Origin of the sequence: Cognatundibacterium rugosum (genome assembly GCF_014284365.1) — a bacterium.
GTDB classification, from domain to species: domain Bacteria; phylum Pseudomonadota; class Gammaproteobacteria; order Burkholderiales; family Burkholderiaceae_D; genus Undibacterium; species Undibacterium rugosum.
Window position 1 is genome coordinate 1 of record NZ_JACOGG010000011.1, and the last position, 115,343, is coordinate 115,343.

109 protein-coding genes (1 of these 109 running past the window's edge) are annotated in these 115,343 nt (G+C 51.1%); 38 read left to right on the forward strand and 71 right to left on the reverse strand.

The annotated features are described in order from the left end of the window. Positions 1-198: 198 nt before the first annotated feature. The 5 genes from H8K47_RS11175 to purB all read right to left on the reverse strand — a co-directional run bounded on the left by H8K47_RS11175 (position 199) and on the right by purB (position 4,216). Positions 199-627: a MarR family winged helix-turn-helix transcriptional regulator gene (locus H8K47_RS11175; protein ID WP_186881494.1), complete on the reverse strand. Its 429-nt coding sequence runs from the start codon at positions 625-627 to the stop codon at positions 199-201. A 111-nt stretch (positions 628-738) separates the two neighbouring features. After that, the gene (locus H8K47_RS11180) at positions 739-1,305 is read right to left on the reverse strand and encodes a YceI family protein (protein WP_186881495.1); all 567 of its coding nucleotides are present in this window, start codon (positions 1,303-1,305) and stop codon (positions 739-741) included. A gap of 23 nt (positions 1,306-1,328) precedes the next feature. Further along, entirely contained in the window at positions 1,329-1,856 is a 528-nt protein-coding gene (locus H8K47_RS11185) for a YceI family protein (protein ID WP_408057896.1), read from the reverse strand. A 57-nt stretch (positions 1,857-1,913) separates the two neighbouring features. Next, positions 1,914-2,459, reverse strand: a complete 546-nt coding sequence (locus tag H8K47_RS11190) for a cytochrome b (protein ID WP_186881497.1) — start codon at positions 2,457-2,459, stop codon at positions 1,914-1,916. Between the two features lie 389 nt (positions 2,460-2,848). Beyond that, entirely contained in the window at positions 2,849-4,216 is a 1,368-nt protein-coding gene (gene purB / locus H8K47_RS11195) for an adenylosuccinate lyase (RefSeq protein WP_186881498.1), read from the reverse strand. A gap of 396 nt (positions 4,217-4,612) precedes the next feature. Between purB and H8K47_RS11200 the strand changes: the two genes are divergently transcribed. Next, on the forward strand, positions 4,613-5,221 hold the full coding sequence (locus H8K47_RS11200; protein ID WP_186881499.1) for a glutathione S-transferase C-terminal domain-containing protein: 609 nt from the start codon (positions 4,613-4,615) through the stop codon (positions 5,219-5,221). Positions 5,222-5,288: 67 nt separating this feature from the next. Here H8K47_RS11200 and bfr read toward each other — a convergent pair whose 3' ends face one another. The 6 genes from bfr to asd form a co-directional block, all read right to left on the reverse strand. Next, positions 5,289-5,765 carry a bacterioferritin gene (gene bfr, locus H8K47_RS11205; RefSeq protein ID WP_186881500.1) on the reverse strand — a complete coding sequence of 159 codons (477 nt, stop codon included), beginning with the start codon at positions 5,763-5,765 and terminating at the stop codon, positions 5,289-5,291. A gap of 74 nt (positions 5,766-5,839) precedes the next feature. Beyond that, positions 5,840-6,520: an energy transducer TonB gene (locus tag H8K47_RS11210; protein ID WP_186881501.1), complete on the reverse strand. Its 681-nt coding sequence runs from the start codon at positions 6,518-6,520 to the stop codon at positions 5,840-5,842. Continuing rightward, positions 6,517-6,753 (reverse strand): (2Fe-2S)-binding protein, encoded by a 237-nt coding sequence (locus H8K47_RS11215; RefSeq protein WP_186881502.1) that lies wholly within the window; start codon positions 6,751-6,753, stop codon positions 6,517-6,519. The genes H8K47_RS11210 and H8K47_RS11215 overlap by 4 nt, the downstream gene beginning before the upstream one ends. A 30-nt stretch (positions 6,754-6,783) precedes the next feature. After that, positions 6,784-7,107 carry a hypothetical protein gene (locus H8K47_RS11220; protein WP_186881503.1) on the reverse strand — a complete coding sequence of 108 codons (324 nt, stop codon included), beginning with the start codon at positions 7,105-7,107 and terminating at the stop codon, positions 6,784-6,786. Between the two features lie 77 nt (positions 7,108-7,184). After that, entirely contained in the window at positions 7,185-7,379 is a 195-nt protein-coding gene (gene hemP, locus H8K47_RS11225; protein WP_186881504.1) for a hemin uptake protein HemP, read from the reverse strand. Between the two features lie 184 nt (positions 7,380-7,563). Further along, positions 7,564-8,418, reverse strand: coding sequence for an archaetidylserine decarboxylase (gene asd / locus H8K47_RS11230; RefSeq protein ID WP_186881505.1), 855 nt, complete (start codon positions 8,416-8,418; stop codon positions 7,564-7,566). A gap of 272 nt (positions 8,419-8,690) precedes the next feature. Between asd and ahpC the strand changes: the two genes are divergently transcribed. The 3 genes from ahpC to H8K47_RS11245 all read left to right on the forward strand — a co-directional run bounded on the left by ahpC (position 8,691) and on the right by H8K47_RS11245 (position 13,060). After that, a complete protein-coding gene (gene ahpC, locus H8K47_RS11235; RefSeq protein WP_186881506.1) occupies positions 8,691-9,254 on the forward strand; it encodes an alkyl hydroperoxide reductase subunit C in 564 nt (187 codons plus the stop codon). A gap of 242 nt (positions 9,255-9,496) precedes the next feature. Continuing rightward, entirely contained in the window at positions 9,497-11,044 is a 1,548-nt protein-coding gene (gene ahpF, locus H8K47_RS11240) for an alkyl hydroperoxide reductase subunit F (RefSeq protein WP_186881507.1), read from the forward strand. Between the two features lie 192 nt (positions 11,045-11,236). Next, on the forward strand, positions 11,237-13,060 hold the full coding sequence (locus H8K47_RS11245; RefSeq protein WP_186881508.1) for a hypothetical protein: 1,824 nt from the start codon (positions 11,237-11,239) through the stop codon (positions 13,058-13,060). Between the two features lie 112 nt (positions 13,061-13,172). On the opposite strand, the gene H8K47_RS11250 is transcribed toward H8K47_RS11245, so the two are convergent. The 4 genes from H8K47_RS11250 to H8K47_RS11265 all read right to left on the reverse strand — a co-directional run bounded on the left by H8K47_RS11250 (position 13,173) and on the right by H8K47_RS11265 (position 16,920). Then, positions 13,173-13,982, reverse strand: a complete 810-nt coding sequence (locus H8K47_RS11250; protein WP_186881509.1) for a prohibitin family protein — start codon at positions 13,980-13,982, stop codon at positions 13,173-13,175. A gap of 125 nt (positions 13,983-14,107) precedes the next feature. After that, positions 14,108-15,052, reverse strand: coding sequence for a MurR/RpiR family transcriptional regulator (locus tag H8K47_RS11255; protein WP_186881510.1), 945 nt, complete (start codon positions 15,050-15,052; stop codon positions 14,108-14,110). 306 nt (positions 15,053-15,358) lie between these two features. After that, positions 15,359-16,453, reverse strand: a complete 1,095-nt coding sequence (gene mnmA / locus H8K47_RS11260) for a tRNA 2-thiouridine(34) synthase MnmA (protein ID WP_186881511.1) — start codon at positions 16,451-16,453, stop codon at positions 15,359-15,361. Further along, positions 16,450-16,920 carry an NUDIX hydrolase gene (locus H8K47_RS11265; RefSeq protein ID WP_186881512.1) on the reverse strand — a complete coding sequence of 157 codons (471 nt, stop codon included), beginning with the start codon at positions 16,918-16,920 and terminating at the stop codon, positions 16,450-16,452. Before H8K47_RS11265 ends, mnmA begins: the two co-directional genes overlap by 4 nt. A gap of 713 nt (positions 16,921-17,633) precedes the next feature. On the opposite strand from H8K47_RS11265, the gene H8K47_RS11270 reads away from it, so the two are divergent. The 4 genes from H8K47_RS11270 (at position 17,634) to H8K47_RS11285 (ending at position 21,054) form a co-directional block, all read left to right on the forward strand. Beyond that, the gene (locus H8K47_RS11270; RefSeq protein WP_186881513.1) at positions 17,634-18,749 is read left to right on the forward strand and encodes a Re/Si-specific NAD(P)(+) transhydrogenase subunit alpha; all 1,116 of its coding nucleotides are present in this window, start codon (positions 17,634-17,636) and stop codon (positions 18,747-18,749) included. 47 nt (positions 18,750-18,796) lie between these two features. Then, positions 18,797-19,159 carry an aspartate 1-decarboxylase gene (gene panD / locus H8K47_RS11275; RefSeq protein WP_186881514.1) on the forward strand — a complete coding sequence of 121 codons (363 nt, stop codon included), beginning with the start codon at positions 18,797-18,799 and terminating at the stop codon, positions 19,157-19,159. Positions 19,160-19,294: 135 nt separating this feature from the next. Then, positions 19,295-19,609, forward strand: coding sequence for an NAD(P) transhydrogenase subunit alpha part 2 (locus tag H8K47_RS11280; protein WP_162020465.1), 315 nt, complete (start codon positions 19,295-19,297; stop codon positions 19,607-19,609). Next, positions 19,609-21,054, forward strand: coding sequence for an NAD(P)(+) transhydrogenase (Re/Si-specific) subunit beta (locus H8K47_RS11285; protein WP_186881515.1), 1,446 nt, complete (start codon positions 19,609-19,611; stop codon positions 21,052-21,054). The genes H8K47_RS11280 and H8K47_RS11285 overlap by 1 nt, the downstream gene beginning before the upstream one ends. A 64-nt stretch (positions 21,055-21,118) precedes the next feature. Here H8K47_RS11285 and rocF read toward each other — a convergent pair whose 3' ends face one another. After that, entirely contained in the window at positions 21,119-22,030 is a 912-nt protein-coding gene (gene rocF, locus H8K47_RS11290; protein ID WP_186881516.1) for an arginase, read from the reverse strand. A gap of 48 nt (positions 22,031-22,078) precedes the next feature. Next, the gene (locus tag H8K47_RS11295) at positions 22,079-23,161 is read right to left on the reverse strand and encodes an ornithine cyclodeaminase (protein ID WP_186881517.1); all 1,083 of its coding nucleotides are present in this window, start codon (positions 23,159-23,161) and stop codon (positions 22,079-22,081) included. Positions 23,162-23,590: 429 nt separating this feature from the next. Here H8K47_RS11295 and H8K47_RS11300 point away from each other — a divergent pair, with 429 nt between their 5' ends. Next, positions 23,591-24,046, forward strand: coding sequence for an Lrp/AsnC family transcriptional regulator (locus H8K47_RS11300; RefSeq protein ID WP_162020469.1), 456 nt, complete (start codon positions 23,591-23,593; stop codon positions 24,044-24,046). Positions 24,047-24,070: 24 nt separating this feature from the next. Here the strand turns inward: H8K47_RS11300 and polA are convergent, their stop codons facing one another. Further along, entirely contained in the window at positions 24,071-26,851 is a 2,781-nt protein-coding gene (gene polA / locus H8K47_RS11305) for a DNA polymerase I (protein ID WP_186881518.1), read from the reverse strand. Here polA and H8K47_RS11310 point away from each other — a divergent pair, their 5' ends adjacent. Then, positions 26,852-27,589, forward strand: coding sequence for an LOG family protein (locus H8K47_RS11310; RefSeq protein ID WP_186881519.1), 738 nt, complete (start codon positions 26,852-26,854; stop codon positions 27,587-27,589). A 117-nt stretch (positions 27,590-27,706) separates the two neighbouring features. Further along, positions 27,707-28,741: a phospholipase A gene (locus tag H8K47_RS11315; protein ID WP_186881520.1), complete on the forward strand. Its 1,035-nt coding sequence runs from the start codon at positions 27,707-27,709 to the stop codon at positions 28,739-28,741. Between the two features lie 44 nt (positions 28,742-28,785). On the opposite strand, the gene H8K47_RS11320 is transcribed toward H8K47_RS11315, so the two are convergent. Both H8K47_RS11320 and H8K47_RS11325 read right to left on the reverse strand, forming a co-directional pair. Next, positions 28,786-29,142, reverse strand: a complete 357-nt coding sequence (locus tag H8K47_RS11320) for a DUF1304 domain-containing protein (RefSeq protein ID WP_186881521.1) — start codon at positions 29,140-29,142, stop codon at positions 28,786-28,788. 54 nt (positions 29,143-29,196) lie between these two features. Beyond that, a complete protein-coding gene (locus tag H8K47_RS11325; protein ID WP_186881522.1) occupies positions 29,197-29,643 on the reverse strand; it encodes a thioesterase family protein in 447 nt (148 codons plus the stop codon). A 309-nt stretch (positions 29,644-29,952) separates the two neighbouring features. Between H8K47_RS11325 and H8K47_RS11330 the strand changes: the two genes are divergently transcribed. From H8K47_RS11330 to trmB, 7 genes are all read left to right on the forward strand, one after another. Further along, the gene (locus H8K47_RS11330; RefSeq protein ID WP_186881523.1) at positions 29,953-31,296 is read left to right on the forward strand and encodes an ATP-binding protein; all 1,344 of its coding nucleotides are present in this window, start codon (positions 29,953-29,955) and stop codon (positions 31,294-31,296) included. A 53-nt stretch (positions 31,297-31,349) separates the two neighbouring features. Next, entirely contained in the window at positions 31,350-34,079 is a 2,730-nt protein-coding gene (locus H8K47_RS11335) for an EAL domain-containing protein (RefSeq protein ID WP_186881524.1), read from the forward strand. A 71-nt stretch (positions 34,080-34,150) separates the two neighbouring features. After that, positions 34,151-34,993 carry an HDOD domain-containing protein gene (locus H8K47_RS11340; RefSeq protein WP_186881525.1) on the forward strand — a complete coding sequence of 281 codons (843 nt, stop codon included), beginning with the start codon at positions 34,151-34,153 and terminating at the stop codon, positions 34,991-34,993. 87 nt (positions 34,994-35,080) lie between these two features. Then, complete coding sequence (nosR, locus tag H8K47_RS11345) at positions 35,081-36,409, forward strand: response regulator c-di-GMP phosphodiesterase, NosR family (protein ID WP_186881526.1); 1,329 nt, start codon at positions 35,081-35,083, stop codon at positions 36,407-36,409. After that, positions 36,406-36,939: a response regulator gene (locus H8K47_RS11350; RefSeq protein WP_186881527.1), complete on the forward strand. Its 534-nt coding sequence runs from the start codon at positions 36,406-36,408 to the stop codon at positions 36,937-36,939. The genes nosR and H8K47_RS11350 overlap by 4 nt, the downstream gene beginning before the upstream one ends. Positions 36,940-37,135: 196 nt before the next feature. Further along, entirely contained in the window at positions 37,136-37,651 is a 516-nt protein-coding gene (locus H8K47_RS11355; RefSeq protein WP_186881528.1) for a hypothetical protein, read from the forward strand. A gap of 247 nt (positions 37,652-37,898) precedes the next feature. After that, entirely contained in the window at positions 37,899-38,615 is a 717-nt protein-coding gene (trmB, locus tag H8K47_RS11360; protein ID WP_186881529.1) for a tRNA (guanosine(46)-N7)-methyltransferase TrmB, read from the forward strand. Positions 38,616-38,685: 70 nt separating this feature from the next. Here trmB and H8K47_RS11365 read toward each other — a convergent pair whose 3' ends face one another. From H8K47_RS11365 to H8K47_RS11405, 9 genes are all read right to left on the reverse strand, one after another. After that, positions 38,686-39,471, reverse strand: coding sequence for a fumarylacetoacetate hydrolase family protein (locus H8K47_RS11365; RefSeq protein WP_186881530.1), 786 nt, complete (start codon positions 39,469-39,471; stop codon positions 38,686-38,688). Between the two features lie 81 nt (positions 39,472-39,552). After that, a complete protein-coding gene (locus H8K47_RS11370) occupies positions 39,553-40,881 on the reverse strand; it encodes an MFS transporter (RefSeq protein WP_186881531.1) in 1,329 nt (442 codons plus the stop codon). A gap of 59 nt (positions 40,882-40,940) precedes the next feature. Further along, complete coding sequence (locus H8K47_RS11375) at positions 40,941-41,936, reverse strand: PfkB family carbohydrate kinase (RefSeq protein WP_186881532.1); 996 nt, start codon at positions 41,934-41,936, stop codon at positions 40,941-40,943. After that, positions 41,936-43,924 (reverse strand): alpha-amylase family glycosyl hydrolase, encoded by a 1,989-nt coding sequence (locus H8K47_RS11380; RefSeq protein ID WP_186881533.1) that lies wholly within the window; start codon positions 43,922-43,924, stop codon positions 41,936-41,938. Before H8K47_RS11380 ends, H8K47_RS11375 begins: the two co-directional genes overlap by 1 nt. A 93-nt stretch (positions 43,925-44,017) precedes the next feature. Further along, positions 44,018-46,327, reverse strand: a complete 2,310-nt coding sequence (locus tag H8K47_RS11385; RefSeq protein ID WP_186881534.1) for a TonB-dependent receptor domain-containing protein — start codon at positions 46,325-46,327, stop codon at positions 44,018-44,020. Between the two features lie 322 nt (positions 46,328-46,649). Next, on the reverse strand, positions 46,650-46,889 hold the full coding sequence (locus tag H8K47_RS11390; RefSeq protein ID WP_186881535.1) for a hypothetical protein: 240 nt from the start codon (positions 46,887-46,889) through the stop codon (positions 46,650-46,652). A gap of 80 nt (positions 46,890-46,969) precedes the next feature. Next, positions 46,970-48,028, reverse strand: coding sequence for a LacI family DNA-binding transcriptional regulator (locus H8K47_RS11395; protein WP_230410195.1), 1,059 nt, complete (start codon positions 48,026-48,028; stop codon positions 46,970-46,972). 104 nt (positions 48,029-48,132) lie between these two features. Continuing rightward, a complete protein-coding gene (gene recQ, locus H8K47_RS11400; RefSeq protein WP_222612787.1) occupies positions 48,133-49,935 on the reverse strand; it encodes a DNA helicase RecQ in 1,803 nt (600 codons plus the stop codon). An 84-nt stretch (positions 49,936-50,019) separates the two neighbouring features. Continuing rightward, positions 50,020-50,850: an undecaprenyl-diphosphate phosphatase gene (locus H8K47_RS11405; protein ID WP_186881537.1), complete on the reverse strand. Its 831-nt coding sequence runs from the start codon at positions 50,848-50,850 to the stop codon at positions 50,020-50,022. 389 nt (positions 50,851-51,239) lie between these two features. On the opposite strand from H8K47_RS11405, the gene H8K47_RS11410 reads away from it, so the two are divergent. Beyond that, the gene (locus tag H8K47_RS11410) at positions 51,240-51,707 is read left to right on the forward strand and encodes a hypothetical protein (RefSeq protein WP_186881538.1); all 468 of its coding nucleotides are present in this window, start codon (positions 51,240-51,242) and stop codon (positions 51,705-51,707) included. Between the two features lie 12 nt (positions 51,708-51,719). On the opposite strand, the gene H8K47_RS11415 is transcribed toward H8K47_RS11410, so the two are convergent. After that, entirely contained in the window at positions 51,720-51,989 is a 270-nt protein-coding gene (locus H8K47_RS11415) for a YkgJ family cysteine cluster protein (protein ID WP_186881539.1), read from the reverse strand. A 263-nt stretch (positions 51,990-52,252) separates the two neighbouring features. Here H8K47_RS11415 and H8K47_RS11420 point away from each other — a divergent pair, with 263 nt between their 5' ends. The 4 genes from H8K47_RS11420 (at position 52,253) to H8K47_RS11435 (ending at position 55,511) form a co-directional block, all read left to right on the forward strand. After that, positions 52,253-52,891 (forward strand): TetR/AcrR family transcriptional regulator, encoded by a 639-nt coding sequence (locus tag H8K47_RS11420; protein WP_186881540.1) that lies wholly within the window; start codon positions 52,253-52,255, stop codon positions 52,889-52,891. Between the two features lie 185 nt (positions 52,892-53,076). Continuing rightward, on the forward strand, positions 53,077-53,727 hold the full coding sequence (locus H8K47_RS11425) for a protein-L-isoaspartate O-methyltransferase family protein (protein ID WP_186881637.1): 651 nt from the start codon (positions 53,077-53,079) through the stop codon (positions 53,725-53,727). Between the two features lie 15 nt (positions 53,728-53,742). Beyond that, positions 53,743-54,066 (forward strand): rhodanese-like domain-containing protein, encoded by a 324-nt coding sequence (locus H8K47_RS11430; protein WP_186881541.1) that lies wholly within the window; start codon positions 53,743-53,745, stop codon positions 54,064-54,066. A gap of 125 nt (positions 54,067-54,191) precedes the next feature. Beyond that, positions 54,192-55,511 (forward strand): TolC family outer membrane protein, encoded by a 1,320-nt coding sequence (locus H8K47_RS11435; protein ID WP_186881542.1) that lies wholly within the window; start codon positions 54,192-54,194, stop codon positions 55,509-55,511. Positions 55,512-55,603: 92 nt separating this feature from the next. On the opposite strand, the gene H8K47_RS11440 is transcribed toward H8K47_RS11435, so the two are convergent. The 5 genes from H8K47_RS11440 to H8K47_RS11460 form a co-directional block, all read right to left on the reverse strand. Further along, complete coding sequence (locus H8K47_RS11440) at positions 55,604-56,446, reverse strand: AraC family transcriptional regulator (RefSeq protein WP_186881543.1); 843 nt, start codon at positions 56,444-56,446, stop codon at positions 55,604-55,606. Next, positions 56,443-57,309, reverse strand: coding sequence for a CPBP family intramembrane glutamic endopeptidase (locus H8K47_RS11445; protein ID WP_186881544.1), 867 nt, complete (start codon positions 57,307-57,309; stop codon positions 56,443-56,445). Before H8K47_RS11445 ends, H8K47_RS11440 begins: the two co-directional genes overlap by 4 nt. Before the next feature lie 51 nt (positions 57,310-57,360). Beyond that, complete coding sequence (locus H8K47_RS11450; protein WP_186881545.1) at positions 57,361-58,032, reverse strand: Vat family streptogramin A O-acetyltransferase; 672 nt, start codon at positions 58,030-58,032, stop codon at positions 57,361-57,363. A gap of 67 nt (positions 58,033-58,099) precedes the next feature. Beyond that, complete coding sequence (locus H8K47_RS11455; RefSeq protein ID WP_186881546.1) at positions 58,100-58,411, reverse strand: hypothetical protein; 312 nt, start codon at positions 58,409-58,411, stop codon at positions 58,100-58,102. 132 nt (positions 58,412-58,543) lie between these two features. Further along, complete coding sequence (locus H8K47_RS11460; protein ID WP_186881547.1) at positions 58,544-59,143, reverse strand: phosphorylase family protein; 600 nt, start codon at positions 59,141-59,143, stop codon at positions 58,544-58,546. Between the two features lie 240 nt (positions 59,144-59,383). Between H8K47_RS11460 and H8K47_RS11465 the strand changes: the two genes are divergently transcribed. Beyond that, positions 59,384-60,550: a sensor domain-containing diguanylate cyclase gene (locus H8K47_RS11465; protein ID WP_186881548.1), complete on the forward strand. Its 1,167-nt coding sequence runs from the start codon at positions 59,384-59,386 to the stop codon at positions 60,548-60,550. 329 nt (positions 60,551-60,879) lie between these two features. Beyond that, positions 60,880-62,955, forward strand: coding sequence for a S9 family peptidase (locus H8K47_RS11470; protein ID WP_186881549.1), 2,076 nt, complete (start codon positions 60,880-60,882; stop codon positions 62,953-62,955). Positions 62,956-63,076: 121 nt separating this feature from the next. On the opposite strand, the gene H8K47_RS11475 is transcribed toward H8K47_RS11470, so the two are convergent. The 13 genes from H8K47_RS11475 to rfbB form a co-directional block, all read right to left on the reverse strand. After that, complete coding sequence (locus tag H8K47_RS11475; protein WP_186881550.1) at positions 63,077-65,566, reverse strand: adenosylcobalamin-dependent ribonucleoside-diphosphate reductase; 2,490 nt, start codon at positions 65,564-65,566, stop codon at positions 63,077-63,079. A gap of 451 nt (positions 65,567-66,017) precedes the next feature. Beyond that, a complete protein-coding gene (gene waaA, locus H8K47_RS11480; protein WP_186881551.1) occupies positions 66,018-67,301 on the reverse strand; it encodes a lipid IV(A) 3-deoxy-D-manno-octulosonic acid transferase in 1,284 nt (427 codons plus the stop codon). A gap of 232 nt (positions 67,302-67,533) precedes the next feature. Continuing rightward, on the reverse strand, positions 67,534-68,514 hold the full coding sequence (locus H8K47_RS11485) for a glycosyltransferase family 2 protein (protein WP_186881552.1): 981 nt from the start codon (positions 68,512-68,514) through the stop codon (positions 67,534-67,536). Positions 68,515-68,550: 36 nt separating this feature from the next. Further along, positions 68,551-69,585: a lipopolysaccharide heptosyltransferase I gene (gene waaC, locus H8K47_RS11490; protein ID WP_186881553.1), complete on the reverse strand. Its 1,035-nt coding sequence runs from the start codon at positions 69,583-69,585 to the stop codon at positions 68,551-68,553. Positions 69,586-69,629: 44 nt separating this feature from the next. Beyond that, entirely contained in the window at positions 69,630-71,006 is a 1,377-nt protein-coding gene (locus H8K47_RS11495; RefSeq protein WP_186881554.1) for a phosphomannomutase/phosphoglucomutase, read from the reverse strand. 17 nt (positions 71,007-71,023) lie between these two features. Further along, entirely contained in the window at positions 71,024-72,949 is a 1,926-nt protein-coding gene (locus tag H8K47_RS11500; protein WP_186881555.1) for a polysaccharide biosynthesis protein, read from the reverse strand. Between the two features lie 9 nt (positions 72,950-72,958). Next, entirely contained in the window at positions 72,959-73,531 is a 573-nt protein-coding gene (locus tag H8K47_RS11505) for a sugar transferase (RefSeq protein ID WP_230405149.1), read from the reverse strand. Positions 73,532-73,538: 7 nt separating this feature from the next. Further along, positions 73,539-74,498, reverse strand: coding sequence for a UDP-glucose 4-epimerase family protein (locus tag H8K47_RS11510; protein WP_186881557.1), 960 nt, complete (start codon positions 74,496-74,498; stop codon positions 73,539-73,541). After that, the gene (locus tag H8K47_RS11515) at positions 74,495-75,292 is read right to left on the reverse strand and encodes a glycosyltransferase family 2 protein (protein ID WP_186881558.1); all 798 of its coding nucleotides are present in this window, start codon (positions 75,290-75,292) and stop codon (positions 74,495-74,497) included. Before H8K47_RS11515 ends, H8K47_RS11510 begins: the two co-directional genes overlap by 4 nt. 78 nt (positions 75,293-75,370) lie before the next feature. Continuing rightward, positions 75,371-76,306: a dTDP-4-dehydrorhamnose reductase gene (rfbD, locus tag H8K47_RS11520; protein WP_186881559.1), complete on the reverse strand. Its 936-nt coding sequence runs from the start codon at positions 76,304-76,306 to the stop codon at positions 75,371-75,373. Beyond that, complete coding sequence (gene rfbC, locus H8K47_RS11525; protein WP_186881560.1) at positions 76,303-76,848, reverse strand: dTDP-4-dehydrorhamnose 3,5-epimerase; 546 nt, start codon at positions 76,846-76,848, stop codon at positions 76,303-76,305. The genes rfbD and rfbC overlap by 4 nt, the downstream gene beginning before the upstream one ends. A gap of 2 nt (positions 76,849-76,850) precedes the next feature. Continuing rightward, entirely contained in the window at positions 76,851-77,744 is an 894-nt protein-coding gene (rfbA, locus tag H8K47_RS11530; RefSeq protein ID WP_186881561.1) for a glucose-1-phosphate thymidylyltransferase RfbA, read from the reverse strand. A 4-nt stretch (positions 77,745-77,748) separates the two neighbouring features. Next, positions 77,749-78,810: a dTDP-glucose 4,6-dehydratase gene (rfbB, locus tag H8K47_RS11535; protein WP_186881562.1), complete on the reverse strand. Its 1,062-nt coding sequence runs from the start codon at positions 78,808-78,810 to the stop codon at positions 77,749-77,751. A gap of 348 nt (positions 78,811-79,158) precedes the next feature. On the opposite strand from rfbB, the gene grpE reads away from it, so the two are divergent. From grpE to H8K47_RS11580, 9 genes are all read left to right on the forward strand, one after another. Continuing rightward, positions 79,159-79,728 (forward strand): nucleotide exchange factor GrpE, encoded by a 570-nt coding sequence (gene grpE, locus H8K47_RS11540; RefSeq protein WP_186881563.1) that lies wholly within the window; start codon positions 79,159-79,161, stop codon positions 79,726-79,728. A gap of 141 nt (positions 79,729-79,869) precedes the next feature. Beyond that, positions 79,870-81,807, forward strand: coding sequence for a molecular chaperone DnaK (gene dnaK / locus H8K47_RS11545; RefSeq protein ID WP_186881564.1), 1,938 nt, complete (start codon positions 79,870-79,872; stop codon positions 81,805-81,807). A 182-nt stretch (positions 81,808-81,989) separates the two neighbouring features. Then, positions 81,990-83,108 carry a molecular chaperone DnaJ gene (gene dnaJ / locus H8K47_RS11550; protein WP_186881565.1) on the forward strand — a complete coding sequence of 373 codons (1,119 nt, stop codon included), beginning with the start codon at positions 81,990-81,992 and terminating at the stop codon, positions 83,106-83,108. A gap of 256 nt (positions 83,109-83,364) precedes the next feature. Then, positions 83,365-83,985, forward strand: a complete 621-nt coding sequence (locus H8K47_RS11555) for a chalcone isomerase family protein (RefSeq protein ID WP_230405148.1) — start codon at positions 83,365-83,367, stop codon at positions 83,983-83,985. A gap of 166 nt (positions 83,986-84,151) precedes the next feature. Beyond that, on the forward strand, positions 84,152-84,817 hold the full coding sequence (can, locus tag H8K47_RS11560; protein ID WP_186881639.1) for a carbonate dehydratase: 666 nt from the start codon (positions 84,152-84,154) through the stop codon (positions 84,815-84,817). Between the two features lie 194 nt (positions 84,818-85,011). Further along, positions 85,012-85,155, forward strand: a complete 144-nt coding sequence (locus H8K47_RS11565) for a DUF2256 domain-containing protein (RefSeq protein WP_456243332.1) — start codon at positions 85,012-85,014, stop codon at positions 85,153-85,155. Continuing rightward, complete coding sequence (locus H8K47_RS11570) at positions 85,152-86,684, forward strand: cryptochrome/photolyase family protein (RefSeq protein WP_186881567.1); 1,533 nt, start codon at positions 85,152-85,154, stop codon at positions 86,682-86,684. Before H8K47_RS11565 ends, H8K47_RS11570 begins: the two co-directional genes overlap by 4 nt. 110 nt (positions 86,685-86,794) lie before the next feature. Continuing rightward, on the forward strand, positions 86,795-87,013 hold the full coding sequence (locus tag H8K47_RS11575) for a TIGR02450 family Trp-rich protein (RefSeq protein WP_186881568.1): 219 nt from the start codon (positions 86,795-86,797) through the stop codon (positions 87,011-87,013). Then, positions 87,013-87,723 (forward strand): SDR family NAD(P)-dependent oxidoreductase, encoded by a 711-nt coding sequence (locus H8K47_RS11580; RefSeq protein WP_186881569.1) that lies wholly within the window; start codon positions 87,013-87,015, stop codon positions 87,721-87,723. Before H8K47_RS11575 ends, H8K47_RS11580 begins: the two co-directional genes overlap by 1 nt. A gap of 1 nt (position 87,724) precedes the next feature. Here H8K47_RS11580 and kdpE read toward each other — a convergent pair whose 3' ends face one another. The 15 genes from kdpE to H8K47_RS11650 all read right to left on the reverse strand — a co-directional run bounded on the left by kdpE (position 87,725) and on the right by H8K47_RS11650 (position 102,915). Continuing rightward, positions 87,725-88,420, reverse strand: a complete 696-nt coding sequence (gene kdpE, locus H8K47_RS11585; protein WP_186881570.1) for a two-component system response regulator KdpE — start codon at positions 88,418-88,420, stop codon at positions 87,725-87,727. Then, positions 88,417-91,143, reverse strand: coding sequence for a DUF4118 domain-containing protein (locus H8K47_RS11590; protein ID WP_408057895.1), 2,727 nt, complete (start codon positions 91,141-91,143; stop codon positions 88,417-88,419). Before H8K47_RS11590 ends, kdpE begins: the two co-directional genes overlap by 4 nt. Positions 91,144-91,155: 12 nt before the next feature. Further along, the gene (gene kdpC, locus H8K47_RS11595; protein ID WP_186881571.1) at positions 91,156-91,728 is read right to left on the reverse strand and encodes a potassium-transporting ATPase subunit KdpC; all 573 of its coding nucleotides are present in this window, start codon (positions 91,726-91,728) and stop codon (positions 91,156-91,158) included. 14 nt (positions 91,729-91,742) lie between these two features. Further along, positions 91,743-93,824 carry a potassium-transporting ATPase subunit KdpB gene (gene kdpB, locus H8K47_RS11600; protein ID WP_186881572.1) on the reverse strand — a complete coding sequence of 694 codons (2,082 nt, stop codon included), beginning with the start codon at positions 93,822-93,824 and terminating at the stop codon, positions 91,743-91,745. 134 nt (positions 93,825-93,958) lie between these two features. Continuing rightward, on the reverse strand, positions 93,959-95,776 hold the full coding sequence (kdpA, locus tag H8K47_RS11605) for a potassium-transporting ATPase subunit KdpA (RefSeq protein ID WP_186881573.1): 1,818 nt from the start codon (positions 95,774-95,776) through the stop codon (positions 93,959-93,961). Between the two features lies 1 nt (position 95,777). After that, positions 95,778-95,867 (reverse strand): K(+)-transporting ATPase subunit F, encoded by a 90-nt coding sequence (gene kdpF, locus H8K47_RS11610; RefSeq protein WP_186881574.1) that lies wholly within the window; start codon positions 95,865-95,867, stop codon positions 95,778-95,780. Next, entirely contained in the window at positions 95,864-95,956 is a 93-nt protein-coding gene (locus tag H8K47_RS18185; RefSeq protein WP_222612783.1) for a potassium ABC transporter ATPase, read from the reverse strand. Before H8K47_RS18185 ends, kdpF begins: the two co-directional genes overlap by 4 nt. Positions 95,957-96,194: 238 nt before the next feature. After that, entirely contained in the window at positions 96,195-96,971 is a 777-nt protein-coding gene (locus H8K47_RS11615) for a TorF family putative porin (RefSeq protein WP_186881575.1), read from the reverse strand. A 249-nt stretch (positions 96,972-97,220) separates the two neighbouring features. Beyond that, on the reverse strand, positions 97,221-98,033 hold the full coding sequence (gene panB, locus H8K47_RS11620) for a 3-methyl-2-oxobutanoate hydroxymethyltransferase (RefSeq protein WP_186881576.1): 813 nt from the start codon (positions 98,031-98,033) through the stop codon (positions 97,221-97,223). A 161-nt stretch (positions 98,034-98,194) separates the two neighbouring features. Beyond that, entirely contained in the window at positions 98,195-98,542 is a 348-nt protein-coding gene (locus H8K47_RS11625; RefSeq protein WP_186881577.1) for a DMT family protein, read from the reverse strand. 75 nt (positions 98,543-98,617) lie between these two features. Next, a complete protein-coding gene (gene folK, locus H8K47_RS11630) occupies positions 98,618-99,109 on the reverse strand; it encodes a 2-amino-4-hydroxy-6-hydroxymethyldihydropteridine diphosphokinase (protein WP_186881578.1) in 492 nt (163 codons plus the stop codon). Next, complete coding sequence (pcnB, locus tag H8K47_RS11635) at positions 99,109-100,470, reverse strand: polynucleotide adenylyltransferase PcnB (RefSeq protein WP_186881579.1); 1,362 nt, start codon at positions 100,468-100,470, stop codon at positions 99,109-99,111. The genes folK and pcnB overlap by 1 nt, the downstream gene beginning before the upstream one ends. Further along, positions 100,467-101,150, reverse strand: a complete 684-nt coding sequence (locus H8K47_RS11640; RefSeq protein ID WP_186881580.1) for a histidinol-phosphatase — start codon at positions 101,148-101,150, stop codon at positions 100,467-100,469. The genes pcnB and H8K47_RS11640 overlap by 4 nt, the downstream gene beginning before the upstream one ends. A gap of 8 nt (positions 101,151-101,158) precedes the next feature. Next, positions 101,159-101,833: a DnaA regulatory inactivator Hda gene (gene hda, locus H8K47_RS11645; RefSeq protein WP_186881581.1), complete on the reverse strand. Its 675-nt coding sequence runs from the start codon at positions 101,831-101,833 to the stop codon at positions 101,159-101,161. Beyond that, a complete protein-coding gene (locus tag H8K47_RS11650) occupies positions 101,830-102,915 on the reverse strand; it encodes an AI-2E family transporter (RefSeq protein ID WP_186881582.1) in 1,086 nt (361 codons plus the stop codon). Before H8K47_RS11650 ends, hda begins: the two co-directional genes overlap by 4 nt. 154 nt (positions 102,916-103,069) lie before the next feature. Between H8K47_RS11650 and purM the strand changes: the two genes are divergently transcribed. From purM to H8K47_RS11670, 4 genes are all read left to right on the forward strand, one after another. Further along, positions 103,070-104,113, forward strand: a complete 1,044-nt coding sequence (purM, locus tag H8K47_RS11655) for a phosphoribosylformylglycinamidine cyclo-ligase (RefSeq protein ID WP_186881583.1) — start codon at positions 103,070-103,072, stop codon at positions 104,111-104,113. Positions 104,114-104,394: 281 nt separating this feature from the next. Further along, the gene (locus H8K47_RS11660; RefSeq protein WP_186881584.1) at positions 104,395-105,822 is read left to right on the forward strand and encodes a S41 family peptidase; all 1,428 of its coding nucleotides are present in this window, start codon (positions 104,395-104,397) and stop codon (positions 105,820-105,822) included. Then, positions 105,822-106,223, forward strand: a complete 402-nt coding sequence (locus H8K47_RS11665) for a hypothetical protein (protein WP_186881585.1) — start codon at positions 105,822-105,824, stop codon at positions 106,221-106,223. The genes H8K47_RS11660 and H8K47_RS11665 overlap by 1 nt, the downstream gene beginning before the upstream one ends. An 11-nt stretch (positions 106,224-106,234) precedes the next feature. Then, entirely contained in the window at positions 106,235-106,789 is a 555-nt protein-coding gene (locus tag H8K47_RS11670; protein WP_186881586.1) for a DNA-3-methyladenine glycosylase I, read from the forward strand. Between the two features lie 23 nt (positions 106,790-106,812). Here the strand turns inward: H8K47_RS11670 and H8K47_RS11675 are convergent, their stop codons facing one another. From H8K47_RS11675 to H8K47_RS11710, 8 genes are all read right to left on the reverse strand, one after another. Then, positions 106,813-107,631: a proteasome-type protease gene (locus H8K47_RS11675; protein WP_186881587.1), complete on the reverse strand. Its 819-nt coding sequence runs from the start codon at positions 107,629-107,631 to the stop codon at positions 106,813-106,815. Positions 107,632-107,861: 230 nt separating this feature from the next. Next, positions 107,862-108,671, reverse strand: coding sequence for a transglutaminase family protein (locus H8K47_RS11680; protein ID WP_186881588.1), 810 nt, complete (start codon positions 108,669-108,671; stop codon positions 107,862-107,864). Positions 108,672-108,688: 17 nt separating this feature from the next. Next, the gene (locus H8K47_RS11685) at positions 108,689-109,636 is read right to left on the reverse strand and encodes an alpha-E domain-containing protein (RefSeq protein ID WP_186881589.1); all 948 of its coding nucleotides are present in this window, start codon (positions 109,634-109,636) and stop codon (positions 108,689-108,691) included. Positions 109,637-109,648: 12 nt separating this feature from the next. Next, positions 109,649-111,073, reverse strand: coding sequence for a circularly permuted type 2 ATP-grasp protein (locus H8K47_RS11690; RefSeq protein WP_186881590.1), 1,425 nt, complete (start codon positions 111,071-111,073; stop codon positions 109,649-109,651). Between the two features lie 67 nt (positions 111,074-111,140). Beyond that, positions 111,141-113,177: a sodium:solute symporter family protein gene (locus tag H8K47_RS11695; protein ID WP_186881591.1), complete on the reverse strand. Its 2,037-nt coding sequence runs from the start codon at positions 113,175-113,177 to the stop codon at positions 111,141-111,143. A 4-nt stretch (positions 113,178-113,181) separates the two neighbouring features. After that, a complete protein-coding gene (locus H8K47_RS11700) occupies positions 113,182-113,454 on the reverse strand; it encodes a DUF4212 domain-containing protein (protein WP_186881592.1) in 273 nt (90 codons plus the stop codon). Next, positions 113,441-114,961, reverse strand: coding sequence for a sensor histidine kinase (locus H8K47_RS11705; protein WP_186881593.1), 1,521 nt, complete (start codon positions 114,959-114,961; stop codon positions 113,441-113,443). Before H8K47_RS11705 ends, H8K47_RS11700 begins: the two co-directional genes overlap by 14 nt. Then, positions 114,958-115,343, reverse strand: the 3' portion of a protein-coding gene (locus H8K47_RS11710; RefSeq protein WP_186881594.1) for a response regulator. 328 nt of this gene lie beyond the right edge of the window; only the last 386 of its 714 coding nucleotides appear in the window; its start codon lies beyond the right edge, outside the window — the gene reads right to left on this strand; the stop codon is at positions 114,958-114,960. Before H8K47_RS11710 ends, H8K47_RS11705 begins: the two co-directional genes overlap by 4 nt.

The window sequence follows — 115,343 nt, forward strand, 5'->3', positions numbered from 1 at the left end:
CCAGAGCGCAGCCAGCGTTCTCCTGCAGATAGTACTCAACAACCTGTACTTTGAATTGCTTTGTATATTTACTCATGAAAACACCCCAAAAGTATGGACGGGTGTCCAACTTTTGGGGTGCAGTTCAGTTCAGGTGCCGTTTTTTTTCGTTGATCTTAACCTCAATGGTACGATTATGAAGGCAGATGTGACTGGGATTTACTCACTGCTCAGATGCAGCTTCAGCTTGCTCAACGCAGCTTCCAGCTGTGCGAAATCTTCCTCGCTATAAGCCTGAAAACGGACTGCTCCGGCCTCAACCACTTGCGGGAAAATCTCTGCAAAGACTTGTTCACCCTTAGGCGTGAGCTGGATGAAAAAATGGCGGCGGTCTTCGATGCTGCGGCTGCGCTTTACCCAGCCTTGCTGTTCCAGGCGATCAAGCACGCCGGTTAAGGTGCCTTTGGTGATCAGGGTTTTTTCACCGAGTTCTTTGCACGTCATTCCTGGCGTGTTGCCTAGCGTGGCGATGATGTCGAACTGAGATGGTGTGAAGCCGAAGCGCCGCACATTACGCGCTGACGCATGTTCAAACAATTGCATACATTCCGATAACAACCGTATGCTGCGCAGATAAGTCTTATTCATAATGAGAGGAAGTGATACTGATCTGAGCAGACTGTTGTGATCTGCTCAGATTAGTATTTTGTCACCGCGGCGCAGGCCGTTGTGACAAAACATGAAGCGACTGCAGGCGGATTAGTCAGCGCGGATCGCTTCAACCTGGATCGCCAAGCGGACTTCCGGAGCGAAGCGTGGCAAGCCGTAGTTCAGGCCAAAATCAGAGCGCTTGAATTCTGCCGTTGCATCGGCACCGCAGACTTCTTTTTTCAGCATAGGATGCTGGATGCATTTGAATTTGTTGATTTTCAGTGTCAGCGGTTTAGTCACGCCTAACAGGGTGAATTCGCCTTCAACCGCAACGGGTGTGTCGCCTTCAAATTTGATGGCGTTCCCTTTGTAAGTCGCGGTTGGGAATTTGGCGACATTGAACATGTCCGGGGACTTTGCATGTTCATTCATTTTTTCGTGACCGAAATCAACCGAGTTGGCATCGATCGTGATGTCAACGGTACCGGTTTTTGCCGCACGGTCCAGTGTGACTTTACCGCTGGTTTTATTGAATTTGCCGCGCCATACCGAGATGCCGAAGTGATCGGCTTCGAAGCTAGGGTAGGTGTGGCCAGGTTCGATGACGTAGCTGTCAGCGAAGGCTGGGGCTGCGCTCAGCAGTAAAGTGGCGGCGATCAGTTTAGTCAATTGCATGGGATAGCTCCTGTGTGAAAAACTTAAGGTTGTGTGACTACGTGAAATTTAATCGTGACTTCATCGGCGACCATGCTGGTATCTTTCCATTCACCTTCACCGATGTTGTAAGTCAGACGTTTAATAGGTAAAGCACCATCGAAAACCTGCTTGCCGCCCTCTTGTTTGATCGTGACCGGGAAGCTCACATTGCTGGTCTTGCCTTTGATGGCCAGGGTGCCGCTGACATCCAGTTTGCCGGCACCAGCTGCTTTCATCGCGGTACTGGTAAAGCTGGCTTTAGGGAATTGCGCTGCGTTAAACCATTCTTTTTTCAAAACTTCTTTGTTGTATTCCGCGTCGCCCAGATCAAAGCTATTGAGCTCAATCTCCACATTCGCTTTGGAGCTTTCTGGTTTGGCGGCGTTGTAGTCGATATTGGCGCTGAATTTTTTGAACTTGGCATCGACCGGCACATTCATTTGCTTGAACACGATATTCACCTGGCTCTTGCTGGTATCAACTTTCAATACGGCTGCAAAGGCAGGAATGGCCAGCACAAGAGCAGCCATGCTGGCGGCCCAGCGGGTACGGCGTGACAGATAGGGTAAGTGTTTCATCAGATTTCCTTATGGGTTGGATTTGCCTGGCATCATGCGGCGCATCAAGCCATCTTTATCGATGACCTGGTGCTTCACAGCGGCGGCGATATGCAGCAGGACTGTGACCAACATGAGGTTGCTGAGTAATTCGTGAATTTCTTTCAGTGTGTGTTTCAGTTCTGGTGCCGGGGCGATGATGCTGGGCAGCTCGATCAAGCCCAGGTAGACCACAGGATAACCTGCTGCGCAGGTATAGACATAGCCCGACAGCGGAACGGCAAACATCAGCACATATAAAAATACATGGGTGCCATTGGCGACCTTCTTTTGCAATGCACTCATATGTGCCGGATACGCCGGTGCCTGGGTCAGCAAACGACTAATCAGACGCAGTGCGACAAGACCCAACACCGTCACCCCTAACCATTTGTGATATGAGTAGTATTGCAGTTTGGTCGGGCTGATGCGCATATCGGTCATGATCGAGCCCAAGATAAAAGCAGTGACGATCAGCAGTGCCACCAGCCAGTGCAGGATGATGGTTGGAATGGCATAACGGGTCTGATTATTCATAGTCTTTCCTTTAAACTGACACAAAAATTATTCTGACGTGACGTACAGAATCAGAGTATGCGCTAGCTGCGCTGTGATTGCTGCGCTTATTGTGGTCTTGGTCCATGATGCAACTTTTGTGGCTTGGTCACTGTCCAATACTTCAATGACATTTTTAAAAAAATAATTAGTTCGCATTAGGACTAATATAGCAAAAAAAATGAAAACGTGCTGAGCAGGTCAGTTTTTGGAATCTGGGACACAGGCAGCATAATAAAGAAAGACAAAAAAGCCAGTCTGCAGTTCGTTCACTGCAGACTGGCTTTTGGTTTGCTGAGGACTCCAGCATACTAGGTGTGACACGCTGGCAATCAGCGCATCGCACATTGCTTAGACGCGTTTGCTTAGGCTCAGATTGCTTTTGCGAGCTTGACAGCGATACCGGTGTAGTTGGCAGGTGTCATGGCCAGCAGCAAGTCTTTGGCGTCTTGCGGGATCGCCAGACCTTCGACGAATTCACGCAATGCTTGCTTGGAAATGCCTTTGCCACGAGTCAATTCTTTGAGCTGTTCGTAAGGGTTTTCTATGCCATAACGACGCATGACGGTTTGCACCGGTTCAGCCAGTACTTCCCAGGTTGCATCCAGATCTGCTGCCAGACGTTCAGGATTGGTTTCGAGTTTATTCAAACCACGCAGGCAACTGTCATAGGCCAGCAAGGTGTAGCCAAACGCAACGCCGATATTGCGCAATACCGTTGAATCGGTCAGATCACGCTGCCAGCGCGATACCGGTAATTTTTCCGACAGGTGGCGCAGCAAGGAATTGGCCAGGCCCAGATTGCCTTCTGAGTTTTCAAAGTCGATAGGATTGACCTTGTGCGGCATGGTGGATGAACCGATTTCACCTGCTTTGGTCTTCTGTTTGAAATAGCCAACGGAGATATAACCCCAGATGTCACGGTTCAGATCGAGCAGGATGGTGTTGACACGCGCAAACGCATCGAACATTTCTGCCATGTAGTCATGCGGTTCGATCTGGATGGTGTAAGGGTTGTAAGTCAGCCCCAGACGTTGTTCGATCACGTTTTTGGAAAAACTTTCCCAGTCATAGGCTGGGTAGGCGGATAAATGCGCGTTGTAATTGCCGACTGCACCATTCATCTTGCCGAGTATCTCTACCTGTTCTATGCGCTTAACCGCACGTTGCAAACGTGCGACTACGTTGGCGATTTCCTTGCCCAGTGTCGTCGGGCTGGCAGGCTGACCATGGGTGCGTGACAGCATAGGCACTTCTGCATTCAGATGCGCGAGTTCGGTCAGTTTGCTGATGACTTTTTGCAGCGCCGGTACCATGACCTGATCACGTGCTGTTTTGAGCATCATGCCATGCGAAGTATTGTTGATATCTTCAGACGTGCAGGCAAAGTGGATGAATTCGCTGGCGGCAGTCAGCTCTGCGGAGCTGGCTACTTTTTCCTTGAGCCAGTATTCGACCGCTTTCACGTCATGATTGGTGACGGCTTCGATTTCCTTGATGCGTGCCGCATCGGTTTCGGTGAACTCAGCCACCAGTTTGTCTAACAAAGCATTAGCTTCAGCCGAGAACGGTTTAATTTCATCAAAGCCAGCCTGGGATAAGGCTTGCAACCAGGAGACTTCAACTTTGACGCGATGATGCATAAAACCAGCTTCAGACAAAGTGGCACGCAGAGCATCGACTTTCGCAGCATAGCGGCCATCGATAGGGGAGAGGGCGGACAGAGAGGATAAGGACATGATCACTCGATTTTGTAGAGAAAAAATGGGAACTGCCGTTGCAAAATCTCCCTCAGGCTTTTCTTGCTCAGCACCTACTTTCCAAGTTGTTGCTATGTGGAATGAAGTTGCTCAGAAAAGTTGATTTGGTGCAAAAGTCTCATGGAGGGCTTGCGCAAAAAACAACAGAAAGCATGAAATTTTTGCCAAACTTGCCAGAGCTCATGTTCACTGGGTAATCATGGTGAAATGATATGAATGCCGGGAGTTCTTGCATGAATGCGCGGATTTTACCATTTTGTGGCTTGAAAATCTGAACTTTCCCCTTTGTGTTGCAATGCAATAGGTATTTTCCCGTGGCAAGGGAGCGGCAATCGCCGATGGTATAATCGGCGCTAAATTAATTTATCAAAAACTATGAAACTCTTAGGCTCTACGACCAGTCCATTTGTCCGAAAAGTCCGCGTTGTTCTGGCGGAAAAAAAACTCGACTACAGTTTTATCCTTGAAAACGTATGGGCGGCAGACACGACCATCCAGCAGTCCAATCCTTTGGGCAAAGTCCCTTGTCTGCTGATGGAAGATGGTGCTGTGATGTTTGATTCACGCGTGATTGTGGAGTATCTGGATACCCTGACCCCGGTTGGTAAGCTGATCCCTGCGCTTGGCCGCGAACGTGCTGGTGTGAAGTGCTGGGAAGCACTGGCAGATGGCGTGCTGGATGCGGCTATCCTGATCCGCCTGGAAAAAACTTTGCGTCCGGCAGAGCAACAAAATGAAGAGTGGGTACAGCGTCAGTGGAGTAAGGTCCATGCCGGTTTGAAAACCATGTCGACTGATCTGGGAGAGGCGACTTTCTGTGCAGGTAATCATCTGACACTGGCTGATATCAGCGTGGCTTGCACGATGGGATGGCTGAGTTTCCGTTTCCCGGAAATTGACTGGCGTACGGATTATCCTAACCTGGCCAGGTTGTTCGATAAATTGTCTGAGCGTCCTTCGTTCAAGGACACGATTCCACACTGATAGCAGGCTATGCGCCACGCGGCAGTGTAAAAACACAAAGGGATGGCCTGGCGGCGCATCCCTTTTTTTATTCCTCAGCAGACAGCTGGGATTGCAGATAATTCTGGATACCGATTTTCTCTATCAGTTCTAACTGGGTTTCCAGCCAGTCTATATGTTCTTCGGTGTCTTCCAATATCATTTGGAACAAGTCGCGCGATACATAATCGCTGCAAGCTTCACTGGTGGCGATGCCTTCTTTCACGGTTTTTTGTGCAGCTTGTTCCAGCTTCAGATCGCACTGCAGCATTTCCAGTGTGTCTTCGCCTATCATCAGCTTATGCAGGGCTTGCAGGTTAGGTAAGCCGCCCAGCATCAGTATGCGGTCGATCAGCTTGTCCGCATGCTTCATTTCACCGATGGATTCTTGGTATTCTTTTTTAGCAATTTTTTCAAAACCCCAGTGCTTGTACATGCGTGCATGCAGGAAGTATTGGTTGATTGCACTCAATTCATTGGTTAACTGCGCATTGAGCAGTTTGATGACTTTGGCATCGCCTTTCATTTTCTTTCCTTTCGTAAACGGAACAGGCCCACGCTCACATCATAGCAAGCGCGGGCCAGGGTAGGTGGGAAATATCAGGAGTCTAGTGAGAAATGGATGGTCGCCGTAGCGATCATCGCGAGTGCTTTGCCATCTTCATGATAGGGCTTGAACACAGCACGCATGATGGCGACTCTGGCCGCATCATCCAGCCTTGGGAAGCCGGAAGACTGATGGACTTCAATTTTCTCTGCCTGACCTTTGTCATTCACCAGCACCCGCATCACTACTTTGCCTTCTTCGCCCATACGGCGTGACAAGGAAGGATATTCAGGGCGCGGCGGACGCAGATACTCGACTGCGCTGACGGATTTTGGTGTGGCCGGTGCCGGTGGCGTTGGGGCAGCACTGACCACCACTGGCGCGTCAGTCTTAGGCGGAGGTGGCGTGTCATTGACCACCGCAGTAATACTATGTGGGGCGGGTGGTGTGTTGACTACTGGGGTAGGTATCACAGGCAGTTGTATGTCTGGCTGTTTCAGGCTGACTGGTTTTTCGACGATTTTTGCCGGAGGTGGCGTGACTGGTTTTTCCGGCTGCACAAAAGTCATCACAACTTCTTCCGGCATGACCTTAACTACATGTGAAATCAGGCCGTTTTGCAATGCATAGAATAGGGCCGCGTGCGCCAGTACGATGCCTGCCATGGGCAAGAAACGACGCCAGGAATTAGCCTGGCCAGACAGGGAGAACTCAGAATTCACGACGGCATTCATGCTGGCATAGCCTCAACTGGCATTTGCAATTTGTGCAGCAAGAGCTGCAAGCCAGATTGGGATGTGGTTTGCTGTGCGCAGTCGCGCAATACCTGACGCGCGCAACCTGCACATTTACCGCAGCAGGTGCCGACTTCCAGATTGTCACGGATAGCGGCGAAAGTCGTCATGCCTGCATCGTAGGCGCGCTGTATCTTTTTCTCTGACACGTTATGGCAAACACAAACTATCATGCAATCCTCACTGGCTTTTTGCTGTTGGTTTCAGGCATTTCCCGGTGTGAGCCAGGAAAAGCGTTTTAATTTGCTAGGTGGTGGCAGACGCTGATCGATCAGCCCTGCCCATTGTTCCGATAACTGCTGGCACGTCGCTTTGACTACGGGTGCTAAATCAGGCAACTCTGACAGGGCTTTCAAATGGCGCTCTATCACTGCTGCCAGCTTCAGACAAGCCTGGTCTTTATCTGCTGCATTGGCGTTCACGCTGTAGTGCGACATCAGATGCAATACAGCCGATACCAATAAATCTGGCTGAGTCGAGCTGCGCTCAGTGCTCGCTGTAGCCTGGGTCAGAGGTTCATACGTCATGGTATTTCTCCATAGAAGGGTATGGTGTCCGACTGGCTGCGAGGGGGAGTCTCACTGGCTGGCTGACCATGCCTGGCTCATGCTGTCAAAATCAACTTATTCAACTGTGTGACACGCAAGCGATAAATCCTGCCTTCGTGATCAATTTCTAACTCGCGTGACTGTTGCATCAGTTCCTGGCTTTTCAGACGTGGAACAGGCTTGCCATGCACACTCTGCGCTTTGGCTGGCAGGGCGGGGGCAAGTGGATTTGTTGTATCAAATTCAGCCATATTCACTCCGGTAATCTAAACGAGAACAATTCTTATTTAGATTATTGTGTAAACCCGGAAAATTTGCAAGCGATTTTCTATCGCGGGAATAGAAATTCACTATCTCTTGTGTAATCGCAAACGAAACAGCCAAGAAAAAACCCACGCGTTGCGTGGGTTAGGGCCTGTCGTGCTGTTGCGCTGCTTATTGTTTAGTCTGGCGATCCGCCATTTTCTCACCCAGACGCACAGGTCTGGCGGCATTCCACTCGCTATTGAACGCTACCGTGGTTGGCGGGAACAACAGCACCACTGTTGAGCCGAGTAGAAAGCGTCCCATTTCCTCGCCTTTTTTAAGCATGATTTTTTTTGAAGCATAATCCCATTCCTGAATTTGGCCAGGGCGTGGAGGATTGACTACGCCATGCCAGACCGTGGCCATACTGCCGACGATAGTGGCGCCGACCAAAACCAGCACGAAGGGGCCAAATGCCGACTCAAAATGGCAGACGACGCGTTCATTCCTGGCGAATAAGCCCGGCACACCGCGCGCCGTGGTTGGGTTGACCGAAAACAAGTCACCTGGCACATATACCATGCGCAGCAGCTTTGCATCGCAAGGCATATGAATACGATGGTAGTCACGCGGGCTCAGGTAAATGGTGGCGAAGTGACCATCCGTGTAACGCGCTGCCGACTGACTGTCTCCGGCCAGCAATGCGGTGGTCGAGTAATGGTGTCCTTTGGCCTGGAAAATCTGATCTTTTTCAATCGGCCCAAGCTGGCTGATGGCGCCATCGACCGGGCATATCCAGTCAGATTTCGCGAGCGGACGGGCGCCAGCTTTTAGCTCGCGCGTGAAAAATTCATTGAAGGAGGTATAGCTGCTGAGGTCAGAATTTTTCGCTTCCTCCATATTTACCTGGTATTTTTCAGCAAACCAGCTGATCAGGTGTGTCGTCAGCTTACCTGCGCGGGCATTGGCAATCCGGCCAGCAAAGCGGGTCAGGGCAAGTTTAGGCAGCAGATATTGAGGAAGAACGGCAAGTCGATCAGACACAGTGGAAACCCCTGAAATGAAGTGGTCGGGAATTATAACGTCGTGCCGTGATAGCGACTATGATTTGTTCATGCTGCAATGCAGATCGGTCTGGTTACTGACTGCGTTCGTGAGCGTATGACACATGCACTTCACGAGTTTGCGGTATACTTGGGATCTGATAGTTAAATTTAATTAATTCGATAAATTTAATTGTCTTTGTAAATGTTGCGGCTGGTATTAAGATACGCACATTCCCGTTCAACAAGACTTTCAACCACGAAGGAAACGCTATGTCTCTGATCAATACAACTGTTAAACCATTTAAAGCAACTGCTTACCACAATGGCAAATTCGTCCCGGTTTCCAGCGAAGATCTGGCTGGTAAATGGTCGGTATTCGTGTTCTACCCAGCTGACTTCACATTTGTCTGCCCAACAGAACTGGGCGACCTGGCTGATCACTACGAAGAATTCAAAAAACTGGGCGTAGAAATCTACTCAGTTTCTACTGATACCCATTTCACACACAAAGCATGGCACGACACATCTGACACGATAGGTAAAATCCAGTACCCAATGCTGGCTGATCCTACACTGCAGATTTCCCGTAACTTCGAAGTACTGATCGAAGAAGAAGGTCTTGCATTGCGTGGTACTTTCGTTGTGAATCCAGCTGGCGAAATCAAAGTGATGGAAGTGCATGACAACGGTATCGGACGCGACGCAAAAGAATTGCTGCGTAAAGTGCAAGCTGCACAATACGTAGCGAGCCATCCAGGTGAAGTTTGCCCAGCAAAATGGACACCAGGCGCGGAAACACTGACACCGTCTCTGGATCTAGTCGGTAAGATCTAAATTCTGACTAAGTCAATCATTACTTAAGCAGGATTCCTCAGCGCTGCATTTCCTGTACCGCGACAAACTGGCTGCAGTCAGCCGGTTGCCAGCAGCGGCGCTGAGGAGCTGTACAGCTCTAAAAAACAGGAAACACAAGACGACCCCAGCGGCTTGATGGCTCGCGATGCTGAGTGCTTTGATGCAACTCCGTGATAGCCCGCCCTGGACCTCATTTTCTTCATTCCTGAGAAAGAAGCATCATGTTAGACAATACGCTCAAAACGCAATTAAAAGCTTACTTAGAACGCCTGACCCGTCCGCTGCAATTAGTGGCATCGCTGGATGACAGTGATAAGTCCAGGGAAATGCAGGAGTTGCTGCGCGAGATCGCTGAGTTGTCTGACAAAATTTCCGTGGTCGAACAACGCGATGATGCGGAAAGAAAACCATCGTTTGCGATCACTTCCCCTGGACAGGCGATTTCCCTGCGTTTTGCAGGCATCCCTATGGGACACGAATTTACCTCGCTGGTACTGGCTCTGCTGCAGGCCGGTGGCCATCCGCCGAAAGTGGATGCAGATGTCATTCAGCAAATACAGCAGCTTGATGGTGATTTCCATTTCGAGACCTATATTTCCCTGAGCTGCCAGAACTGCCCTGAAGTGGTGCAGTCTCTCAATCTGATGGCAGTACTCAATCCGCGTATTAAATCGGTCACGATAGACGGCGCGTTGTTTCAGAGCGAAGTTGAGCAGCGTCAGATCATGGCGGTCCCGACGGTGTATCTGAACGGTCAGGTCTTCGGTCAGGGTCGTATGTCAGTAGAAGAAGTACTGGCGAAACTCGATACCGGTGCGACCCAGCGTGCGGCAGAAAAGCTGAATGCCAAAGCGCCTTACGATGTCCTGATCGTCGGTGGTGGGCCGGCTGGTGCGGCCGCAGCGATTTACGCCGCCCGCAAAGGCATACGTACAGGCGTAGTGGCTGAGCGTTTTGGTGGTCAGGTGTTGGATACCATGTCGATAGAAAACTTTGTTTCCGTGGCGGAGACCGAAGGACCGAAATTTGCGGCTGCACTCGAACAGCATGTCAAAACCTATGACGTTGAAATCAGCAATCTGCAACGTGCAGAAAAGCTGATACAAAAAGATGGCATGACGGAAGTGCAGTTAGCCAGCGGCGCAACGCTGAAAGCAAAAAGCGTCATCCTGGCGACCGGTGCGCGCTGGCGCGAAGTGAATGTGCCGGGTGAAAAAGAATACCGTAACCACGGTGTGGCTTACTGCCCGCATTGCGATGGCCCGCTGTTCAAGGGCAAGCGCGTAGCCGTGATTGGTGGTGGTAACTCTGGCGTGGAAGCGGCAATCGATCTGGCCGGTATTGTCAGCCATGTCACCTTGCTTGAATTTGCCGCAGAATTGCGTGCCGATGCCGTTTTGCAGCGCAAGTTACACAGCTTGCCGAATGTGACCGTGATCACCCAGGCGCAAACCAGCGAGATCCATGGCGATGGCCAGAAAGTGAATGGCATCAGCTATAAAAACCGCAGCGATGACAGTCTTCACCGCATTGACCTGGAAGGTGTGTTTGTACAGATCGGCCTGGTACCGAATACGGAATGGCTGAAAGACACGCTGAGCCTGTCACGTCATGGTGAAATTGAAGTTGATGCACGTGGCCAAACCTCGCTGCCAGGCGTGTTTGCCGCAGGCGATGTGACGACTGTGCCCTACAAGCAAATCGTCATTGCGGTTGGTGAGGGTGCGAAAGCTGCACTCAGCGCCTTCGATCACCTGATCCGCCAATAAACCTATCCACTCAGTCAGCCCTGAACACACGCGGGGCAGACTTCTGCCCCGGTTTTCCAGTGATATGGAGACCGGTTTTTTTCTTTTTGGGACGATATTTTGTAGATTTGACATGTCTTAAATTGCAATAAAGTGTGGTTGCAAAATAAATAATTGTTATAATGTGTAACTTATATAACAATTCGTTTGGCTATGACTCTCTTTCCTCAGAGCTTGCGTCACTTTCTTGGCTGGCAATATCCCGAAAGGCAATTGATGGTGAGTCTGAGCTTGCCAATGGTGAAAACAGCGGCTGCACCTGTGCTCAATGATTTGCATCAGTTGCAAAAAAAGCGCGATAACGATGAACAGGATGTAGCATTTTTGCGGCTACTGTTACAGAAGCTCCGCCAACTGAATCGCTGTCGTCTGCGCGTCACCTCTAGGGAAGAATTCAATCATACGCTGGCCGCCTTGTTTTACCCGCTGGCGCAGGCAAAGCTTATGCAGTATGGCAGGGATGGAGGGGTGCCAGATCGCCAGAGCCGTGCTCAGGTGTTGGATACACTGATCGCAAGTTGTGCTGAATTCGTTAATTCTTATATCGTCATCACTCAGTACTATCAACGATGTTCACGTTTTCGTTATGCCCGATTCATCAATAAGTCGGATTTGGCATCGGCCCGGGTGCTGGAATTTCTGAAGCTCAAACAAAGTCTGAAAGCCTTGCGTTATCAAGAGCTGAGTCCGCGTGCCTGGACATTTGCCAATACCCTCATGCATCAAATTGTGGCTGCCGGGCGGCAGGATGAACTTCTGTCTCCGTTGGAGCGTAGCTATGGCAGGGACACTGAGCTGGAGACCATACGCGTTCGCGATGTATATCTGTCGCTGCACATGGTACAGCGCTTACAACTCAGTTACTGGCCGGTGCAATGGCAAACTTGGTTACTGCGCTCCATCGGACTGGGCGATTTGAAAATTGCGCTGGGTAATGCAGCCTCAGGCGCACCTTCACGTCATACCTCACTGGTCTATTGCGGAGATGAGCAGCCGACCCGCTTCGTGGCTGTACCGGGCCAGACTGGGCCAGCGCCTTTGGTATTGCAATGGGAGTCCTTGCAACAGGCGCTGACTGCAGACCTGGCTCAGGTGCTGCGCGCACGCAGAGGCCTGGAGGCAGTCAGCTTATCGCGTCATCTGAGTTTGTTTGGGCCCACTGAGCGGCTGGCGCTGGCGCAATTGCAGTTTGAGCGCTTTCAGGCTTATCCTGCCAGCGTTGAACTGAAGCTGGACCAACAGCGAGAAGTACCGGATTTACGGATTTTTATCGGTTTTCAGAATGTATTTTCCTTACTGCGCCACATCGGAAATGGGGGCGACTGGAAGGCGGTTGGTGAACGTATGGTCGACTTGCTGGCGCGCCATTCCGCCGTATTTTCCGATGACGCAGAAGGCAGTGAGCAAAGTTCCTGGATGATACGCCATCAGGATGCACAGCATCTCTGCCTGTCGACTCAGGAAAGTCGCCATACCACGCGGATGCAAATCGGTGATCTGGCTGCCTATATGCTCGAGCAGACAGATTGGCATACGCCTAAACTGGGTGTGATTCAGCGTATACTGCGGCCACAACCTGGACAGTTGCTGATCACCATACAATTACTTTGTGAGAATTCACAAGCCGTTTTGATCGACAGTCAGGCCGGTTTGTCCTCTGCGATTCTGAGACAGAACGACGATCAGGGTTCTGCACTGTTACCTGCAATTTTGGGCGGACGAGAGGAATTCACACAATTGTTGCTGCCCACTGGTGTACGCACGCGTGAAGATGGAACGCTGCAATTGCAAATACATCAGGCACAAGAAACAGCGCAACTGGGGCATATGATCAGTGCGAGTAAAGGATTTACGCTGTATGCACTGCGGCGCCGGCCACAAGTTTTGCCGGCCGAGCAAGCGGCAAAACCAGCACCAGCCATCCAAACTAAGCAAGAGCTGAGTCTGAGCGAGAGCGAAGCTACATTGCTGCAATAGCACGACGGTGCCTGGTCGCAGATAGTCCTGAATATGGGCCGGCGACGGACGTTGAATAGAGAAGAAGCGGGGCCGCTGGCCCCGCTATTGAGGATCATTGCGCAGGAAGATATCAGCGATTTGTTTCTGCTGCTTTATTGCTAATCTGCAGGAAAGGAATCACACCACCGGTCGTGGTTGGCAGACGGCCATCCCATTTTTCTATCGCTTTAGCCTGGTTCTCCACTTCACGTAAACGCAGCAGTTCCGGTGTGACTTGCTGGCGTTGCAGTGCCAGTGCTTCGGCTTCTGCACGAGCCCGTGAGACTTTTTGTTTGGCCTCGACTTCTATCCTTTGCAGGTCGCGCTCAGCCTTCATTTTTAACTGATCAGCGGTGGTTTTTGCTTCAATTGCTTCATTGAAGGTCTTGCTGAAGTTGAAGTTGACTATCGAGAATTCATCCACCACCAGGCCATGTCTGGCCATCCTTTCCTTGAGTGCCAGTACGATCTCATCACGCACCTGGGACCGCTTGGAAATCAGCTCTTCGGCGGTAAAGCGTGCGGTCACTGCTTTCACCGCTTCCTGTACGCTGGGAATAATGATGCGTTCACCCGGTTCATTACCAAGATCGCGATAGACCGATACCGCAGCGTCGGGGCGTATGTGGTAATTGATGGCGATCTTGGTATGTACGGTTTGCAAGTCCTTGGAGGCCGCATCGCCGTCACCTTCGCCTTTTTGTATCGCGACTGAGACTCTGTGCATATGCTGAGCGACCGGCCACACAAAATGCAGGCCTTCGCTATAGACTTGGTCAGATGGCTTGCCAAAGGTGGTCAGCACACCGCGGTACCCGGCGGGTATGGTGGCAAACGGATTCAGGATTAGGATCAGAAACAGAACGCCAATTGCAGCGGCGATTTTTGGGAGAGCACGCATGATTTTCCTTATTGATGTTGTTTGGAAAGCATGCTGAGTATAGTGAGAAACAAACAACTTAAAACGGTAATTGTTTCAGCAATCCACCGTTCTGTCGGAGAATGATGTGAGCACGCAACAGCTTGTCAGCCTTCACGATCCATGTCGGCCAGTTCTGACGCAGGTGCTCTGTGCTTGGTGTGGCTTTGCACCGGATCCTGATATAACCAGGGCAACACAAATTTAGTCATTTCTGAAGCCGCATGGACCGGTGCCTTAGCCTGATGCGCCACTGCACTGCAAATCGCTTCAATCAGGCATAGCGCCGCACCTTCGGAATTTGGTGAGAATTGTCGGCGGGTTTGTGCAAACAGGGTGACATTGGCCATCGAAGCCAGCGGAGAACTGGGTGCATCCGTTAAGGCCAGAATCGGCACATTTTTTTCTTTCAGCTGACGCAGGATGGTGACTACATCATCGGCATAACGTGGGAAGGAAATACCTATCACCAGGTCTTTTTCTGTGTACTTAAACAACTGCCTTGCTACGGTGGATGGTCCGGCGGTTCCCATCGTTGATTGTACGGTATTGCAAAACGGATCTAAGCTGTGTGCCATCAAGCCGCCTAAAAATCCGCTGGCGCCGTAGCCGATGATGTAGATACGCTCGGCGTTTAAAATCATGCGTACTGCCTGATTGCACAGTTCAGGGTCCAGCCCGCGTCGGGTGGCTTCCAGGTTGGTCAGATCTTCGTTCAGAGAGCCCGCGATAATTTCTGTACTGGTGGCAGGCCGTTGTACTTCACTGCGTAAGTTATCAATCGGCACCAGCATCGCTTCGAAACCGCTCACCAGCTCCGCACGGAACTGAGGATAGCCTTCGAAACCCAGTGCACGTGCAAAACGATTTGCTGTTGCAACAGAAATGCCGACGGCGTTGGCCAGTTCGTCTATCGACATTGTGGCGGAGCGGAACACATTGGTCAGCACATAATCTGCGGCTTTTTTATGGGCTTTCGACAGGTTCATATAGACCTTGCCGATGCGGGCATTGACGGTTCCACCCAGGGCTTGCTTGTCAGGACGATTCATGATGGCTGGCTTTTCCAGTGTAAGGGAAATGTAAATATAATTTCATTAATTTGAAATGTAAAGTAATGAAACGTATCAAGTCAGAGAGGTGTTTTTTTCTGTCCGAATACAGATATTCTCACCAGCAATGCTGAATTATCGCCAGATTATTTTAAAAAATTCAAATATTATTTATAAAAATTCAGAAATGATGCGAAAAGCAGCGTGTTATCTGTAAAGTGTATAAGCTAATTTGAATTTTTAGTGGTGGGTCATCAGTTGCGGAATACGTACGCAACTGATGGAGTAAAGGAGGGGGCGTAGCGTTTATTCAGCCTGATGGATGATGCCACCGCCGAGGCAGACATCGCCGTCGTACAGGACGGCAGACTGACCAGGCGTCACTGCCCATTGTGCATCCGGGAAGTGCAAACGGAATTGTTCGGTATCGCCGGCAAACTCGCAGGCGACATCAGGCTGACGATAACGGGTTTTGGCCGATAGCTGGGCTTGCGCAGGTGCATAACCGGCGACCCAGCTGACTTGCGTGGCTTCCAGCTGTGCAGATAGCAGCCAGGGATGATCATGACCCTGAACTACGTACAAGGTGTTATTCGCCACATCTTTACGGGCCACATACCAGGCATCGCTGCTGCCATCGGCATTCTGATGGGACTTGATGCCGCCTATGCCTATGCCTTTGCGTTGACCCAGCGTATAAAAACTCAATCCTACGTGTTGACCGATGACCTTACCCTCCGGCGTCTTGATATCGCCGGGCTGATACGACAGGTAACGGTTCAGAAATTCGCGGAATGGACGTTCGCCGATAAAACAAATACCGGTTGAGTCTTTCTTTTTTGCATTTGGCAGTTGTAGTTGTTCCGCGATTTTACGGACTTCCGTCTTGTGAATTTCACCCAGCGGGAACAGGGTATTGGCCAGTTGCTTCTGATTCAGCCTGTGCAGAAAATAACTCTGGTCCTTGCTGGCATCCAAAGCCTTAAGCAATTGAAATTCACCATTCACTTCGCGCACTCTGGCATAGTGACCGGTTGCGATATAGTCAGCGCCCAGCTTCATCGCATGATCGAGGAAGGCCTTAAATTTAATCTCAGCGTTACACAGTACATCCGGATTCGGTGTACGGCCAGCTTGGTATTCACGCAGGAATTCGGCAAACACACGGTCTTTGTATTCGCTCGCAAAATTCACTGCTTCAATGTCCACGCCGACCACATCGGCAACGCTGACCGCATCGATCCAGTCTTCCCGGGTGGAACAATATTCGGAATCGTCGTCGTCTTCCCAGTTTTTCATAAACAGGCCAATGACTTCATAGCCTTGCTCTTTTAATAGCCATGCCGATACCGAGGAATCTACCCCGCCAGACATACCGATTACTACACGTTTTTTACTCATAATGCGCTCGGGTGGGTAAATAGCAGCGAAAGCGGAGCGCGCTTGCCGCGTAAGTAGTCATCCACACATTGCAGCACCAGCGGGCTGCGATGGATGTGTTCAGAATTCAGAATATCGTTATAGCTCATCCAGACCGCTCTTAAAATACCGTGATCCAGCGCGCGTCCGGTGTCAGCGCCCGCATCACCAGTGAAGGCAAAGCGCAAATAGGTGACCTGTTCCTGGGTGGATGGTGAGGTAAAGGTCGACAAATAGGTCCCTACCAGCGCAGTCGGCGTAAATTCATATGCCGTTTCTTCCAGGGTTTCACGGATCACGGCCTGTTCCAGTGATTCTTTCGGGTCGAGATGGCCCGCAGGCTGGTTAATGCGCACCCCGTCAGGGGTTTCCTCTTCCACCATTAAAAAGCGGTGATTGCGCTCAATAATCGCGGCGACGGTGACAGATGGTTTCCAGATGGCAGACATAACTTCTTTCGGTAATAGAACCTGAGCGAACACTTTCGCGCTATCAGGGTGTGCAATCAGTGTGCCGATAGGACCGACGCGACAGGAAAATGGTGCTTCAGGATCTAAGTAAGTCCGACATTTTACTTGGCTGTCACATTTTGTGTGGCGAAGCAGCAAATTTGGCGATGCATTTGCTAATGCAAATTCTGTCTATGGGAATTTTTTTTAATGTGAAATGGTTGCTGTCTCGAAATTTGAGTTTGTTTTTGCTTTGGTGTTTTGATGCTAAGCCTCTGTTTTTTATGCAAAAAATATCATGCGGCTTCAGTCTGATTCTTGGGGCATATTTCAAAAAGATGGTGAAAGTAGCAAATGATTTGAAAAAACTTCGTTTGTTCCGTCCAACAGAATCCATGTAATATCGTTGTCGAATATGACATGTAAGATTGTGGTAAGCATATTGCGCATGTCACAGACTGTGCCGCGGAACCAAGGAAAGTCCGGTTGCGATGTCCAGACTGAGGATTGGTACTCCCCAAAAGGGAATTCCGTCACGAGATTTCACAGCGGGGTAAACCCTCAGTTTGTTGAACTGAATATGAAAGTAGGAATGGAGCCCTGATTGCGGCGGCTAATCATAGCCGGATCCGCTTATCGCTGCATTCCTGAAAGAAATTGCTTAGCGTACTAACGAGAACGATTTTATTTTTACATCATCAGGGAGCACATCTATGAAAATCGGCATTCCCGCCGAGACCCGGCCGGGGGAAACACGCGTTGCGGCCACCCCCGAAACCATTAAGAAGTACGTTGCCGCAAAACATCAGGTCATCGTGCAGTCTGGCGCAGGAGTAGCAGCCAGTATTACCGATGCAGCCTTTCAGGCGGCAGGCGCACAGATAGGCAGCGCAGCAGAAGCTTTTGGCGCAGAACTGGTCCTCAAAGTACGGGCGCCGGACGCCAGTGAGCGTGCGCTCATGGCATCTGGCAGCGTCTTAGTCGGGATGCTCAATCCTTTCGATGCAGACAATATCAGCGCGATGGCAGCCAGTGGTTTGTCTGCCTTCGCATTGGAGGCAGCCCCTCGCATTACGCGCGCGCAATCGCTGGATGTCTTGTCTTCACAGGCAAACATCGCAGGCTATAAGTCCATCATGCTGGCAGCGAACACTTACCAACGCTTTATGCCTATGCTGATGACTGCAGCGGGTACCGTGAAAGCCGCCCGCGTTCTGATTATGGGTGTAGGCGTTGCCGGTTTGCAGGCAATCGCGACTGCCAAACGTCTGGGCGCCGTGATTGAAGCGTCTGATGTTAGACCTCCGGTCAAAGAACAAGTAGAATCGCTGGGCGCGAAATTCATTGACGTCCCCTATGAGACCGATGAGGAACGCGAAATAGCTCAAGGTGTTGGCGGCTATGCACGCCCTATGCCTGCAGCCTGGATGCAACGCCAGGCCGCGCTGGTCCATGAGCGGGCCAAACAAGCTGACATTATTATCACTACTGCTTTGATACCGGGCCGAAAAGCGCCGGTGCTGATTTCCGAAGACACGGTAAAAGCAATGAAGCCAGGCTCAGTGATCGTCGATATGGCGGTCGAGCAGGGCGGCAACTGTCCACTCTCTGAATTGGGTAAAACTGTCACCAAACATGGCGTACATATCATTGGCGAGCCAAATCTGGCCACGCTGGTTGCCGCAGATGCATCTGCTTTGTACGCACGTAATGTGCAGGATTTTCTCAAACTGATTATCGATAAAGAAGGTGGACTGGCGATTAACCGCGAAGACGAAATTGTCGCCGCGACGCTGATGTGTGCTGCGGGTGAAATACTCAGGAAGTAGCTGGTAAGTCAAATTTACCGAAACACGTATCAGAAAGTTGAAACACCATGCAAAGAAATATGCTCCGCGCCAAAATTCATCGCGCAACTGTAACCCAGTGCGACCTCCACTATGAAGGTTCATGTGGAATCGATGAAGATCTGCTCGATGCTGCGAATATCATCGAGAACGAACAGATCGAGCTGTATAACGTCAATAACGGTGAGCGCTTCTCCACCTATGCCATCAAAGGCAAGCGTGGCAGCGGTGAAATCTCCCTGAATGGCGCTGCAGCCCGTAGGGTGCAACTGGGCGACCTGATGATCATTTGTACTTACGCGCCAATGACGGAAGAAGAAGCGCGTCATTACAAACCGAATGTGGTTTTTGTGAACGCAAAAAATCAGATCACCAGTTTGAAAGAGTATTGAACCGCTCTTAACCGATGCGCGTCGTGGTGTGGTGAAACTGCTTAGTGAAAACTAGGCGAGATACCCGCCACCTGGCGCTGACGCTTGGAACGGTACTGGCTTTGCATGTCTTATTCATTAAAAAGAGAGGACATCATGGAAGTTAGTCATACCCTTACCAACCTCATCATTTTCGTGTTAGCCGTGTATGTCGGTTATCACGTGGTGTGGACTGTAACACCTGCATTGCATACGCCATTAATGGCGGTGACTAATGCGGTTTCTGCCATCATTATCGTTGGTGCCATGCTGGCTGCCGGTCTGACCGAGGGCTTGCTGGCGCAGGTGATGGGCACCCTGGCCGTCGCACTGGCTGCGGTGAATGTATTCGGCGGTTTTCTGGTGACCCAGAGGATGCTGGAAATGTTCAAGAAAAAAGATAATAAAGCAGCAGGCAAGGAGGGCAAATAATGAGTATGAATCTCGTTACGATGCTGTATCTGATCGCATCGGTATGCTTTATCCAGGCCCTCAAAGGCTTGTCACATCCATCCACGGCAAGGCGTGGTAATGCCTTTGGCATGGCCGGTATGGCGGTCGCTGTGTTTACTACCATTGCACTCATCGTGAAGTTGAAAAACGAAGCGGCCGGTTCAGGCCTGGGTTATGGCCTGGTCACGCTCGGTGTGGTGGTTGGTGGCGGTATCGGTGCCACGCTGGCGAAGCGGGTAGAAATGACGAAAATGCCGGAACTGGTCGCAGCGATGCACTCACTGATTGGTCTGGCAGCTGTCTGTATTGCCGTCGCAGTGGTGGCAGAACCATGGATTTTCAATATCACCACCCGTGAAGTTGCGATCCCGTTTGGCAACCGTATCGAGCTGTTTATTGGTACCTTTGTCGGTGCGATCACTTTCTCTGGCTCTGTGATCGCCTTCGGTAAATTGTCCGGCAAGTATAAGTTCCGTTTGTTTCAAGGGGCTCCTGTTACTTTCTCCGGTCAGCATATGCTGAACCTGATCCTGGCGCTGGCGATGGTGGGTCTCGGACTGGTATTTTGCTTCGATGGCGGTGTAGCACCGGCCTGGACACCGTTCCTGATCATGACCGCAATCGCGTTTGTGCTGGGGGTATTGATCATCATCCCTATCGGTGGTGCCGATATGCCTGTCGTGGTGTCTATGCTCAACAGTTATTCCGGCTGGGCTGCAGCAGGTATCGGTTTTTCGCTGAATAACTCCATGTTGATTATTGCCGGTTCGCTGGTGGGTTCTTCCGGCGCAATTCTGTCCTACATCATGTGTAAAGCCATGAACCGCTCCTTCTTCAATGTGATATTGGGTGGTTTTGGTGGTGCACCAGCGGAAGCTGCTGCTGGCGGTGCCGTGCAACGTAATGTGAAGTCCGGCTCACCAGATGACGTGGCTTTCCTGCTGGGGAATGCAGAAACCGTGATTATCGTTCCTGGCTATGGTCTGGCCGTAGCACGGGCTCAGCATGCTTTAAAAGAGCTGACGGAGAAACTCACGCACAAAGGCATTACGGTGAAGTACGCGATTCATCCGGTCGCAGGCCGTATGCCGGGTCACATGAATGTGTTACTGGCAGAAGCGGAGGTGCCTTATGACCAGGTGTTTGAGATGGAAGATATCAACAGCGAATTCGGACAAGCCGATGTGGTCTTGGTGTTGGGTGCGAATGACGTAGTCAATCCTGCTGCGAAAGATCCAAAATCTCCGATTGCCGGTATGCCGATTCTGGAAGCCTACAAAGCTAAAACCGTCATTGTGAATAAGCGATCTATGGCCTCGGGTTATGCCGGTCTGGACAATGAATTGTTCTACATGGATAAAACCATGATGGTGTTTGGTGATGCGAAAAAAGTCATCGAAGATATGGTGAAGGCAGTTGAGTAAGCTTGCTGATTGACATAAAAAAACCGCTTGCAAAAGCGGTTTTTTTTTGAGGGAAAAACGAAACTCAGATGCGCACCAGCGTCGATTTTCCGAACAGACTTTCAATCAGGTCAACGGCCAGTATCGCAGTCTGATTGCGGATATCCAGTGCAGGGTTGAGTTCGACAACATCGAGTGAGCCCATCAAACCTGTGTCTGCGATCATTTCCATACACAGTTGCGCTTCACGATAGGTTGGGCCGCCAAGTACCGCAGTCCCTACGCCCGGCGCAATCTGTGGGTCGAGACAATCCATGTCGAAACTGACGTGGATATGGGTATTGGCATCCACACCGGCCAGCGCAGAGCTCATCGCGTTACGGATGCCGTATTCATCGATGTAACGCATGTCATACACTTGTATTCCCATTTCGTGGATGAATTTTTTCTCACCCGCATCCACACTACGTATGCCGATCTGACGGATTTCATGCGGCAGCATGGCCGGTGTGTGACCGCCATAGCCGATCAGCTCTTTCGGGCCATGTCCCATCAGGCACGCAACTGGCATACCGTGGATATTGCCGGTGGGGCTAATCGTCGACAGATTGCTGTCCGCATGTGCGTCGAACCACAGTACGCGTAGTTTTTTACCAGCCTGACGGCAATGTGCTGCCACTGCGCTGATAGAACCAATTGCGAGACAATGATCGCCACCCAGCATCATAGGAAGATGACCATCGCTCAGAGCCTGCCCAACCGCATCAAACACGGCCTGGTTCCAGTCGATGGCTTCTTTCAGGTGACGCAAGCCGTTGACGGGCTCTTGCCAGGGATTCGCCGGACCGTGCAGATTGCCACGGTCGATTACCTGTAACTGACGTGCCTGCAATGCTTCAGTCAGGCCAGCGACGCGCAGTGCGTCGGGTCCCATGCTTGCGCCTTTGACGCTGGCACCAACATCGGTTGGTGCTCCAATTAAGGAAATGGTTTTCATTCTTTTCTATAAATAAGGCAGGTAAAATAACCGTTTGCCACGCCCGGATCAGGCGTGTATAGGAACGGCTGTTATTGTATTGACCGTCTGGCTGGCATTGTGTACCAAGGACGGGTTATTTGCCATCCCCATACCAAACAAATCTTTAGGGTCCATCATTTCTGGTACTAAATCCAACATGGTCGTTCCGGCTTGTAACACATATTTTTCCAGATAGCGCATGGCGGAAAAATCTTCCAGCGCGAAGCCGACAGAATCAAACACCGTTACTTGCTGCGCATCGTGGCGGCCAGTATGGCTGCCGTTGAGTATGGTCCATAGTTCGGTAACTGCAAAATTGGCTGGCATTTGCTGCAATTCACCTTCGATGCGCGATTGTGGTTCATATTCCACCACGACCAGCGCCTGTCTGAGTATGTCTGCATGCAGCTCAGTTTTGCCGGGACAATCGCCACCGACGCCGTTGATGTGCATGCCCGGTTCTATCATGTCCGGTGTCAGGATGGTGGCATTGGTTTTGTCGGCGGTAACCGTCGTCACGATATCCGCGCCTTTGACTGCCTGTGCGGTTGAATCAGCACGTATCACAGTCAGTTCTGGGTAAGCACGCAGATTGCGTATCAGTTTTTCTGTCGCAGCCGGGTCCACGTCATACACGCGCAATTCACGTATCCCCAGCATTTTGTGAAAGGCGATGGCCTGGAACTCACTCTGTGCGCCATTCCCAATCAGCGCCATGACTTTACTATCAGGACGCGCCATATATTTAGCTGCCAGTGCCGAGGTTGCCGCGGTGCGTATAGCAGTAGTGAGTGTCAATTCAGAAAGCAGACGCGGATAGCCGGTATCCACGTCCGCGAGCACGCCAAAAGCCGTCACTGTGAGTAAGCCAGCCTGAGTATTTTTAGGATGCCCATTCACATATTTGAATGAATAATTGCTACCGTCAGAAATAGGCATTAATTCAATTACGCCAACTTCAGAATGACTCGCGACGCGCGCAGTTTTATCAAACAGCGACCAGCGCAGATAATCTTCTTTGATCATTTCCGCCATGTTGATAATCGCATTTTCAGGCTTCACCTGACGTAAATGATTCTGCATGTCGCGGGTGCCGATAAAGCTTACCATGATGTTCTCCAAGTTTTTTAATATGGACAGGGCTGACGCATCGACTCCACCTAAGGGAGAAATAAGGACGGCTGTAAATCACTGAAATGCTATATTTAACTTTGCCAGGTCAGTCCTGAGTTAAGAACATCGCCAATGGACTTAGCCACGCTGCTACGCAGGCATGTCCCGAAGCTGTTGCGAAATTTTTCCACATTTCGCAAAAGCCTCATGCACATCAGACAGTGCAATGAAACTGACGAGTTCTGTCTCCATTGTAGCCATCACCGGGGATAATTAGATTGCTAAATATGCGAATAAAATCGTAGAATGAGAAATAAAATTTCATATTTTTTTAAATAGGTTGAAATAATTTCTTAAATTACATTTTCAATAAAATATATCAAAACCCGGTGTCTGATTGTACGTGCCCGGCAAGGAGTAGTAAGTATGGACAATTATGATTTGAGTATCTTGCGTCATTTGCAGCAGGATGGTCGTATCAGTAACCTGAATCTGGCAGAAAAGATCCACCTGTCAGCGCCGCAGACCTTGCGTCGGGTCAGAATGCTGGAAGAGCAGAAGGTGATACGCGCTTACAGTGCGCAAGTGAACCCGGAAGCAGTAGGACTGGGGGTGATGGCGTTTGTGAATTTATCGCTGGACCGTGAACAGTTCCGCAATGTACGTGAAGTGGAGCGCAAGTTGCAGGCATTCCCGAATATCATCGAGTGCCATACCATCTCAGGGGATTTTGATTACATCCTGAAGGTAGTGGCCGCTGATCTGAAGAGTCTGTCGCAGTTTTTAACGGATACCCTGATGCAGGTACCCGGGGTGGCTTCATTGCGCTCCATGATTTGTATGGAAGAGATTAAACCGGTTTCCGGCTTGCCTATCGCCTAAAGACAAGCGAGCCGGAGTGATGGCTTAGTGCGCCTCTTCCCAGTTATTGCCGACCCCGACTTCGGCCAGTAAAGGTACGTCGAGTGTGGCGACATTGGCCATCAGTTCCGGCAGTTTTTGCCTGACCAGATCTACTTCTGCATCTGCCACTTCCAACACCAGTTCATCATGTACTTGCATGATCATGCGGGTTTGCAGTTTTTCCTGCTCCAGCCAGTTCTGTACGGCGATCATGGCCAGCTTGATCAAATCCGCTGCGGTACCCTGCATAGGTGCATTGATCGCTGCGCGTTCAGCGCCTTGACGACGCGGGCCATTCGGGCTGTTAATTTCCGGCAGCCACAAACGGCGGCCGAATACCGTCTCTACATAACCATGTGCTTTCGCCTTAGTGCGGGTATCGGCCATGTATTGCGCCACGCCCGGATAACGCTGAAAATATTTGTCGATATAGCTTTGTGCCGCAGCACGCTCTATGCCCAGATTCCCCGCCAGACCAAACGCACTCATGCCATAGATCAGTCCAAAATTAATCACCTTAGCATAGCGACGCTGTTCATTACTGACTTCCGCAGGCGTAACACCGAAAATTTCTGCCGCAGTCGCACGATGCACATCCTCGCCATCGGCAAAAGCCTTGAGCAGACTCGCATCACCTGAGATATGGGCCATGATGCGCAATTCGATCTGCGAGTAATCGGCCGACATGATGATATGACCCGGAGAGGCAATAAAGGCTTCGCGGATGCGGCGTCCTTCTGCAGTACGCACCGGAATATTTTGCAGATTCGGATCATTCGAAGCCAGCCTGCCGGTGACCGCCACGGCTTGCGCATAATTGGTATGAACACGACCAGTGGCAGGATTGACCATTTTCGGCAATTTGTCGGTATAGGTCGATTTCAGTTTGGCCAGACCACGGTATTCGAGCAGAATTTTGGGCAGAGGATAATCTTCTGCCAGTTTTTGCAAGACCTCTTCATCGGTGCTGGGTGCGCCGGACGGCGTTTTTTTGACTACCGGTAAACTCAGCTTGCCAAAGAAGATTTCGCCCAGCTGTTTAGGTGAGTTCAGGTTGAATGGCTGACCCGCCAGCGCATACGCATTTTGTTCCAGCTCCAGCAGACGGATACCGATTTCATGCGATTGCGCCGCCAGTAAGGCAGGATCGATTCTTACACCATTGCGCTCGATTTTTTGCAGCACGACTGAAGTCGGTAATTCTATGTCGTGGTAGACCTTGAGCAGCCTGGCATCGGGTGCGATTTCAGGCCACATAGCCTGATGCAATTGCAGTGTGATATCAGCGTCTTCGGCCGCATAGTCAGTCGCGCGTTGTAGTTCGACCTGATCAAAACCTATTTGCGATGCGCCTTTACCGCAGACTTCTTCAAAGCTAATAGTTTTTTTGCCCAGATGGCGTAGCGCCAGGCTGTCCATGTCGTGTGATTTATGGGATTCGAACACATAGGATTCCAGCAAAGTGTCATGCGCAATGCCGCGCAGCTGTATGCCATGATTGGCCAGCACGTGGCTATCGTATTTCAGATTTTGACCTACCTTAGCCTTGCTTGCGTCTTCCAGCCAGGGCCGCAGTTTTTCCAGTACCAGTTCACGCTTAAGCTGCGCTGGCGCGTCCGCATACTGGTGCGCTACCGGGATATAGCAGGCATGGCCCGCTTCGCAACACAAGGAGAGGCCGACCAACTGCGCGTGCATGGGTTCCAGCGAAGTGGTTTCGGTATCGAAAGCAGTCAGGCTGGCTTGCTGTATCCGCGCCAGCCATGCATCCAGTGCGGCCTCAGTCAGCACCAGTTCATAATTTTTCTCAATGACGGTTGCATTTTCTTCTTCCTGAAACAGTCCGCCCTGTACCGGAGAATTCGCTGGTGTAGCGGCGCCCGCAACGCTGACCGACTTCAGTGGTGTGGCCCCAGCGGTGGCGTCGCCCGATAATTCACGTAACCAGGTTTTGAAACCGTAACGGCTGAAGAAAGTCATCATGTCTTCCTTGCTTTCCGGTTTGGCGATCAGGCTGTGCTGGATATCCTGATAATGCGCACTCAGGTCGCAATCCGTTTTAACTGTGATCAGTACCCGTCCCTGCGGCAGCCAGTCCAGCGCGGCGCGCAGGTTGTCACCGACTACGCCCTTGATTTTATCTGCATTGGCCATGATGCCATCGAGGCTGTCATATTCAGTCAGCCATTTGACCGCTGTCTTAGGGCCACATTTCGTCACACCAGGTACATTGTCCACCGTGTCGCCAATCAGTGTCAGATAGTCGATGATACGCGCCGGTGGCACGCCGAACTTGGCTAATACGCCCGGTTCATCCATGATTTCATTGGACATGGTATTAATCAGCGTGACCTGGCTGTTGACCAATTGCGCCAGATCTTTATCGCCGGTCGAAACCACGGTTTTCATATTCTGGCGGGTGGCGGCGACAGCGAGCGTGCCGATCACGTCATCGGCTTCCACGCCTTCCACCATCAGTATCGGCCAGCCCATCGCAGCGACCACCTGGTGAATAGGTTCAATTTGCAGTCGCAGGTCATCCGGCATTGGTGCACGTTGTGCTTTGTATTCGGGATACAAGTCATCGCGGAAAGTCTTGCCTTTTGCATCAAACACGCATGCCATGTATGCTGCCGGATAATCGCTGCGCAGACGGCGCAGCATATTGATCATGCCGTAAATGGCGCCAGTGGGCTCGCCTTGCGGATTACGTAAATCCGGCATCGCGTGGAAGGCACGGTACAGATAGCTGGAGCCATCGACTAACAAGAGGGTATTTTGCATATGAACGGAAACAGAAAAAATGTGACCAGATTGCGTCAGATTATTGATCAGGACAGAGCGACAGCCTTAAAAGCGCGCGAATCCTGGCATATGTTCACGATTATGGCAGAGTTTATCGAGTCTACCGAACGCCTTTCGACGATACGTCCGGCCGTGACCATTTTCGGCTCTGCGCGCACCAAAACGGATGATCCCTATTATGCACAATGTGTGGACTTGTCGCGACGCTTGTCCGATGCCGGTTTTGCGGTGATTTCCGGCGGTGGTCCCGGCATTATGGAGGCTGCGAATAAGGGTGCATATGAAGGAGCTTCGCCTTCGGTTGGCTTGAATATAGAACTGCCGCACGAGCAGCGCAGCAATCCCTGGCAAAACATCAGCCTGAGTTTCCGGCATTTCTTTGCGCGTAAAGTCGCATTTGTGAAGTATGCCGATGCTTATGTGGTTTTCCCTGGCGGCTTCGGCACCATGGACGAGGTCAGCGAAGTATTGACTCTGATGCAGACTGGGAAATCGCGTCGTATCCCTGTGATCCTGGTTGGCACTAGCTTCTGGAGTGGTTTATTGGAATGGATCAAGGTGCAGATGGCCGGCAATGGCATGATCGCGCCTGAAGACTTGAATCTGGTACAACTGATTGATGAGCCGGCAAATATCGTTGATGCGATTTTTGCGTTCTATGAAGCGCGTGATATCGAGCCTTCTGAGGATGAACGTCAAAGAATGTTGTACCTGTAAGCTGATACAGCGAATGAGCGCAGCGGGGGGGGGCTGCGTGTGTCGCCTGATGTTATTGAACAGCGTGCGGCGAACATTGTTTGAGGCTTGTTTTCACTAATCCGGGGAGTGTAATCGATGAAAAAAAAGAATTGGATTGCGATGTACTGTCTGCTACCGTTGTCAGCGTTGGCGCAACAACAGGATTGCAAGCAGTTGCTACAGGACGCGGAGCGTCTGGCTTGCTATGACCGCTTGTATGGTCAGCCTGTGAAGCCCGAATTGGCACAGAGCAGCAGTGACAGCGCGACTTCATCCCAGCGCAAAGAGCCGCCTGCCGCCACCAGTGCTGCAACGCGTGAGGCGGACGGGCTCAGCGAGCGCTGGGAATTAGACCCCGTAAATGCCAAGTCCCTGTTTTTTCCTAAACCATATAAGCCGGTGTATATCCTGCCAGTCGCATACAGCAATCGCATCAATGCAGCTCCGTTTTCGCCAGCCGTTGGCCATCAGGCCGATAAAGCGGATCTGAATGCAGCCGAAGCAAAATTCCAGCTCAGTTTTAAGTCAAAAATAATGGAAAATGTGCTGGGGACCCAAGCCAATCTGTGGGGCGCCTATACCCAGTCATCTCGCTGGCAAGTATATAATGGCGGTTTGTCGCGCCCGTTCCGGGAAACCAATTACGAACCAGAAGCCATGTTGGTCTATCCGCTCAGCTTCGATATGCTGGGCTGGCAGACCAGGATGGCATCACTGGGCATCAACCACCAGTCCAATGGCCGTGCTTTGCCTTTGTCACGCAGTTGGAACCGTGTCATTGGCGAGTTGGCGCTGGAAAAAGGAGACTGGAGCATCAGCCTGCGTCCATGGTGGCGTATCAAGGAAAGTGAGGCAGCCGATGACAATCCCAGTATTCAGGATTACATAGGGCGCGGGGAATTGCTGGTGACACGTAAAACCGGCAAGCACATCTTCACCTTCCAGGGACGCCACAGTCTGCGTTCAGGACAACAGTCGCGCGGTTCAGTGCAGCTGGACTGGGCTTTTCCTATGCTCACAGGCTTGCACGGCTACGTGCAGATTTTCAGCGGCTATGGAGAAAGCATGATTGACTATAATTTCCGCCAGACCCGCGTGGGTATGGGGGTCTCGCTGGTAGAGTGGCGTTAATGTGTATGGCTGGCCTGCTTAATGCAAGCCAGCCACAGCCATTTTCAGGCCAGATACAGCAAAGCCAGGCCTATCGTGGCTGGCAGCGCCTGAATATACAGAATTTTGCGTGAGGCAGTCGCTGCGCCGTACAGACCAGCAATCAGTACACAGAGCAGGAAGAAGGTGCTGACCTCTTTGCCCGCTGCGCCCAGACTCAGCCCCCAGAACAGACCCGCAGCCAGAAACCCGTTATAGAGGCCCTGGTTTGCTGCCAGTGTTTTCGTAGACTTGGCCATCTCAGCACTCATGCCGAAGGCACGGCGTCCTGCCGGTTTCTCCCACAAGAACATTTCCAGAACCAGAATATACACATGTAATACCCCTATCAGTCCGATCACGATATACGCGGCTGTTTGCATGCTTGACCTTTATGTAAAAAATGAAGAGTAAAACGAGAAGATTAAACTGAAAACTCAGTCAGGCAGCCAGTTCACTTGTGGGAATTTTTGAATAAATTCCTGAGGCATAGTCACTACTTTACTGATCTGGTAATCGAAAAATACAAAGCCGGATTTCGCCATTGCTATCAGGGTGTTATCGGCTGGGCGCGTAACGCGAAAAATAATATCGCCACCATATTTGTTAAAGTCCATGACTCCGACTTCAAACAGCAATTGATCGCGTGCATGCGCCTCAGCTTTGTAGGTGGTCGCGAGGTCGGTTACGATAATACCCAGTCCATTATTGGCCGTTTCACGGATGCCAAACTCAAACATAAAACGGGCGCGTGCCTCAGAAATCATCGACACCATCGAGTCGTTGCCGACATGATTCGCCGCATTGATTTCGGTCACTCTGACATTGAGTTGGGTGCTGTAGTAATACTGATTTTCAGGAAACTGTAATAGCAGGCGTGTCATAGAGATACCAATCCGGATAAGCAAAATGTTGTACTGACGTACTGTCAGTGTGTCTATGTGCAGATTGTAGCGGGTTTTGAGTTGCTTGAAATTAAGAAAAGGATCATGCTTCGAATAAGAAGTATTGCCTTAAGTTAACAATTTTTTTGAATCTTGCTGCTTGTAAAAACCTAAATACTGAGTAGTATGAAATTCAGGAAAATAGACCCAACACTTGACTTTAGCTATATACAGACAGTCGCCTGGGTGTGAAATATTTGCTTTTTATATAATTTATGGCGAAACAGATCAGCGGATGTGGGGCCGGAGATGGAAAATCAATTTGAATATTTCGACTTATCTGTGCCAACGCCTGCGGCCAGTACGCCTGCCAGTGCCGCCCAGGCTGCGAATGTCAGTCAGGAAGTCGCTCAACATAATCGCCTGAAATACCTGATCGATAATACGCCTGCGATTATTTACAGCAGCGTTCCGACAGGTGATTTCAAAATGACTTATGTCAGCTCCAATGCGCAACGCATACTGGGTTACGATTCGGCGATGATGGTGTCAGATCCAAATTTCTGGTTTGACCACATCCATCCTGACGATGTACCGCAGATTTTTTCCAGCCTCGCAATGTTGTTTTCGGAAGGTGAGCGTACTTACGAATACCGTTTTAAAAACAGTAGCGGTCATTACATCTGGATGCACGATATGTTGCGTCTGATCCGCGACGAGGCCGGCAATCCGATTGAAGTGGTGGGGTCGCTCACAGATATCAGTGAGCGTAAGGCGATGGAAGAGTCGCTGCAAAAAAAAGGCGAAGAGCAGAAACAGTTAATTCATAAGCTGCAGGAGGCACAGGATCAGTTGATGCAATCGGAAAAAATGGCATCGGTTGGTCAGCTGGCCGCCGGTATCGCCCATGAAATCAATAATCCGATCGGCTTTGTGAATTCCAATATGGGGTCATTACAGGGCTATGTAGAAAAATTGTTTGAAGTTCTGGCACAGTATGAACAGTTAATCCTCCAGCCGCAGGCAGCGCAGTCAGCGGTTGCGCGTGTGAACGCCATCAAAAAAGAGGCGGATCTGGAATTTCTGCAAGAAGATGTAGAGGATCTGGTACGTGAATCCATGGACGGTCTCAAGCGTGTGCGCGATATCGTACAGTCTCTCAAAGATTTTTCACATGTCGGCGAAACAGACTGGCAGGAAGCGGATATCCATCATGGCATAGACAGTACGCTCAACATAGTTATCAATGAGATCAAGTACAAAGCGACCGTCATTAAGGAGTACGGTACTTTGCCGAACGTCCGTTGCATCATTTCGCAAATCAACCAGGTGGTGATGAATTTATTGGTCAATGCCTCCCATGCGATTAAAGATAAAGGCACTATCACCATTAATACCGGATGCAAGGACGACTGGATATGGATACGCATTAGTGACACAGGCTCAGGTATTCCACCTGAAATCATGACACGTATTTTTGAGCCTTTTTTCACGACGAAACCGGTAGGTAGCGGCACCGGTCTGGGCTTATCACTGTCGTATGGGATTATTAAAAAACACAATGGACGTATCGAGGTGAAAAGCGAGATGGGGGTTGGTACCAGTTTTACTATCCATTTGCCGCTACGTCCGGATAAAGTGGACGCAGGCTAAGCGTTAACGCCATCATTGCTCAGTGAAAAATTGAAAATTTCAGGGTGCAGGCTATGAGTCAGGAAAATACCAATAACACCAGGCATGACTTCACTGCGATGCTCAATATCGGGATGGACGGTATGTTCGATAGCATGAGCAGTTTGCGCTTGAGTAGCAGCGAAGCCAGAATGCTGGCGACCATCAGTCCACAACTGACGCAGATACGTACACAGTTTGATCAGGCCTTACGCGAGCATATCGCTGATACACCTTTCCTGTCTTATGGCTTGTCCGACAGTTTGCAGCAGCGTATACATGAGCGTCAACGCAGCTACTTTGCATTGTTGCTGGAATCTAAGCCGAGCAGCAGTTTTCTGGCAGACCGCAGCAAAATCGAGTATGCACATCAACAGATGGGACTGAACCGCGATTGGTACTTTTCTGCTTACAGAAAATACCTGGGGGCGGTTTGGGGCGAGCTGCAGGATATCAAAGCAGACCACCAGCTTTCCTTCAGCGGCATGATGCTGATGGTATTTAAATTATGTATGTTTGACCTTGGGCTGGCGCTGGAAATCTATTCAGAAGTTGAGAAAAAACGTTTTTTTGAAAGCTATATCGCCGATATGCAAGTGCCTCCGCCTATGCTGGCAGAAACGCGGCAGGCTGGTCTGGTCGATTACTCTAAGCGTAAGAAACTCGAAACACTATTGCAGTCTTCGATAGATGATTCACCACAGATGACAGGACATCTGAGTATCTGTTATCTGGGCTTGGATCAATATGAACAAGTTGCTGAAAGCTATGGCTTCGAAGCCTCCAGACTGGTATTACAGACGATAGAAATACGCTTGCGTGCTGAATTGCACGATGATGATGTCATCACTCACCTGGGGGGCGGAGAATACCTGCTGATCCTGCCTGGCCATTCTGACTCTGGCGAAGTGCTGGCGCTCTGCCAGCGCGTCATGAACACGTTTACGCAAGCGATTTCCCTGATTGGTCAGAAATTGAACATGTCCTGTTGCATAGGCATTGCCATGTATCCGGAAGATGGGCCATTGGCAGAAGATATTTCCAGATGCGCTGAAGTCGCATTTCGCAGAGCACGGGAATGTGGACCTGGCAGCCTGCGTTTTTATTCCGTGGTACTGAATAGCCCCGTGGATGAACAAAAGGGGCTGGCCTCGGATTTGCGTATAGCGATACAGGACAATCAGCTGCAATTGTTTTATCAGCCTAAGGCGGATCTGCGTCATGGAAAACTGGCAGGATGTGAGGCTTTGCTGCGCTGGCAACATCCAACCCGGGGTGAAATCTCACCGGCGAAATTTGTACCGATTGCGGAACAATCCGACTTAATCGTACTGCTCGGGTATTGGGTGATACGACGCGCCTGTGCGGACATTCAGCGTTTGCTGGAGCAGCAGCTGACACCGCCGGTAGTCGCTATCAACGTATCACCGCGTCAGTTGAAGGAGGCCGGGTTTCCTGAAAATATGCTGGCCATCATGAATGAATATGGTGTGACAGCAGAGCACTTGTCACTAGAGGTGACGGAGAGTGTGTTAATAGACTGTGATGAAGGATTTGATGCTTTATTTTTTCGACTGAAAAGTCTGGGCTTTAGTTTGTCACTGGATGATTTTGGAACGGGTTATTCCGCACTCGGTTATCTGAAACGTTTCTCATTTGATTATGTCAAAATCGATCAGTCTTTTGTCCGGGAGTTGCCAGGTCATTTGAGTGATGCATCGATCTCTAAGGCCATTATCTCCATGGCGCATAGCATGGGGATGGAAGTGATTGCTGAGGGCGTCGAGACGGAAGCGCAGTGTAAGTTTTTTTCAGATAACTTATGTGAACAAGTGCAAGGCTATTTTTATGCACGTCCTATGCCGTTTGAGCAGTTGCTGGACTTTGTGCGTCAGGATGTCCGCCTGAATCCACATGTATTACAGGCTACCCGGCCAGAGCGGACTTTACTTCTGGTGGATGATGAACCCAATATTCTGTCTGCGCTCAAGCGCTTGTTGCGTAAAGATGGCTATCGCATTTTGACAGGCAACAGCGCCAGTGAGGGATTACAGATACTGGCAAGCGAAAATGTGGATGTGATTATGTCCGATCAGCGTATGCCTGAGATGTCGGGTGTTGAATTTCTGCGTCAGGCCAAGGCTTTATATCCAGATACAGTCAGGATCATCTTATCCGGCTACTCGGAACTGCAATACATCACGGATGCGATCAACGAAGGTGCGATTTATAAGTTTCTGACTAAACCCTGGGATGACGAACAGATACGAAAAAATATCAGTGATGCGTTCCAGTTTAAGGAAATTCTCAATGAGAACCGCCGATTGAATCTTGAGATACAAAGCAGTAACAGAGAGCTGGTCAGAACCAATCGTCAGCTATCAGATATTCTGAAGCAGAAGCAGAATCAGATACAAAGAGATGAAGTCAGTATCGGTGTCATTCGCGACATTCTGCATCAGATTCCATTTCCATTGATTGGCATTGATGACGAAGACCGCATCGCATTTTGTAATCTGCAGGCGGAAGAATTATTGCCCGGCGCTGCAGTGAATCTGGACAATGAACTGCATTGGGCATTCCCTGAGCTTGCGGAGCGTTTAAACAGCACTGATCAGCAGGGCTTGATTTCTGTGAAAATTGGCGGAAGAACTTACCATGTTGATTGCCGTGCAATGGGAAAACACTCTGCTTCGAATGGACGCATTATTATTTTTCTTCCGGTCGCAGAGACGAGTGAAACGGCTAGTCATGAAAGTGCATAAATTTGCGCAGGGTCTGGCGCTACACACGATACGATAGCAAAAATAATAGCGGGAATATCAGAGGTTTTACGATGAGTTCCATATTTGCAGATCAGCTTGTACTGGCACTGGAGGAATTGCCCTCCCTGCCTCAGGTATTGTCTGAATTAATAGAGGCGATCGACCACGACAACGTGGATCAGCATTGCATTACCATGCGGATCGCCCAGGATCAGATATTAACCTCTAAAACTTTACGCCTCGCAAATTCTTCTTTCTATGGCTTGTCCTACCGCGTCAACTCGTTGTCAGACGCGGTGTTTATACTCGGTTTTCGCAGCTTACGTACACTGGTGACCAGCGCTGCTATCGCCAATTTGTTACACCGCTTTGTGTTAGACCGGAAAGATGTGGATTATTTTTTTGAGCATTCTATTTCGGTTGCGATTTTTGCCAAATTGCTGGCTGCGCACGTTTGCGCCAATCAGGAGCAAGCCTTTACGACCGGACTGATCCATGATCTGGGAAAGTTAGCTTTAGTGACGAAATTTCCCGATGAATATGCAGAGGTGACGCATTATCAGAAAGAGCACGCCTGCGCGCGCTATGAGGCTGAAAATGCCGTACTTTCCACGAGTCATGCGTCGATAGGCGCTATGCTGGCGTGCAAATGGCGTTTTCCGTTGGAAATGCAGCAGGCGGTCAGTGCGCACCATGATCCAATTACCGCAGAAACCAGTGAGTTGTCGATACTGATGACAGTAGCGAATATTTTTGCCAAAGTGCGTGGAAGCGATGAGGAGCGTATCCATATGCTGCGCGAGTCCGGCTATGCATGGCAGCGTATGGAATTGAATGAGGAATTGTGTAAATCAATGTTCGCGACGGAAAAACAGCAATTTGCCGAAATCAGCCAGATATTACTTAGTCATTGAGCGTGTACTTCGCTCTCAGGTAGAGGCCAGGTATGTTGGCGCGGCCCTACAGTCATTCATCTATTAAGCCGAAATGGAAAGTCAGGCATGACGAACACAGAATTACAGGCTGAGCCACAGGCAGAACGTGTCTGCCGTATATTATGCGTCGATGATGAGCCAAATATTTTGTCTTCCTTACGTCGTTTATTTCGTGGCAAAGGATATCAGGTATTGATTGCTAACAGCGGTCAGGAAGGACTGGCGACGCTGGAGACTGAAACAGTCGATCTGGTGATTTCAGACATGCGTATGCCTGTGATGGATGGTGCAGTCTTTCTTGAGCATGTCAGGGCACGCTGGCCAGATACCATACGTTTGCTGCTGACCGGCTATGCTGACATACAATCAATTTTAGATGCGATTAACCGTGGCGAAATTTATCGCTACATCACCAAGCCCTGGGATGATAACGACATCGTTCTGATTGTACGGCAAGCACTGGAACGTAAGGCGCTGGAGCTGGAAAAACTCAGACTCGAAGAACTGACCTTAAGACAGAACGAAGAATTAAAAACGCTCAATGCCAGCCTGGAAGCCAAAGTTGAGGAACGCACCGCAGATCTCAGAAAAGCGCATGAATCCCTGTTGGCTGCTAACGATAAGCTGAAGGACAGCTTTCTGACCTCGATTAAGGTATTTTCCAGCGTGATCGAAATGCGTGGTGGCAAGCTGATGGGGCGCTCGCGCCGGGTGGCTGATCTGGCACGTAAAATTGCGCGGCGTATGGGGCTGGACAGTAAAGACACACAAGAGATTTTTGTCGCAGCCTTATTGGCCGATATAGGAAAAATCGGATTTTCTGACGAATTACTTGATACGCCGTTAAATCAGATGAACGGTGATCAGCTGGGGCTGTTTCACAAACACACACTGCGGGCGGAACAATTACTGATGCCTTTGCAGGATCTGCAGGGCGCGGCACGCATTATTCGGTTTCAGCACGAGCGCTTTGATGGCCGCGGCTTCCCTGACGCGATTGCCGGAGACGAGATTCCGTTGGGAGCCCGAATACTGGCGCTCGCTGGCGATTACGATAGTCTGCAGATAGGCTGTCTGGTTCCTAAGCGCGTGCATCCGGACGATGCCTTGCCACTCATTGTGCGTGGTGCCGGTAACCGTTATGATCCTAAGGTGGTTGAAGCTTTTCAGCAGGTCATGGGCCACGTCAGCGAGGAACCGAACGATAAAGAAGTCATGGTGCCGCAGCTGTTGCCAGGCATGGTGTTGTCGGCAGATGTGGTATCCAAAGAAGGTATGTTATTGTTACCCGCCGACTTTGTGCTGGACGAAGGGGTGATAGAAAAGCTCAGACTGTTCAGTGAACCCGTACATGGCAGGATGTTTGTGCGCATCTACATCAACAGGAGGAAATGATGCGAAGAATTCTTTTATTGGATGATGAGCAAAATGTGCTCTCAGCCTTAAAACGCAGTTTCAGAAGCATTGCGCATCAGGATCTGCTCAGGATAGATACCTACAATGCGCCAGAGGAAGCATTGACGCATTTGCAGGATACCGCTTACGATTTCATTGTCTCTGATTATCATATGCCATCCATGAATGGTATTGAATTCCTGACGCTGGCCAAGGCGATACAACCGGACGCGGTACGCATGATGCTGAGTGCTTCTGCAGAGTTCAAAACCATACTCGGTGCGATCAATGAAGCAGAGGCATTTCGCTATATCGCCAAACCATGGACGCAGGAAGAGTTGACGGATACCTATCAGGCCGCATTGCAAAAGCGTGATCAGATACTCGAAGACCGGCGGCTGGCCGATGAATTGCGTGTGCAGCGTGGTCAGCTTTCACCGCAGGAAGAAGCGATGCGCAGACTGGAAGAAAGCGAGCCAGGTATCACTAAAGTGAAGTGGGGGGCAGATGGTTCGGTCATGCTGGATTAAGTAAGTTTTAATGCCGTCAAACCAGAAGGCAGAAACGCCGTCGCCTTTCTGCCAATTCTTTCCACCAAGGGAAAGAACATTAATCTCGTATTAGCGCTTATGCGTATGTTCATTGATTGATTTTTATTTTTACTCCATAAGGCATATCACATTATTAAGTATTTGGTAAGAGATACTAAATCACCAAGGAATTTCTATGACGCATGGCAATACTTCATGGCAGGAATTTGGTCAAACATTTGTAGATCAATCTAGAGAATTAAATCAAAAAGTTACTGATGAAATTTTAGAGCGAACTGAGCGAGCGCTTGTAAGTGCTAAAGAAAAGATTAAACAGACTGAAGAAGTGAATGAAATTCTTAAACTTCGAGTTGAAAAAGCGGAACAGGAAGCCAGAGATGTAAAAGCTTTACTGTCTCGTCCCATGCGAGAGATTGCTGAGATTTCTGGTGATTTCCAAAAAGCCTATGAACAACAACAGCAAATTCTTGCCAATTGGATTCTTAGTCAAAAAGCTTATCGTGAAACAGCGGTTCAACTTGGAATAGCGGTTGGGAAAACAGCTGAAGAAGTTCAAGATTTAGTCACTCAAAACGCGAATGCGGTTCTTGAAAACCGTACTGAACATGGCAACGATTCCAATACCAACCCATTGGTAAAAGAATATGCCTCAACAATCTTAGCAATCCGTAAGAAAAATGGCGAGGTATAAGAAAGCTCTCTCATGACACACCGCTAATTGGGTGTTAGTCCTGAACAAAATGATACTTGTCTTGATGGATTCTTTGCTGATGGTGGGCAGGAAGGCAGCATGAGGCTGGCTTTGTATTGGTTTGAAACAGGCGTGGTCTGGTAAAATGCCGCCTTTCTGTCTTGTTCTGTAGCCGGTTGTCAGATCTCAGTATCGTCACTGCGATATCTTCCGCTTCACAGTACGACCTCTTTTACTGAAACTCCGTATGTCCGACTCTACTCCTGCTGACAGCAGCAAATCTCTGTTTTATGACCCGACTGAACGTCGTATCCGTAGCTTTGTCACCCGTACTGGCCGCGTCTCAGATGCACAGGCCCGCGCGATAGAAACGCTGGGGCCAGTCTTTTGCATCCCTTATCAAAAATCTTTGCTTGATATCGATGCGACTTTCGGCCGCCAGGCGCCGACTGTATTTGAAATCGGTTTTGGCATGGGTGAAACCAGCGCCAAGATTTCTGCCAGCATGCCAGAAAAAAATTTCATCGGCGTTGAAGTGCATACGCCGGGCGTAGGCAGTCTGCTTAAGCTGACCGATGAAATGGGGTTAAAAAATCAGCGCATCATTCAGCATGATGCGGTTGAAGTACTGAATTACATGATTGCGCCGGAATCACTGCACGGAGTCCATGTCTTCTTCCCTGATCCATGGCATAAGGCGCGCCATAATAAGCGCCGCCTGATTCAGGGCCCGCTGGTGCAACTGCTCGCATCACGACTGGCACCGGGTGGCTATCTGCATTGCGCAACGGACTGGGAAGAATATGCGGTGCAGATGCTGGACGTACTGAGTGCTGAACCTGTCTTGGAAAATACTGCGGAGGCGTATGCACCACGCCCTGACTATCGTCCTGTGACGAAATTCGAAAACCGCGGCCTGCGTCTTGGACATGGCGTCTGGGATCTGGTGTTCCGTAAAAAATGAGTCAGTCCTGACACCGCACAGTTGGTATCTGTATGTGAAAAAAAGCAGCCATCCGGCTGCTTTTTTCCTTTTATCCCTGCGTGAACTGCAAGTGGATTACACCCAGTTTGACGAAGCGGACCGATACCGGCATCTGTAGCGGTACGTCCGGGCTGCCGGCATAGGAGCCGGTGATGACAAACTGGCCTTGTCGCAATCCCAGACCCTGACTGCGCAGGAATTCAGCCAGCCAGTACAGTGGCTGACGCGGGAATCCGGCCGGATGTTCGCCGCGCAATTGCTGTATGGTCTGAGCTTGCGTCTGGATTTCGATGTCCAGACAGGATGGCTCATTCCGCAGGTATTCCGCGGCCAGTGGTGGTCCCAGCACGCAACCCTGATTGTACAGACCGTCTGCCAGATGTTCGGTGTATTCCGCTGTCTCCGGCTCCAGATAACGGCTGCCTATCAATTCCAGCGCGATATGACAGGCGGAAACGGCCTGATCGACATCCTGCATACCGTACGTCGCTTCACGTGGTGGCAGGTCCTGCCCCAGTATAAATGCCAGTTCCGGCTCTATCCTTGCCATTCCTTGCAGTGGCAGAAGACTGACCTGACTTTCGCTACGGAATACCCGGCTGGCAAAGATCGGCGCGAGTATCACACGCCCATCGCAGGGGATGCCGCACTTCCAACCTGCTATCGTTTCGTTTAACAGGGAGGGAACCAGTGCCTGTATTTGCAAAGCGTCTTCTATGCTGCCCGGACGCAAGGAGAGCGGGAGGCGATCGCCGCGCTGCTGTTGCGTGTGACGCTGTGCTAATTCGGCTGCGGCCTGTTGCTGCTGGGCGGTGGCTGGTGATTTGCTGGTCATGATCTTCTCTATCAGAGGATACGCTGCTGCCGAATGGCCGGTGGAGATCAGCATATCTTAAACCAGCTCGGCGCGGGCTGCCTAGTGAGCTCGTATTTTTATTCGTGTTACCGAGGTGGCGGCCAGTAATAGCAAAGCACCTGCCAGACGAATCACGTTTTCCGGGTTGCCTCCCAGCAGACTGTGATAGACCAGCGGGAGTGTAAAAATCTGAATAATCATAGGGATCACGATGAACATGTTAAAGATGCCCATATACACACCGGTTTTTGCAGCAGGTATGCAATTTGCCAGCATGACATAGGGGTTGCCCATAATGCTGGCCCAGGCCAGACCTATGCCTGCCATCGGTAGCAGCAACCAGAGCGGATCATGAATCGCGGGTATGCTCAGCATCGCCAGCCCGGCGAGTGTCAGGCAACATGTATGGGTAAATTTCGGTCCAAAGCGCCTGGTCAAGGGGATCAGTGCGAAAGCCGCGATAAAGGCGATGAAATTATAAAATGCACCGATCTGACCGTTGAGCAAACCCGCTGCGCGAAACCCTGCCGAGCCTGGATCGCTGGTATCGAATAAAGTGCGAGCCAGTGATAATACGATGTACTGCCAGTAGCAGAACATGCCATACCATTGAAATAGCTTCATCACAGCCAACTGGCGCATGGTCGGAGGCATTTCTTTGAACGCAGTCAGAATGTCACTGAGTGTGGTTTTCCAGCCTGCCGGTTCAGCCTGTATCGCCTTGATTTCTTCTGCAGTCAGTGGGATTTCCGGTGTGGTCTTCAAAGTCCACAAGACCGACGCCAGCGAAAAGAAAGCACCTATCATAAAAGCAGCGATGACGATGTGTGGGATGTGCTGCGCATTCACTGCATCCTTATTCATACCGAACCAGACCAGCAGCGAAGGCGTCAGATAAGCCAGTGTTTGCCCCAGTCCGGTAAATGCACTTTGCGTCAGAAAGCCCAGTGTGTGCTGGCTGCGGTCCAGTTTGTCACTGACAAACGCACGGTAGGGTTCCATGGTCACATTATTCGCCGCATCCAATACCCACAGCAGACTGGCTGCCATCCACAACACAGGGCTATACGGCATCGCAAGCAAGCCCAGGCTGCACAATATGGCACCAATCAGAAAATAGGGCGTACGGCGGCCCCAGCGACTGATCGTGCGGTCACTCATGGCGCCGATCACGGGCTGCACCAGTAAGCCAGTTGCGGGGCCAGCCAGCCACAGATACGGCAGGCTGGCTTCATCCGCACCAAGATAGGCGTAAATCGGACTCATGCTGCTTTGCTGTAAACCGAAGCTGAACTGTATGCCAAAGAAGCCGACATTCATGTTGACGATCTGCCAGAAATTTAGCAAAGGGCGTTGACTGCTGCTGGCGGGTGAACTCTGATGATTCATACTCTTCCTTGTCTCTTGAGGATAAGTGTCTGCTGCGCTTAGTGTTGTGCGTATTGTGCTTATTGCGCATTTCCGGCCGCTAATGGCGTGGTGCTCCAGGCATTTTCCCAGACTTGATAAAACGGCTTATCGCCGACTGCTCCACGCACACCGCAGATCGCTGTGGCAAACGCCTGGGCTCTTTGCAAACTCAGCAAGCGTGGCCAATCACGTAACAGGCCAAGTAAGACAATCGCGGAAAAAGCATCGCCGGCACCCACGGTGTCCACCACATCAACGGCAGACGCAATACTGCCGCGGCTTTCCAGGCCTTCGCCATCGACATACAAGTAGCCTTGCGCGCCCAGCGTCACGATCAGTGCCTGCAGCTTGCAGGTCTGCAGTAACTCGCGTAACAGCCCGATTGAGGGTATACCCGGCGCGCTGAATTGTTGTTTCTCAGGTGTAGTTAAACCCGGATAAAGACGCAGTAAAACCTGTAATTCATCTTCGTTGATTTTCAGGATATCCGCCGCTGCAATCGAGCGCAGTATCGTGTCCAGACTGGCCTGATCCTGACGCAGATTGAGATCCAGATAGCGCAGCGCACTTGATTGCTTCAGTATGTCGTCTAATGCCCGACGAGAAGCTGGCGCGCGTTGCGCGAGGGTGCCGAAGTAAATAATATCTCTGTCTGGTGGTGCTGCAAACGAGGCATTACGCTGCGCACAGGCCTGGCTGGCAGATGTACTGGCTATGTGGTCATACGCCTGATCGGGCAGGATGTGGAACTGGTGGCTGACGGCTGCTTGCTCATGCCGTATTTCCACGCCGACCCGGCCGCTAGGGTAATGCTGATCGCTTTGCAGCCCAGCGTCAGATATACCGAATTTATGCATATCTTCGCGTATCCATGTGCCGTAAGGGTCGTCACCTATTCGTGAAATGAACAGCGGATCGCAGCCGAAATAAGCCAGCGTGCGTGCCACGTTGTAGGGTGCGCCGCCTATCACAGGCCCGTCCGGAAAATCATCGATCAGGACTTCACCGAATATGCAGATAGTTGAGTTGGACATCAGTTCACTCCTGTTGCAGATAAATCCGATGCGATCAGCCAGCATTGTGACCAGGCTGGAATCAGCAGTATATCCGGCGGAACTTCCCCATCCTGCGTTTTCCAGCATCGTGACACTGGGCTGCCAGATGCTTGTCCGGACGGTAGTTGTTGCGCCAGTGCGCTTAGCGTCACAGTTTGTGGCTGATCAGAGAAGTTGCCAATGAAAACAAAGGGTGTATCTGCTTCACCGCGACTGAATGCCAACAACGATGACGAGTTGGTATGCAGCAGACATCGTGCTGACTGAGCTTGCAATTGCGGTAGCTTGCGACGCCATTGCAGTAATCGCCGCAGACTTGCGTAGCACTGGTGCGCGCTGCTGTGCTGTATCTGGCTTTGCGCAGCTAAGTTTGTATCCCATTGTGGTCGGTGCAGCCAACGCGCATCGTATTGATGGGCAGTGACTGAACGGTAATCTTCATTGCTTTCCTGAGCAAATTCATCGCCCATGTAAATCAACGGCATACCACCGAAGCAAAAACTCAAACCATATAACAGTAATTGTCTTTGCACAGCCATATGGCTTTGTTTTGCGTCAGTCGCACGGCTCAGACCGCATAATGCAGCGGCCATCCCTACCGTGCCATGCACTGCCGCCGGATCGCTGGCCTGAAAGCTGGCGCCGCTGGCGAAGCTGCCGCCCTGTCCGGCAAAAAACTGGCTGACGGCAGACAGTCGTTGTTCGACATCTGTCACTTGCAGACTGGCTTCCGGGCGCAACACATTCCAGCCTATATCGTCATGACAGCGCACATAGCTGAGCCAGCTGGTGTTTGGTGGCAGTTCCGGCGTCCCCGTGATGACTGCCGCAATCAAGCTGGTATCTTGTTCTGCCACTGCGACCCATGCGGCTGCCATCAGACTGCTGTGATAAGCAAGATGACATTCCTGCACGCCGCGCTGCGCGTCCCCCAAATAGGCAGGCAGATCGCGGGTTGCGACGATCGCCTCAGCTTTCAGTAAGACACCAGGCATCGTAATTTCCGTGATACAGCGCAGGCATTGCAGTATCCAATGCGCCTCCGGCTGATTCATGCAGCTTGTGCCTGGCCGTTTCCATAAAAATGCGGTGGAGTCGAGCCGGAATACTTCGATGCCGCGATTGGCCAGTTGCAGCAAAGCTGCTGTCATGTCCAGAAACACGGCGGGATTACTGTAATTCAGATCCCATTGATACGGATAAAAGGTGGTCCATACCCAGGACTGCAGCGCATCGATATAGCTGAAATTGCCTGGCGCTACCTGAGGGAAAACTTGACCCAGCGTGGCTTCAAACTGATCAGGCATGGTCCGGTCAGGATAGTGGTAAAAATAATCACGGTACTTCGCGTCGCCCGCCCGCGCGGCAATCGCCCAAGGGTGATCGTCGGCGACATGATTCAGGATAAAGTCAGAGCACAGACTGATACCGGACTCGCGTAATGCCTGAGTCAGTTGTTCCAGATCCTGCATACTGCCCAGCCTAGCTTCGACCTGATTGAAATCGGATACGGCAAAACCGCCATCATTCTCACCGACACGTGCTTTCAGGAAGGGCAGTAAATGTAAGTAAGTCACACCCAGCTGCTGCAGATGCGGAATGCGCTGCCTGACGCCTTGTAGGTTTACGGCAAACCGGTCGGTATAAGCGCAGTAACCCAGCCTGTCTTCACGGGTGAACCAGTCGGGTTGCTGGCTGCGTTGCTGATCCAGTTTCTGTAGTCCGGCTGGGCGCGCCTGCAGCGCATCGGCCAAGACTTGCATCAGTTGCAGACACCAGTCTTTTAATTGTGCATCGTCGGCAAAGTGCGTCGCGTATAGCTGGCTTAAGCGCGCAATCAGTGTGGGTGCGTGCTGTGCAAAGCGCAGTTCTGCCGTAGCCCTCAGTGCAGGTGCCAATTGCGCCAGAAAAGCCTCTTTGCAGGCGCTGAGCAGGGTGTTGGAATTGGATGAAGAATGGACAGGCATAATGGTCTGGTTAAAATGGGCTCCCCCGGTAAGTAGGGGTTACAGGGGGAGCTCAAGTGCTGCGGGGACAATCGGTGTTACTGAGTGTCAGACTCAGAACGAATATTTCAAGGTGGCGCGTATGCTGCGTCCATTGATGGAGCGGGCAGCATGTCCATCGCCTTCAACTTCGGTATAGCCTAGGGTATTGAGCAAATTATTGATGCTTATCGACGCCTGCAGGCGTTCTGTCAGCTGATAGTTGGCAAAGGCATTCAATACATTGAAACCACCCAGGGTCAGGGTATTGCCATCGTCGCCAAAAGACTTGGAAGTGCCGATCAGGCTGGCACCGAAGACGGCATCGCCCATGGTGTAAGTCGGCGCGATTTGATACACATACTTGGCCTGGCGCCGTGGCGTTTTTCCTATGATACTTTTATCGGCTGCTGCGGTGATGCTGGCATTGGTATAAGTCAGTCCACCCGTCATGCGGAAGGCGCCGATTTTATAGCTGGCTTCCACTTCCAGACCTTTTGCATCATAGGTGTTGGACGAAAATTTCTGCGTGGTGGCTTCAAAATTTGACTCTGAAGTTTTGGCCTGGAACAGGGTCACAAAGCTGCTGAAATCGCCGTTTTTCCATTTCACACCTGCTTCGTTTTGCTTGACGATATTGGTACTGATCGGTGTGCTGCCATCCAGCGGGTTACCAAACATAATACGGTCTGCATTGAACGCAATACCATCGCTGGTACGCGCAAACAAAGCCAGATCTTTATTCAGGCGGTAATTCACACCGACCGAATACGAAGTGTGATTCACATCGTAATTGATGAACTTAGTATTAGCTTGAATGTAAGTCTGTTTAACAGCTTGATTATAAGTGCCGCTGGCATTCTGCTTGTCATAGCGCAGGCTGGCATCGACATTCCAATCTCCTTTTTCCCAGCCCAGATTGGTGTACAGGGCATTGGTTTTGTATTGGGCATCGATGGCGCGGTTACAGCAGCCGCCCCACACATCGGTACCTTGAGCCAGCAAGCCCGGGCTGCCTGCGACGGTCGCTGCGGAGTTCAGCAGTGCCGGCTTATCGCCGCTGGCCTGCATCAGGTATTGATTGAAATTCCAGGTCAGCGCCACATTTTGTATGGAAGTGAAATATCCTACCGTGGTAGCGAGTTTGCCTTCCGCCAATTCAAATGCGCGTGATAAGCGCACGTCGTTGCTTGTACTGCCCAGATCATCCAATGAGGTATTGAAGACAGTAGCCGTAAAAGCGGGGCCGCTATATGCCTTGCCAGCATTCGGGCCAGTTGCATATGTCATACCACTGCTGTTGTTGGCGTTATCCGCCGGGAAGATGGAAATAAAGCGGCCGGTATTGGTCGACTTGCGGAATTTCTCATCCAGCGTCCAGCCATTGCCGACATTTAAAGAAGCTTCTGCGCCAAAGGCGTTGCTAACTGCATGCAAACCATCATTCACATTTGTGGAAACTTTGTTATTATTTTTATCGAGTGCGATATCGCGTGTCCAGTAAGGAGAGTAAAAGCTGGCAGTACGCGGATCTATGCCCGTCATTTCAGAAATAGAACCATTCACGGTGCGGACTGGTACTGGCATATTCATCGGCGTTTTGTCGTCCAGATGTTTGACGCTCAGGCGGATATAGCCATTGTCCAGTTCATGCGTGATATTGGCGCGTAACTGGCCGCCATCTTCAGCGGTCACACCGGCTGGACGCGAGCTGTCACCATTGCGATAGAAGCCAGCGATGAACATCCGTGTTTTTGGCGACAGTGCCGCACCATAGTCGAAATCAAAACGGGTCTGGTTAAAATCCAGACCTTTGGTGATGCCTATGCTGCCGCCTTTTTCCTTACCATTTTTACTGATGAAGTTAATGATACCGCCGGGTGCATTGGTCGCCATCGTCGATGCGGTGCCACCGCGCACCACTTCCAGATGGCTCAGACTGCCATCGGCACGCAGATACATATCCGGAGTGGCGAAGGCGATATCGCCGAACAGCAGCACCGGCAAGCCATCTTCCTGGAATTGTACATAGCGTGCGCCACCTGCCGAGATAGGTACACCACGTACGGTCAGATTGGCATTGCCTTCGCCGCCGGAGGATTCGGCGCGCACACCAGGCACGGCGCGCAAGATTTCTGCTGCATTGGTTGGGGCGGACTGGGAAATCTGATCCGCATCGAGTGAGCTGATGGAGACACTGGCCTTCATTTTCGAGGTGCCGATCGGTGTGCCGGTCACGATCACTGAATTCAGATTCAGGGAATTTTTCTCTTTGTCGCTGCTGGCTGTGCCGGCTGCTTCCTGAGCCAGTGCACTACCCATATGGAATACGGCCAGGGATACCAGGCTGGCCATGCGTGTCAGTTTGAGGCTGTGTGATGTCATTTCTGTCTCCGTTATTTTTGCATGCCGACGAATGAGGTGTCGGCGGTTTGGCGTACCTGTTAGCACCAAGTCGAGCTTTTGCCGGTGTTCAGCATGGACAACTCAGGAGCAAAAGACCTCCAACAATCCTCGCCTGACTATTGCTTGCAATAGGTGAGGGTTTTTGCGTCCCGGCAAGCATTCTTGAAGATCTTTTGCACTGTAGGTGAGCTGCATTATGGTGCAAGTTATTTTTCTTTGCAATCGATTGCAAAGATGCGGTGCAATAAGTTTTATTTTGGTGCAGCGAATAAAACGATCGCTTGATCTGGCCGGGCTTGTTTCAGGTGGCAGGCGAAAACGATTGCGTCACTCTTGGCTGTGGTACCTCAGGGCTTAAGCGTTGGCGTGCTCTTTGATTTGTTTTTTTACGTGAGCGGAAGTTAATATTGTCTGCAATGTGCAACGTATCCGTGTTTAGTGGGTGCTTTTTGGTGCGCTGCACAATAAATTTAGGGTTGAAATTACCTTGCTTGGATTGCTTCTTGTTAATGGCTTTTGGAAATTTTGCAAACGTTTGCAAAACGTTTCAGTTGATGACGGTTTTTGTAGACGCGGTAACTGAATCAGGTGAAACAGGTTTGGTAGCACCTTAGTCCTGGTCTATTGGCTGCTGCGACGGATGATGAGTTCGGTTTCCAACAAAAGAGCCTGACTGACCCGGGCCTCGATTTGCTGCAGCAAGGCATCGACCAAAGCCAGTCCGGCGACTGGCATGGGTTGCCGGATAGTTGTCAGTGGAGGGTGAAAATAGCGTGCCAGTTCAATGTCGTCATAGCCGACGACTGCGACATCATCGGGCACGCTCAAGCCACGTTCACGCAGTGAATTAATTGCGGTCATGGCCAGCAAATCGCTGCAGGCAAACAGGGCATCGAACGTCACCTGACGTGCACACAGTTCAGTGACAGCCAGCTTGCCACCATCTTCTACAAACGATGCTGCGATCACCAGTTCCTCACGCGCAGGCAGTCCTGCTTCGCTCAGTGCTGCACAATAGCCCTGATAACGCTGACTCACTTCCGGTAGCTGAATGTCGCCAAAAAAAGCAATCGCACGGCGTCCCTGATCCAGTAAATGACGGGTGGCGAGTTTGCCACCGTTGATATTGTCGCTGCCTACCGTTACGTACAGTTGTTTCGGCAATTGCGCCCCCCACACCACTAAGGGCACCTGACGTAATGCGAGTTCGTTGAGCTGATCATGATGACGCCATTGACCGATCAGGATAATGCCGGAGGCACGGCCTGTGTCATAGATCTGCGATACGCTATCGAGCTGCTCTGCATCGACGCGCGAAACCAGCATATCAAAACCGCGCTCAGTCAGTGCATCGGCCAGACTGCCCAGCATGCCCAGAAAAAAAGGATCGGTTAAATGTTGTCGGGTCGCACTGTCAGAAGGAATGACGACTGCGATCGTGCGACTTTGTTTTAGCCGCAGATTTTGTGCGCCAATATTGATGGAGTAATTGAGTGATTTGGCCAACTCAGCAATACGGGTTTTCGTTTCATCATTCACCAGCTTACTGCCGCTTAATGCGCGTGACACAGTGGATGTGGAAACCCCAGCCAGTCTGGCGATATCTGCCATCTGCAGGCGGCGTTGTTCCTTTTTATCGGCACGCTGTATCGTGTTGGCGGTGTCCTGGCTAGTCTTCATCTGATCTGCTTGTAGAGTGAGCGGAGTTGTAGGCGAGAGAGGCTGTTGGGCCCTAGCATAACAAATCCGTTCCGCTCTTGGTAAAGTTCCTGTTTGTCAGGCTCTTAGCTGGCGCCGAGTTCCGCAATCAGCTGCAAAATATCATTGCCATAGCTCTCCAGCTTTTTATCGCCGACGCCAGAAATAGCGCGTAAGTCCACCAGTGTTTGTGGCGCATTTCTGGCGATTTCGCGTAGCGTCGCATCGGGGAAAATCACATAGGCCGGTACATTGTGCGTACGGGCAGTTTCAACCCGCCACCAGCGCAGCTTATCGAACAGTTGCTGCTGCTCGCTGCTGAGTTCGCTTTCTGCGTAATCTTTGGCTGACTGGCGCTTATGTTTGAGCGCTTTTTCAGCTTTTTTATACTGTCTGAGTTGTATCTTTGTTTCCCCGCGCAGCACTGGTCGCGCGGCTTCGGTCAGTCTGAGCGCACTGTAGTTTTCGTAATCCACTGCGATCAGTTCCAGTGCGATCAGCTGTCGTAACAAAGCACGCCATTCCGCCTCACTTTTTTCTGAGCCTATGCCGAAAGTGGAGAGCTGATCATGACGCCATTGTTTGACACGGTCGGTATCGATGCCGCGCAAAATATCGACCACGTGACCAGCCGCAAAGCGTTGATCGACGCGGTAAATGGTGGACAGGATTTTTTGTGCAGCGACAGTGCCATCAAAGGAAACCGGCGGACTCAGGCAGGTATCGCAATTGCCGCATGGGGTCGAGGCCTGACCAAAGTAATCCAGGATATGCACGCGGCGGCAATTGATGGTTTCACATAGTGCCAGCATCGCTTCCAGCTTGACGCTTTGCACCCGTTTATAGGCTTCATTGGCATCCGATTCATCGATCATACGCCGCTGCTGCACCACATCCTGCAGACCATAGGCCATCCAGGCATTTGCCGTTGCACCATCACGACCGGCACGGCCGGTTTCCTGATAATAGCCTTCTATACTTTTAGGCAGATCCAGATGGGCAACGAAGCGTACATCCGGTTTATCAATACCCATGCCAAATGCAATCGTTGCGCACATCACGATGCCGTCTTCACGCAGGAATCTGGCCTGATTTTTACTGCGCTCTGTCAGTTCCATACCTGCATGATAGGGCAGCGCACTGATGCCGTGTTCATTCAGAAATGCGGCGGTTTCTTCGACTTTTTTGCGTGACAGGCAGTACACGATGCCAGCATCACCATTGTGCTGGGCTTCAATGAAATCGAGTAATTGTTTGCGTCCGTTGGCTTTTTCAACGATCTGATAGCGTATGTTTGGACGGTCAAACGATGAGACAAACTGCAGTGCGTTTTCCAGCTGAAGGCGATGTATGATTTCGTCGCGCGTTTGCTGATCGGCGGTCGCTGTCAGCGCAATGCGTGGTACATGGGGAAAACGTTCATGCAGGGTAGACAGGCGTATGTATTCGGGTCGGAAGTCATGTCCCCATTGCGATACACAGTGCGCCTCATCGATCGCGAACAGGGCGATGTCGAGTATTTCCAATAATTCCAGGCAGCGCTGAGTGAGTAAGCGTTCCGGCGCGATATATACCAGATCGAGATCACCTTCGCGCATTTTCTTTTCCACTTCCAGGATCTGATCGAAGCTCTGGGTAGAATTCAGAAAGGCGGCACGTACACCGACCTCCGCCAGTGCATCGACCTGATCTTGCATCAGCGCGATCAATGGAGAGACAACGATGCCTACGCCGCGCCTTATCAGGGCAGGGATTTGGTAGCACAGGGATTTACCACCGCCAGTCGGCATCAGCACCAGCGCGTCACCGCCCTGTATCACGTGGTCGACGATCTGTCCTTGCTGCGAGCGGAACGCGGGATAACCGAATACAGTCTGCAGTAAATGCAGCGCATGATCCGTGCTTTCCCCGCTATCCTGGCTATGTTGCTTGTCTTGGCCGTACTGGCTGTTGAAACTGACTGACGACACTACTTAATCAACCCACTGGATGACACCTGTGTAGGCGGTGATCAGGATCATAATGCCGAAGGCAATGCGATACCAGGCAAAGACTTTGAAGTCATGTGAACTGATATAGCGCAGCAACCAGCGTACACAAAAGAATGCGGAAATAAATGCCGCAACCGTACCCAGGCTGAACATAGGCACGTCGGCGACGGACAAATCATGGCGCGCTTTGTACAGCGAATAGACCGTAGCGCCGAGCAGGGTAGGGATCGCCAGGAAAAAAGAGAATTCAGTCGCGGCTTTACGTGACAAACCAAACAGCATGCCGCCTACGATAGTTGCACCCGAACGGCTGGTGCCCGGTATCAGTGCAAATGCCTGTGCCAGACCGATTTTGATCGCGTCAGTGATGGTCATGTCGTCGACGGAATCAATGCGCGCAACTTGCTGATCTGCAGGTTTGCGTTCCACCCACAAAATGATCAGGCCGCCGATGATGAAGGCCAGCGCAACCGGCACCGGTGCAAACAATACGGCTTTAATATGCTTTGAAAACAGTACGCCGAGTACCGCTGCCGGTAAAAATGCGATGAATAACTTCAGCGTAAAAAAACGCGCTTTTGCATCTGAGCCGAGGCCAGACAATACGCTGGCAATTTTGGCCCGGTATTCCCAGCATACGGCGAAAATGGCACCTGCCTGAATGACGATTTCAAATACTTTTTGTGTTTCGCCGGTGAAGTTAAGCAGACTGCCAGTCAGGATCAGGTGGCCGGTCGAGGAAATAGGCAGGAATTCAGTCAGACCTTCGACGATACCCATGATGATGACTTTGATGGCGAGTAATAAATCCATATGCTAAATCTGTCGTATTTGTGGTGAGGAAGTAAAAAAACCGGAGCGAAGCTTACCATGTCAGGCTAAGCGCTTGTTGAGTTTTCATAGTAAAACAGACTTGAATTCGCGCCTCATGGCAAGACTCGCAAAAAATCAATGACTGCTTTGACTAAGTCGGCGTTCTGCGCCGGACACGCGGTGTCGCAAATAAATGGCAGTTCCAGTTTTTCTTTTGTGCACAAATTTCACTGATTGGTATTGAAATTTGATGCTAACCAGTATTTTATTGAGCTATATGTTGTTCTTGCCAATACTTCCGAATCTCAGTGTAGGCGTGGTGCACGGTTGATACAACAAGCTACAGTCACCGCAACCTGCGCTGCTAATGATCTGATACCGGAGGCAAGATGACTAAGCAAGTTAGGAATTCCAAGCACACAGATGCAGATGTTGCGCCAGCAGTGAGTGCCTGCTTTGGTGAGTTTCAGCAACAAGCTGAAATTTCTGCCTCTGAAACCACGCGCATGGGTGTGTACCAGTTTCAGCTGCAACCTTTCCGTGCTGCGAAAGGGATGGTGATGGAGATTGAGCGCGAAGGGCAGCGCATTATTTCTGCGCATTTACCCGCCTCGTTTTCACGCGGAGTGATGCGCAGTGCCAGCATCCATATCCGCGGTGCTGAATATCTGTTACTGGCAGCCAGTTCTGCCAGCCGTATGCTGGCACACAGCAAGCGCTGGTTTGCCATGTTCCGCGCTGACGGCAAGAAAATCTATGCCACCAGTCTGGAACAGCATGTAGCCCGCGTGTTGCCACTTGAAGATGGCATCTCCTTGCTGTTTATGAATGGCGACTCCATGCGTATCAAACTCTGACCTGACCTACGTTCAGGGGCAGGTCGCAAATTCCAGTGCATTCAGCCACTGTATCGCCTGCTCCTTATTCTCTCCACACATCTCCGCCGAGGCCTGTAAGCCTGAACAACAGGCCGGGCGCTCAGACCGGCCAAAAATCATACACAAACCCTGTTCCGATAGCTGCACACATGCGACACCGGCTGCTTTGCCATGCGGCATGCCCGGTATCGGGCTAGAGATCGAAGGTGCGATACAGCAGGCGGCACAGCCGGGACGGCAGGAAAAAACGGGATTTTGCATGTAGTGGATGCTTGCAGGCTAAAGTCGGGGATTGCACAAAAACAGGGTTTTCTGCAATTAAAGCACAGGATTTTGCATTTCATCGCATTTCGCTGTGTTTCCTGTGATCGCTTTGGCATGATGCATCTGCATTCCGGCTTGACGCTCATACGGGGGCGGATTACATTACTGACTCAAGAGTAAGTTATTCAACATTGGTATTTCCTGCTGGCACTACTGAGCTAGTGTGGAAGTGACCGGCAGATACCGCGAGTAGTAGTGATATGTTATGTCCCTGTAAACCTAAATGGGAGCGGCGCAAAGAGGCACGCCCTCAAGAGTTATTAGCCGCTGCGCTGGATTTATTTGTCGAGCGCGGCTTTGCAGCGACACGTCTGGATGATGTGGCGAAGGCGGCTGGTGTTTCTAAGGGAACTTTGTATTTGTATTATTCCAGTAAGGAAGAATTATTCAAAGCGGTGGTGCGTAATAGCATTGTTCCGCTGATAGGTGAGGCTGAGGAGCTGATCAACCAGTTCACAGGCAATAGTGAGGAGTTATTCCGGAGTGTGATCAGAACCTGGTGGTCCAGTGTCGGTGATACCAAGTTGTCCGGACTGCCCAAGTTAATGATGGCCGAAGCGGGAAATTTTCCTGAATTGGCAAAATTTTATCAGGATGAAGTGATTACCCGTGGTGAATTGCTGGTAGCAACTATGCTCAAGCGCGGTATGGGGCGCGGTGAAATACGGCAGGTCAATTTGGAAATTGACGCCAGACTATTGATCTCACCTATCATCATGATGATGATGTGGAAACATTCTGCAGGAGTTTGCCATGTTGAACCAGAAAAAATGGGGCTTTATCTGGAACATTATATCGAGATGGCCTTGCATGGCTTGTTGATCAATAAATCTGCCTGACTTTGCAGCTGGGTTTGGCAAAGTTTGCAGAATTGAACGTGGGAAATGACCTTTGGTGTCAACGATTGCTTAAGTTTTGTCCGAATTCCGGCTGTTGATCAGCTGAAAATGACAAGGTAATCCTCAATCTGCGCATGTGCTTTGATAAAATGCGGTTTCCCTTAATTAATGCATCGAGTGAAGAAATGAATATCGAAAAAGCCCGTTTCAACATGATTGAACAACAAATCCGTCCTTGGAATGTGTTGGACAAGGACATTTTAGATATGTTGATCGTTGTGAAACGTGAAAACTACTTCCCTGACGAGCAAAAATCGCTGGCTTTTTTTGACACCGAACTGCCTTTGCCAGGCGGCGCAACCGCCATGTGTCCTCGTGTAGAAGCGCGTATCGTGCAGGAACTGGCGCTGAAAAAAAATGAATCTGTGTTGTTACTGGGTGCCGCATCCGGCTACCTGGCGGCCTTGCTGGCCCACATGACACGTCATGTTACCGTGATGGAAGCTTCTGCTGAACTCAAAGCGCTGGCAGAAAAAAATCTGGCTGACAATGGTGTACGCAATGTCAGTGTGTTGCATGCCAATGGCCTGACGACAGCGCATACCGGCACTTACGACGTGATCGTGGTTGCGGGGGGGCTGGAAGCGATGCCGGAACATTTACAGAAGCAACTGAATATCGGCGGTCGTTTGCTGGCAATCGCCGGTGCTTTGCCAGTCATGCGTGCGAATGTGGTGACCCGCGTTTCGGAATCCGGCTTCAGCAGCCGTACCGCGTTCGATACGGTGATCGCTCCGTTGTCAGGTTCTGTGCCTGCCTCACAATTTAAGTTCTGATTGAAAGCAGCGCGCATGCAACATATTACCGCTACAGAACTGGCACAGTGGCTTGCAGATACGGAAAAAGAATCACCGGTATTACTGGACGTAAGGGAACCTTGGGAATATGAGACTTGTCATATCAGCGGTGCTCAGCTGATGCCTATGCAGACCGTACCGGTGCGCGCTAATGAGCTCGATCCGGACGCAGTGATTGTCTGCATTTGCCATCACGGTGGGCGCAGTATGCAGGTGGCCAGTTTTCTGGAGCGTCAGGGATACAGCCAGGTCATAAATCTGACTGGTGGTGTGCATGCGTGGGCGGCGCAGGTTGATCCTGCTATGCCAACTTATTAGAGCTGACGAAACCGGCTTGATGTACTGAAGAGAGCCCGCAGCTTGTCGCTGGCTAACTTCAGCAGCAATAAGCCCGTAATACGTGAGTCCTGCTTATTAAACTATTTTTTCACTCGGAGCGTTTGATGCGTAATCCTATCTTGGCGGCTTTGCTTGCCAGTGCTTTTTTTAGTCTGAATGCAGGTGCGACTGACTTATTGCAGGTCTATAAAGATGCACTTGCCAATGATGCTCAGTTTGCCAGCGCGCGTTCTTCGCTGACAGCTGGCCAGGAAAAAGCGGTGCAGGGCCGTGCGGGTTTGTTGCCTACGATAGGATTGTCCGGTAGTGACACCCGCTCGCGTGTGACGTCGCAGTCTGATTTGCCGGTGCCGGATCGCAGTTTTACCACGAGTAGTAATTCCTGGACGCTGGGACTGACTCAGCCTTTGTTCCGCTGGGGTAACTGGGAACAGTATGAGCAAAGTAAATTATCCGTTGTCGCCAGCGAGGCACAGTTTGCGCAGTCGCGTCAGGACCTGATCGTACGCGTGGGCCAGGCTTACTTTGATGTGTTGGCCGCTCAGGATACGCTGGCGACATTAAAGGCACAAAAAATTGCGACTGGTGAGCAACTTGCATCGGCTAAGCGTAATTTTGAGGTAGGTACTTCTACCATTACAGATACGCACGAAGCACAGGCACGCTTTGATTTGATCACTGCTCAGGAGTTTGCGGCGCAAAGCGATCTGCAGGTAAAGCGATCTGCATTGCAGCAGATCATCGGCAAAGAAGCGGGTGATCTCGCAACACTGAAATCGGGCGTCAAGCTCAGCGCACCACAACCAAATGGCATCAATGAATGGGTCAGCACTGCAGAGAAGCAAAATTACAGTGTGGTGGCCAGCGAAGTCAACGTTGAAATTGCAAAGCGCAGCATTGCATTGAACCGTGCTGGTCATTACCCTACGCTGGATTTGGTCGCGAGTACCGGCCGTTCCTCAACGGGCGGTAGTCCTGTCAGCAATGGTGTGACTAAGCCGACCACTATAGGATTGCAATGGTCAGTGCCGATTTTTGCCGGATTTGCTATCGACAGTAAAGTCAAGGAAGCGATCGCGCTCGAAGATAAAGCGCGCAATGATCTGGAAGTCGCTCGCCGTGCCGCTGCACTGGGTGCGCGTCAGGCTTATACCGGGGTCACCAGTGGTCTGGCACAGGTCAAGGCTTATGAGGCTGCAGAAATTTCCAGTCAATCTGCACTGGATTCTAACAAACTCGGTTATCAGGTGGGGGTGCGTATCAATATCGACGTGCTGAATGCACAGCAGCAGTTATACACGACACGCCAGACACTCGCGAAAGCCCGTTATGACACGATATTGAATGGACTGCGTCTGAAATCGGCAGCCGGTATTCTGAAAGAAGACGATCTGCTGGAAATCAATGCTTTATTGCAGAACTGATTTTAGCAAGCTCCTCAATACAAAACCGCGCCCTCTTTGGGGCGCGTTTTTTTTATCCCTGTGGTTTGAGTCAGGGTAACGACAGTGGCTAACTACACGGCGTAAAACAAATTTCTGAAATCCTCAGCCGCAATCCTGTATAGCCAGAACGCAGCATCATTGCTGGCAATCTGGCGCAATAAATGCGCAGGTGAAAAGCCTGTCAGCTCGACAAATTCTTTATGCATATGCGCCTGATCATAGTAGCCAAATTGCTGTGCAATCTGGGTCAGGTCGCCACGTTGTGTTGGATGGCTCAATAAATGTAGCAGACAGAATCCATAGCGCGATAATTTGCGCATATCGCGCAGATTCAGGCCAAACGTATCCTGCACTCTGCGCTCGAGCTGACGCTGGCCTATGTCAAAAAAACTGGCCAGTTCCAGCAGCGGTAAGAACATTTTTTGATGTGATCGTAAAAAACGCTCTCCCAAACCTTTGCCGTTTTTGTAGTCGAGTATCTCCAGCAGCAATTCCTGAAACAAGGCTGCTTGCACAGCGATTTGGTTTTGTTCGTCAATACGCGCAAGAAAACGCTGCACTCTTCCGGCATCAAATGCGGCCTCCATCTCGACACTGTTACCTGCAAGTCTGACTGGAGACAGACTGCATGCCTGTGGCAGCATGCCCGGACGGAAGCACATCGAGATCGTGACCGTTCCCGGTGCGTATCGTGTGTGCAAGGGTGTCATAAACGGTCCGAGCAGCAAGAAACGTGGTGAAGGCTGATAACTGTGGTCGGGCATGCGTACCAGAGCCGTACCGCGCAGTGTCAGCATAATCGATGGGCTGGGCGTGGCAGGAATATACGCATCGCAGCCGTCGAGTTCGCAGACTAATACATGCATCAGCAGGTGCTGTAATTGTGGCAGAGGTGGGAAAGTCTGGTATCTCATGTGGTCAGTTTCGGATAGCTGAAACAAACGAAATGGGTGAGGTTCAACGCAGCATGGGTCAATATCGCCATTTCTATGCGTCCGGTACGAAGATATATCCATCCATAGCCTATACCTGCCAGCGTAGCGACCAGCACATACAGCCATCCTCCCCCTGCGTGGAGCATGCCGAATATGCTGGCAATGATCACGATGCTGACTGCACCCGGATAGGTGACGGGCAGTTGCTGTGACAGTTTTTGCTGAAGAAAGCCACGAAAAAAAGCTTCTTCTGCAACGCAGGTCAACACTAAGTTGACTGCCAAAAAAATCACGATGTCTGGTGTCCATTTGAGGTCCCAGCGTATCAGTTGCAGTATGCAGGCCAATGTCATTACCGCTGCAATGGCGCCTATACTGAGTAGCAGACTGCGCCTCGCATCGGTCAGGAATTGCGCGCAGCTTGTCACACGTGGACTCAGATAAGACAACAACAGGAAACCGGCATAACCTTTATCAAAATTCGCATACAGGGTAAAAGGCAGACTGTCTGGCGCGTAGCGTACAGCTGAAATTAACTGCAGATTGTGGAAGCCAGGCAGCAAGTGACTTGCCATTCCCAACACTAGTAGCGCACTGCCCAGGCAACTGAGTGCACGCCAGCCCGCTGCTAACTGCGCTTGTGCGGACAAATGAATGAGAAGCCAGCATAGCAGGCAAATCACTAAGCCCGGCCAGTCCAGTAAGCCAGTACTCATTGCGGCAGCCAGACTGCAAGTGGCCACGATGCGGGCGGGTTGCCAGCGCCAGGTCGGATGTGGTGGCAGCCAGCTCAGCGCAATAGCACCAAACAATAGCAGATACGGCAAATAGAGCAGATTCATCGTCAATTCTGATCAGGTCCGGCCTGATTTCTTCATTGGATTAGCACGCAGCTAGTCTGTCTCTGCTTTTGGCAGACCCGAGGCGCAGATGAGTTGCTGCAACTGCAGAGGATTGCCTGCGCTGATCACCGCTAAGTGGCGTGTGATCATCTCTGCTGACCAGTTCCACCAGGCGAGCTGTTCCAGCATTTCGATCTGTTCTTGTGGGAAGCGCAGGCGAATTAATTTTGCAGGATTGCCGCCGACTATGCTGTATGCAGGGACGTCCTGTACTACCACGGAGCGGCTGGAAATAATGGCACCATTACCAACGCGAACACCAGGCATAATCAGACTGTCATAGCCTATCCAGACATCATTGCCGATGACCGTGTCACCTTTGTAGGGTAGCCCCGCTTGCTGCAAGGAGGCTGATTCCCAGCCATTGCCAAATATCGCAAATGGATAGGTGGACACGCCACCCATAGGATGGTTGGCACCGTTCATGATGAACTTGACGCCACGTGCAATGGCACAGAATTTACCGATAATCAGCTTGTCGCCGATGAAAGGAAAATGGTAAAGCACGTTCCGTTCAAAGTCGCGCGCATTTTCCGGATCATCATAATAGCTGTATTCGCCAACTTCGATGTTGGGGTTGTCAATGGTATTGCGGATAAAACAGACTTGCGGAAAACCCGGCAGCGGATGCGGCTGACTTGGGTCAGGACCATGTGTATGCATAACTCATTCTTATTTGTATCCACACCTGGGAAAGTTGTGGATTTTATTTTCAAGCCGCTTCCGTTATTCAGCTCAGCCAGGACCGCGTGGATAAAGCCAGGAAATGCCCAGTCAGCAAAATAAACGCAAAGGGCAGCAAGCCATAGAAAACGGATAGCAGGAAGCGCCAGGTGATCCAGATTTTTTCTGAAATGATCGCTTGCATTGTCCAGATGCAACCGCTATACACCAATGCGACTGTCAACAGGAAAAGCATAAATAAAAACTGATCGGGACGGTAGGGCGCTGACACAGCACTGATACTGCACCAGATAATCCAGGCGGGAACAGCAACCAGAATCAGACGCTGAAGTGCTTCCAGAAAAGCCAGTGTACGCATGGGCAGTCTCACTTATGTCAGGGACTCGGTGGAATTGGGCATTCGCGATGGCGATTCAGCGATGTTCCAGAGGCTGAAATACGCAGATCAGCGCTGCCGGGATGCATCCCTAAGTCCTATGGTTAAAGCAATTTAACTTTTTTGTTGTAGATGATCAATTAAACTGTGTAGACCACGTGTCATTGCTTCCACGGAAGTTTGCATATCCCATTGATCATCGCCGACTTTAACAATATTTGAGACCGAACGCAATTCCAGAAATGCTTGTTGTTCTTTTTTGCAAACATGAAAAAATGCAGCACCTTCCATGTTTTCCAGATCTGCTTCTGTGGTGTCGATAAAGTCCGCCATTGCGGCATTGACTGAAATCCCACGTGCCAGACGCATAGGGAAACCGGGAGGGAGGTAGGGGCACCGTAAGACGTGACGTCGTTCAAACTCCATATCAATTGGGAGATGTGCCATATGCACAAAGCCATCAGGAGTAAAGAAGCCGAGATCTGCCTCGACTTCGCTACCAACCAGGGCGACCTCGCCCAGAGCGAAATCGCGACCAGGAAAAACACCTGCGATGCCCGCCAGGATCAGCATGTCAGGCCGGTCCTGATAGATAGCCTTGAGTGTGGCATAGGCGGTTGCGGTCAGTCCTACGCCGGAAATGCTGGTTTTGACGCCATCCCTCTGAAACAGGCTGGCTTCGGTCGCTGTGGGGAAGAGAACTTGAATTTTCATACTATGTATTTGCCGGAACTTTAGGCTAATTTTTGCGAGGAGGGTGTGTTTGTAGCCAGCAGCATACCTGAAACTCTGTATGCTGACTTGCAACGTGCATACAACACTTTGAAACAATATTGGTGTTCCGGCCTTATCCAGTCGTGCTTGCGCTCACTCAATTGGGCTAAACAAATATGTTTCATGTATCTTGTCCTGAGCTTTAGCTTGAAATTATTTATTACGTTAGGATAGCTGGGCATGCAAACCATCCGTGATCTGGGGGGAAAGCCCGATGATCAGGCCAAAATTGATGTCGAACCGGACGTGCAGAGTTATGTCTGGATTCGCTCGACCAGCGATTTGTACATTCGTTCTAAACCAGGCCCTATTTTTTACCTGCTGGCTTGTGCGATCAGTTTCTGGCTGGCGGGCTACATACGACAATCCTGGTTAGTCATGTTGCCACCAGCGCTCGCATTTGGTTTGCTTGGATATTTACGTATCGCGCACAGACCACCCGAGGCGCAGGCCAGGCAATCCGACTTTGAACGATGGAAAAGTGTGCACTGGGCTTATATCCATACTGGCTCCATATTGTGGAGTGTGGTTGCAATGGGCATCGGATGGCTGGAAAAGGAGCCGAATCAGGCGGTGATTGTTTCGGTGATCACCACGATTACGTTCAGCACTGCAGCCAGTCATGCTTTTGCGATGCATCCCTGGCATGCGCGCATCTGCGTGATGGAATTGATTGTGCCATCCATACTTTTGTATATTTGGGGGACTCCAAATTTACAGGCGACCGGTATTACTTTATGTATTTTCTTTTCTTATTTGCTCATTAATGTCAGGACGACGTCGCGCGAATATCAAAAGCAGATGGATGTGGAAGTGATGCTGATACGTAGCCGTGCTGAAATTTCAAGTTTGTCTATGACCGATGTGCTGACTGGCTTGCCTAACCGGCGCAAGTACGAGCAAGCCTGGCAGAGCTTATGGTATCGGGCTGCACGTAAGCAGGAAGTATTGGGCTTAATCCTGGTCGACCTGGATCACTTTAAGCGTATCAATGATGAGTTTGGTCATCTTGCGGGCGATACCTGTCTGCAGCATTTTGCACAGGTGTTGAAGCGCCACGTGCGCAGAGAAAGCGATATTGCGGCACGTATAGGTGGCGAGGAATTTGTTATTATTATGCCTTCCTGTAACAAAGAGCAATTGATACAGGTGGCAGAGAACTTGCGGGCAGATTTGCAAAAAACACCTTGTCAGCTTGGAACGGTGCAGATTGTATTTACTGCCAGTATGGGAACTGGCTTAGCAGACTGGCAAAACGATGATAGCCCTGACCTGACATTTCAACGTATCGATAAAGCCTGCTACCAGGCGAAAGCCAGCGGACGTAACCGCGTGGTTGCCGTATAAGCTGGTCCCACGTGTGCTAAGCAAATGGCTTGAAAGCATGGTGTCGCAGCGCTGGGTAGCCTGCGATGGCTTGACTAAATTCAGTTCTTATCCGGATCGGGCAACGTAAATCTGGAAATTGTCCTTAATTTCCATTGCGTACAGCGAAAATTTTCATGCTTGGTAGAATGCTGCGCGTACCACACCGGGATGTAGCTCCAGCCTGTTCCATTGTCCTTAGCCACTTAGTGCAGACACCGGTCATTGTGCTTGGTGCCTGCATGCAGGTGCGTCGTCAATTTCTTCATTACAAGACAACTGCGTAGCAGCTGTCCATTACGGGAGTACACATGAAGTTTCGTTTGAGCGCCTTGCTGGCGCTGGCTTGTGCCAGCGGTGCACAGGCTGAGATACGCGGTTTGCAGATTGAGGATCTGGTTAGGATGGAGCGTGTTGGCGCTCCTGTCATTGCGCCAGATGGTAAAAAAATGCTTTACACACTGCGTCAGACCGACCTCGAAAAAAATCGTGGCAGCACTAACCTTTGGCTGCAAGATCTGAGTCAGCCACGTCAGCCAGCGCAGAATCTGACCACGCAGGGAGCGACTGATCCGGTCTGGTCGCCCAAAGGTGAGGCGATCTATTTTCTGTCCGCCCGCTCTGGCTCATCCCAAATCTGGAAATTACCTTTACAAGGCGGTGAAGCGCAACGTGTCACCGATTTTCCGCTGGATGTTGATAACTTCCGCCTCTCACCTCAGGGGGACAAGCTCTTGTTCAGCATGGCGGTATTCCGCGATTGCCCTGATCTGGCCTGCACCCAGAAAAAACTAGCCGACAAAGCGGCAAATAAAGCAACGGGACGTATCTATGACCGCCTGTTTGTGCGTCACTGGGACACCTGGGCCGATGGTCGCCGCTCCGTTTTATTCACTGCCCAGCTCGATAGTAAGGGCATCGTGCAGGGCGCGCCAGTAGCACTCAGCGCTGCGCTGGATGGGGATGTTCCCTCCAAACCGGATGGTGATCAGGAAGAATATCAATTCACGCCGGATGGCAAGAGCGCCGTATTTGCGATTCGTATCGCAGGAAAAACCGAGGCCTGGTCGACGAATTTCGACCTGTATCAGGTTGCGCTCGACGGTAAGCAGGCTGCCAAAAATCTGACTGCTGACAATCCTGCCTGGGATACCCGGCCGAAATTTTCACCCGATGGCAAAACCATGGCCTATGTGGCGATGCGTCGTCCCGGCTTTGAGGCAGACCGTTTTCAATTAGTGCTGATGGATGTTGCCACTGGTAAAAAGCGTGAGCTCGCAGCGGATTGGGATCGTTCTGTGGCTGATTTCCGCTGGGCACCTGATGGGCAGTCGCTGCTGGTTAGCGCCGACGATTTGGGACAGCACCGCTTGTTCTGGGTTGATGCAGGCCGCGGCAAGGTCAGGCCCTTGACTGGCCTGGGTGCAGTCAATTCCTGGGATGTGCATGGTGATCAGTTACTGATCAATTTTGGCAGCCTCAATGGCGATGGTCAGATTTATCGTTTGTCGCTGAAACAGGCGGATAACACCGATGTGAGTAAGGCTGAGCAACTGACATTTGCAAATCGTGAGCTGATGCAGGATGTGCGTCTTGGCAGTTATGAGCAATTCAGTTTTACCGGTGCGAATGGCGATCAGGTTTATGGCTACGTGATGAAACCATGGAATGCACAGCCAGGCGTCAAGTATCCGGTTGCTTTCCTGGTGCATGGCGGTCCGCAAGGCAGCTTTGGCAATAAATGGGGCTATCGCTGGAACCCACAGATATATGCTGGTGCCGGGTATGCGTCGGTATTCATCGATTTCCACGGCTCTACCGGTTATGGTCAGAAATTCACTGATTCCATCAGTGGTGACTGGGGTGGCAAACCGCTGGAGGATTTGAAAAAAGGGCTGGCTGCCGCAGCAAACAAATATCCGTGGCTGGATACCAACCGCGCTTGTGCGTTGGGTGCATCGTACGGTGGATATATGATGAACTGGATCGCCGGTAACTGGTCAGATGGCTTCCGTTGCATCGTCAATCACGACGGCGTATTCGATACCCGTGGCATGGCCTATGCGACCGATGAAATCTGGTTCACAGAATGGGAAAACGGCGGTGCTTACTATGATGTGCCGGAAAAGCATGAGCAGTTTAACCCGGCACGTTTTGTGAAAAACTGGAAGACACCGATGCTGGTGGTACAGGGCGAACTGGATTTCCGTATTCCGACCGAGCAGGCTTTGGGCAGCTTCACCGCCTTACAGCGCCGTGGCATAGAGAGTAAATTGCTGATTTATCCGGATGAAAATCATTGGGTCACTAAACCGGCTAACTCCGTGTTGTGGCATCACACCGTCTTAGACTGGTTGGGCCAGCATATCGGACCAGCCAAAAAGTAAGCGCTTTACTTACGCATGGTATGACTGCAGTTTGAATGCAGACAAATAAAAAACGGACACTGCCAAGTGTCCGTTTTTTTTACCAGCGCAGTCTCAGACTGCATAAACAGTTAAGCCGAGATTAGCCACAGGCGCCGACATAGCCACAAGAAACACAGCGGCTGCAGCCATCGATTTTTTGCAAAGCATGCGCGCCGCATTCCGGGCATTTTTTTCCGGTCGGAATATAGCTGATCGGCGCGGTTTCAGCCTCGTAGGCCAGATCATCCAGACCGTATTGCTGCAGACGCGCTTTGAATTTTTCTGCCAGCACGTGGACTGGAATCTGATTGCCTGAGGCATCTAGATAGCCGCGCTTCATCAATATCCTTTGCAAAGAGTAGCCGATCGCGGCTACTTCAGATTCATGGAACAGCGGCGCCTGACTGCCATCATCCTTGGTGAGCATGCCGCAGCGCACCGTGCCTTTATCCCATACGACTTCACGCATATCAGCCAGCGCTTTGGCAATGGAGCCACCGGAGCGGGCAGCCATCGATAACAGACGCATACTGGCGGAGATCCATTGCTGACCATCGTTTTTCTGACCGGCTGGCATAAAGAATTCAAACGGACGTTCTATCGTCACCAGTTCGCCACCGACCATGCCTTGTACATGAATAAAGCTCACGGTCAGATAGACCGTTTTCTTACCCTCATACGTCATGTACTGTACTTTGGACGTTACTGATTCCAGGTCGCCAAATGGACGGCCCTCGAACTGCTTACGCAATAAGTCTTCGTCTGCGACCAATTTCACTTCTGGTTTAACTTCGGGTGTGCCGACCGACAACACGCTGCCGAGTATGTTGTTTGGCCGGTAGGTCGCGAGTCCTTTTAAACCTGCTTTCCAGGCATCCATGTACAGATTCTGGAAGTCAGCATAGGGGTAATCGGCCGGTACATTGACGGTTTTAGAAATCGCAGAATCGATGTAGGGTTGCACTACCTGCAGCATCTTCATGTGGTCGCTGGCAGACATATTGAGCGCAGTCACAAACTGAGGTGGTAACTTGCTGTCGTCCGTTACATCATTACCCATCGCGCGATACAGACGCCATGCATGGTCGGCCACTTCATAGACCCGTGGATCGCCGCTGGCCATGCGTTTCTTGCGGTTATAGACCCAGGAGAAAGCGGGTTCTATACCATTCGATGCATTGTCTGCGAAAGCCAGTGTGATGGTGCCGGTCGGTGCGATGGATAGCAGATGGGAATTGCGTAAGCCATGCTTTTTAATCGCCTTGCGTACCGCTTCAGGCAGGCGTTGCGCAAATTTCCCAGCCAGATAGTGCTTGGCATCGAACAAGGGGAATGCGCCTTTTTCCTTGGCCAGTTCAGCTGAAGCCAGATAGGCGGTATCGCGCATGGTTTCTGATACCTGACGTGCAAATTCACGACCCTGTTCCGAGTCATAGCGTATGCCTAACATCACCAGTGTGCTGCCTATGCCGAGGAAGCCCAGACCAACTCGGCGTTTGGACATGGCTTCTGCCTGTTGCTGTGCTAATGGCCAGGCAGTCGCATTGAGTACGTTATCGAGCATACGGGTCGCAACACTCACAACGGACTGGAAAGCTTCAAAGTCAAAGCTGGATTCAGTGCTGAACGGCTGACGTACAAAACGGGTCAGATTGACCGAGCCCAGGCAGCAGCAGCCGTAATCCGGTAAAGGCTGTTCCGCACACGGATTGGTGGCTTCAATTTTTTCGCAGTAGTACAGATTGTTTTCCGCATTCATGCGTGACAGGAACAGAATGCCCGGCTCAGCATGATCATAGGTCGATTGCATCACGATATCCCACAGTTCACGGGCGCGTACCGTTTCGTAGACCCACAAGCCATCTGCACGCTGATAGGCCCCCGCTGCTTTGCGATCTTCACTGGGTTCCGCTTTGTGTACCAGGCAGAAGTCAGTATCCTGTTCGACCGCCTGCATGAATTCATCGGTGACGCCGATAGAGATATTGAAGTTGGTCAGTCCGCCCTGATCTTTCGAGCGGATAAATTCCAGAATATCGGGATGATCGCCGCGCAGTACACCCATTTGCGCACCGCGCCGCGCGCCTGCGGATTCAACGGTGGAGCAGGAGGCATTGAACACCTGCATGAAAGAGACCGGACCAGACGCGCGCGAGCGGGTACCGCGTACCAGCGCATCTTTAGGACGGATGCTGGAAAAATCATAACCGACACCGCCGCCACGTCGCATGGTTTCAGCCGCATCGGCCAGGGCTGCGTAGATGCCCGGCTTACCATCGGTAGGATTCGAAACGGAATCACCAACCGGCTGTACGAAGCAATTGATCAAGGTCGCATGCAGATCCATGCCTGCTGCAGAGTTGATTCGTCCGGCAGGCACAAAGCCATTTTTCTGTGCCCATAAAAACTGCTCTTCGTAATAGGCGCGGCTATCTGCTTGTTCTACGCTGGCCAGTGCCTTGGCCACGCGCGCCTGTACGTCGTGTATGCTGGCTTCGTCGCCTTTGGCATATTTCTCAAGTAAGACATCGAGCGAGATTTCTTGCGGTGCCATGGCTGTGAATCCGAGTATGTTGTCGTTAGCGTTCATGTCAATAGTTTATTTATCTTCAGATTGAAGCGTGAGGCAACAGGACGAAGGCAGTCAGCAGACTGTGTCATTCGAATCCTGACTTATCGGAATGATATTGCCTCATTGCGCTGGATAAGGAGCTGCTTACGTGCAGCGTTTCCGCTTGCCACCGCATCAGCGCAAATCTGCTATCCCACACTATAGCGCCAGTGACGCAATTTTGCGCGGCTGTGTTTTACTCAAAAACCGTGACTGAGCGTGTAGCTTGCTTTGTCAGGCCGGTTTTTGGGGGATATGCCTGTTACGCAGCACCCATAACAGGTACCAGTATAAACAGCAGGAGTACATATGGCTTGAGGGCGCACAAGCCGTATGGATGTCTTTGTTTTTACTTAGAGCTTGCAGCGGTAAATGGAGGCTGGACTCCGTTTCGCAGCGCTACGTCGTCGCAAAGCTGATCCAGGCAGCTTTAGGTCTGTTTCAGCCAGGGTTGCAGCAGTTGCAGCGTGCGTGCCGTTGCCCCCTGGTGTTGCAGGAAAAAGGCATGTGCTTGCTGAGCCATCTGCTGGCGTTTGAGTGGATTGCCGAGTAGGGCGAGGGCGAGACTCAACATGCTGCGGGCACCGTCGGCACGCAATGCGGCTTCGGCGGCGATAGCCTGGTCGGTAATTTCTGAGAAATTGAAGGTATGGCTGCCGGTTAAAACGGGCTTACCCATGGCACAGGCTTCGATCAGGTTATGACCCCCTAAAGGAACCAGACTGCCGCCGACAAAGGCGACATCGCAGGCCGCATAATACATATACATTTCACCCATACTGTCACCCAGCAAAACCTGTATATCCGACGGGATTTGCGGCATCGACTGTTCGAGCGAAGAGCGCCGCAGATAGCGTACTCCGCGCTGCTCCAGCAATTGGGCGACCTGGTCGAAACGCTGTGGGTGACGCGGTGTGATGATCAGTAATGGTTTTTCCTGCAACAGCGGGAACTGTTCCTGAAACGCTTCCAGTATCAATTCTTCTTCACCATCGCGGGTGCTGGCACACAGGATGACCTGGCGTGCTCCAAATTGTTCACGCAGCGCTTGGCCCCGAGCCTCCATATCCGCCGGTGGCGTAACATCAAACTTCATATTTCCGGTGACGACAGACTGGTGTATGCCGAGTTGCATCAGACGGTCAGCATCCGGTGTGGATTGCGCTGCGACGGCATTGATTGCATGTGCCGCAGGCAGTATCAGTGCTTGCATACGCAGGGCTTTACGTAGTGATTTTTCTGATAAGCGCGCATTCACCAGCGCGACCGGAATTTCAGTCAGCCGGCATTGTGCGATCAGGTTAGGCCAGACTTCGGTCTCCATCAGAATGCAGATTTCTGGCCTGAAATGACGCAGAAAACGCGCCATCATCCAGTTGATATCGTAGGGCAGGAAGGATTGTTGCAGGCGAGCACCAACATCAGCGAATAACTGAGCGCCGGTTTCGCGACCGGTAGCCGTCATGTGGGTCAATAAGATACGGTGCTGTGGATACTGTAGCAGCAGCGCACGTATCAAGGGTTCCGCCGCCCTGGTTTCGCCTGCAGACACTGCATGCACCCAGATCAGGCGGACTGCGGTGAAGCGCGGATAGAACCCCAGACGTTCCGGGATATGCCTGCGATAGCCAGGCTCCTGACGCCCGCGCCACCACAACCGCAGAAGCGCAAAGGGCAGAGACAATCCCCAGATCAAAGAATAAAAAAGACGCATTCTGTTAGTTTTTCCTGATATTCAACTGCACGATACCACTGGATTTGTCCTTTGTACTTATCGCATTTATTGCACATATTGCATATGTGGTACGAAATTACATGGCAACATTGCAATGTTTCGGGTATGGCGTTGAGCCTGAATCCTATCAGCAAAGCCGCTGGCTTTGCCATTTTGGCAGGCAGAAGCGGGCGATGCCAACATTTAAAAGAAGCAGGACTATACCCTAAGTTCAGCCGCGGCTAAACTTCTTATTCAGCAGCTGCCAGATATGAGTCAGAGAGGCGCGGCGCTGCGATTGTATGCGCCGACGTTTTTCCCAGGCTTTGGGGATGCCGTTAAATGCATCGCGTTTGGCTCGCCAGATCACTTGCCCCTGTCCCTGACGGATAAAGTAAGCGATCGTGATCAGATTCAAAGCCAGATGCAGGGGCAGGCATAACCAGAATAGCAATCCCGGCATATTCTTGATAAAGGTCCAGACCAGGTTTCTGTGTCCATAATAGACAGAAAAATCACTGCGTTTTCCTGTCAACGCCGAACCTACATGTTTCGCGACAGATGTGGGGACATACAAACAGCGATAACCTGCCAACTGATAGCGAAATCCCAGGTCTATATCTTCGACGTAGCAAAAATAATCTTCATCGAATCCACCCAGTGCATCAAACACATCGCGTCGGTACAAACCGGCGGCGGCGCAGGTTGAAAAAATTTCTTTACTGACCAGATGCTCTTGCTGCAAAGCCTGGCCATGTGCCTCGCGCCACACCAGACCGCTCAGGTGATAGGCATCACCGGTTCCATCCAGCAGAGTGCCGCTGTTTGCATCCATCAAACGACTGCCAAAAATCGCAAATTCCGGATTTCGGACTGCCGCATCGAGCAAGCTTTCCAGCCATTCTGGCTCAGGGAAAGCATCCGGATTGAGTAAAGCAATCCAGCTACTGTCAGATGCTGCCTGGCGTACCGCCAGATTATTGCCTGCCGCGAAGCCCAGATTACTGCCTGCATGAATCACACGTATGTGCGGGAAGGCTTGTTCGACTGCCTGCCCCGAGCCATCACTACTGGCATTGTCGACCACGATAATCTCATGGGGATGCACAGTCTGTTGCTGCAGTTCTGCGATACAGCGTTGCAACAAGTCACCGCCATTCCAGTTGACGATGACCACGCTGACTTTAGGATAATTTTTTATTGTGCTGGACATAGAGGAGTCTGTTTTGGTCTGAGTCAGAATTGCTGATCACTGTATTTGTAATTGCTGTAAGGCTTGAATTACTGCATCTACTGTGGGTGGTGCTCCGTCATCTCCAAGATTGATAAGTCGATCCGACCAGTTACCTTCCGTTTTCCATTTAGGCGAAGCGCAGTAGAGTTCTATTGTCGGCGTTTCATAGGCCGCTGCAATATGGGTCAGGCCGGTATCGACACCAATTGCGAGTGTGGCGGAATAAGCGAGCAGGGTTGCTTCCTGCATAGACAGCGCAGGGAGTACGGCGGCATTTGGCATCACCGCGGCCATGGCTTCTGCTTCGGCTTTTTCTTCTGCATTCCCCCAGGGGAGCAGCACGGGTAATGCCAGTGTCTGCAAGTAGTTCGCTACTGCAATCCAGTTGGTTCTGGCCCATTTTTTTGCAGCACCGGCGGTGCCATGGAAAAAAACCACAAAGGGATGTGGCGGCATCCATGCAGCCTCGCAAACAGGTGGCTGTAGGCCGAACACAGCCGGACGGTCTACTATATAGCCTGCTGCAGCTGCAGCCACCAGGCGGCCGCGTAATACCGCATGGGTATAGGGATCAACGGCCACACTCTGGTCGTGGAAAATGCGGGATATGCCTTCATAGCCTGAACCGACAGTGCCGTTGGCAAGTCCAACTTTCTTACCGTTCTGGCTGTTTTTTGCCCAGCCCATCAGCAAACCGGTTTTGAGCAAACCTTGGGTATCGAGGATCAGATCATACTGTTCTTCACGCAAGGCGTTCAGAAACTGCCGGATTTCTGCGCGGTTTTGTGTAGAGAGCAGTTTCTTTCTCCAGCGCCGTAAAGCAAACGGGATGATGCGTCTTACTCCCGGGTGCAGACGCACCAGATTCACATAGGCTTCTTCTACCACCCAATCTATGCTCGCATTCGGAAAATGCTGCAGTAAATCGCTGACGACCGGCATATTGTGCAGGACATCCCCGAGGGAGGAAACACGGATGATAAGGATTTTCACTGAATACGAAAGAAAAGTTCTGTGACTAAAAAAGTGAGTGTCGGGACCAGCATGCATCCCAAGCTCAGGATGTATGCTGGTCCCTTTGTATTGTCAGATATTCAGAATGGCAACTGTGCGTCAGGTTTGACGGCTAATACGGCTGCTTTGATCGCAGCCTGTATACGTTGCAGCGCTGCCGGATTTTCCGCTTCAAAGCGCATCACGATCACAGGGGTGGTGTTGGACGAGCGTGCCAGACCAAATCCATCCGGATATTCGACACGCAGACCGTCGATGGTGATGACTTCATCTGCGCCTGGGAAATCGGCATTCGCCTGCATGGCAGCGATGATGCTGAAATTCTCGCCTTCATTGAGCTTCAACTGGAGTTCCGGTGTCGATGGTGATTGCGGCAAATTATTCAGAGTAGCTGTCATATCTGTCACGCGGCTGATGATTTCCAGCAGACGCGCACCGGCGTACAAGCCATCGTCAAAGCCATACCAGCGGTCTTTGAAGAAAATGTGACCACTCATTTCGCCACCCAGCGGCGAACCGGTTTCGCGTAATTTTGCCTTCACCAGAGAGTGACCGGTTTTCCACATCAGCGGTACGCCACCACGTGCTTTCACCCAAGCCGAAATATGGCGGGTACATTTCACGTCATACAGGATTTGGGCGCCAGGGTTACGTGTCAGCACATCTTCGGCAAACAGCATGAGCTGGCGATCAGGATAAATAATCTGACCATCTTTAGTCACAACACCCAAGCGGTCGCCGTCGCCGTCAAAGGCCAGGCCGATTTCTGCATCTGTCGTTTGCAGGCAGTGGATCAGGTCTTGCAAATTTTCCGGATGGGCCGGATCAGGATGGTGATTCGGGAAAGTGCCATCCACGTCGCAGAACAGTTCGATGACTTCACAACCCATGCCGCGATACAGATCTGCCGCAAACGCGCCGGCTACGCCATTACCGCAATCTACTGCAATCTTTAAAGGGCGGGTAAGCTTCACATCGCTCAGGATGCGTTCCAGGTAAGTTGCTTTGATGTCATGGGTGCGATATTGACCTTGTCCACTCACGAAATCCTTGTTCAGGATGCGCTGATACAAAGCCTGAATGGCGTCACCGTAAATGGCTTCGCCCGCCAGCACCATTTTGAACCCATTGTAATCAGGCGGGTTATGACTGCCAGTCACCATGATGCCGGAAGTCGCGCCCAGTACGTTCGTGCCAAAGTAGACCATAGGCGTCACCACCACGCCCAGGTCGATTACATCCACGCCTGTAGCTTGCAAGCCTTTGGCCAGTGCCGTGATCAGATCCGGCCCGGACAGACGGCCATCACGGCCTATCACCACGGTTTTTTCGCCTTTAGCGATGGCCGCAGAACCAAAGGACTGACCGATCAGATAAGCGACATCGGCATCCAGAGTTTTGCCAATGATGCCACGGATATCATAAGCCTTGAAGATACTAGCTGAAAGTAGGGACATGATGAAATACCTGTTGTTTAGTGTAGGGTTGAGGTTTTGCTGATTGATTCACGTGATCTGGCTTGCCACAGCAAGTCTTCGATCCCGCATTGCGGCTGATATTCTGCCACTGTCTTGAGCAGTAAAGCACGTAGCTGTGGAAAATCGAATTGTTCACAAGCCTGTTCTATCGCTGTCAGACTGGCTTCCAGCTCAGTCCAGGGTAGTTCGTTTTCACGTGCGCGCATGATCAGCGGATGTGTAGTGCCTTCAACATTGTCGCCTATGAGCAATTCTTCATAGAGCTTTTCGCCAGGACGTAAACCCACGTGCTGAATTTCTATCTGGCCATCAGGTGTTTCGTCGCATTTCACTTCGAGACCACTCAGATGTACCATGCGCCGCGCCAGATCAATGATGCGGACCGGATCGCCCATATCGAGTACAAAGACATCGCCCCCTTCACCCATGGCGCCGGCCTGCAACACCAGTTGAGCGGCTTCCGGTATGGTCATGAAATAGCGCGTGATTTCGGGATGGGTAAGTGTGATCGGTCCACCAGCCTGAATTTGTTTTTTAAAGAGGGGAACGACAGAGCCGGATGAACCCAGCACATTACCAAACCGCACCATGCAAAAACGCGTCGCTGACTGGCGTCGGGCACAGGCTTGTAAAACCAGTTCAGCCATGCGCTTGGTCGCGCCCATAATATTGGTGGGACGTACCGCCTTATCAGTAGAAATCAGGACAAACTGACTGACACCAGCACGCATGGCGGCATTGGCCACACTCAGGGTACCGAACACATTATTACGTATGCCTTCAATTGGATTGTGCTCGACCAGCGGCACATGTTTATAGGCGGCTGCATGGTAGACCGTATTTATTTGTAGGGTCGTAAAAATATTATCCAGCTTTTTACGATCTAACACAGAACCCAGGAAAGGCAGTATGCGCAGTGCGATCTGTTCCTGCCTGGCGAGCTCTGATAGCTCTTGCTCAATCGCATATAAAGCGTATTCCGACATATCGAGCAGGATCAGGCTGGCCGGACGCTGGCGCAGGATTTGACGACACAGTTCTGAGCCGATAGAACCTCCTGCTCCGGTGACCAACACCTGCTTGTCACGAATACATACACTGAGCAGTTGCGGATCTGGTGCGACCTGATCCCTGCCCAGCAAGTCGTCGATTTCCACATCCCTGACGTCCTGTACTCTTAACTCTCCGTTCACCAGGCTGGTGAGCGATGGCGTCATGCGTATCTTGAGTTTAAACGGTTCCAGCTGATCCAGAATTTGTTTGTGTCTGGCCTTGGAAATCGAAGGCATGGCCAGCAATATTTGTTCCGCACCAAAACGTGCCGCGATTTTAGGAATATCTTGTGGTGCGTAGACTTTAATGCCCGCTATGGTCGCACCCTGGCGATTAGGATTATCATCAACAAAAGCGACACACAGATAATCACCGCCTGAACGCATCACCGACGCCAGTTGCGCTCCGGCTTTGCCAGCGCCATAAATACAAACTGGAACTGTATTTTCGTTAATATCGGTACGTACCAACCAGGCCCGTGCAATAAAGCGGCTAGCGCATAAGTAAAAAATGGAGCCGGCCCAGAAAAAGCCAAACACCGCACGCGATATAGGCAAAATGTGCAACATCAGGCTGATGAAGGTCAGTAGCAGTACTGAAATAGTGGCACCGAACACCACCACGCCCAGAATTTTTTGATCGATGTATCTGACGATAGCGCGGTACAAACCAGTGCGTATGAATATCGGTACGCTGACAAAGGGGATGGCGACGATCAGCCAGAAGTAATGCTGAAACAAGGCCAGGTTAAAGCTTTCGTAGCGTAACCAGATTGCGCAGATAAAGGCCAGCGGCAGGCAAATTGCATCCGTAGTGATCGCGAGTAATTGCTTATTCCTGCGCGGCAGCTGTATCAGTAAATTCAGCATAGCCCGTCCTTAGTGCGTGATGCCGTCGCGACGCAACACTTTGAGAAAAGTCAGTAACAGTATGCGGAAGTCAAAACCAAATGACTGATGCTGCAGATAGTAGCTGTCGAGTGCGACCTTTTGTGGAATCGGTAATTCATCGCGTCCGTTAATCTGCGCCCAGCCAGTCAGACCTGGCGGAATTGTGTGTACGCCAGCTTCCGTCCTCAGGGCGATCAGATCATCTTGATTGTAGAGTGCAGGCCGGGGCCCAACAAAACTCATATCACCCATAAGTATGCTCCAGAGCTGAGGCAGCTCATCCAGGCTGGATTTGCGTAAAAAAGAACCGATCGGCGTCAGATATTGCTCAGGATTGCTTAGCAGGTGGGTGGCGACCGCGGGGGTGTCGATGCGCATACTGCGAAACTTGGGCATTTTGAAAATCTGATTATGTTTACCGACGCGGTCAGACCAGTAGACGATGGGGCCGCGCGAACTGAGTTTGACGCACAGTGCAGTCAGCAAGATCGGTATCAATAAGATGATGCTGGCGCTCAAGGCCAGTCCCAGATCGAATATGCGTTTTAAGATGCTATACATACTTTTATCAATTCCTTGATGATTCATGCTCTGCCGTGTATTGCAGACCCTGTGCGACTGTAAAAGGCGGCTCCCAGCCTAATTGGCGTCTGGCTTTGCTGATATCCACCTGTAGTGATTCACATAAGCGGTCGGCAATGCCAGGTCGGCCTGATATACGCGCCAACACGCTTAGCCAGCCGGGTGGAAATGCAAATAATCTGGGTTTGACCTGTAAGGCTTGTGCACAAGCCTTCAGCAAAGCAGGCGTAGATAAGTCCTGGTTATCTGACACCTGAAACACCTCGTTCTTAGCCTGAGGATGATACAGACAATGTGTGAGGAAGTGCGTCAGATTGCCGATATAGACCAAACTGCGCTGATTGTTGATGCTGGCCAGTGGCAAAGGGATGCCACGTCTGACTGCTTGCATCATGCTAAGGAAATTGGCTTTGACGCCGGGGCCATAAATCAACGGTGGGCGCACGATAGTGATGGCCATGCTGGTTTTTTTTCCTATCGTAAGCAAGGCCCGTTCTGCTTCGTATTTTGATAAACCATAAGGGTCATGCGTTGCGGCGATATCTTCTTCCGACAAAGGATGACCTGGCAGGCTACGTTCACCATTCACTTTGACTGAACTCAGATAAATAAAATGTTTGACACCGGCGGCTGCCGCCTGCCTGGCCAGATTGACACTGGCGTCGACATTCAATGCACGGAACAGGCTGAGCGGATCAGTGGCCGTTTCATGCATCACATGTACTCTGGCGGCACAATGAATGACGGCACCTGCCTGTTGCAGGTATTCTGTCCAGTCGGTTTGTGCATCCAAACCAGTGATCAGGGGATTTCGCATATCGTCATGCTGCGTAGTCAGTGGCTGGCGCGTTGGGCAGATCAAGTGGTAGCCTAGTTCCAGCATGTGCGCAGTCAGCGCCTGGCCGACAAAACCACTGGCACCGGTGATCAGTACGGGTTGATTCATAGGGGCTTCAAGGTGTGTGGGCGACGCGGATAAACACAATACTTACGGAAAATAAAGCGCATGAAGCTGCTCAAAAACCATCTGGCATGTGGCGAGGCCAGGCTGCGGTTGCGGTGTGCGCCAAAGTGTACCGCATGCAGGTCCGGATAATAGCGCACACCATGCCCCGTCAGCAGATAAGAGCGATAACATAAGTCTACGTCTTCAAAATACATGAAGTAGTCGTCGTCGAAGCCGCCCAGTTGTTCGAAATGCGCCGCTCGCATCGCCAGAAAAGCACCTGAACACCAGTCGATGTCACAGCTCTCTGGCAACTTGCTTTTGTCATAGACACTGGTCAGTGAGCGCACCAGCGGTACACGAAGTGGCGACAGCAGATCAGGAAATATCCGGATATTTCCATCTGCAATTGTGCCGGCGTGGTCTTTAAATAAGTTCAGGGTCGCGCTGACTGCCTGGTCATGCTGCATGCGCAGCTCCAATTCAGCGATGTGTGCTGCTGTAATCGCGATATCCGGATTCATGATGACGAACAGGTCATTCGCGGCGTAGCCGTCGCTTTGCCGCACTAACTGAAACAAAAAATTATTATTTGCCCCAAAGCCCAGACCAGGGCTGGCGTCTGTGTAGTGGACACCCACTTGCTCGCAATAGCGGCGTAAGCTGTCAGAGGGGAGGTTATCTTTTACCCATACCTGCATTGGCGCACCGGCCTGCGCCAGACCACCCAGCTGGCTGGAGATCAGTAATTCTTCGTGGCCGTGGCTGACGATGGCAATATGTATCATGTTCAAAGTGGTGTTCTATAGTGCAGCGGACGGCGATTTTGCTCAGGCCGGCGACTTTTCATTCGCGTGGTCGCCTGCCATGATTCAGCTGCTGGCGAACGGATGTTGTTGATCCAGGCACTCCGCCAGTGCGTTTTGCCAGTCGGGTATCGACACCGAGAAGGCTTGCTGAATTTTCTGTGTATCCAAGCGGGAGTTCACAGGCCTTTTCGCGGGCGTTGGGTAGTCAGAGGCCGGTATGCCTTCCAATACGGGGGCCGCTTTGTTCAACAAACCACGCAATCCGGCTTGTTGTACGATCGCTGTAGTAAAACCGAACCAGCTGGTGTAGCCGGTGTTAGTCAGATTGTACAAACCCTGAAATTGCTGCCACCAGGCCGCTTTATCCGGCGCTGCAGCCAGTTGACGCACGATTTGCTGCGTCACTTGTGCAATGCTCAAGGCAGATGTTGGTGCGCCAAACTGATCGTTGACGACGCGTAAGTGATCGCGCTCATTGGCCAGTCTTAACATCGTCAGCAAGAAGTTTTTGCCATGCAGTGAGTAGACCCAGCTGGTACGGAAAATCAGATGCTGACACTGACTTTCCTGAATCGCGAGCTCACCTTCATATTTGGTTTTTCCATACTGATTGACAGGATTGCAGGCATAGGTTTCCGTATAAGCAGGCAGCCCGGTTTGGGGCTGATCTGTACCCAGACTGCCATCAAATACATAGTCAGTCGAGTAATGGATCAGACCTATCTGCAGGCGCTTTGCTGCGCGCGCCATGGCCTGTGGCGCCAGCGCATTGACTGCGAATGCCGTTTCAGTATCGGTTTCGGCTTTATCGACAGCGGTGTAGGCTGCCGGATTGATGATCAGATCCGGGCGGATCTGATCTATTGCATTCTCGATGCTGGCGGGCTGGCTCAGATCCAGCATTTGGCGGTCCGCGGCAATGACTTCGTGTTCACCTGCAAGCAGATCCAGCAATGCAGCGCCGAGCTGGCCACTGACACCGGTCAGTAAAATTTTCATGCAAAAACCTCTGCTTCCGCCAGCGTTTTTGCAAGCTGATCTTTGCCAGATAAAACCGGTGCGTCGCTGATCGGCCAGGTAATGCCGATAGCCGGATCATTCCACGCCAGGCTGCGTTCAAATTCAGGCGCCCAGTAATCGGTCGTTTTGTACAAAAATTCAGCCTTTTCACTGAGCACCACGAAGCCATGCGCAAAGCCCGGCGGTATCCATAACTGACGCTGATTTTCCGCAGATAAACGAACGCCCGCCCATTGTCCGAAGCGCGGCGAACTTTTTCTGATGTCGACTGCAACGTCAAAAACTTCCCCTGACACGACCCGTACCAGCTTACCTTGCGCTTGTTGAATCTGATAATGCAAACCACGCAAAATATTTTTGGCCGACAGCGAATGATTATCCTGCACAAACTCAGTCTGTACACCGGTCAGTTCAGCAAATTTTTTGGCATTGAAGCTTTCAAAGAAAAAGCCACGTTCATCTCCAAATACCTTGGGTTCGATAATCAGTACTTCTGGTAAATTAGTTGCAACAACTTTCATATTTAGCCGATCTTCTTTTCTAATAATTGCAACAAGTAGCGGCCATATTCATTCTTTTTCAAAGGCTGCGCCAGTTTTTCCAGTTGTGCTGCATCGATGTAATTACGGCGGAACGCGATTTCTTCCGGACAGGCAATTTTCAAACCCTGGCGTTTTTCTATCGTCGCAATGAACTGGCTGGCGTCCAGCAAAGACTCATGAGTGCCGGTATCCAGCCAGGCCATACCACGCCCCATCAGTTCCACATTCAGTTCGCCTTGTTTAAGGTAAACATTATTCACATCGGTGATTTCCAGTTCACCACGTGCGGACGGTTTGATCGCAGCCGCGATATCTACCACTTGCTGATCATAGAAGTACAGTCCGGTCACTGCATAATTCGATTTCGGTTTCAGCGGTTTTTCTTCTATGCTGATGGCCTGGCGATTGGCATCAAAATCAACCACGCCATAGCGTTCCGGATCATGAACATGATAAGCAAACACGGTCGCGCCACTGCCACGCGCGTCGGCATTGCGTAATTGTGGCTCAAAGTCATGGCCGTAATAAATATTATCGCCAAGGATTAAGGCAGACGGCGAGTTTGCGATGAACTCTTTGCCGATGATAAAGGCTTGCGCTAAACCATCCGGCGAAGGCTGTACGGCATATTGCAGGTTGATGCCCCATTGCGAGCCGTCGCCGAGCAATTCGCTGAAGCGTGGCGTATCCTGAGGTGTGGAAATGATCAGAATATCGCGTATGCCCGCTAACATTAAGGAAGTCAGCGGATAATAAATCATGGGTTTATCGTAGACTGGCAATAATTGCTTGGAAATTGCCTGGGTCACGGGATACAGACGTGTGCCTGAGCCGCCTGCCAGGATAATCCCTTTGCGTTGTGTAGTTTGTACCATTAGCTTATTCCTTGTTACTATATTGCAAATCCACCCATTTCATGTAGTCGCCTGACTGGACATCGCTGACCCATGCATCGTTGTCCAGATACCATTGCACCGTTTTACGTAATCCAGTCTCAAAGGTCTCAGCAGGTTTCCAGCCTAATTCGCGTTCAATTTTCCGGGCATCAATTGCATAGCGGCGATCATGACCTGGGCGGTCTTTGATATGACGGATTTGATCACGGTAACTGCCTGCTGCTTTAGGCTGCAATTCATCGAGTAAATCGCAGATGGTATGTACCACGCTCAGATTGGTCTGTTCATTCCAGCCACCTACGTTATAGGTTTCACCTGGACGTCCTGCTTCCAGAACGCGACGGATCGCGGTGCAATGATCAGTCACAAATAACCAGTCACGTACTTGCTGACCATCGCCATACACAGGCAGGTCTTTTCCTGCGCGTGCGTTGGTAATAATCAGTGGGATCAGTTTTTCCGGGAAATGATAAGCACCGTAATTGTTAGAGCAATTGGTGGTCAGAACTGGCATGCCATACGTATGATGGTAGGCGCGCACCAAGTGGTCGGATGCTGCTTTCGATGCAGAATAAGGACTGTTCGGCGCATAGGCGGTTGTTTCTGTGAACGGCGGATCTTCTGCCGACAAGGTACCGTAGACCTCGTCCGTCGACACATGTAAGAAGCGGAAGTCAGCTTTGGACTCGCCCTCCAGTCCATTCCAGTAGGCACGTGCCGCTTCCAGCAAACTGAACGTACCGTTCACATTGGTGGTGACGAAAGCGGCCGGACCATGAATCGAACGGTCCACATGGCTTTCCGCTGCAAAATGCAGAATGGCACGTGGTTGATGTTTCGCAAACAAGGCATGGAGCAGTTCGGTGTCGCAGATATCACCCTGCACGAAAATATGTTGAGGGTTATCGCGTACGGTGACCAGATTATTCAGGTTGCCTGCATAAGTCAGTTTGTCAAAGTTGAGCACGGATTCATCCTGTTGCGCTAGCCAGCTTAAAACAAAATTGGAACCGATGAAACCAGCGCCGCCAGTTACGAATATCATTCACCACTCCTAGAAATGCAGTATTTAAAATATAAAGCGGCGATTTTACTGGAAAAATCGGCCAAATCAGCATGTCATTAATTTTTTTGTAACCACAAATTCACGTTGATTCTGTTTGTAAGCCGAAGGCGGATTGAAATTTGCCCAACTCAGCACTTAAATAGCAAATGTGGACGTTGTTGACGTGTTTTTAGGTTATTTTGATTTTTTTCAGCCTGCTATGTTGACGAAATTTCAGTGATCTGGAGGAAAAATCCTTTATTCTGAGTTATTTCTAAGGGCGGGTCTTGAATTATTTCCTGATGACCCCAATTGCAGCAGCAATAAAGTTTTGACTGGAGAGTTTGTATGCAAGAGCAAGATAAAAAAACGGAACAAGATATCGCTGCGACAGAGGCTGCTGCTGCGGAAACGGCACAGGCGAATCCAGAGCTGGATGCGACAGCCGATCAGAACGCGCAAAGTAAGGATCAGTTGGTTGCTGAATTGCAAGCTAAGGTTGCTGAGTTGCAAGATGTATTTATGCGTGCCAAGGCAGAAGGTGAGAACATTCGTCGTCGTGCCCAGGATGATATTGCGAAAGCGCATAAGTTTGCGATCGAAGGTTTTGCCGAGGCTATGGTGCCAGTCAAAGACAGTCTGGAAATGGCATTGAAAGTAGAAACGCTTTCTATCGACTCGCTCAAGGAAGGTGTTGAAATGACATTAAAGCAATTGTCATCTGCCTTTGAAAAGAACCGCCTGCTAGAAGTGAACCCACTGCAGGGGGAAAAACTGGATCCGATGAAGCACCAGGCGATTTCTATGGTGCCAGCCGAACAGGATGTGAATACCGTCGTCACCGTCTTACAAAAAGGCTACATGATTGCGGATCGCCTGCTGCGCCCTGCATTAGTGACAGTCGCACAAGGAAAATAAAAAAATGCGTAAAAAACGCGCAAATTTCGCTTGAAAACGGCGTTTTTTACCTAATATCCGGAACAGATGAATCAGAAATACAGGCAAACTGAGCTGATTCTACAATCTCAACAAATAAAATTGACATTCTGAGGGAAAATCATGGGCAAAATGATCGGTATCGATTTGGGTACAACCAATTCTTGCGTCGCAGTCATGGAAGGCGGCCAGCCAAAAGTTATCGAAAACGCTGAAGGTGCGCGTACTACGCCATCCATTATTGCTTATCAAGAAGACGGCGAAATTCTGGTTGGTGCATCCGCCAAGCGTCAGGCTGTCACAAATCCAAAAAACACACTGTACGCAGTAAAACGTCTGATCGGTCGTAAATTTGAAGAAAAAGAAGTGCAGAAAGACATTGGTCTGATGCCTTACTCTATTTCCAAAGCAGATAACGGCGACGCATGGGTGTCTGTGCGCGATAAAAAACTCGCACCACCACAAATTTCTGCTGAAGTCCTGCGCAAAATGAAAAAGACCGCCGAAGACTATCTCGGTGAAGAAGTGACAGAGGCCGTGATTACTGTGCCAGCTTACTTCAATGACGCGCAACGCCAGGCAACGAAAGATGCCGGCCGTATCGCAGGTCTGGATGTCAAACGTATTATCAATGAGCCGACCGCTGCTGCGCTCGCGTTTGGTCTGGACAAAAAAGAAAAAGGCGATCGTAAGATTGCAGTGTATGACCTCGGTGGTGGTACTTTCGACGTATCCGTGATTGAAATCGCTGACGTAGACGGCGAAATGCAATTTGAAGTGTTGTCCACTAACGGCGACACCTTCCTCGGTGGTGAAGACTTCGATCAGCGCGTGATCGACTACATCATTGAAGAATTTAAAAAGATCAATGGTCTGGATCTGGCCAAAGACCCGATCGCACTGCAACGTATTAAAGCATCTGCTGAACGTGCAAAAATCGAATTGTCCAGTTCCCAGCAAACAGAAATCAATGAGCCGTACATCGCCATGGCTAATGGCGCACCGGTGCATTTGAATCTGAAAATTACACGCGCCAAACTGGAAGCGCTGGTCGAAGACCTGATCCAGAAAACCATAGAACCATGCCGTATGGCGATCAAAGATGCGGGCGTGAAAGCGTCCGATATCGATGACGTGATTCTGGTTGGTGGTATGACACGTATGCCTAAAGTGCAGGAAGCGGTCAAAGAATTTTTCGGTAAAGATCCACGCAAAGACGTGAATCCGGATGAGGCTGTGGCAGTTGGTGCAGCAATCCAGGGTTCGGTATTGTCTGGCGATCGTAAAGACGTGTTGTTGCTGGACGTGACTCCACTGTCCCTGGGTATTGAAACCCTGGGTGGCGTGATGACCAAAATGATTCAGAAAAACACAACTATCCCGACTAAATTCAGTCAGGTATTCTCGACAGCGGACGACAACCAGCCTGCAGTAACGATCAAAGTATTCCAGGGTGAACGTGAAATCGCTGCTGGTAACAAAGGTCTGGGCGAGTTCAATCTGGAAGGTATTCCACCGGCAGCGCGCGGCACACCGCAAATCGAAGTGACTTTTGACATCGACGCGAATGGTATTTTGCATGTCGGTGCAAAAGACAAGGCGACTGGTAAAGAAAACAAAATCACCATCAAGGCTAACTCCGGTCTGACCGAAGAAGAAATCCAGAAAATGGTGAAAGATGCTGAGCTGAACGCGGAAGAAGACAAGAAAGTGAAAGAACTGGCAGAGTCCCGCAATCAGGGTGACGCACTGGTTCACTCCACGAAGAAAGCTTTGTCTGAGCACGGCGATAAGCTGGAAGCTGGCGAAAAAGAGAAAATCGAAGCAGCGATCAAGGATCTGGAAGATGTATTGAAATCCGGCGACAAAGCTGAAATCGATACCAAGCTGGGTGCCTTGTCGACTGCTTCCCAAAAACTGGGCGAAAAAGTTTACGCTGACATGCAGGCGCAGCAAGCTGCAGCCGGTGGCGCAGCAGGTGCGGCCGGTGCAGCAGAAGCGAAAGCACAAGACGATGACGTGGTTGATGCTGACTTTAAAGAAGTCAAAGACGGCAAATAATCAGTCAGATTCAGCCAGATTCAGTCTGAAACTGGCTGCAGAGGCGCAGAGCACGCAGAAAGAGTTTGGTCTCTGCGCACTCTGCGCCTTTGTGGCATAGAGCTCGCTTTTTTTAATATTGAATCGCCATATTTTGTGTATCAGTCCCAAAATATGAACTACGAAAACAAGGTGTAATCCAGATGGCGAAGCGTGATTTTTATGAAATTCTCGGCGTGGGCAAGAATGCGTCCGACGAAGAAATCAAAAAGGCTTATCGCAAACTGGCGATGAAATACCATCCGGACCGCAATCCGGACAATAAAGTCGCCGAAGACAAATTCAAAGAAGTCAAAGAAGCCTACGAAATGCTGTCCGACAGTCAGAAGCGCGATGCTTATGACCGCTATGGCCATGCGGGCGTCGATCCGAATATGGGTGGCGGCGGTGGCGCTGGTGCTGGCGGATTTGCAGATGCATTTGGCGATATTTTTGGCGATATCTTCGGTGGTGGCCGTCGCAGCGCAGGACCGCAGGTATATCGCGGTGCGGATCTGCGCTACAACCTCGAAATCTCGCTGGAGCAAGCTGCGAATGGCTATGAAACCACGATACAGGTACCGAGCTGGGATGAGTGCGATACCTGTCACGGTTCTGGTGCTAAGCCAGGTACTTCGCCGGTAACCTGTACCACTTGCGGTGGTCATGGTCAGGTTCGTATGCAGCAAGGCTTATTCAGCATACAGCAAGCCTGTCCTAAGTGTCATGGAACAGGGAAGATGATTCCTGATCCTTGCACCACCTGTTCAGGCGTGGGTCGCATCAAGCGTAAGAAAACGCTGGAAGTGAAGATACCCGCCGGTATCGATGATGGTATGCGCATCCGCTCCTCCGGCAATGGTGAACCCGGTGTCAATGGCGGCCCTCCGGGTGATTTGTATGTGGAAATTCACATCAAGCAGCATCCTGTGTTCCAGCGTGAGGGTGATGATCTGCACTGCGAGATACCAATTTCCTTCTCTAAAGCTGCTTTAGGCGGTGAGATCGAAGTTCCTACGCTGAGCGGTAAAGCTTCATTTACGGTGCCGGAAGGTACACAGTCTGGTAAGACTTTCCGTCTGCGTGGTAAGGGTGTCAAAGGTGTACGTTCCGGCTATGCCGGTGATCTGTTCTGCCACGTACTCATAGAAACGCCAGTGAAGTTGACTGAGCGCCAGAAAGATTTGTTGCGTGAGTTTGAACAATTGACTGTGGAAGGTGGTTCCAAGCACAATCCGCAAAGTAATACCTGGATGGATAAAGTCAAAAAGTTCTTCGAGTAAGCGACGAACTTGTTTGGCAGCACTGCATGAACCCCGCTACACGCGGGGTTTTTTTACGTTTGTCCGTATGATGCAAGCGCTTCGCCTGAGGCGTGCGAGCGCAGTTCTAGAGCGCTTGTTCCATAAAAAAACCGCATAAAAATTCTACATTCAGTTAAGCTAAAGCACCGCGTCGGTTGCGGAAAAATAAAGGATATGGCCGCATCGGGCGTACAGATGCTGACCTGATCCAATACAAATTAAACGGAGACAGGAAATGCGTTGGAATCAAACGAAACAATGGCTGGCAGGATGTGGCCTGACAATGGGTCTGGTAATGGGGCTGGTGATGCAGGCACAGGCAACAGAAGTTGCAGGCGTCAAGCTCGAAGACAACATACAACTGGCCAATACGGATTTAAAACTCAATGGCGCGGGCATTCGCTACAAAGCGATTTTCAAGGTGTATGTGGCTGGCTTATATCTGAAGGAAAAGAAGACCACAGTGCCGGATGTGTTGGCTGCACCAGGACCTCGCCGCGTGACTATCGTGATGCTGCGTGACCTCAGCAATGAGGATTTTGGCCGTGGTTTCATGCAGGGTATTCAGCAAAATACCGACAAGGCTGAAAAAGCAAAACTGACTGCGCAATTCCTGCGTTTTGGTGAGTTGTTTGCCTCCGTGCCTGAGTTGAAAAAAGGCGATGTGATGACCAATGACTGGATACCCGGTGTGGGCACTGTATTGACCCTGAACGGAAAAAAACTGGGTGAGCCTTATCCTGACCTGGCTTTTTACAATGCCTTGCTGCGTATTTGGCTGGGGGACAGTCCGGTCGACAAGGGCTTGAAAAAAGCCATGCTGGCCGAACCTGATGATCGCGGCAATTACCGTTAATCGCGCAAAAGCCTAGTCCGGACTTGCGCATTTCGCACAGACGGAAAGCGTAATTTAAAGGAAGATAACAGCGTATTGGGAGTTTCTCCCCATACGCTGTTTGTGCTCAAGCTTTTTGTACTGTAAACGGTTAGAATCACGCCTGTTTCAATCAATGGGCCAGATGATGACAGCGCAAAACAGCAAAAAATTGACCCCTGAACAGCTATTTGAAAACAACCGTGCCTGGGCACAGTCCATCCATAGTAAAGATGCTGATTTTTTCAAAAAACTCGCTGCTCAGCAAAATCCCGAATACTTGTGGATAGGCTGCTCTGACAGCCGTGTCCCTGCCAATGAATTACTTGGCTTATTGCCAGGTGAGTTATTTGTGCACCGAAATATCGCTAATGTGGTGGTGCATTCTGATCTGAATTGCCTGTCCGTCTTGCAATTTGCAGTTGATGTATTGGGCGTTAAACACATTATCGTGTGCGGACACTATGGCTGCTCCGGTGTACATGCTGCGATGACGCGTGGTCGGGTTGGTCTGGCGGATAACTGGCTGCGTCATGTGCAGGACGTACATCAGAAGCATGAACGCTATCTGGGTGAAAGTCTGTCATTACGTCAGCGTGCTGACCGCTTATGCGAACTGAACGTGATAGAACAAGTCGTGAATGTCTGTCAGACCACCGTGATCCAGGATGCCTGGCAACGCGGTCAGGAAGTGACGGTGCACGGCTGGGTATATGGTTTGCAGGATGGCTTGCTCAATGAACTGGGTATGACAATCGATTCGCAGGATGTGTTGGCAAAACACGTAGAGGCCAGTCTGGCGCGCTACCAGTAAAGCGTTCACTAAAGCCGCTCGCCGCGGCTTTTTTTACGCCACGCACATGCCATCCCGCCCTGGCTGCACTCACCGAAAACCGTAAGGGTCGCATGGACGGACAAATTGCATGCTGTCCAGCAGCGTCAGGCAAATCATGGCATGATCGCCTTCATTCATTCTGATGCAAGAACGAGCTGAATCCAACCATGAAAATGCGGAAAAAATCTGATTTGCCAGTGCGCTATTGCGTGCAGTGTGGTTTGCCTTTTCAGTGGCGAAAAAAATGGGAAAAGGTGTGGGATGAAGTGAAATACTGCTCTGACCGTTGCCGTCGTCAGCCGAAAGTGCCTGCATGAAAGCCCGTAGTTTGCGTCTGATTCTGGGTGATCAGCTGAATCCCCGACATTCCTGGTTTCAGCAGGTCAGTGACGAGCACGTCTACGTCATGCTGGAAATGCGGCAAGAGACAGATTATGTGCTGCATCATGCACAGAAAATCATCGCTATCTTTGCTGCTATGCGTGCGTTTGCGCGCAGCCTGCAGCAAGCGGGACACCGTATCCATTATCAAACCATACAAGAGGCCGATCCTGCGATCACGCTGCCCAAGCTGCTCGATCAGCTGTTGCAGCATTATCAATGCACAGAGTTACGCTACCAGGAACCCGACGAATACCGGCTGGATCAGCAATTGGCCGCCTATCAGCCTGCGTCAGGCATACGCAAATACTGCGTCAGCAGCGAACATTTTTTTACTATGCGCCAAGAAGTAGCGGTGCAGTTCAAAGGCAAATCACGCTGGCTGATGGAGCATTTCTACCGTGCGATGCGGGTGCGTCACCAGATACTGATGGAGCAGGGGCAGCCTGCCGGTGGTCAGTGGAACTATGATGCCGATAATCGTGCTGCCTGGTCGGGGCTGCCTTGGGAGCCGGCTGATCAGCGGCCAGTACATGATCATAGTCAGCTGTGGCAAGACATACAGCAGGCCGGTGTCGCCAGTTTTGGCGAGCCTCAGGCTGCCCAGTTCCGCTGGCCGCTGGACCGGACTGAAGCACTGCAGCAGTTACAGGTTTTTGTAAGTACGGCGCTGCCACATTTCGGTTCTTATCAGGATGCGATGAGTCACCGTGCCTGGCGCTTGTTTCACTCGCTGCTGTCGTTTGCTTTAAACACCAAGATGCTACATCCGGCTGAAGTGGTGCAGGCGGTTGAACAGGAGTGGCGCGCAGCACGTATTCCATTGCATACGGCAGAAGGTTTTATCCGCCAGATACTCGGCTGGCGTGAATATGTGCGCGGTGTGTACTGGGCCAGAATGCCTGACTATGTAGAACAGAATCACTTTAACCACCAACAGCCTTTACCCGCCTGGTTCTGGAACGGACAAACACGCATGCATTGCGTCGCGAGTGCGATTGGACAGTCGCTGGAACATGCGTATGCCCACCACATACAGCGCCTGATGGTGATCGGCAATTTCGCTTTGCTGGCAGGATTGCAGCCGCAAGCGCTGCATCAGTGGTATCTGGGGATCTACATCGATGCTTTTGAGTGGGTGGAGTTACCCAATACGCTGGGCATGAGTCAGTATGCAGATGGTGGTTTTCTGGCGACTAAACCCTATGTCTCCACTGCCACCTATATCGACAAAATGGGTGATTACTGCAAGGGCTGTTATTACGATAAAAAGCAAAAAACCGGGGAGCGAGCCTGTCCCTTCAATGCCTTGTACTGGGATTTTTTTGCGCGTCATGCAGAACAGTTGTCACGCAATCCGCGTATCGGTATGGTGTATCCGCAATGGCGCAAAATGAGCCCGGAGATCCAGGCCGCTTACCAACAGCAGGCGCAGCGGATACGTGACAATCTCGACAGCCTGTAGAGCTAATCGACAGCCAATACGAATTGGAAAGACTGAGTGCCGATGCGCCTGCTGGCAGCAAAATGCCTGCAAACCCAGGCGCACTGCGGACTTGATAATAGGGGAGAGCGATGCAAAGCAGAGCCATCAGAAAGTTATTGCATTCTAAATGGACAGCGCAGCAAGTGGTGGATAAGCAAAAACATTTCATCGTGACGAAGCTGATAGAACCGGAATGTCCGGATGCCCCCATCAGTGAAGTAGAGATAGAAGCGGTCATGACCAAGCGCTCGCGCATTATCAGCTGGCGTGAACTGGACAATCCCTCGCATTGGAAAAGAGGCTGGTGATGGATCAACACATACTGCAGAGTTTTCCTTCCGGTTTTCGCGCGCTGATACTGGGTGCATCCGGTGGTATAGGCGCTGCATTTGCCGAACAGCTCAGCGCACAGCCTGCGTGTGGCGCGGTGCATGTATTACACCGACATAGCGAGCCAGGTTTAGATTTTTCTGACGAAGCCAGTATCGCTGCAGCTGCAGCCAGCATGCGTGCACATGGCCCCTTTCATCTGATCATCAATGCAGTCGGTCTGCTACACAGTCCTGACTTCATGCCCGAGAAAAAACTCGGCGATTTGCATTACGCGCAATTGATGGCGACCTTTCAGGTCAATACCTTCGGGCCTGCGCTGGCCTTGCGTCATTTTTCTGGCTTGCTCGATACCCGGCGTGCAGTGCTGGTGATGTTATCGGCTAAGGTAGGCAGCATAGAAGATAACCGGCTGGGTGGCTGGTACAGCTATCGCGCCTCTAAAGCCGCACTGAATATGCTGATCAAGACCGCCGCGATAGAACTCAAACGCAGCCAACCTGCGACCGTGTTATTGGCCATGCATCCAGGGACGGTGACGACCCGCTTATCACAGCCTTTCCGTGGTGGGCGTGCAGCCCGGTCAGCAAGGCAGGCAGCGCAAGAGATGCTGGCCGTGATCGATCAGAAAATGCCAGCCGACAGTGGCAGCTTCGTCACTTACAGCAATGAGCATTTACCCTGGTAGTTTATTGTGTCACCAGCCGGTAACCGACCCCGGTTTCGGTCAGAAAGTAGCGTGGCTGGGCGGGCTCTGCTTCCAGCTTTTGGCGTAAGTTAGCCATGTAAATACGCAGATAATGGCTGCTTTCCGCATGGCCGGGGCCCCATACTTCTTTCAGTAATTGCTGATGCGTGAGCACCTTACCCGCATTCCTGGCCAGTACGGATAACAGGCGATATTCTATCGGACTCAGATGCACTATAAGGCCAGCCCGGCTGACGGTGCGCAAGGCAAAGTCGACACAGACATCACCGAATTCAAATCTGGCTTCCTGTTGTGCGTTAGCGGGTTGACGCCGCCGTAAATGCGCACGTATGCGTGCAATCAGCTCGGCCGCACCAAATGGCTTACTCAGATAATCATCGGCACCGGCATCCAGCGCAGCCACTTTTTCGTGTTCTTGCGTACGGGCCGATAGCACGATCACCGGCACTTCACTCCAGCTCCGGATATCGCGTATCACATCCAGTCCATTCATATCGGGCAGGCCCAGATCGACGATCAGCAAATCCGGTTTACGGGTGGCGCAGCTGATCAGGCCCTGCTTACCGGTTTCACTCTCAAACACTGTCATGCCTTCCGCCTCAAGCGCGGTGCTGAGAAAGCGCCGTATCTGTTTTTCATCCTCAATCAGGACGATATGAATTTTTGCGTCACTCATTCCAGTTCATCTTCTATCATCGGTGGCAGTGGCGGTGCGTTTCCCAGTGGCAGCGAAACGGTGAATTGCGCACCACCATCTGGCCGGTTGGCCGCTACGATTTTTCCGCTATGCGCGAGCACGATGCTCTCACAAATCGCCAGCCCCAGCCCCACACCCGGACTGGCTGCCTCCAGTTCGCCACGGGTAAATTTCTCAAAAATATTGACGCCGGACGGCAATCCGGGGCCATCATCCAGCACACTCAGGTGCACAAAATCAGCCTCTGCCTGCGCAGTGATCTGAATTTGAGAGCGGCCGTATTTTGCCGCGTTTTCTAACAGATTGCACAGTACACGCTCCATCAAAACCGCGTCAAAGTACAACAGCGGTAAGTCCGCCGGTATCGCAGTTTTGAGTACATGGCCTTGCAAGCTGTGCTGGCAGGCGCGCAGTGCGCTGCCGACCACTTCTTCCAAAGGTTGCCATTGCTGGTTGAGCGTGACTTTACCCGATTGCAGTCGCGCCATGTCCAACAGATTGACCACCAGTCCACTCATGCGCAGCGCTTCATCGTGGATAGCCAGACTCAGTTCAGCCCGTTTAGGTGGCGCTAAATCAGCCTGTTCATGCAAGGTACTGGCCAGGCCGACAATAGCCGTCAGCGGGGTGCGTAAATCATGTGAGATTGCCGACAGCAAAGCGTTGCGCATACGTTCCGCTTCCATATTGATTAAAGCATCCTGCGCCACTTCGACATAATGCACACGCTCCAGCGCCAGCGCAATCTGCGCGGCAAAGGTATCGAGCAACTGCTGCTGTTCAGGCTGAAAAATTTGTCGCGTATCTTTAGGCGCGATTGCCAGTACCCCACGTGTGCGCATCGGTGCACGCAATGGCAGATACAAGACCGCATTGGAGGGTAGGGTCTGGGTGCCCAGACCTGCGCTTTGATGATGATCGTAGACCCATTGCGCAACGCTGGTATCGATTGTATTGAGCAGCATTTGCTGCACTGGATCTGGCTGACCGGTTTCCGCCAGCGGCTGGCGGATTTTGTCATGGCTGTCCGGTAGCAGGATCGCGACTCTGGCCTGAAATACGGGAGCCAGATGATTGATGCCGATTTCGATAATCTGTTCTACCATCAGGGCACCGGACAAGGCTTTGCTCATGGTGTATAAGGCATCGGCACGGCGTTCCCTGTAAAGCGCAACCTGGGCCTGAAAGCGCAGATTCGTCATCAGTTTGCTGATGGTCAGTGATACGGCCAGCATGATGACAAAGGTGAACAGATACTGGCTGTCACTGACACTGAAAGAAAAACGTGGCGGTACAAAAAAATAATCAAAACTGGCGACGCTGAGCAAAGAGGCGAGTACCGAGGCACTGCGTCCAAAACGTAGCGCAACGAATACTACCCCCAGCAAATACAGCATCACCACGTTCGCCAGATCAAACACTTGCGTCAGCCCTGCACTCAGCAGGGTCGCGACCAGGCAGACCGCAATGGTCCACAGATAGGCTGACAGCGGTGTGCGCTGGTTTTGATCCAGATCGATATGATTGCTCTCAGTCTGCGCAGTCTTGTCTTGCGCACTAAGGTCATGGCCTACCATCACCACATCAATATCGGTGCTGCGGCTGGCCAGCTCATCTGCCAGACTGGTACGCAGCAGGCGGGTCCAGGCTGGTCGTAGGGATTTGCCGATCACCAGTTTGGATACATTGCGGCTACGTGCGTAACTGAGCAGCAGCATGGCCAGGTTGTCACCTGCCAGCGTGGTGGTTTCAGCCCCCAGTTCCTGTGCCAGTTTCAATGCTTTCAGAAGCGCATCCTGTTGACCGGCCTGACGTTTAGCCAGTTTTGGCGTTTCTACATACACCGCGATCCAGTCGGCACGCAGGCTGGCTGCCAGCCTTGCGGCACCGCGTACCAGCTTGCTGGCGCTGGCATCTGGCCCGATACAGACCAGCAGTCTTTCTTTCGCTTGCCAGACTTGATGGATGGCCTGATCGGCGCGGTAATCGCGCATTTGCACATCGACCTGATCGGCAGTACGGCGCAGTGCCAGCTCGCGTAAAGCAATCAGGTTCCCTTTACGGAAAAAATTTTTTGCAGCACGCTGGGCTTGCTGTTCAAGATAGACTTTACCTTCTTTTAAACGTCGCAGTAATTCGTCCGGTGGCAAATCGACCAGCGTGATTTCATCGGCCAGATCAAAAATTTTATCTGGCACAGTTTCCCACACCCGGATGCCAGTGATCTGTCCCACTACATCATTCAGCGTCTCCAGATGCTGCACATTCACGGTGGTGTACACATCGATGCCAGCTGCGAGTAATTCTTCCACGTCCTGCCAGCGTTTGGCATGACGTGAGCCTGCGACATTGGAATGCGCCAGTTCATCCACCAGCAGCAAATCCGGCCGACGCTGTAACGCGGCATCCAGATCGAATTCTGACAGTACTCTGTCTTTGTATAGAATTTGTTGTGATGGCAGGACCTCAAGCGCTTGCGTCATCTTGATGGTATCTTGCCTGCCATGGGTTTCTACGATGCCGATCACGACATCAAGCCCTTTTTGTTGTTGCAGATGCGCTGCATTCAGCATTGCATAGGTCTTACCCACCCCGGCACAGGCGCCAAAAAAAATTTTTAAGTGTCCACGCTGCTGTTTTGCGTCTTCACGCTGTATCTTGTCCAGCAAGGTGTCCGGGTCGGGGCGGTAATCGTTCATCATTTACTTCAATATTTATTTCTTCATTTGATCAAGTGCGAGATTCAGTTCCAGCACATTCACACGTGCCTCGCCCAGAATACCGAATTGTGCAGACTCTGTGTGCTTTTCCACTAAAGCGCGCAGCTGTTTCTGGCTGAGCCCGCGTATCCGTGCTACCCGAACTAACTGATATTCGGCGGCAGCCGGACTGATATGCGGATCCAGACCACTGCCGGAAGCAGTGACCAGATCGACCGGAACCGGATTGGTATTACCCGGATCGGCATCGCGCAAAGCCTTGATACGTTCCTCCAACGCAGTTTTTAAAGCTGGGTTAGTCGGTCCCTGATTGGCACCGCCCGAAGCCAGGCCATTATAGGCAAACGTGCCACTGGCCGATGGGCGGCTCCAGAAATACTTGGGATCGCTAAAGCTTTGGCCTATCAGTTTCGAACCGAGCAGCTTGTCGTCTTTTTGTATCAGGCTGCCGTTGGCTTGTTCCGGATAGGCGATTTTGCCGATACCGGTCACAGCCAGTGGATAAAGGATGCCGGTAATGGCGCTCAGTACGATAAAAGAGCCGATTAAGGGACGCAGGATTTTCATAACAGGACTCCTTATTAAACCAGACCAAGTACGGTCAGGATGATGTCGATGAGCTTAATGCCGATAAACGGAACCAGGAGACCGCCCAGACCGTAGATCAGTAAATTGCGACGCAGCAGTATATCTGCGCCCAGTGGACGATATTTGACGCCTTTTAATGCCAGTGGGATCAGGAACACGATAATCAGTGCGTTAAAGATCACTGCCGACATGATGGAACTGGCAGGGCTGCTCAGATGCATCAGATTCAGTGCATTTAATTGCGGATAGGTCGTTGCAAATGCTGCCGGGATAATCGCAAAATACTTCGCTACATCGTTGGCGATACTGAAGGTAGTCAGTGACCCGCGTGTCATCAGCATTTGCTTACCGATTTCGACGATCTCGATCAGCTTGGTCGGATTGGAGTCTAGGTCGACCATATTGCCTGCTTCTTTCGCAGCCTGGGTACCGCTGTTCATCGCGACCGCCACATCGGCCTGCGCCAGCGCCGGTGCATCATTGGTGCCATCACCGGTCATCGCGACCAGTTTTCCATCAGCCTGATGCGAGCGTATCAGTTTCAGTTTGTCTTCCGGCGTTGCTTCAGCCAGGAAATCATCGACACCGGCCTCTGCGGCAATGGCGGCTGCGGTCAGCCGGTTATCGCCAGTGATCATGATGGTTTTAATCCCCATTTTGCGCAGTTCTGCAAAACGCTCTTTGATACCGCCTTTGACGATGTCTTTCAGTTCTATCACACCCATCACGCGCTGATCGTCGGTCACGACTAAGGGCGTACTGCCTTGACGTGAAACCTGATCAACGATGTCGAGTACTGCTTGCGGAAATTGCAGGCCGGTTTCCGTGAAGGCTTTACGCATCGCGTCGACAGAGCCTTTGCGAATTTTGCGCACACTACCATTTTGCGTCAGATCGACACCGCTCATACGGGTCTGAGCGGTGAAAGGAATGAACTCAGCGCCCAGCGACTGCAAGTCTCTTTCGCGTAGCTGGAATTTGTTTTTTGCGAGTATCACGATACTGCGGCCTTCCGGTGTTTCATCTGCCAGTGAAGACAATTGCGCAGCATCGGCCAGCTGTTCTTCAGAGACACCAAACGCAGGATAAAATGCAGCTGCCTGGCGGTTGCCCAGCGTGATGGTGCCGGTTTTATCCAGCAAGAGCACGTCAACGTCGCCAGCCGCTTCTACCGCACGCCCCGAGGTGGCGATCACATTTGCCTGCATCATGCGGCTCATGCCAGCCACACCGATCGCTGATAACAAGCCACCTATCGTCGTAGGAATCAGACACACCAGCAAAGCGACCAGTACGGTGATGGTGACTGGCATGCCAGCACCGGATGCTTCAACGCTGAACAGCGAGAAAGGCAGCAGGGTCACCGTCGCCAGCAGGAACACGATAGTCAGGGCCACCAGTAATATCGTCAATGCGATTTCATTCGGTGTTTTTTGACGTTTTGCACCCTCTACCATTGCGATCATACGATCGAGAAAAGCTTCACCCGGATTGACGGTCACTTTGACGATGATCCAGTCCGACAATACGCGGGTTCCGCCTGTGACTGCACTGAAATCGCCACCGGATTCGCGTATTACAGGTGCTGATTCGCCGGTAATGGCAGATTCATCGACCGACGCTACGCCTTCGATCACTTCGCCGTCAGCTGGAATCACATCATTCGCTTCAACCAGGATGAAGTCGCCTTTACGCAGGCTGGAACCATTGACCAAGATTTGCGTTGCGTCACGCTTAGCTGTCTGCAGTTTTTTTGCTCTGACATCTTGTTTTGCGCTGCGCAGCGACTCTGCCTGTGCTTTGCTGCGGCCTTCTGCCAACGCCTCAGCAAAATTGGCAAATAAGACGGTAAACCACAGCCACAGGCAAATGGCGAGTATAAAGCCAGCGGGTGCTTCGCCCTGGCTGAGGAAGGCTTGCACGGTCAGCGCTGTGGTGAGCAGGCTGCCGACATACACTACAAACATCACCGGATTCCTCATCTGGATTTGCGGTTGCAGTTTGCGGAACGCATCGGCGATAGCCGGTTTTAAAATGCTGGAATTCAGCAAGGACAGCTCAATTTTATGACTCATTTTCTTCTTTCTAAATGAGAGATTTCTGCATATTCAACGTAGTGAATAACTATCCCGATACGGTCCCCATACAAAGCTGGCGGCGATGCGTTGCTTTTGCACGGGGAGGCCACGGACAGTATTGAGAAGTTCTCTTATTGGGCGATCATGATCAGATGTTCGACAATAGGACCCAAGGCCAGTGCCGGGATATAGGTCAGGGCACCAACAATGATGACTGTGCCCAACAACAAACTGACGAATAAAGGACCATGGGTAGGCAAGGTGCCTGCTGTTGCTGTCAGGCGTTTCTTGGCAGCGAGAGAACCGGCAATCGCGAGGATAGGTATGATGATCCAGAAGCGGCCGAACCACATCGCAATCGCCAGCATCAGGTTATAGAAGGGCGTGTTGGCAGACAGTCCCGCAAATGCGCTACCGTTATTATTGGCCGCTGAAACGAAGGCATACAAAATTTCACTAAAGCCATGTGCGCCAGGATTGGCAATGCCTGCCTTACCATCTGCCACCAGCACAGAGATCGCGGTACCTGCCAGCACCAGCAAAGGGCCGATCAGGATGGAGACTGCAATCATTTTCATTTCGTAGGCTTCAATTTTTTTACCCAGATATTCCGGCGTACGTCCTATCATCAGGCCAGCGATAAAAACCGCCAGAATCGCGAAGATCAGCATGCCGTAAAAACCTGCGCCGACACCACCGAACACCACTTCACCGAGTTGCATCAGAATCAGAGGCACCATGCCGCCCAGCGGTGTGTAGGAATCGTGCATGCTATTGACTGCGCCACAGGAAGCTGCTGTCGTGATGGTGGCAAACAAGCCGCTGGCGGCGATGCCGAAACGTGCTTCCTTGCCTTCCATGTTGCCGCCAGCCTGAGACAGTGCCATTCCATCGCTCGCGGTCTGATCTATACCTAGTTTGCTGAACATAGGATTGCCTTGCTGTTCGGCGGTGATGGCTACACCGGCAAACGCCACAAACAAAATCGTCATGACTGCAAAAATCGCCCAACCCTGGCGCTGCTCGCTGACCATCTTGCCAAAGGTAATACACAGCGCAGCAGGAATCAGGAAAATCGCGAGCATTTGCAGAAAGTTTGAAAACGGCGTCGGATTTTCAAAAGGATGGGCGGAGTTGGCATTGAAGAAGCCACCACCATTGGTGCCCAGCATTTTGATCGCTTCTTGTGATGCTACCGGCCCCATAGGCAATATCTGTGTTGTGGTGCTTTGCGCTTCAAGCACAGGTTTGCCAGCCGCATCCAGCACTGGTGCACCGGCTGCATCCACTTTCGGCACGGTATAGTCGAGTTTTTCAAGCAGATCGGCTGTTTTGTAGGCATCGAAATTCTGGATCACACCCTGGCTCATTAAACCAGTCGCAAAAAGAAACGCAAGCGGAAGCAAGACGTAAAGAGTACCGCGTGTCAGGTCCACCCAGAAGTTACCTATGCTTTGCACCGTATGACGCGCGAAACCCCGTATCAAGGCAATCGCGACTGCCAGACCAGTTGCTGCGGACAAGAAGTTTTGTACGCTTAAACCCAGCATCTGGGTCAGATAGCTCATCGTCGTTTCCGGTACATAGCTTTGCCAGTTCGTATTGGTGACAAAGCTGACTGCGGTATTAAGTGAGGAATCTTCTGTGATGCCAGGCAGGTGTTGGGGGTTCAGCGGCAGCGCAAATTGCAGACGTTGTAAGCCATACAGTACAAAGACACCGAGCACATTAAATGCAAGCAAAGTGATCGCATAGTGCTTCCACGACATTTCTTCTTTTGCGTCAATGCCAAAAAATTGATAGCAGCGTTTTTCCAGTGGCTGTAATAGCCAGGACAACGCATTTTTTTCTCCGTTCATCACCCGGGTGATGTAGAGCCCCAGAGGTATAGCCAGGGCGACGAGTACGCCTAAATACAAAGCGATTTGAAATGATGCAGAGTGATTCATTTTAAAATGCCTCCGGTTTCAACAAGGCATACACCAGGTAAATCAATAGCAGCAGCGCGACGATGGCGCCTATGATGTGAAACAGGCTCATGCTTTGCCTCCGAGGCGGCTGCAGCCCTGAATCAGGGCGAAACTGGCGACTGCAAACAGCAGCAGATAGCCGAGATATAAAAAATCCATATAAACTCCAACGAGAATGGCTGAGTCATTACGATAGGGAATTCGGGGTAAAGATGTCGTATAGCTTGTGCAAAGCGGTGTAAAAATTGTGTAAACGCGTGCTCGTGGCCGCGGCCTGCGGTAGCGTCATACGGAGATGGTTTTGCGTCGATCAAAATAAAAATCGGGCGTCAGACATGATGTCCTGACACCCGATTTAGCAGCATTGACAGCCTGTGTTTTCGACCGATTCAACCGCTCAGAAGGTTTTGCTAACGCTCACCACCAGACTGTTTTTACCCATGAATTTGCCATTCGCTGCCGAGGCATAAAAGTTTTTATCGGCATTCGTGCCTATCGCGGCCAGGCTAAATGTCATGCCACCCAGCAGATTGACATCCTGACTGACTCCGATTTTGTAATCGCTATAACTTGCAGCACTGGCGTTGATGCCCTGAACTTTTTGGTAGCCAGCATGCAGATTCAGCGTCAGGCCTTCACGCAGTACAATATTTGCACCGAGGTCGAGGTAGCCGCTGTTTTTGCTATCCACAATACCGAATAAGGGGGTGAATGCATGTGAATACTTGAGGTAGGCCGGACCATAATTCAGCTGGCCGTAAAGTTCCAGCGTATTCGCATCTTTCAAGCCGACCTGATCCAGTTTGTTACCGGCATAGATATAGCCCAGTACGCCGACATCGTAGCTCAGGTCCGGACTGAGTTGTCCTTTTTTGCCTGCATACACGTCCCATTCCAAAGGTGTACTGCCTGCACCGGGCGTATCTTTAATCCATTTAATGGTCGATAACCATGTACCTGCATACAGACCGGTAGGCGTATGGCTGAGATCGGCGCCACCTTGCAATGCAGGGTCCAGGCGCGTTTGTGAAATGCCACGGTAACGGTAATCACTGATCAGGCTGGCATTGAAACTCAGATCCAGATCAGGTTTGGCTTCCTGCGCCAATGCGGCAGAAGTGCTGAGGGCTGCGCTGCTCAGCAGCAAAGCGGCATACAGGGTATTTTTCTTCATGTGAATTCCTTGAGGGCGTTCGCCGGAATAGCAAACGGAACGCACAAGAGAATACGCATTCGCACATAAAAACAGTGCAAAGACCATGTATGCGCGTATTAAGAAACTGTAAAAATGCAGCAGATTTGCTGCGTACTGTCCTTTGATTTACCGCACATTGAAATGAGATTGAACACTGCTGCTGTCAGCCCTGTAGCTAACAGCAGCAATGATCCGGACACAGGCTGAAGGTGGTGCCAGAAGCAGTGTTCAGAAGCAGTGTTCAGGTGCGGGGAAACTTTGCTCTTTGACGGCCTGTACGTAAGCGCTGACGGCCGCATCAATACTGGTCTGACCTTCCATGAAATTTTTCACAAAGCGCGCCTTACGGCCAGGGAAAACGCCGAGCAAATCATGCATGACTAAGACCTGCCCAGAGCAATCCACACCCGCACCGATACCTATGGTGGGAATATGCAGCGAGTCAGTGACTTCTTTGCCCAATGTGGCCGGAATGGCCTCCAGCACCAGCAGGCTGGCGCCGGCTTCCTGTACGGCTAAGGCTTCGGTCTTGAGTAATTCTGCAGCGGCACTGGTTTTACCCTGCACTTTATACCCACCCAACTGATGTACCGATTGTGGTGTCAGGCCCAGGTGGGCACAGACTGGAATAGAACGTTCCGTCAGGAAGCGTATGGTCGGCAGTAACCAGGTACCACCTTCGAGTTTCACCATTTGCGCACCGGCACGTATCAGACGGGCAGCATTGTCGAAAGCAGATTCCGGTGTGGCATAGGCGCCGAACGGCAGGTCGGCCACCACCAGCGCCTTTTGATTGCCTCGTGCGACAGAGGCGGTGTGGTACACCATGTCATCGACCGTCACTGGCAGCGTGGAGTCATGCCCCTGACTCACCATGCCGAGTGAATCACCGATGAGCAAGATCTCGACACCGCAGCGATCCATCAGCGCTGCGAAGCTGGCGTCATAGCAGGTCAGCATAGTGATTTTTTCTCCCTGCTCACGCATGGTCATCAGACCAGGGATACTGACCGCTTTGCGGTCTTGCAGATATTCAGCCATTTTTCCTCCAAAGGATAATTGCAGGACTGACGCGACAGCCTTACCGCGAACGGTTTTAACAGGCGTTGCTCAGTCATAGATTGACTGCCTGTTGACGGTAACGCGGTTGTGTCGGCCCTGGATTAATACATGTTGTCAGTCCGCCGGGACGACGGATATCATCAGCTTCTGAACATAAAATAGACGGCACCGATCAGGCACAGACCAGCCCATACATAATCCATTTTGAATGCTTGTCCCATATACAGCATAGAGAAGGGTACAAACACGATCAGAGTCAGTGCTTCCTGCAGGATTTTCAATTGTGCCAGACTATAGGCAGTGTAACCGATACGGTTGGCAGGCACCTGGAGCAGATACTCGAACAAGGCGATGGCCCAGCTGAATAAAGCCGCGATCCACCAGGGTTTTGCAGACAGATTTTTCAAATGCCCGTACCAGGCCAGTGTCATAAACGCATTGGACAGGATTAACAGGCCGGATGTTTGTAAAATAATTGGAAGCTGCATAGGAGTATCAATAAAAAACGGTTCCTTGTTTTATGTCCGATGCGGTGTGCACTATCTACACTGTGCGTATATCTATCACCGGGTGCTGGCTGCAGGCAGCCGGAAGATAGTTTGTTGCGCCACCGCAGGCAAATAATCCGTCGCCAGTCCACGCCCTGGTATCTGTATGTCAGGCGCGATTTCACACAACGGCAACAATACAAATGCACGTTCCGTCATACGCGGATGGGGTAACTGTAAATGCGTACTATCCAGTATCAGCTCACCATACAACAGAATATCCAGATCCAGTGTGCGCGGCGCATTGCGATACGGACGTTCGCGCCCAAAATCCGTCTCTATGGCCTGAATCGCACTTAATAATTCCTGTGCCGACAAGCCCGTATGCAGCGCCGCCACGGCATTTACATAATCATCACCGCTGGAGTCAACCGGTGCGCTGCTGTACAGCGACGAGACTTGCAGTAAGCGCGTTTGTGGCAGCTGCGCTAAACGTTCGGCGGCAGCCAGCACGGTGTCTGCTGCCTGTCCAAGGTTAGCGCCCAGCGCAATGTAAGTCAGTTCCATTATTCTTGCGCTGCTGCGGTTTTCTTCGGGCCGCGACGGCGTGGCTTACGTTTTTTAGCACCGCCGGCTGCAAGCGCAGTACGAGGCTTGGTGTTGATCAGGCGTTCACGCGTTTCAGCGTCGCCTTCGATGAACTCGGTCCACCAGGTGCCGGTTTCTTCATCCAGCTCACCCGAAGCGCAGCGCAGCAGCAGAAAGTCATAGCCCGCACGCAGACGCTGATGTTCCAGCATTTTGTATGGGGTTTTGCCGATGCGTTTTTCGAAACGCGGTTGCATGGCCCAGATATCACGCATATCGGCCGCCACTTTGCGCTGAATCGCGAGTGCATCGGTCTGACGGTTCAGCACATCATCGGCTGCCAGATGCAATGCAGGAATCGGGAATTCACCGGCTGCTTTATAGGCTTCCCATTTCTCCAGTACCTGATGCCATAGCAGTGAAGCAAACAGGAAACTCGGTGAGACCGGCTTGCCTTGCTGTACGCGTGCATCGGTATTGGCCAGTGCCAGCGTCACGAATTTTTCGCCCATAGGCTGTTCCAGCACGACGTCCAGCAAAGGCATCAGACCATGATGCAAGCCTTCCTTGCGTAATTGCTGCAAACAGGCCATGGCATGACCGCTGGTCAGTAATTTGAGCATTTCATCGAACACGCGTGCAGCTGGCACATTATTGATCAGTGGTGCCATCACCGCGATCGGGGCACGGGTTGTATCATCGATCTGGAATTGCAGCTTGGCGGCAAAGCGGACTACACGCAGCATGCGAACCGGATCTTCACGGTAACGTTCTTCCGGTACACCGATAATGCGCAGGGTTTTTTTACGGATATCCTTGATGCCGCCATGGTAGTCGAGTACGGTCTGCGAAGCCGGATCGTAATACATGGCATTGATACTGAAGTCGCGCCGTGCCGCATCCTCATGCTGCTGGCCGAAGGTATTGTCGCGCAACACGCGTCCATGTTCGTCGGTCAGTGCGGCTTTATCAGAGGGGCCACGGAAGGTGGTGACTTCCAGCAGATCCTGGCCAAACATGACGTGCACGATCTGGAAACGGCGGCCGATGATGAAGGCGCGCCTAAACAGACGTTTGACCTGTTCCGGGGTCGCATTGGTCGCAATATCGAAGTCTTTCGGTTTCACGCCGGTCAGCAAGTCACGTACTGCACCACCGACGATGAAGGCCTTAAAGCCATTGTCCTGCAGCGTTTGCGTCACCCGGATCGCATTGGCGGAAACCAGTTGCGGATTGATGCCATGGTCTTTGGCGCTCAGTATCACGGGCGTGGCATGGTCGCTGGCCAGATGGCCGGATTTTTTAACGCCGAGGATTTTTCGTATAAATTTCTTGATCATTGTTTCTCAAACAGCTGGAGTAGAGGCCAGGCTTTCGCCAGTGCATGTTCCCGCAGCTTATCGTTGGGGTTGGTTGCGACCGGGTGGGTAACTGCCTCGAGTAAGGGAATATCGTTATGGGAGTCGCTGTAAAAATAGCTGCTGCCAAAATCACTGAGTTGTTTTTCTTGTAGTGCCAGCCAATTCTGTAAATGGATCACTTTTCCTGCCCCTGAGCTCGGGACACCGATCAGCTTTCCTGTGATGTTATTGTTGGTATCAGTTTCGGGTTCCGCTGCGAGCAAATGTGCTACTCCCAGCGCACGCGCGATTGGTGCTGTCACAAAGCGGTTGGTGGCTGTAATAATCGCAATCAGATCACCCTGATCCTGATGCTTTTTCAGTAAATCGTAGGCCACTGGTAACAGCGCAGGCTGTATCACTTCCTGCATAAATTGCGCATGCAGTGCATCCAACTGCGATCTGGGAAAGCGTGCCAGCGTACCCAGGGCGAATTCCAGGTATTCGACAGCATCCAGCGTACCAGCCTGATATTGGGCGAAAAAGTCGGCATTGCGGCGCGCAAATTCTTGCGCATCGACAGCACCGATGCGGCACAGAAACTGTCCCCACTCGTAATCAGAGTCAATAGGAATCAGCGTGTGGTCGAGATCAAACAGAGCGATGTCAGCGGGTTTCATGGTCATGTTCAGGGCTGTTGTTGCAGCATCAGTTCGCGCAATAAGGGCAGGGTAATCGGGCGCTTGGTGACCAGCGAATAATGATCCAGCTGATCCAGCATGGCTGTCAGGGAACTCATGTCACGCTGATAGTGCGTAATCAGGTAGGGTATCACGCCAGCAGAGATCTGTATGCCACGCGCATGTGCAGCGCGTTCCAGCGCATCGATTTTGTCTTCGTCGGTCAGACCATGCAACTGATAAATCAGGCCCCAGCCAAAGCGGGTACGTAAGTCATCACGCATACTCAGTATCATAGGCGGATGATTGCCTGCTGCGACCAGAAAGCCACCGCGTGCACGCGCTTCGTTAAACAGATTGAAAGCTGCAATCTGATTTAGCGGTGACAGATGTTCGCAGTCATCCAGCAGATACAGGCTGACTGCTTCACTGAAATCAAACGCGCTCTCGGGCGCATTGGCTGGTATGTAACGGGAATCCGGATGGTCGGCCAGCGCATGCAGTAAATGGGTTTTCCCCGCGCCCGGCTCACCCCAGATGTAGACTGAGCGCTCGCCATATTGACTCGGAATGCGCTGCGAGAATAGCCCCAGCAATTGCGCCAGCTCTGCATTCTGGCCCACTACAAAGGTGGCCAGGGATGGCAGTTTTTGCGCATCCAGATCGAGAAGTAATTGCTTCATGACTGACGATAAAAAGTACTGTTCAGGTAAGCGCTGCGCAAGTGGCGTACTGCGACCGAGATGATCGCTGATGCAGGCAGCGCAACCAGAATACCGATAAATCCGAAGAGTTGACCAAATGCCATCAGCGCGAAGATCACAGTCAGAGGATGCAGACCGATACGCTCACCGACCAGGCGCGGAGTCAGAATAAATGATTCCAGCAATTGACCAAATCCATAAATGATGGCGACCGCGACCAGGCCTTGTAGCCCATTAAATTGCAAGACAGCGCCGATCAGCGCCAGCGCCAGTCCGAGGCCATAGCCGATATAGGGGATGAATACCAGGAAGCCGGTAATGATACCGACTGGTATCGCCAGATCAAAACGGGCTATCGACAAAGCAATCGAATAATAGGCGGCCAGTACCAGCATGACCAATATTTGTCCGCGCAGATATTGGGCCAGCAGATCGTCCACCTCCAGCAAGCCTGAAGTCGTCGCGCTGACCCAGCGGCGCGGAATAAAGTGCGACAGGCGCTCTAGTAAGGCATGCCAGTCCAGCAGCAGATAAAACAGAACGATGGGTATCAGCAGTAAGTTAGCCAGCATACCCAGCACGGCAGTACCGCCAACTTTAATGGAAGACAGCACGGCTTTACCGATCACATCGCCACTGCCAGCCAGTTGCTCAGTCAACAAGCCTTTAATACCTGCACTATCGAGGCGGATAGTAAAACCATGCGCTGCCAGTAAAGGCGATAAAGTTTGGTCGAATTTATCGAAAAAGCGTGGGATCTGCGCCTGTAACTGTGGAATTTCTTTTTGCAGGATAGGCACGATCACCAGCGCCATGGCCAGCACCGCTGCGATCAGCAGCAGTATCGTGATGCTGGCCGCCATAGGACGTGGCAGTGACCACTTCCTGATCCGGCAGGCACTTAATTTATCAACCCAGGGATTCAGTACATAGGCCAGTATCCCGGAGACCACAAATGGCATCAGCACCGGACCCAGTAAAGCCAGCAAGACCACCAGCGCCAGCGCGACGCCGAGCCAAAGTAGTGACTGTTTCTGCTCTGTGGATAAAGGTATCAGCATATTCAGGATGGGAACCCCAGGATTAGTTAAGCTTTTATTATGCTTTGACCGAAAATCAGGTCAAGGTGCAGTCGTTTTGTTAAAATAGCGTTTTTGCCGCTGATTTCTGGCAATTTCTCTATTTTACCGCCTCAAGCCCCTACTGACGAATATCATGAGCACTTCTACCCCTGTTTCTCTCTCTTACGCCGACGCCGGTGTCGATATGGTTGCCGGTGATGCACTGGTCGACGCGATCAAACCATTTGCAAAACGTACCATGCGCGAAGGCGTCATGGCTGGCATCGGTGGCTTTGGTGCAATGTTCGAAGTCAGTAAAAAGTACAAGGAACCGGTATTGGTTTCGGGTACGGATGGCGTCGGTACCAAGCTGAAACTGGCGTTTCATCTGAATAAACACGACACGGTCGGTATCGATCTGGTCGCAATGAGTGTGAACGATATTCTGGTTCAGGGTGCTGAACCTTTATTTTTCCTGGACTACTTCGCTTGCGGCAAACTGGATGTGGCTGCGGCGACAGACGTCATCAAGGGCGTGGCTTTCGGTTGTGAGCAGGCTGGCTGCGCGCTGATCGGTGGTGAAACCGCAGAAATGCCTTCCATGTATCCGGATGGTGAATATGATCTGGCTGGTTTTGCGGTTGGCGCAGTTGAAAAATCCAAAATTATCGACGGTAGCAAAATTCAGCCGGGCGATGTGATTCTGGGTCTGGCCTCTTCAGGCATTCACTCCAATGGATTCTCGCTGGTGCGTAAAATCATTGAAGTAGCGAATCCTGATCTGAACGCGGATTTCGATGGCCGTACTTTAGGTGATGCGCTGATGGCGCCAACCCGTATTTATGTCAAACCTTTGCTGGCGCTGATGGAAGCGATGGAAGTCAAGGGTATGGCGCACATTACTGGTGGTGGACTGGTCGAAAATGTGCCACGTGTATTGGGTGATAAACTGACTGCTGTATTGCATAAAGATGCATGGCCACTGCCCCCGTTGTTCACATGGCTGCAACAGCACGGCGGCGTAGCAGATGCTGAAATGCACCGCGTATTCAACTGTGGTATTGGCATGGTCGTTATCGTCTCTCAGGAAAATGCACAGGCGGCGTTGGCGCACTTAAGTGCAGCTGGTGAAACTGTATTCCGTATCGGTGAAATCCGCGCACGTGATGGAAATGAGCATCCGACTGTCGTCGTCTGATTGCTGCGCTATGAAGTAAAAAGCCCTTGTCTTTGGACGAGGGCTTTTTTTTTGCTAGGAACGGTGAATCGGCGGATTTGTGGATTATCTCAATATTGAGGTATCCATGTTTTTAATTTTTGAATTTTTATAAACGGAAACCAGGCTACTGTAAATAAGTTTTTTATTTAGTATTGTTAATTTCATACAGTTGAGAAAACTTTTTTTACAAATATTATTCTTGGTCGTAGAATTTGCTGGCGGTATTGGTATTCGATTAACGAAATTGAAAATGGTGTTTTATGAAGCAATATGGCGTAACTCTGGGATTACTGGCATTGCTGACGGCATGCGGCGGCGGTGGCGGTAGTACTGACGCTGGCGGTTTACCACCTTCAGCATCGCTGGCAAATTTGTGTGCGAACCCGCGCGCGGGCAGTGCTGACCGTCAGGGGACGATGGACAATGAAAAAGCATTTTTACGTTCCTTCGTTGATGAGACTTATCTCTGGTATCAGGATGTACCAACGAATCTGAATCCAGCCAGCTATGCCAATCCTCAGCTGTATTTTGATGTGCTGAAAACGACAGCAAAAACAGCTTCCGGTGCTGCGGTAGATCAATTCCACTGGTCCCAAACGACGGAGTCCTATGATGCTTCTTCCTCCGGTATCTCGCAGGACTATGGTATCCAATGGGCATCCAAAAGCAATGCGCCACCGCGTAATTGGGTAGTTGCAGAAGTGGCGGATGGTTCACCTGCTGCACTCGCTGGCGTAAAACGCGGAGATAAGCTTGCTTCGGTCGACGGTGTTAACTTTGTCAGTGACAATACGACAGCTGGAATCGCTACGCTGAATGAGGGTTTGTTCCCTAGCAAATTGCTCGCACATAAACTCGGTTTTAATGGAAATGCTGAAATTAGCCTGCTGCCAGCAAACTACACGATTGCTACCGTCAAAAATGTCAAAATTATCCCGACAGCTAAAGGCAATGTAGGTTACTTCATTTTTGATACGCATATTGCAAAGTCTGAAAATGAATTGATCGCCGCTATCAATACCTTGAAAAGCGCAGGTGTGCAGGATCTGGTCATCGATCTGCGCTATAACGGCGGTGGTTTGCTGTATATCGCAAGTCAATTGTCCTACATGATTGCGGGTCCGGCTCAGACCGGTGGCAAGATATTTGAATTGTTAAGCTATAACGACAAGCTGACTGCAAAAAACCAGAAATATCCTTTCTACGATACCACGACAAACAATGCAGCTTTGCCGACGCTGGGTCTGAAACATGTGTCGCTGCTGGTCACTCATGGAACGGCTTCTGCCAGTGAGTCGATTATCAATGGCCTGCGCGGTGCGGATGTGACAGTGGATCTGATCGGTGATGTTACTCGCGGTAAGCCATATGGTTTTGTGCCTCAGTCTAACTGTGGCTACACCTATTTTGCTATTCAGTTCAAAGGCGTGAATAATAAGGGCTTTGGCGATTATGCGGATGGTTTTGCGCCGACCTGTAAAGCATCGGATGACTTCACCAAGCTGCGCGGTGATGTCGCCGAAGGAATGTTGCAAACCGCACTCAGCTATCGTCAGAATGGCTCCTGCCCTGTGCTTGCCACAACACAGAATGGTGTGCGTTCGATGCCAGTGTTGGATCAACCGTATGAGTTGATACGTCCTGCCAGCCAGGAAATGCGTATCGTCACACCGATGCCACGTTCATAATGAAATTTTGGAAACTGAGTTTCCTGCTTAGCTTGTCCGCCTGTCAAATGACAGGTGTGACGGGCTTGCAGCCGGCAGTACTGACACAGTCAGGGGCTGCATCTGCACAGGAATTACGCCGTGTTATCGGGGAATTGAGCGGTTTCCTCAATGTCCTGCTGGCTGACGATGATCTGACGCGCAGCAGTGAGCTAGTGGTAGAGAGACGTCATCAGTTTCGTCCCAATGGCGACCTGATACAGGGGCGAGATCTGGACTTGCCGCAGCGCTTTCGTTTGCTGCAGGGCAGTGGACAATGCTGGCTGCTGCATCTGAATTCTGGCCAACAACGATTATTACAAGGTCTTTCCTGCCGGTCGCTGACGTCAGCTTCCACCATCAGTCCGGCAAAATCTGAGTGAGGGAATGAACGATGAAACGCTGTGCCTGGGCCAATTCTGCCAATGCCCTGTATCTGGCTTACCACGATCACGAATGGGGGGTACCTTGTCATGATGAGCTACGCTTGTTTGAAATGCTCAATCTGGAGGGCGCACAAGCGGGCTTGAGCTGGGAAACGGTACTCAATAAACGCGAAACCTATCGCCTCGCTTTTGATCATTGGGATGCAAAAAAAATTGCGGCCTATGACGCACAAAAGATCGCGTCTTTGCTGGCTGATCCTGGTATCATCCGTAATAAACTCAAAGTTGCTGCTGTGATTTCGAATGCGCAGGCCTATCTGCGCTTATGTGAAGAGACAGGCGGCCTCGATGCCTATCTATGGGCATACGTAGGAGGTGAACCTATCGTTAATACTGGGGAACGTATCATCACCACGCCTTTGTCAGATCAGATTTCGAAAGATCTCAAAAAGCGCGGCTTTAAATTTGTTGGTTCCACCATTATTTATGCCTATATGCAGGCTATCGGCATGGTGCAGGATCATGCCGCTGACTGTGACTGGCGTCACCGCGCTGAGTGCTGAAGCAAGCCTGGCCGTAACCGCCACTATGCGTCCGGGTCCGGCTTACGCTTTACCATGACTGGCTTGCAGCCAGGTTTATCGCTATTCAGAATGGGATGGGCGCCGGCTTCACTCCCGGGATCCCAGGCAGGGGCTTCTATACCTTCAAACACATGCTTTAATTGCTGACCCCAGCGATCCCGTATCATTTGAAAATACGTATTTTTTTCGTCGATGGTGGTAAAACGCGTGACTTGCAGACTGCCGGTTTCATAGACCAGTAAATCCAGCGGCAGGCCAACAGAAATATTCGAGCGCAAGGTCGAATCCATAGAAATTAAGGCACATTTTGCAGCATCATCAAGGCTGGTTTCCGGATTGACCACGCGATCAATAATCGGCTTGCCATATTTGGCTTCACCGATCTGGAAATAAGTATTCTCATCGTGCGCCTCAATGAAATTACCCGCCGCGTAGATTTGAAACAGACGGCAACGCTCTCCCTGAATCTGACCGCCGAAAATCATACTGACATTGAAATCGATACCAAATCCAGACAGAGATTGGGCATCACGTTCATGCACGCGTTTGACGGTTTCGCCCAGGATTCTGGCCGCTTCATACATATTCGGTGCATTCCAGATGGTATGCCCACTGGCATCTTCGTACTCAGACAACAGTTCACGTACCGATTGTGAAATGGACAGATTCCCGGCTGTCATCAACACCATCATGCGTTCACCTGGTGTTTCAAAAACTGACATTTTGCGAAAGGTGCCGATATGATCGACACCCGCATTGGTTCTGGAATCGGACAAGAAAACCAGCCCGGCATTGAGGCGCATGCCTACACAGTAAGTCATAGTTACGGAGCTAATCTGAAAAGAAACCGATTTTAACTCAAGCCAGTCTGGTGGCAGACAATATTTAATTCAGTTGTGATAGAAACATGTGACAGCACGGCCTGCTGCATTTGTGCGATTGATCAGGTGATATGTGTACTGCCGCTTAGCAGTCTACATGAGCGGGGGCTACGTTGAGATCGTCTGAAGATCAGCGCTGACCGGCAGTGACCAGCAGCTATACGTAGCGATCAGCTTGTACTGGTCTGCACGCTGACACTGACAGACATGCTTTCGTTCCCACCACCCCGTCTGACGCCACGCACCGGTGATGCGGATTCATAATCGCGACCTATCGCAAGGCGACAATAGGCATCATTCATCAGCCTGGCATGGGTCACGTCGAGACTGACCCAACCTGCGTAGTCATGCTGCTCAACCCAGACGTCAATCCAGGCATGACTTTCTGCGTGATCGCTGGACTCTGGATCGATATAACCTGAGACATAGCGGGCTGGTATGCCCTGTACATGGCAGCAAGCCAAAAATATATGTGCATGATCCTGGCACACGCCGCTGCCCTGAGCCAATGCTTCGCTGGCAGTGCTGGTCACGATGGTGCTGCCGGACAGATAGCTGACACGGCTTTGTATCGCGCTGGCCAGTTGCAGTGCCTGTTGCGTGTTGCAGCGCTCAGTGGGTAGCTGGCTGCGCGCGAAATCCAGCAAGTGCCCACTACTGGCTGTCAGCCGGCTTGGCACGGTAAAGATTAGCGGTGACAGGTCTGCATGATCGGCAATTCTTCCCTGAATTGGAGCACGGACTTCAACCACGCCTTGGGCCAGTATGTTGATGTCTGTATGTGCACCGGTTACCACCAATAATTCAGACAGATTGTGATAGGCATCCTGAAAGGCTTGCCGCTTACCGGGGCTATTGATTTCCCAATGCAAAATTTTTTGTTGAGCTTCCAGTCTGGGGTGTAGTCGCAATTGTTGTATGGTGTAGCCTGAGGGCGACGAGTAGTGATAAGTCGTGCGGTGTTGGATGGCGAGTTGCATGCGCAAGTGTCCGGTCGTCAGACGGTGGGAACCAGAAAATCACGGCTGATCCGGTTTCCAAGTTCAAAAATACGTTCTAAAAAAGTTGTCAGCGTAGCGTGTAATCCAGTTTTCAGGATATCGTCTATATTGGCAAATTTCAAATCCGCGTGTAACTTTCCGGCAAATTTTTCGGTGTCGAGCGAAGCGTCATTACGAATTTCAGCCAGACTGGCGATGACTTCGTCCATGCAGGCGAGCAGGGAGCGTGGCATATCTGAGCGTAACATGAGTAATTCTGCGACACGCTCAGGTGTAATCACGTCACGGTACACTTTGCGGTAAATTTCGAAGCCAGATACTGAACGTAGCAGTGCCGCCCAATAGTAAAAATCTCTTTGTATGGGGTCTATACCAGCGACTGCATCTTTGCTCGCATGGAATTTGACATCCAGAATGCGTGCCGTATTGTCTGCGCGTTCAAGAAAGGTACCCAGTCGTAGAAAACTGACCGCTTCATCGCGCAACATGGTACCGACAATGACGCCGCGCGATAAATGTGAGCGGAATTTAACCCATTCAAAAAACTGACTGGGGTCTTTTTCCAGGCTGCCGCGCGCGAGCTTATCCTGCATAGACAGCCAGGTCGCGTTCTGGGTTTCCCAGACTTCGGTCGTTAAGGTGCCTCGCACAGCACGCGCATTTTCGCGCGCCTCATTCAGGCAGGCTGCGATAGAGGAGGGGTTCATCGGATCGCGCACCATGAAATCGAGCACGTCACGTTTGCTCAATAATCCATAGTGATGGTCGAAGGCTTCTTGTAATTCTGAAATGCCCAGCATGGCACGCCAGCCTTGCTCAGCGTCCTGTGCGCTTTGAGGCAGCATGGAAGTCTGAATATTTACATCCAGCATACGGGCAGTGTTTTCGGCACGTTCAGTGTAACGTGCCATCCAGAATAAATGATCGGCGGTACGGCTCAGCATCTTGTTCTCCCTTTATTTTTCCAGTACCCAGGTATCTTTGGTTCCACCGCCCTGCGAGGAATTCACTACCAGCGAACCCTCTTGTAAGGCAACCCGGGTCAGACCACCCGGCACCATGGAAATCTGTTTGCCGGAAAGAACAAACGGGCGTAAATCAATATGACGTGGTGCGATGCCCTGATCGACAAAAGTCGGACAGGCGGACAGAGCCAGAGTAGGCTGGGCAATGTAGGCTTCAGGTTTTGCCAGAATGCGCTGGCGGAATTCTTCGATCTGCTGCTGGCTGGATGCGGGGCCGACTAACATGCCATAGCCGCCTGCACCATGTACTTCCTTGACCACTAGCTGCGGCAAATTTGCCAGTGTATAGGACAGGTCGGCAGGCTTACGGCACTGATAAGTCGGTACATTATTCAGAATGGCATCTTCAGATAAATAAAAACGTATCATGTCCGGTACAAATGGGTAGATGGATTTGTCATCTGCCACGCCGGTGCCGATTGCATTGGCCAGACTCACGCGGCCAGCACGATATACCGCCAGTAAGCCTGGTACACCCAGTGTGGAATCGGCACGGAAGGCCAAAGGATCAAGGAAATCGTCATCGATACGGCGATATATCACATCCACCCGTTTTGGGCCGCGTGTAGTACGCATATACACCGCATTGTCATTGACGAATAAGTCCTGCCCCTCTACCAGCTCCACACCCATTTGCTGTGCCAAGAAAGCATGCTCAAAGTAAGCGGAGTTATACATGCCAGGCGTCATGACGACTACCGTCGGGTCATCGACACCGGTTGGCGCTACTGAGCGCAGATTGTCGAGCAGCATATCGGGATAATGGTCGACTGGCGCAACCTTGTTTTGGGTAAACAGTTCTGTGAACAGACGCATCATCATCTTACGGTCTTCCAGCATGTAAGACACACCGGATGGTACGCGCAGATTATCTTCGAGTACGTAGAATTCGCCTTCACCAGCACGCACTATATCTACGCCGGCAATGTGCGCATAGATGTCAGACGCGACTTTGATGCCTTGCATTTCGGGGCGGTATTGCGCGTTCTTATATATCTGTTCGGCTGGTATCACACCCGCCTTGATAATACGTTGCTCATGATAAATGTCATGAATAAACATATTCAAAGCTTGCACCCGTTGCGCCAGGCCGCGTTGCAATTGGCTCCATTCGTGTGCAGGTATAATGCGTGGGATGATGTCGAAAGGAATTAAACGTTCAGTACCGGCATCATCGCCATATACCGCAAATGTTATGCCGACCCGGCGGAAACTCAGATCTGCTTCGGCACGCTGGCGTTGCAGATGTTCTCCGGTTTGTTCGGCCAGCCATTGCGCATAGCGCTGATAATGTGCTCGGGTAGACGCTGGGGCACTGTCATCTCCGGCATGCATCTCGTTATAAAATCTGGCCATTTTTTCTCCCCACAAAGACGCGTTAAACGTACTATATCAAGAAGCATGCCAGTTGAGGGTGACGGACTCATGGGCAGCGGATATGGTCGACCAAATCTGTTGTTTGCCGGTCGGGCGCCGGGGTCAGCAAGCTGACGATGATCATTGTCAGAATGCCGAAAGGAACACCAAAAATACCGGCTGATATAGAAGCAATGTTTCCCCACTGTAATGCTGGGTTGCCACCAAACAGGGGGTGGGTGTACATCATATAAAAAATGCAGAGACTGAATCCGGCGATCATGCCCGCCACTGCGCCCTGATAATTAGCACGTTTCCAGAATATGCCCAAAACCAGTGCAGGAAACAGCGTTGACGCGGCCACTGAGAACGCGGCGCCTACCAGCGACAGGATGTCTGCCGGTTTGAGTGAAGCGACATACGCAGCAATCAATGCTACCACCAGCAAAATCAGTTTTGACATCGTCACGCGTTTTTGTGTAGAGGCAGAGGGATCTACTATTTTGTAATAGATGTCATGCGACAGCGAATTGGAAATAGTCAGCAATAAGCCATCTGCGGTGGACAGCGCAGCTGCCAGGCCGCCAGCTGCCACCAGCGCAGAGACTACATAGGGAAGACCCGCAATTTCCGGTGTTGCTAAAACGATGATGTCACCATCCATCATAATTTCTGCCAGTTGTACGATGCCGTCCTGATTGACATCGTTGATGCTGACCAGTGGATTGAGCTTATCGATACTTGCCCAGTAAGTGACCCAGGACGGTAGTTTGGAAAATTCACTGCCAACCAGCGAGGTGTAAATATCATATTTGACCAGTATCGCCAGTGCAGGAATCGTGATGTAGAGCAGCATGATGAAGAATAGTGACCAGAATACCGAGTCGCGTGCTTCAGTCACCGATGGGGTGGTGTAATAGCGCGTCAGGACATGGGGCAGAGCAGCTGTCCCCATCATCAGGCACAAGACCAGCGCCATAAAGTTATTCCGCTTACTGTCAGATTCTTTCTGATCTTTTGCCGCGTAGGGTGTGTACTGTGCATAGGCCGTTTGCGACTTGCTGATTAAGGCATTACGCGCATCCAGCCACTGCTGACGTGCCTCATTTTCTGATTTTGGATAGCGAGCCAGATTTTTACTCGCATTTTTTATTTCTATCAGTGATCCGTTACCACTCTTAAGTTCATCCAGCCTGCGTTGCAACTCATCACGCCCTGCCAGCCAGGAGGCTGGCAACCGTTCAATCTGACGCTGTAATACGTCAGCACGCTGGCGGTAGATAGTACGTACTTGTTGTTCTTTGTCGCTGTGTGCAAATTCCTGTTCTTTATGCACCAGCTTTTTCAGAAACTCACCATACGAAATTTGCGGTACCGGATTATCTGCATGTTTGAGCGATAGCCAGCTGACCGGTATCATGAAGGCGACGATGATGATGATGTATTGTGCGACCTGAGTCCAGGTAATAGCGCGCATCCCACCCAAAAACGAACATACCAGAATGCTGGCCAGGCCGAGAAAAATACCCACTGAAAAATCAACACCGGTAAAACGTGAGGTGATCAGTCCTACGCCATAAATCTGTGCAACCACATAAATAAATGAAATGAAGACGGTGGCCGAAACCGCCAGGATACGGACCAGATTATTGTTTTGTGGTCCGGCAAAGCGTGTCCCTAAAAAATCCGCTATGGTGTATTGGCCGAACTTACGGATATAGGGGGCGATCAGCATGGCGACTAAACAGAAACCACCGGTCCAGCCTATGATGTAGGCCAGACCATCGAAACCCTGCAGGAATAAACCTCCAGCCAGACTCAGAAAGCTTGCCGCTGACAACCAGTCGGCGGCGGTAGCCATCCCATTGAAGACCGCCGGCACCCGCCTTCCGGCCACATAGTATTCCGTAATGTCCGAGGTTCTGCTCACCAGTCCGATACCGGCATAAATCACGATGGTGGCAAACATGAACAGATAACCTATCCAGGCGCGTGGCACACCTTCTTTTTCAAGGATGGCCAGACTAATCAGAAATACCAGGAACAAAAAGGTATACCATAGATAATAAAGCGTGAGTTTTTGGGTGAATTTTCCGGGAGCCATACACTTAATCCTTACCACAGCGATGTGCGATCCAGCGCATGCCAGCGGAGTAAACTGCAAGTATCAGCACGAAACTGAGGGTCAGCCCTTGTGCCAGCATGTAGAACGACAGACTCCATCCAAAAAAATCAATTGCTGCCAGTTCACGTGCATAAAATAAGGTACCAAAGCTCAGTAAGGCCCATAAAATCAGCAGTAGCACGGTCAGTGCTTTAGTCCGGCGCCAGTAACGCGTTTTGGCGCTGAGCGTCGCGTGGTGAGAGTCAGCTGACATCATCAATCAGAGTCTGGGCATGGTTAAGGGGGAATTCAATCCGGAACAGGCAGCCGGGAAAAGCCGGGTCAGTACAGTCTCTGGCATTCCGTATCGTGACTGTCGCGCTATGTTGTTGTGCAATTTCCCGTACGATAGCGAGCCCTAGTCCACTGCCTTGTACATTGCTGCCCAGGATGCGGTAGAAACGCTCAAAGACATGTTCCCGTTCGGAAGCCGGGATGCCGGGGCCGTGGTCTTCTACTTCCAGTACTGCCAGGGCCTGGCTGGCATCAATATCGACTCTGACTGTCACGCTTTTTTCTGAAGGTGTGTAACGAATCGCATTGTCGATCAGATTGCTCAGCATTTCCCTGAGCATCAATGGATGGCCAAATATCTGAACAGCTTGTTCACATTGTTCAAAACCCAGATCTATTTTTTTATTGAACGAAGCCGGTATCCATTCTCTGACTACCTGCATCGCAAACTCATTCAGATTCAGCGGTTCCAGCACCTGTACGGCCGGGCTTTGATTTTCCGCTTTAGCCAGTGCCAGTAATTGATTGATCAGTCGGGTTGCGGCTTCGGAGCTGGTCGAGAGCTGCAATAAAGAGCGGTGAATTTCTTCCTGATCGGTTTGCCGCAATGCGAGTTCAGATTGCATACGCATGCCGGCCAGCGGCGTTTTCATTTGATGTGCTGCATCGGCAATAAAGCGTTTCTGTATCGCGATGGTTTGTGCCAGTCTTTCCAGCATTTCATTGAGCGAGGCAACCAGTGGTGTGATCTCTTCCGGAACATGGTGAGAATCGATAGGGCTTAAATCATCCGGTCTGCGCGCACGTATGCGTTGCTGTAGCTCTGCCAGTGGTGACAGGCCGCGACTGAGTGCAAACCAGACCAGTGCAAGTGCAACCGGTAAAATAATAAACTGCGGCAGCACCACCCCTTTGATGATTTCGTTAGCGAGTACCGCGCGTTTTTCCAGTCCTTCTGCGACTTGTATCAGGATCAGTTTATTTTGATTGGCGGGGCTGGTTTTGATCAGATCGACATAGCTGTATGCGATCCGCATTTCGCTACCGTGAAAGTTCAGATTGCGAAATTGTATACTGCCAGCCGGGGCGCGCTCTTCTTCCTGCAGTACAGGAAAATCGGTATCGCCGTCGATAATGCCGCCTTCCGGTGAGCTGATTTGAAAATAGATATTGTCCAGATCGTCAGCGCGCAGAATATCGCGTGCCGGTTTGGAAAGTTGGGTGATGGCCTGGCCATCCAGTTCTTTGACTTGCTGCGCCAATACCAGTACCTTGTCTTCTAATGCGCGGTCAAACGGCTGATTCGCGATCGATTTGGCGACCAGATAGGTGATGGCGATACTCATCGGCCACAGCAGCAGCAGTGGCGCCAGCATCCAGTCCAGGATTTCACCGAACAGGGAGCGCTGTACGGTTTCATTTTCTGGCGGCAGTAGCGATGTGACTGTTGCCTCATCCTGCTCGGGAAATCGGCTGTGCTCAGAATTCATGCGGATGCGGGGGGCGGTTCAGCACTGCGTGCAAGCGGGCCAACATAGAATTTCTCAAGACAATAGCCGAGGCCGCGCACGGTCGCTATCCGCACACCGTCAACTTCAATTTTCTTACGCAGCCGGTGTACATAGACTTCAATGGCGTTATTGCTGACTTCCTCGCCCCATTCACATAAATGATCGACTAACTGTTCTTTAGAGACCAGTCTTCCAGTGCGTTGCAACAGCACTTCCAGTAATCCCAGTTCGCGTGCCGACAAGTCCAGCATTTGCTCATGGATGTAAGCAATTCGTCCAACCTGGTCATAGCTGAGCGGACCATGCTTGATGACGGTCGGCCCGCCGCCCGCGCCACGTCTGGTCAGCGCGCGTACCCGTG

What these genes read in the sequence shown, in the direction of transcription:
- polA (WP_186881518.1), bottom strand. Translation starts at nt 26,851, where the DNA reads ATGCAAAATACCCTCTTGTTAGTCGATGGCTCCAGCTATCTGTACCGT.
- H8K47_RS11570 (WP_186881567.1), top strand. Translation starts at nt 85,152, where the DNA reads ATGAAAGCCCGTAGTTTGCGTCTGATTCTGGGTGATCAGCTGAATCCC.
- H8K47_RS11175 (WP_186881494.1), bottom strand. Translation starts at nt 627, where the DNA reads ATGAATAAGACTTATCTGCGCAGCATACGGTTGTTATCGGAATGTATG.
- H8K47_RS11505 (WP_230405149.1), bottom strand. Translation starts at nt 73,531, where the DNA reads ATGTATAGCATCTTAAAACGCATATTCGATCTGGGACTGGCCTTGAGC.
- H8K47_RS11405 (WP_186881537.1), bottom strand. Translation starts at nt 50,850, where the DNA reads ATGGATTTATTACTCGCCATCAAAGTCATCATCATGGGTATCGTCGAA.
- H8K47_RS11350 (WP_186881527.1), top strand. Translation starts at nt 36,406, where the DNA reads ATGATGCGAAGAATTCTTTTATTGGATGATGAGCAAAATGTGCTCTCA.
- H8K47_RS11365 (WP_186881530.1), bottom strand. Translation starts at nt 39,471, where the DNA reads ATGACCAGCAAATCACCAGCCACCGCCCAGCAGCAACAGGCCGCAGCC.
- H8K47_RS11180 (WP_186881495.1), bottom strand. Translation starts at nt 1,305, where the DNA reads ATGCAATTGACTAAACTGATCGCCGCCACTTTACTGCTGAGCGCAGCC.
- H8K47_RS11590 (WP_408057895.1), bottom strand. Translation starts at nt 91,143, where the DNA reads ATGATGAACGATTACCGCCCCGACCCGGACACCTTGCTGGACAAGATA.
- H8K47_RS11270 (WP_186881513.1), top strand. Translation starts at nt 17,634, where the DNA reads ATGAAAATCGGCATTCCCGCCGAGACCCGGCCGGGGGAAACACGCGTT.
- H8K47_RS11680 (WP_186881588.1), bottom strand. Translation starts at nt 108,671, where the DNA reads ATGCAACTCGCCATCCAACACCGCACGACTTATCACTACTCGTCGCCC.
- bfr (WP_186881500.1), bottom strand. Translation starts at nt 5,765, where the DNA reads ATGAAAGGCGATGCCAAAGTCATCAAACTGCTCAATGCGCAGTTAACC.
- kdpF (WP_186881574.1), bottom strand. Translation starts at nt 95,867, where the DNA reads ATGAGCCTGTTTCACATCATAGGCGCCATCGTCGCGCTGCTGCTATTG.
- rfbC (WP_186881560.1), bottom strand. Translation starts at nt 76,848, where the DNA reads ATGAAAGTTGTTGCAACTAATTTACCAGAAGTACTGATTATCGAACCC.
- dnaK (WP_186881564.1), top strand. Translation starts at nt 79,870, where the DNA reads ATGGGCAAAATGATCGGTATCGATTTGGGTACAACCAATTCTTGCGTC.
- kdpB (WP_186881572.1), bottom strand. Translation starts at nt 93,824, where the DNA reads ATGAGTCATAAAATTGAGCTGTCCTTGCTGAATTCCAGCATTTTAAAA.
- H8K47_RS11430 (WP_186881541.1), top strand. Translation starts at nt 53,743, where the DNA reads ATGCAACATATTACCGCTACAGAACTGGCACAGTGGCTTGCAGATACG.
- H8K47_RS11495 (WP_186881554.1), bottom strand. Translation starts at nt 71,006, where the DNA reads ATGTCCCTACTTTCAGCTAGTATCTTCAAGGCTTATGATATCCGTGGC.
- H8K47_RS11470 (WP_186881549.1), top strand. Translation starts at nt 60,880, where the DNA reads ATGAAGTTTCGTTTGAGCGCCTTGCTGGCGCTGGCTTGTGCCAGCGGT.
- H8K47_RS11310 (WP_186881519.1), top strand. Translation starts at nt 26,852, where the DNA reads ATGAACGGAAACAGAAAAAATGTGACCAGATTGCGTCAGATTATTGAT.
- H8K47_RS11340 (WP_186881525.1), top strand. Translation starts at nt 34,151, where the DNA reads ATGAGTTCCATATTTGCAGATCAGCTTGTACTGGCACTGGAGGAATTG.
- H8K47_RS11575 (WP_186881568.1), top strand. Translation starts at nt 86,795, where the DNA reads ATGCAAAGCAGAGCCATCAGAAAGTTATTGCATTCTAAATGGACAGCG.
- rfbD (WP_186881559.1), bottom strand. Translation starts at nt 76,306, where the DNA reads ATGAAAATTTTACTGACCGGTGTCAGTGGCCAGCTCGGCGCTGCATTG.
- pcnB (WP_186881579.1), bottom strand. Translation starts at nt 100,470, where the DNA reads ATGATCAAGAAATTTATACGAAAAATCCTCGGCGTTAAAAAATCCGGC.
- H8K47_RS11705 (WP_186881593.1), bottom strand. Translation starts at nt 114,961, where the DNA reads ATGAATTCTGAGCACAGCCGATTTCCCGAGCAGGATGAGGCAACAGTC.
- panB (WP_186881576.1), bottom strand. Translation starts at nt 98,033, where the DNA reads ATGGCTGAATATCTGCAAGACCGCAAAGCGGTCAGTATCCCTGGTCTG.
- trmB (WP_186881529.1), top strand. Translation starts at nt 37,899, where the DNA reads ATGTCCGACTCTACTCCTGCTGACAGCAGCAAATCTCTGTTTTATGAC.
- H8K47_RS11245 (WP_186881508.1), top strand. Translation starts at nt 11,237, where the DNA reads ATGACTCTCTTTCCTCAGAGCTTGCGTCACTTTCTTGGCTGGCAATAT.
- H8K47_RS11565 (WP_456243332.1), top strand. Translation starts at nt 85,012, where the DNA reads ATGCGGAAAAAATCTGATTTGCCAGTGCGCTATTGCGTGCAGTGTGGT.
- ahpC (WP_186881506.1), top strand. Translation starts at nt 8,691, where the DNA reads ATGTCTCTGATCAATACAACTGTTAAACCATTTAAAGCAACTGCTTAC.
- purB (WP_186881498.1), bottom strand. Translation starts at nt 4,216, where the DNA reads ATGTCCTTATCCTCTCTGTCCGCCCTCTCCCCTATCGATGGCCGCTAT.
- H8K47_RS11315 (WP_186881520.1), top strand. Translation starts at nt 27,707, where the DNA reads ATGAAAAAAAAGAATTGGATTGCGATGTACTGTCTGCTACCGTTGTCA.
- H8K47_RS11675 (WP_186881587.1), bottom strand. Translation starts at nt 107,631, where the DNA reads ATGACTTACTGTGTAGGCATGCGCCTCAATGCCGGGCTGGTTTTCTTG.
- H8K47_RS11320 (WP_186881521.1), bottom strand. Translation starts at nt 29,142, where the DNA reads ATGCAAACAGCCGCGTATATCGTGATCGGACTGATAGGGGTATTACAT.
- ahpF (WP_186881507.1), top strand. Translation starts at nt 9,497, where the DNA reads ATGTTAGACAATACGCTCAAAACGCAATTAAAAGCTTACTTAGAACGC.
- H8K47_RS11335 (WP_186881524.1), top strand. Translation starts at nt 31,350, where the DNA reads ATGAGTCAGGAAAATACCAATAACACCAGGCATGACTTCACTGCGATG.
- H8K47_RS11695 (WP_186881591.1), bottom strand. Translation starts at nt 113,177, where the DNA reads ATGGCTCCCGGAAAATTCACCCAAAAACTCACGCTTTATTATCTATGG.
- H8K47_RS11425 (WP_186881637.1), top strand. Translation starts at nt 53,077, where the DNA reads ATGAATATCGAAAAAGCCCGTTTCAACATGATTGAACAACAAATCCGT.
- rfbA (WP_186881561.1), bottom strand. Translation starts at nt 77,744, where the DNA reads ATGGTACAAACTACACAACGCAAAGGGATTATCCTGGCAGGCGGCTCA.
- H8K47_RS11410 (WP_186881538.1), top strand. Translation starts at nt 51,240, where the DNA reads ATGACTAAGCAAGTTAGGAATTCCAAGCACACAGATGCAGATGTTGCG.
- H8K47_RS11625 (WP_186881577.1), bottom strand. Translation starts at nt 98,542, where the DNA reads ATGCAGCTTCCAATTATTTTACAAACATCCGGCCTGTTAATCCTGTCC.
- hda (WP_186881581.1), bottom strand. Translation starts at nt 101,833, where the DNA reads ATGAAGCAATTACTTCTCGATCTGGATGCGCAAAAACTGCCATCCCTG.
- H8K47_RS11580 (WP_186881569.1), top strand. Translation starts at nt 87,013, where the DNA reads ATGGATCAACACATACTGCAGAGTTTTCCTTCCGGTTTTCGCGCGCTG.
- H8K47_RS11380 (WP_186881533.1), bottom strand. Translation starts at nt 43,924, where the DNA reads ATGCCTGTCCATTCTTCATCCAATTCCAACACCCTGCTCAGCGCCTGC.
- H8K47_RS11185 (WP_408057896.1), bottom strand. Translation starts at nt 1,856, where the DNA reads ATGGCTGCTCTTGTGCTGGCCATTCCTGCCTTTGCAGCCGTATTGAAA.
- grpE (WP_186881563.1), top strand. Translation starts at nt 79,159, where the DNA reads ATGCAAGAGCAAGATAAAAAAACGGAACAAGATATCGCTGCGACAGAG.
- H8K47_RS11250 (WP_186881509.1), bottom strand. Translation starts at nt 13,982, where the DNA reads ATGCGTGCTCTCCCAAAAATCGCCGCTGCAATTGGCGTTCTGTTTCTG.
- H8K47_RS11690 (WP_186881590.1), bottom strand. Translation starts at nt 111,073, where the DNA reads ATGGCCAGATTTTATAACGAGATGCATGCCGGAGATGACAGTGCCCCA.
- H8K47_RS11255 (WP_186881510.1), bottom strand. Translation starts at nt 15,052, where the DNA reads ATGAATCGTCCTGACAAGCAAGCCCTGGGTGGAACCGTCAATGCCCGC.
- hemP (WP_186881504.1), bottom strand. Translation starts at nt 7,379, where the DNA reads ATGGCTGAATTTGATACAACAAATCCACTTGCCCCCGCCCTGCCAGCC.
- rocF (WP_186881516.1), bottom strand. Translation starts at nt 22,030, where the DNA reads ATGAAAACCATTTCCTTAATTGGAGCACCAACCGATGTTGGTGCCAGC.
- H8K47_RS11650 (WP_186881582.1), bottom strand. Translation starts at nt 102,915, where the DNA reads ATGCTGATACCTTTATCCACAGAGCAGAAACAGTCACTACTTTGGCTC.
- kdpC (WP_186881571.1), bottom strand. Translation starts at nt 91,728, where the DNA reads ATGAAAATCCTGCGTCCCTTAATCGGCTCTTTTATCGTACTGAGCGCC.
- can (WP_186881639.1), top strand. Translation starts at nt 84,152, where the DNA reads ATGACAGCGCAAAACAGCAAAAAATTGACCCCTGAACAGCTATTTGAA.
- H8K47_RS11670 (WP_186881586.1), top strand. Translation starts at nt 106,235, where the DNA reads ATGAAACGCTGTGCCTGGGCCAATTCTGCCAATGCCCTGTATCTGGCT.
- H8K47_RS11510 (WP_186881557.1), bottom strand. Translation starts at nt 74,498, where the DNA reads ATGAATCAACCCGTACTGATCACCGGTGCCAGTGGTTTTGTCGGCCAG.
- H8K47_RS11280 (WP_162020465.1), top strand. Translation starts at nt 19,295, where the DNA reads ATGGAAGTTAGTCATACCCTTACCAACCTCATCATTTTCGTGTTAGCC.
- H8K47_RS11395 (WP_230410195.1), bottom strand. Translation starts at nt 48,028, where the DNA reads ATGAAGACTAGCCAGGACACCGCCAACACGATACAGCGTGCCGATAAA.
- H8K47_RS11665 (WP_186881585.1), top strand. Translation starts at nt 105,822, where the DNA reads ATGAAATTTTGGAAACTGAGTTTCCTGCTTAGCTTGTCCGCCTGTCAA.
- H8K47_RS11450 (WP_186881545.1), bottom strand. Translation starts at nt 58,032, where the DNA reads ATGCATACACATGGTCCTGACCCAAGTCAGCCGCATCCGCTGCCGGGT.
- folK (WP_186881578.1), bottom strand. Translation starts at nt 99,109, where the DNA reads ATGGAACTGACTTACATTGCGCTGGGCGCTAACCTTGGACAGGCAGCA.
- H8K47_RS11220 (WP_186881503.1), bottom strand. Translation starts at nt 7,107, where the DNA reads ATGACGTATGAACCTCTGACCCAGGCTACAGCGAGCACTGAGCGCAGC.
- H8K47_RS11215 (WP_186881502.1), bottom strand. Translation starts at nt 6,753, where the DNA reads ATGATAGTTTGTGTTTGCCATAACGTGTCAGAGAAAAAGATACAGCGC.
- H8K47_RS18185 (WP_222612783.1), bottom strand. Translation starts at nt 95,956, where the DNA reads ATGGATTTTTTATATCTCGGCTATCTGCTGCTGTTTGCAGTCGCCAGT.
- H8K47_RS11615 (WP_186881575.1), bottom strand. Translation starts at nt 96,971, where the DNA reads ATGAAGAAAAATACCCTGTATGCCGCTTTGCTGCTGAGCAGCGCAGCC.
- H8K47_RS11660 (WP_186881584.1), top strand. Translation starts at nt 104,395, where the DNA reads ATGAAGCAATATGGCGTAACTCTGGGATTACTGGCATTGCTGACGGCA.
- H8K47_RS11485 (WP_186881552.1), bottom strand. Translation starts at nt 68,514, where the DNA reads ATGTCCAGCACAATAAAAAATTATCCTAAAGTCAGCGTGGTCATCGTC.
- H8K47_RS11190 (WP_186881497.1), bottom strand. Translation starts at nt 2,459, where the DNA reads ATGAATAATCAGACCCGTTATGCCATTCCAACCATCATCCTGCACTGG.
- H8K47_RS11210 (WP_186881501.1), bottom strand. Translation starts at nt 6,520, where the DNA reads ATGAATGCCGTCGTGAATTCTGAGTTCTCCCTGTCTGGCCAGGCTAAT.
- H8K47_RS11385 (WP_186881534.1), bottom strand. Translation starts at nt 46,327, where the DNA reads ATGACATCACACAGCCTCAAACTGACACGCATGGCCAGCCTGGTATCC.
- mnmA (WP_186881511.1), bottom strand. Translation starts at nt 16,453, where the DNA reads ATGAGTAAAAAACGTGTAGTAATCGGTATGTCTGGCGGGGTAGATTCC.
- H8K47_RS11300 (WP_162020469.1), top strand. Translation starts at nt 23,591, where the DNA reads ATGGACAATTATGATTTGAGTATCTTGCGTCATTTGCAGCAGGATGGT.
- H8K47_RS11685 (WP_186881589.1), bottom strand. Translation starts at nt 109,636, where the DNA reads ATGCTGAGCCGTACCGCCGATCATTTATTCTGGATGGCACGTTACACT.
- waaA (WP_186881551.1), bottom strand. Translation starts at nt 67,301, where the DNA reads ATGCGTCTTTTTTATTCTTTGATCTGGGGATTGTCTCTGCCCTTTGCG.
- H8K47_RS11640 (WP_186881580.1), bottom strand. Translation starts at nt 101,150, where the DNA reads ATGAAACCCGCTGACATCGCTCTGTTTGATCTCGACCACACGCTGATT.
- H8K47_RS11555 (WP_230405148.1), top strand. Translation starts at nt 83,365, where the DNA reads ATGCGTTGGAATCAAACGAAACAATGGCTGGCAGGATGTGGCCTGACA.
- H8K47_RS11445 (WP_186881544.1), bottom strand. Translation starts at nt 57,309, where the DNA reads ATGAATCTGCTCTATTTGCCGTATCTGCTATTGTTTGGTGCTATTGCG.
- H8K47_RS11370 (WP_186881531.1), bottom strand. Translation starts at nt 40,881, where the DNA reads ATGAATCATCAGAGTTCACCCGCCAGCAGCAGTCAACGCCCTTTGCTA.
- H8K47_RS11440 (WP_186881543.1), bottom strand. Translation starts at nt 56,446, where the DNA reads ATGAGATACCAGACTTTCCCACCTCTGCCACAATTACAGCACCTGCTG.
- kdpE (WP_186881570.1), bottom strand. Translation starts at nt 88,420, where the DNA reads ATGAGTGACGCAAAAATTCATATCGTCCTGATTGAGGATGAAAAACAG.
- H8K47_RS11355 (WP_186881528.1), top strand. Translation starts at nt 37,136, where the DNA reads ATGACGCATGGCAATACTTCATGGCAGGAATTTGGTCAAACATTTGTA.
- purM (WP_186881583.1), top strand. Translation starts at nt 103,070, where the DNA reads ATGAGCACTTCTACCCCTGTTTCTCTCTCTTACGCCGACGCCGGTGTC.
- H8K47_RS11415 (WP_186881539.1), bottom strand. Translation starts at nt 51,989, where the DNA reads ATGCAAAATCCCGTTTTTTCCTGCCGTCCCGGCTGTGCCGCCTGCTGT.
- H8K47_RS11455 (WP_186881546.1), bottom strand. Translation starts at nt 58,411, where the DNA reads ATGCGTACACTGGCTTTTCTGGAAGCACTTCAGCGTCTGATTCTGGTT.
- rfbB (WP_186881562.1), bottom strand. Translation starts at nt 78,810, where the DNA reads ATGATATTCGTAACTGGCGGCGCTGGTTTCATCGGTTCCAATTTTGTT.
- H8K47_RS11700 (WP_186881592.1), bottom strand. Translation starts at nt 113,454, where the DNA reads ATGATGTCAGCTGACTCTCACCACGCGACGCTCAGCGCCAAAACGCGT.
- H8K47_RS11375 (WP_186881532.1), bottom strand. Translation starts at nt 41,936, where the DNA reads ATGTCCAACTCAACTATCTGCATATTCGGTGAAGTCCTGATCGATGAT.
- H8K47_RS11460 (WP_186881547.1), bottom strand. Translation starts at nt 59,143, where the DNA reads ATGAAAATTCAAGTTCTCTTCCCCACAGCGACCGAAGCCAGCCTGTTT.
- H8K47_RS11465 (WP_186881548.1), top strand. Translation starts at nt 59,384, where the DNA reads ATGCAAACCATCCGTGATCTGGGGGGAAAGCCCGATGATCAGGCCAAA.
- panD (WP_186881514.1), top strand. Translation starts at nt 18,797, where the DNA reads ATGCAAAGAAATATGCTCCGCGCCAAAATTCATCGCGCAACTGTAACC.
- dnaJ (WP_186881565.1), top strand. Translation starts at nt 81,990, where the DNA reads ATGGCGAAGCGTGATTTTTATGAAATTCTCGGCGTGGGCAAGAATGCG.
- H8K47_RS11285 (WP_186881515.1), top strand. Translation starts at nt 19,609, where the DNA reads ATGAGTATGAATCTCGTTACGATGCTGTATCTGATCGCATCGGTATGC.
- H8K47_RS11325 (WP_186881522.1), bottom strand. Translation starts at nt 29,643, where the DNA reads ATGACACGCCTGCTATTACAGTTTCCTGAAAATCAGTATTACTACAGC.
- nosR (WP_186881526.1), top strand. Translation starts at nt 35,081, where the DNA reads ATGACGAACACAGAATTACAGGCTGAGCCACAGGCAGAACGTGTCTGC.
- H8K47_RS11500 (WP_186881555.1), bottom strand. Translation starts at nt 72,949, where the DNA reads ATGCTGAATTTACTGATACAGCTGCCGCGCAGGAATAAGCAATTACTC.
- H8K47_RS11200 (WP_186881499.1), top strand. Translation starts at nt 4,613, where the DNA reads ATGAAACTCTTAGGCTCTACGACCAGTCCATTTGTCCGAAAAGTCCGC.
- H8K47_RS11265 (WP_186881512.1), bottom strand. Translation starts at nt 16,920, where the DNA reads ATGTCTGCCATCTGGAAACCATCTGTCACCGTCGCCGCGATTATTGAG.
- H8K47_RS11330 (WP_186881523.1), top strand. Translation starts at nt 29,953, where the DNA reads ATGGAAAATCAATTTGAATATTTCGACTTATCTGTGCCAACGCCTGCG.
- kdpA (WP_186881573.1), bottom strand. Translation starts at nt 95,776, where the DNA reads ATGAATCACTCTGCATCATTTCAAATCGCTTTGTATTTAGGCGTACTC.
- H8K47_RS11435 (WP_186881542.1), top strand. Translation starts at nt 54,192, where the DNA reads ATGCGTAATCCTATCTTGGCGGCTTTGCTTGCCAGTGCTTTTTTTAGT.
- H8K47_RS11295 (WP_186881517.1), bottom strand. Translation starts at nt 23,161, where the DNA reads ATGGTAAGCTTTATCGGCACCCGCGACATGCAGAATCATTTACGTCAG.
- H8K47_RS11420 (WP_186881540.1), top strand. Translation starts at nt 52,253, where the DNA reads ATGTTATGTCCCTGTAAACCTAAATGGGAGCGGCGCAAAGAGGCACGC.
- waaC (WP_186881553.1), bottom strand. Translation starts at nt 69,585, where the DNA reads ATGCATGCTGGTCCCGACACTCACTTTTTTAGTCACAGAACTTTTCTT.
- H8K47_RS11475 (WP_186881550.1), bottom strand. Translation starts at nt 65,566, where the DNA reads ATGAACGCTAACGACAACATACTCGGATTCACAGCCATGGCACCGCAA.